Source organism: Desulfovibrio sp. JC022 (genome assembly GCF_010470665.1).
GTDB lineage: Bacteria > Desulfobacterota > Desulfovibrionia > Desulfovibrionales > Desulfovibrionaceae > Maridesulfovibrio.
In genome coordinates this window covers 115,344-229,834 of record NZ_VOPZ01000007.1, presented here as the reverse complement: position 1 = coordinate 229,834, position 114,491 = coordinate 115,344, and the positions used below count along the sequence as shown (strand labels likewise).

General features: G+C 47.8%; 111 protein-coding genes. 49 read left to right on the top strand and 62 right to left on the bottom strand.

The annotated features are described in order from the left end of the window. Positions 1–5: 5 nt before the first annotated feature. The 4 genes from FMS18_RS12985 to coaE form a co-directional block, all read right to left on the bottom strand. The gene (locus tag FMS18_RS12985; RefSeq protein ID WP_163295100.1) at positions 6–1,010 is read right to left on the bottom strand and encodes a DnaJ C-terminal domain-containing protein; all 1,005 of its coding nucleotides are present in this window, start codon (positions 1,008–1,010) and stop codon (positions 6–8) included. Positions 1,011–1,161: 151 nt separating this feature from the next. Beyond that, positions 1,162–2,421: a hypothetical protein gene (locus FMS18_RS12980; protein WP_163295099.1), complete on the bottom strand. Its 1,260-nt coding sequence runs from the start codon at positions 2,419–2,421 to the stop codon at positions 1,162–1,164. A 73-nt stretch (positions 2,422–2,494) separates the two neighbouring features. Continuing rightward, complete coding sequence (locus FMS18_RS12975; protein WP_163295098.1) at positions 2,495–3,226, bottom strand: rhomboid family intramembrane serine protease; 732 nt, start codon at positions 3,224–3,226, stop codon at positions 2,495–2,497. A 371-nt stretch (positions 3,227–3,597) separates the two neighbouring features. Next, positions 3,598–5,247: a dephospho-CoA kinase gene (gene coaE, locus FMS18_RS12970; protein WP_163295097.1), complete on the bottom strand. Its 1,650-nt coding sequence runs from the start codon at positions 5,245–5,247 to the stop codon at positions 3,598–3,600. A 196-nt stretch (positions 5,248–5,443) separates the two neighbouring features. On the opposite strand from coaE, the gene upp reads away from it, so the two are divergent. From upp to FMS18_RS12915, 11 genes are all read left to right on the top strand, one after another. After that, on the top strand, positions 5,444–6,070 hold the full coding sequence (gene upp / locus FMS18_RS12965; protein WP_163295096.1) for a uracil phosphoribosyltransferase: 627 nt from the start codon (positions 5,444–5,446) through the stop codon (positions 6,068–6,070). Positions 6,071–6,131: 61 nt separating this feature from the next. Then, positions 6,132–7,385, top strand: a complete 1,254-nt coding sequence (locus tag FMS18_RS12960) for a uracil-xanthine permease family protein (RefSeq protein WP_163295095.1) — start codon at positions 6,132–6,134, stop codon at positions 7,383–7,385. Positions 7,386–7,661: 276 nt separating this feature from the next. Continuing rightward, entirely contained in the window at positions 7,662–8,744 is a 1,083-nt protein-coding gene (gene mnmA, locus FMS18_RS12955) for a tRNA 2-thiouridine(34) synthase MnmA (protein ID WP_163295094.1), read from the top strand. A 436-nt stretch (positions 8,745–9,180) separates the two neighbouring features. Then, a complete protein-coding gene (gene pssA, locus FMS18_RS12950; protein ID WP_163295093.1) occupies positions 9,181–9,948 on the top strand; it encodes a CDP-diacylglycerol--serine O-phosphatidyltransferase in 768 nt (255 codons plus the stop codon). A 170-nt stretch (positions 9,949–10,118) separates the two neighbouring features. Beyond that, positions 10,119–11,666, top strand: coding sequence for a 2-isopropylmalate synthase (locus FMS18_RS12945; protein WP_163295092.1), 1,548 nt, complete (start codon positions 10,119–10,121; stop codon positions 11,664–11,666). Beyond that, positions 11,659–12,918 carry a 3-isopropylmalate dehydratase large subunit gene (gene leuC / locus FMS18_RS12940; RefSeq protein WP_163295091.1) on the top strand — a complete coding sequence of 420 codons (1,260 nt, stop codon included), beginning with the start codon at positions 11,659–11,661 and terminating at the stop codon, positions 12,916–12,918. The genes FMS18_RS12945 and leuC overlap by 8 nt, the downstream gene beginning before the upstream one ends. A gap of 183 nt (positions 12,919–13,101) precedes the next feature. Then, positions 13,102–13,596: a 3-isopropylmalate dehydratase small subunit gene (locus FMS18_RS12935; RefSeq protein WP_163295090.1), complete on the top strand. Its 495-nt coding sequence runs from the start codon at positions 13,102–13,104 to the stop codon at positions 13,594–13,596. 151 nt (positions 13,597–13,747) lie between these two features. Beyond that, positions 13,748–14,815 carry a 3-isopropylmalate dehydrogenase gene (gene leuB / locus FMS18_RS12930; RefSeq protein WP_163295089.1) on the top strand — a complete coding sequence of 356 codons (1,068 nt, stop codon included), beginning with the start codon at positions 13,748–13,750 and terminating at the stop codon, positions 14,813–14,815. Between the two features lie 241 nt (positions 14,816–15,056). After that, a complete protein-coding gene (locus FMS18_RS12925; protein WP_163295088.1) occupies positions 15,057–15,614 on the top strand; it encodes a GNAT family N-acetyltransferase in 558 nt (185 codons plus the stop codon). 208 nt (positions 15,615–15,822) lie between these two features. Further along, positions 15,823–16,329 (top strand): NifB/NifX family molybdenum-iron cluster-binding protein, encoded by a 507-nt coding sequence (locus tag FMS18_RS12920; protein WP_163295087.1) that lies wholly within the window; start codon positions 15,823–15,825, stop codon positions 16,327–16,329. Positions 16,330–16,343: 14 nt separating this feature from the next. Then, positions 16,344–16,721, top strand: a complete 378-nt coding sequence (locus tag FMS18_RS12915) for a CGGC domain-containing protein (protein WP_163295086.1) — start codon at positions 16,344–16,346, stop codon at positions 16,719–16,721. 181 nt (positions 16,722–16,902) lie between these two features. Here the strand turns inward: FMS18_RS12915 and dapA are convergent, their stop codons facing one another. The 17 genes from dapA to FMS18_RS12835 all read right to left on the bottom strand — a co-directional run bounded on the left by dapA (position 16,903) and on the right by FMS18_RS12835 (position 32,765). Continuing rightward, positions 16,903–17,781, bottom strand: a complete 879-nt coding sequence (dapA, locus tag FMS18_RS12910) for a 4-hydroxy-tetrahydrodipicolinate synthase (protein ID WP_163295085.1) — start codon at positions 17,779–17,781, stop codon at positions 16,903–16,905. Between the two features lie 22 nt (positions 17,782–17,803). Further along, a complete protein-coding gene (locus FMS18_RS12905) occupies positions 17,804–18,349 on the bottom strand; it encodes a hypothetical protein (protein WP_239061035.1) in 546 nt (181 codons plus the stop codon). Between the two features lie 207 nt (positions 18,350–18,556). Beyond that, positions 18,557–18,691, bottom strand: coding sequence for a hypothetical protein (locus tag FMS18_RS20920; RefSeq protein WP_275405830.1), 135 nt, complete (start codon positions 18,689–18,691; stop codon positions 18,557–18,559). Beyond that, positions 18,691–19,014, bottom strand: coding sequence for an HU family DNA-binding protein (locus tag FMS18_RS12900; protein WP_163295084.1), 324 nt, complete (start codon positions 19,012–19,014; stop codon positions 18,691–18,693). The genes FMS18_RS20920 and FMS18_RS12900 overlap by 1 nt, the downstream gene beginning before the upstream one ends. Before the next feature lie 46 nt (positions 19,015–19,060). Then, positions 19,061–19,885: a MinD/ParA family protein gene (locus FMS18_RS12895; protein ID WP_163295083.1), complete on the bottom strand. Its 825-nt coding sequence runs from the start codon at positions 19,883–19,885 to the stop codon at positions 19,061–19,063. An 83-nt stretch (positions 19,886–19,968) separates the two neighbouring features. Beyond that, complete coding sequence (locus FMS18_RS12890; RefSeq protein WP_163295082.1) at positions 19,969–20,820, bottom strand: GGDEF domain-containing protein; 852 nt, start codon at positions 20,818–20,820, stop codon at positions 19,969–19,971. Beyond that, a protein-coding gene (prfB, locus tag FMS18_RS12885) for a peptide chain release factor 2 (RefSeq protein ID WP_203544631.1) occupies positions 20,810–21,929 on the bottom strand; the annotation gives its coding sequence in 2 pieces (ribosomal slippage) (positions 20,810–21,853 and positions 21,855–21,929; 1,119 coding nt in all). Before prfB ends, FMS18_RS12890 begins: the two co-directional genes overlap by 11 nt. A gap of 17 nt (positions 21,930–21,946) precedes the next feature. Further along, positions 21,947–23,473: an apolipoprotein N-acyltransferase gene (gene lnt, locus FMS18_RS12880; protein ID WP_163295080.1), complete on the bottom strand. Its 1,527-nt coding sequence runs from the start codon at positions 23,471–23,473 to the stop codon at positions 21,947–21,949. A gap of 1 nt (position 23,474) precedes the next feature. Beyond that, positions 23,475–24,293 (bottom strand): hemolysin family protein, encoded by an 819-nt coding sequence (locus FMS18_RS12875; RefSeq protein WP_163295079.1) that lies wholly within the window; start codon positions 24,291–24,293, stop codon positions 23,475–23,477. Between the two features lie 100 nt (positions 24,294–24,393). Continuing rightward, entirely contained in the window at positions 24,394–25,428 is a 1,035-nt protein-coding gene (locus FMS18_RS12870) for a hypothetical protein (RefSeq protein WP_163295078.1), read from the bottom strand. 97 nt (positions 25,429–25,525) lie between these two features. Continuing rightward, the gene (mnmG, locus tag FMS18_RS12865) at positions 25,526–27,409 is read right to left on the bottom strand and encodes a tRNA uridine-5-carboxymethylaminomethyl(34) synthesis enzyme MnmG (protein WP_163295077.1); all 1,884 of its coding nucleotides are present in this window, start codon (positions 27,407–27,409) and stop codon (positions 25,526–25,528) included. A gap of 18 nt (positions 27,410–27,427) precedes the next feature. Continuing rightward, positions 27,428–28,648, bottom strand: a complete 1,221-nt coding sequence (locus tag FMS18_RS12860) for a M20 family metallo-hydrolase (RefSeq protein WP_163295076.1) — start codon at positions 28,646–28,648, stop codon at positions 27,428–27,430. A gap of 257 nt (positions 28,649–28,905) precedes the next feature. Next, the gene (locus FMS18_RS12855; protein ID WP_163295075.1) at positions 28,906–29,196 is read right to left on the bottom strand and encodes a PxxKW family cysteine-rich protein; all 291 of its coding nucleotides are present in this window, start codon (positions 29,194–29,196) and stop codon (positions 28,906–28,908) included. Positions 29,197–29,342: 146 nt separating this feature from the next. Beyond that, a complete protein-coding gene (locus FMS18_RS12850) occupies positions 29,343–30,671 on the bottom strand; it encodes an amidohydrolase family protein (protein ID WP_163295074.1) in 1,329 nt (442 codons plus the stop codon). A gap of 119 nt (positions 30,672–30,790) precedes the next feature. Further along, positions 30,791–31,537 carry an S-methyl-5'-thioadenosine phosphorylase gene (gene mtnP, locus FMS18_RS12845; protein ID WP_163295073.1) on the bottom strand — a complete coding sequence of 249 codons (747 nt, stop codon included), beginning with the start codon at positions 31,535–31,537 and terminating at the stop codon, positions 30,791–30,793. Between the two features lie 102 nt (positions 31,538–31,639). Next, positions 31,640–32,152 carry an adenine phosphoribosyltransferase gene (locus tag FMS18_RS12840; protein ID WP_163295072.1) on the bottom strand — a complete coding sequence of 171 codons (513 nt, stop codon included), beginning with the start codon at positions 32,150–32,152 and terminating at the stop codon, positions 31,640–31,642. A gap of 160 nt (positions 32,153–32,312) precedes the next feature. Further along, positions 32,313–32,765, bottom strand: coding sequence for a hypothetical protein (locus tag FMS18_RS12835; protein WP_163295071.1), 453 nt, complete (start codon positions 32,763–32,765; stop codon positions 32,313–32,315). Positions 32,766–32,944: 179 nt separating this feature from the next. Here FMS18_RS12835 and rsmA point away from each other — a divergent pair, with 179 nt between their 5' ends. The 10 genes from rsmA to FMS18_RS12790 all read left to right on the top strand — a co-directional run bounded on the left by rsmA (position 32,945) and on the right by FMS18_RS12790 (position 44,696). Continuing rightward, positions 32,945–33,733, top strand: a complete 789-nt coding sequence (rsmA, locus tag FMS18_RS12830) for a 16S rRNA (adenine(1518)-N(6)/adenine(1519)-N(6))-dimethyltransferase RsmA (RefSeq protein ID WP_163295070.1) — start codon at positions 32,945–32,947, stop codon at positions 33,731–33,733. A gap of 222 nt (positions 33,734–33,955) precedes the next feature. After that, positions 33,956–34,255, top strand: coding sequence for an HU family DNA-binding protein (locus FMS18_RS12825; protein WP_324292750.1), 300 nt, complete (start codon positions 33,956–33,958; stop codon positions 34,253–34,255). 17 nt (positions 34,256–34,272) lie between these two features. Next, positions 34,273–34,449, top strand: a complete 177-nt coding sequence (locus FMS18_RS20480) for a hypothetical protein (RefSeq protein WP_203544630.1) — start codon at positions 34,273–34,275, stop codon at positions 34,447–34,449. A 156-nt stretch (positions 34,450–34,605) separates the two neighbouring features. Next, a complete protein-coding gene (rpsU, locus tag FMS18_RS12820) occupies positions 34,606–34,806 on the top strand; it encodes a 30S ribosomal protein S21 (protein WP_015336888.1) in 201 nt (66 codons plus the stop codon). Between the two features lie 3 nt (positions 34,807–34,809). Further along, positions 34,810–35,256, top strand: a complete 447-nt coding sequence (locus FMS18_RS12815; protein WP_163295069.1) for a GatB/YqeY domain-containing protein — start codon at positions 34,810–34,812, stop codon at positions 35,254–35,256. Between the two features lie 127 nt (positions 35,257–35,383). Further along, a complete protein-coding gene (locus FMS18_RS12810; protein WP_163295068.1) occupies positions 35,384–37,705 on the top strand; it encodes an endonuclease MutS2 in 2,322 nt (773 codons plus the stop codon). A gap of 99 nt (positions 37,706–37,804) precedes the next feature. Continuing rightward, positions 37,805–39,544: a DNA primase gene (dnaG, locus tag FMS18_RS12805; protein WP_163295067.1), complete on the top strand. Its 1,740-nt coding sequence runs from the start codon at positions 37,805–37,807 to the stop codon at positions 39,542–39,544. Next, positions 39,531–41,288: an RNA polymerase sigma factor RpoD gene (gene rpoD, locus FMS18_RS12800; RefSeq protein WP_163295066.1), complete on the top strand. Its 1,758-nt coding sequence runs from the start codon at positions 39,531–39,533 to the stop codon at positions 41,286–41,288. The genes dnaG and rpoD overlap by 14 nt, the downstream gene beginning before the upstream one ends. Before the next feature lie 289 nt (positions 41,289–41,577). Then, positions 41,578–42,537 carry an adenosylcobinamide-phosphate synthase CbiB gene (gene cbiB, locus FMS18_RS12795; RefSeq protein WP_163295065.1) on the top strand — a complete coding sequence of 320 codons (960 nt, stop codon included), beginning with the start codon at positions 41,578–41,580 and terminating at the stop codon, positions 42,535–42,537. A gap of 191 nt (positions 42,538–42,728) precedes the next feature. Further along, on the top strand, positions 42,729–44,696 hold the full coding sequence (locus FMS18_RS12790) for a glycosyltransferase family 39 protein (protein WP_163295064.1): 1,968 nt from the start codon (positions 42,729–42,731) through the stop codon (positions 44,694–44,696). Between the two features lie 179 nt (positions 44,697–44,875). Here FMS18_RS12790 and proC read toward each other — a convergent pair whose 3' ends face one another. The 13 genes from proC to dut form a co-directional block, all read right to left on the bottom strand. Continuing rightward, complete coding sequence (gene proC, locus FMS18_RS12785; protein ID WP_163295063.1) at positions 44,876–45,679, bottom strand: pyrroline-5-carboxylate reductase; 804 nt, start codon at positions 45,677–45,679, stop codon at positions 44,876–44,878. Position 45,680: 1 nt separating this feature from the next. After that, positions 45,681–46,100: a nucleoside-diphosphate kinase gene (ndk, locus tag FMS18_RS12780; protein ID WP_136672411.1), complete on the bottom strand. Its 420-nt coding sequence runs from the start codon at positions 46,098–46,100 to the stop codon at positions 45,681–45,683. An 86-nt stretch (positions 46,101–46,186) separates the two neighbouring features. Next, positions 46,187–46,981, bottom strand: a complete 795-nt coding sequence (locus tag FMS18_RS12775) for an ABC transporter ATP-binding protein (RefSeq protein WP_163295331.1) — start codon at positions 46,979–46,981, stop codon at positions 46,187–46,189. A 17-nt stretch (positions 46,982–46,998) separates the two neighbouring features. Beyond that, positions 46,999–47,901 carry an ABC transporter permease gene (locus FMS18_RS12770; protein ID WP_203544629.1) on the bottom strand — a complete coding sequence of 301 codons (903 nt, stop codon included), beginning with the start codon at positions 47,899–47,901 and terminating at the stop codon, positions 46,999–47,001. Between the two features lie 83 nt (positions 47,902–47,984). Further along, positions 47,985–48,935, bottom strand: a complete 951-nt coding sequence (locus FMS18_RS12765) for an ABC transporter substrate-binding protein (protein ID WP_163295062.1) — start codon at positions 48,933–48,935, stop codon at positions 47,985–47,987. Between the two features lie 165 nt (positions 48,936–49,100). Beyond that, positions 49,101–50,369 (bottom strand): divergent polysaccharide deacetylase family protein, encoded by a 1,269-nt coding sequence (locus FMS18_RS21075; RefSeq protein WP_163295061.1) that lies wholly within the window; start codon positions 50,367–50,369, stop codon positions 49,101–49,103. A gap of 18 nt (positions 50,370–50,387) precedes the next feature. Beyond that, entirely contained in the window at positions 50,388–51,665 is a 1,278-nt protein-coding gene (locus FMS18_RS12755) for a S41 family peptidase (RefSeq protein WP_163295060.1), read from the bottom strand. A 49-nt stretch (positions 51,666–51,714) separates the two neighbouring features. Then, positions 51,715–52,839: a peptidoglycan DD-metalloendopeptidase family protein gene (locus FMS18_RS12750; RefSeq protein ID WP_163295059.1), complete on the bottom strand. Its 1,125-nt coding sequence runs from the start codon at positions 52,837–52,839 to the stop codon at positions 51,715–51,717. 9 nt (positions 52,840–52,848) lie between these two features. Then, a complete protein-coding gene (locus tag FMS18_RS12745) occupies positions 52,849–53,502 on the bottom strand; it encodes an endonuclease III domain-containing protein (protein ID WP_163295058.1) in 654 nt (217 codons plus the stop codon). A 120-nt stretch (positions 53,503–53,622) separates the two neighbouring features. Next, a complete protein-coding gene (locus FMS18_RS12740) occupies positions 53,623–54,483 on the bottom strand; it encodes a 50S ribosomal protein L11 methyltransferase (RefSeq protein ID WP_163295057.1) in 861 nt (286 codons plus the stop codon). A gap of 246 nt (positions 54,484–54,729) precedes the next feature. Next, entirely contained in the window at positions 54,730–54,939 is a 210-nt protein-coding gene (locus FMS18_RS12735) for a hypothetical protein (RefSeq protein WP_163295056.1), read from the bottom strand. A 36-nt stretch (positions 54,940–54,975) separates the two neighbouring features. Next, positions 54,976–56,178 carry an aspartate aminotransferase family protein gene (locus FMS18_RS12730; RefSeq protein ID WP_163295055.1) on the bottom strand — a complete coding sequence of 401 codons (1,203 nt, stop codon included), beginning with the start codon at positions 56,176–56,178 and terminating at the stop codon, positions 54,976–54,978. Between the two features lie 22 nt (positions 56,179–56,200). Further along, a complete protein-coding gene (gene dut / locus FMS18_RS12725; RefSeq protein ID WP_163295054.1) occupies positions 56,201–56,674 on the bottom strand; it encodes a dUTP diphosphatase in 474 nt (157 codons plus the stop codon). A 207-nt stretch (positions 56,675–56,881) separates the two neighbouring features. Here dut and glgP point away from each other — a divergent pair, with 207 nt between their 5' ends. The 12 genes from glgP (at position 56,882) to FMS18_RS12665 (ending at position 71,137) form a co-directional block, all read left to right on the top strand. Next, positions 56,882–59,449 carry an alpha-glucan family phosphorylase gene (gene glgP, locus FMS18_RS12720; protein WP_163295053.1) on the top strand — a complete coding sequence of 856 codons (2,568 nt, stop codon included), beginning with the start codon at positions 56,882–56,884 and terminating at the stop codon, positions 59,447–59,449. Between the two features lie 10 nt (positions 59,450–59,459). After that, the gene (locus FMS18_RS12715; RefSeq protein WP_163295052.1) at positions 59,460–60,146 is read left to right on the top strand and encodes a thermonuclease family protein; all 687 of its coding nucleotides are present in this window, start codon (positions 59,460–59,462) and stop codon (positions 60,144–60,146) included. A 115-nt stretch (positions 60,147–60,261) separates the two neighbouring features. After that, positions 60,262–61,788: a glutamate synthase-related protein gene (locus FMS18_RS12710; protein WP_163295051.1), complete on the top strand. Its 1,527-nt coding sequence runs from the start codon at positions 60,262–60,264 to the stop codon at positions 61,786–61,788. 6 nt (positions 61,789–61,794) lie between these two features. After that, positions 61,795–62,238 (top strand): 4Fe-4S dicluster domain-containing protein, encoded by a 444-nt coding sequence (locus tag FMS18_RS12705; RefSeq protein ID WP_163295050.1) that lies wholly within the window; start codon positions 61,795–61,797, stop codon positions 62,236–62,238. A gap of 2 nt (positions 62,239–62,240) precedes the next feature. After that, complete coding sequence (locus FMS18_RS12700; protein ID WP_163295049.1) at positions 62,241–63,518, top strand: NAD(P)/FAD-dependent oxidoreductase; 1,278 nt, start codon at positions 62,241–62,243, stop codon at positions 63,516–63,518. A gap of 19 nt (positions 63,519–63,537) precedes the next feature. After that, on the top strand, positions 63,538–64,638 hold the full coding sequence (locus tag FMS18_RS12695; RefSeq protein ID WP_163295048.1) for a glutamine amidotransferase family protein: 1,101 nt from the start codon (positions 63,538–63,540) through the stop codon (positions 64,636–64,638). A 4-nt stretch (positions 64,639–64,642) separates the two neighbouring features. Beyond that, entirely contained in the window at positions 64,643–65,395 is a 753-nt protein-coding gene (locus FMS18_RS12690; RefSeq protein WP_163295047.1) for a hypothetical protein, read from the top strand. Positions 65,396–65,440: 45 nt separating this feature from the next. Further along, positions 65,441–65,791: a preprotein translocase subunit YajC gene (gene yajC, locus FMS18_RS12685; protein WP_163295046.1), complete on the top strand. Its 351-nt coding sequence runs from the start codon at positions 65,441–65,443 to the stop codon at positions 65,789–65,791. 116 nt (positions 65,792–65,907) lie between these two features. Beyond that, complete coding sequence (secD, locus tag FMS18_RS12680) at positions 65,908–67,509, top strand: protein translocase subunit SecD (protein ID WP_163295045.1); 1,602 nt, start codon at positions 65,908–65,910, stop codon at positions 67,507–67,509. Between the two features lie 13 nt (positions 67,510–67,522). Continuing rightward, positions 67,523–68,596, top strand: coding sequence for a protein translocase subunit SecF (secF, locus tag FMS18_RS12675; protein ID WP_163295044.1), 1,074 nt, complete (start codon positions 67,523–67,525; stop codon positions 68,594–68,596). A gap of 197 nt (positions 68,597–68,793) precedes the next feature. Continuing rightward, a complete protein-coding gene (locus FMS18_RS12670) occupies positions 68,794–69,609 on the top strand; it encodes a sulfotransferase family 2 domain-containing protein (protein ID WP_163295043.1) in 816 nt (271 codons plus the stop codon). A 376-nt stretch (positions 69,610–69,985) separates the two neighbouring features. Next, a complete protein-coding gene (locus tag FMS18_RS12665) occupies positions 69,986–71,137 on the top strand; it encodes an amino acid permease (RefSeq protein ID WP_163295042.1) in 1,152 nt (383 codons plus the stop codon). A 35-nt stretch (positions 71,138–71,172) separates the two neighbouring features. Here the strand turns inward: FMS18_RS12665 and FMS18_RS12660 are convergent, their stop codons facing one another. After that, positions 71,173–72,411, bottom strand: a complete 1,239-nt coding sequence (locus FMS18_RS12660) for a hypothetical protein (protein ID WP_163295041.1) — start codon at positions 72,409–72,411, stop codon at positions 71,173–71,175. A gap of 403 nt (positions 72,412–72,814) precedes the next feature. Here FMS18_RS12660 and FMS18_RS12655 point away from each other — a divergent pair, with 403 nt between their 5' ends. Beyond that, positions 72,815–74,542: an aldehyde ferredoxin oxidoreductase family protein gene (locus FMS18_RS12655; RefSeq protein WP_163295040.1), complete on the top strand. Its 1,728-nt coding sequence runs from the start codon at positions 72,815–72,817 to the stop codon at positions 74,540–74,542. Between the two features lie 52 nt (positions 74,543–74,594). On the opposite strand, the gene FMS18_RS12650 is transcribed toward FMS18_RS12655, so the two are convergent. From FMS18_RS12650 to FMS18_RS12605, 10 genes are all read right to left on the bottom strand, one after another. Further along, complete coding sequence (locus tag FMS18_RS12650; protein WP_163295039.1) at positions 74,595–75,707, bottom strand: FUSC family protein; 1,113 nt, start codon at positions 75,705–75,707, stop codon at positions 74,595–74,597. Positions 75,708–75,717: 10 nt separating this feature from the next. Then, a complete protein-coding gene (locus FMS18_RS12645; protein WP_163295038.1) occupies positions 75,718–76,683 on the bottom strand; it encodes an HlyD family secretion protein in 966 nt (321 codons plus the stop codon). Between the two features lie 149 nt (positions 76,684–76,832). Next, positions 76,833–77,807: a 4Fe-4S binding protein gene (locus FMS18_RS12640; RefSeq protein ID WP_163295037.1), complete on the bottom strand. Its 975-nt coding sequence runs from the start codon at positions 77,805–77,807 to the stop codon at positions 76,833–76,835. A gap of 19 nt (positions 77,808–77,826) precedes the next feature. Further along, the gene (gene rfbD, locus FMS18_RS12635; protein WP_163295036.1) at positions 77,827–78,711 is read right to left on the bottom strand and encodes a dTDP-4-dehydrorhamnose reductase; all 885 of its coding nucleotides are present in this window, start codon (positions 78,709–78,711) and stop codon (positions 77,827–77,829) included. Next, positions 78,708–79,730: a dTDP-glucose 4,6-dehydratase gene (rfbB, locus tag FMS18_RS12630; RefSeq protein ID WP_163295035.1), complete on the bottom strand. Its 1,023-nt coding sequence runs from the start codon at positions 79,728–79,730 to the stop codon at positions 78,708–78,710. The genes rfbD and rfbB overlap by 4 nt, the downstream gene beginning before the upstream one ends. 114 nt (positions 79,731–79,844) lie before the next feature. Beyond that, positions 79,845–80,330 carry a tRNA (cytidine(34)-2'-O)-methyltransferase gene (locus FMS18_RS12625; protein WP_163295034.1) on the bottom strand — a complete coding sequence of 162 codons (486 nt, stop codon included), beginning with the start codon at positions 80,328–80,330 and terminating at the stop codon, positions 79,845–79,847. A 509-nt stretch (positions 80,331–80,839) separates the two neighbouring features. Then, complete coding sequence (locus FMS18_RS12620; RefSeq protein WP_163295033.1) at positions 80,840–81,220, bottom strand: RidA family protein; 381 nt, start codon at positions 81,218–81,220, stop codon at positions 80,840–80,842. Positions 81,221–81,237: 17 nt separating this feature from the next. Then, positions 81,238–82,221 (bottom strand): hypothetical protein, encoded by a 984-nt coding sequence (locus FMS18_RS12615; protein ID WP_163295032.1) that lies wholly within the window; start codon positions 82,219–82,221, stop codon positions 81,238–81,240. A 76-nt stretch (positions 82,222–82,297) separates the two neighbouring features. After that, positions 82,298–82,651 carry an STAS domain-containing protein gene (locus FMS18_RS12610; protein WP_163295031.1) on the bottom strand — a complete coding sequence of 118 codons (354 nt, stop codon included), beginning with the start codon at positions 82,649–82,651 and terminating at the stop codon, positions 82,298–82,300. Between the two features lie 82 nt (positions 82,652–82,733). Beyond that, a complete protein-coding gene (locus FMS18_RS12605; protein ID WP_163295030.1) occupies positions 82,734–83,852 on the bottom strand; it encodes a response regulator in 1,119 nt (372 codons plus the stop codon). Between the two features lie 209 nt (positions 83,853–84,061). On the opposite strand from FMS18_RS12605, the gene FMS18_RS12600 reads away from it, so the two are divergent. Both FMS18_RS12600 and FMS18_RS12595 read left to right on the top strand, forming a co-directional pair. Then, positions 84,062–84,748: a PilZ domain-containing protein gene (locus FMS18_RS12600; RefSeq protein WP_163295029.1), complete on the top strand. Its 687-nt coding sequence runs from the start codon at positions 84,062–84,064 to the stop codon at positions 84,746–84,748. A gap of 1 nt (position 84,749) precedes the next feature. Next, positions 84,750–84,953 carry a hypothetical protein gene (locus tag FMS18_RS12595; protein WP_163295028.1) on the top strand — a complete coding sequence of 68 codons (204 nt, stop codon included), beginning with the start codon at positions 84,750–84,752 and terminating at the stop codon, positions 84,951–84,953. Between the two features lie 75 nt (positions 84,954–85,028). Here FMS18_RS12595 and FMS18_RS12590 read toward each other — a convergent pair whose 3' ends face one another. From FMS18_RS12590 to FMS18_RS20475, 4 genes are all read right to left on the bottom strand, one after another. Next, entirely contained in the window at positions 85,029–85,760 is a 732-nt protein-coding gene (locus tag FMS18_RS12590; RefSeq protein WP_163295027.1) for an amino acid ABC transporter ATP-binding protein, read from the bottom strand. Then, positions 85,760–86,773, bottom strand: a complete 1,014-nt coding sequence (locus tag FMS18_RS12585; protein WP_163295026.1) for an amino acid ABC transporter permease — start codon at positions 86,771–86,773, stop codon at positions 85,760–85,762. Before FMS18_RS12585 ends, FMS18_RS12590 begins: the two co-directional genes overlap by 1 nt. Positions 86,774–86,928: 155 nt before the next feature. Beyond that, a complete protein-coding gene (locus tag FMS18_RS12580; RefSeq protein ID WP_163295025.1) occupies positions 86,929–87,747 on the bottom strand; it encodes a transporter substrate-binding domain-containing protein in 819 nt (272 codons plus the stop codon). A gap of 61 nt (positions 87,748–87,808) precedes the next feature. Next, the gene (locus FMS18_RS20475) at positions 87,809–87,976 is read right to left on the bottom strand and encodes a hypothetical protein (RefSeq protein ID WP_169052010.1); all 168 of its coding nucleotides are present in this window, start codon (positions 87,974–87,976) and stop codon (positions 87,809–87,811) included. 197 nt (positions 87,977–88,173) lie between these two features. Between FMS18_RS20475 and FMS18_RS12575 the strand changes: the two genes are divergently transcribed. From FMS18_RS12575 to FMS18_RS12555, 5 genes are all read left to right on the top strand, one after another. After that, on the top strand, positions 88,174–88,917 hold the full coding sequence (locus FMS18_RS12575; protein ID WP_163295024.1) for a basic amino acid ABC transporter substrate-binding protein: 744 nt from the start codon (positions 88,174–88,176) through the stop codon (positions 88,915–88,917). A gap of 98 nt (positions 88,918–89,015) precedes the next feature. Further along, positions 89,016–89,798 carry an amino acid ABC transporter permease gene (locus FMS18_RS12570; RefSeq protein WP_163295023.1) on the top strand — a complete coding sequence of 261 codons (783 nt, stop codon included), beginning with the start codon at positions 89,016–89,018 and terminating at the stop codon, positions 89,796–89,798. Beyond that, complete coding sequence (locus FMS18_RS12565) at positions 89,788–90,525, top strand: amino acid ABC transporter ATP-binding protein (protein ID WP_163295022.1); 738 nt, start codon at positions 89,788–89,790, stop codon at positions 90,523–90,525. The genes FMS18_RS12570 and FMS18_RS12565 overlap by 11 nt, the downstream gene beginning before the upstream one ends. Before the next feature lie 155 nt (positions 90,526–90,680). Beyond that, the gene (locus FMS18_RS12560; protein ID WP_163295021.1) at positions 90,681–92,636 is read left to right on the top strand and encodes a hybrid sensor histidine kinase/response regulator; all 1,956 of its coding nucleotides are present in this window, start codon (positions 90,681–90,683) and stop codon (positions 92,634–92,636) included. Between the two features lie 77 nt (positions 92,637–92,713). After that, entirely contained in the window at positions 92,714–93,808 is a 1,095-nt protein-coding gene (locus FMS18_RS12555) for an AI-2E family transporter (RefSeq protein ID WP_163295020.1), read from the top strand. Positions 93,809–93,889: 81 nt separating this feature from the next. Here FMS18_RS12555 and FMS18_RS12550 read toward each other — a convergent pair whose 3' ends face one another. After that, positions 93,890–95,512 (bottom strand): bifunctional UDP-sugar hydrolase/5'-nucleotidase, encoded by a 1,623-nt coding sequence (locus FMS18_RS12550; protein ID WP_163295019.1) that lies wholly within the window; start codon positions 95,510–95,512, stop codon positions 93,890–93,892. A 194-nt stretch (positions 95,513–95,706) separates the two neighbouring features. Here FMS18_RS12550 and FMS18_RS12545 point away from each other — a divergent pair, with 194 nt between their 5' ends. Both FMS18_RS12545 and FMS18_RS12540 read left to right on the top strand, forming a co-directional pair. Next, entirely contained in the window at positions 95,707–96,891 is a 1,185-nt protein-coding gene (locus FMS18_RS12545; RefSeq protein ID WP_368854173.1) for a murein transglycosylase A, read from the top strand. A gap of 4 nt (positions 96,892–96,895) precedes the next feature. Next, positions 96,896–97,624, top strand: a complete 729-nt coding sequence (locus tag FMS18_RS12540; protein ID WP_163295017.1) for an MBL fold metallo-hydrolase — start codon at positions 96,896–96,898, stop codon at positions 97,622–97,624. Positions 97,625–97,704: 80 nt separating this feature from the next. Here FMS18_RS12540 and FMS18_RS12535 read toward each other — a convergent pair whose 3' ends face one another. Beyond that, complete coding sequence (locus FMS18_RS12535) at positions 97,705–97,914, bottom strand: zinc ribbon domain-containing protein (RefSeq protein WP_163295016.1); 210 nt, start codon at positions 97,912–97,914, stop codon at positions 97,705–97,707. Positions 97,915–98,020: 106 nt separating this feature from the next. Continuing rightward, complete coding sequence (locus tag FMS18_RS12530) at positions 98,021–99,013, bottom strand: hypothetical protein (protein ID WP_163295015.1); 993 nt, start codon at positions 99,011–99,013, stop codon at positions 98,021–98,023. 333 nt (positions 99,014–99,346) lie between these two features. Between FMS18_RS12530 and FMS18_RS12525 the strand changes: the two genes are divergently transcribed. Further along, a complete protein-coding gene (locus tag FMS18_RS12525; RefSeq protein ID WP_163295014.1) occupies positions 99,347–99,802 on the top strand; it encodes a hypothetical protein in 456 nt (151 codons plus the stop codon). A 94-nt stretch (positions 99,803–99,896) separates the two neighbouring features. On the opposite strand, the gene FMS18_RS12520 is transcribed toward FMS18_RS12525, so the two are convergent. The 7 genes from FMS18_RS12520 to FMS18_RS12490 are packed head-to-tail and all read right to left on the bottom strand — an operon-like array spanning position 99,897 to position 106,750. Then, positions 99,897–102,008: an FAD-dependent oxidoreductase gene (locus FMS18_RS12520; RefSeq protein ID WP_163295013.1), complete on the bottom strand. Its 2,112-nt coding sequence runs from the start codon at positions 102,006–102,008 to the stop codon at positions 99,897–99,899. Between the two features lie 2 nt (positions 102,009–102,010). After that, a complete protein-coding gene (locus FMS18_RS12515) occupies positions 102,011–102,586 on the bottom strand; it encodes an electron transport complex protein RnfA (RefSeq protein WP_136672298.1) in 576 nt (191 codons plus the stop codon). A gap of 12 nt (positions 102,587–102,598) precedes the next feature. After that, on the bottom strand, positions 102,599–103,264 hold the full coding sequence (rsxE, locus tag FMS18_RS12510; protein WP_136672295.1) for an electron transport complex subunit RsxE: 666 nt from the start codon (positions 103,262–103,264) through the stop codon (positions 102,599–102,601). Between the two features lies 1 nt (position 103,265). Next, positions 103,266–103,853, bottom strand: a complete 588-nt coding sequence (gene rnfG / locus FMS18_RS12505) for an RnfABCDGE type electron transport complex subunit G (protein WP_163295012.1) — start codon at positions 103,851–103,853, stop codon at positions 103,266–103,268. After that, positions 103,850–104,830 (bottom strand): RnfABCDGE type electron transport complex subunit D, encoded by a 981-nt coding sequence (locus FMS18_RS12500; RefSeq protein WP_163295011.1) that lies wholly within the window; start codon positions 104,828–104,830, stop codon positions 103,850–103,852. Before FMS18_RS12500 ends, rnfG begins: the two co-directional genes overlap by 4 nt. Beyond that, positions 104,827–105,987 carry a 4Fe-4S dicluster domain-containing protein gene (locus FMS18_RS12495; protein WP_163295010.1) on the bottom strand — a complete coding sequence of 387 codons (1,161 nt, stop codon included), beginning with the start codon at positions 105,985–105,987 and terminating at the stop codon, positions 104,827–104,829. The genes FMS18_RS12500 and FMS18_RS12495 overlap by 4 nt, the downstream gene beginning before the upstream one ends. Positions 105,988–106,003: 16 nt before the next feature. Continuing rightward, positions 106,004–106,750 (bottom strand): cytochrome c3 family protein, encoded by a 747-nt coding sequence (locus FMS18_RS12490; protein WP_163295009.1) that lies wholly within the window; start codon positions 106,748–106,750, stop codon positions 106,004–106,006. A 336-nt stretch (positions 106,751–107,086) separates the two neighbouring features. Here FMS18_RS12490 and FMS18_RS12485 point away from each other — a divergent pair, with 336 nt between their 5' ends. From FMS18_RS12485 to FMS18_RS12475, 3 genes are all read left to right on the top strand, one after another. Further along, positions 107,087–108,601, top strand: coding sequence for an alkaline phosphatase (locus FMS18_RS12485; protein WP_163295008.1), 1,515 nt, complete (start codon positions 107,087–107,089; stop codon positions 108,599–108,601). Between the two features lie 89 nt (positions 108,602–108,690). Then, entirely contained in the window at positions 108,691–109,818 is a 1,128-nt protein-coding gene (locus tag FMS18_RS12480; protein ID WP_163295007.1) for a YibE/F family protein, read from the top strand. An 82-nt stretch (positions 109,819–109,900) separates the two neighbouring features. Then, positions 109,901–110,578: an HAD family acid phosphatase gene (locus FMS18_RS12475; RefSeq protein ID WP_163295006.1), complete on the top strand. Its 678-nt coding sequence runs from the start codon at positions 109,901–109,903 to the stop codon at positions 110,576–110,578. Positions 110,579–110,704: 126 nt separating this feature from the next. On the opposite strand, the gene FMS18_RS12470 is transcribed toward FMS18_RS12475, so the two are convergent. The 3 genes from FMS18_RS12470 to FMS18_RS12460 all read right to left on the bottom strand — a co-directional run bounded on the left by FMS18_RS12470 (position 110,705) and on the right by FMS18_RS12460 (position 112,819). Next, complete coding sequence (locus tag FMS18_RS12470; protein ID WP_163295005.1) at positions 110,705–111,616, bottom strand: NAD(P)/FAD-dependent oxidoreductase; 912 nt, start codon at positions 111,614–111,616, stop codon at positions 110,705–110,707. A 110-nt stretch (positions 111,617–111,726) separates the two neighbouring features. Further along, a complete protein-coding gene (locus FMS18_RS12465; RefSeq protein ID WP_163295004.1) occupies positions 111,727–112,488 on the bottom strand; it encodes an HD domain-containing protein in 762 nt (253 codons plus the stop codon). Positions 112,489–112,492: 4 nt separating this feature from the next. After that, entirely contained in the window at positions 112,493–112,819 is a 327-nt protein-coding gene (locus tag FMS18_RS12460) for an SHOCT domain-containing protein (RefSeq protein WP_163295003.1), read from the bottom strand. Positions 112,820–112,975: 156 nt separating this feature from the next. Between FMS18_RS12460 and FMS18_RS12455 the strand changes: the two genes are divergently transcribed. Further along, entirely contained in the window at positions 112,976–113,386 is a 411-nt protein-coding gene (locus tag FMS18_RS12455; protein WP_163295002.1) for a response regulator, read from the top strand. Positions 113,387–113,483: 97 nt separating this feature from the next. After that, a complete protein-coding gene (locus FMS18_RS12450; protein ID WP_163295001.1) occupies positions 113,484–114,422 on the top strand; it encodes a Tim44 domain-containing protein in 939 nt (312 codons plus the stop codon). The last annotated feature ends 69 nt before the right edge of the window (positions 114,423–114,491 follow it).

The window sequence follows — 114,491 nt, the reverse complement described above, 5'->3', positions numbered from 1 at the left end:
CTCCTTTAGAATGAGCGGGGTGAGAAGTCGGACTTTTCAGCCAGTTCTTCCCAGAGTTTCTTCATTTCGTCGGTTTCGGCTTTGGGCACCTGAATCATGATGCGCACAAACTGGTCGCCTTTCTTGGCTCCAGTGCCGAGTCCGCGGCCCTTGATGCGCAGCTTCTTGCCGCTGCCAAGTCCTGCGGGGATGTTCATTTCAACCATGCCGTCAAGGGTGGGCAGTTTGAATTTTCCGCCAAGTGCCGCTTCCCAAGGGGCAAGCTTCAGGTCGAGGATAACATTGCTTTCTTCGACCTTGAAATCCTTATGCGCCGCAAGTTTAATCTTCAGGTACAGGTCGCCGCGCGGTCCGTCATGCGGGCCGGGTGATCCCTGACCGGAAAGGCGAATCTTCTGGCCTTCTTTGATACCTGCGGGAATTTTAACATCCAGAGTCTTGGACTGCACCATAGGATGCCCGCCGGGGCCGGTTGCCTTTTCCTGCACGGTAACGGATTTAGGTCCGCCCTTGTATGCTTCTTCAAGGGTCAGCAGCAGAATGGTTTCAGAGTTTTCGCCTTTGCGGGGTCGCTGCTGATGGAATCCACCACCGCCGCCAAATCCCTGCGCGCCGCCGAAACCGCCACCGCCGAAGCCTTGTGCTCCACCGCCACCGAAAATGGTTTCAAAAAAGTCGCTGAAATCACCGCCGCCTGCGCCGCCGAAGCCACCGAATCCGCCGCCACCGCCGCTGAAGTTCATGTTCTCGTAGCCCGGAGGCGGACGGAAATTCTGTCCATGCTCCCAGTCCGCGCCGAACTGGTCGTACATTTTACGCTTTTCCGGGTCCTTCAGAACTTCGTATGCTTCGTTGATTTCTTTAAACTTCTTTTCCGCTTCCGGGTTATCCGGGTTCAAGTCCGGGTGATACTGCCGAGCCAGCTTTTTAAAGCCTTTAGCAATATCTTCTTTACTTGCGGAGCGGGTGACTCCCAGAAGTTTGTAGTAGTCCTTATATTTCACGCTCATCTTGTAATTACTCCTTGAGTGATTGGACGATCAATTTCTTGAACGTCACTATATCAAAGTAATTCGAAGTTCGCGCAAGTCAAGCGTAATAATTGAAATTTAGGTGAGGACAGGAAGATAGTGAGGAGGGACTGAGAGGTAGTTCAACTAGCTACCCAACATCATAAATTATTTTTTTGTCTTTGAAAATTGTGATTGGACCGTCTTCAGAAACTTTTACTGTTGTTCCAAATAAAGAACCTGCAATTGCGGCGCTTTCCCTTCCTCCTCCACCTGTATCGCTATCACATAGTGCGGTATTAACAATGGCACTATAGTCTATAAGACTGTCAAAATGTTTGTCGAAGATAGACATACCGTCGGTAGTAAGGATTCGCATGAGTTCACCTGTTTCACACAATCTTCCTAAGTCAGCATCTTTAATGCATGCATCAATATTTTTTCTAACTCCACTATCATCTGAGACATGCCTTTTTACTAGTTTCTCAAGAGAATTTTGGGTTTTGTCTGTGATAAGTGCGACCGTCCCTTTCTTGATTTTAGACATAGCATAAAAAATTCTCCATGGTTCTGTCTCACGATGTTTAGACGCAATAATACCGTTAACTAGATTGCAGTCGATAAAATACCATCTTCCTTTTCTGTGTAAAATTCTTATATTGTCGTGGGTGATAATTTCAAATTCAGCAGAATTGCTGACACCTGCATAGAATTGTGCACCGGTATCACTCCGAAGAATATTCTCTATGCACTTACCAGAGAGTTTTTCGAATGAATCGTATTCGCTAGATAAAATATTACAATATGCTGATATGTCGAGTTTTGGATCACAGAGATAAAATGAATTGATGCCGTCTATAATTCTTAGGAACGTAGTGTCCTTTATCGTCTTTCTATCTAATTTAATATTGCCGTCAGTCGGGACAATTTCATAATCTACAGAGTCAATATCGAATTCTTTTTGTTTTTGGTGTTTTGTCTCAGTTATAAGGAATCCAGTTCTAATTTGACTTCCTTCATATTGTTTAAGGCTTAATCTTTTTAAGTGTTGAATTAATTTATGTATGTATAAAAAACTGTCAGGGGAGCTAGAGATATATCTGGCAATTGATATATCTAGAACAGAAGAGGTTATTGCTGTTTGCATGTATTGGTGTGCTACACCTCGTGTTGATAATTGCTTAGATAGGCTATTGTAGCTTGCCAGAATTTTTTTTATGAACTCGGTCTCTTTTGTACTAAATGGAGTCTTACGGTTAAAATGAAGTACTCCATTCCAGCGTTCTAATTCATATATCCCGTTACTTCGCTGTAAACTGCCAGTCTTTTCCTTTTTAAATTTTGCCTCATCGCAACCTAAAGCTTCTGATATCTCATCGAGTGTATATTGTGCTGAAAATGGTATTTGCATAATGTTCACCTCGTAAATGTTGGTAAAAGTTTTTATATTTAAAACGTGTTTGTGTATATAGTCAATAGCGTTTCTAAAAATCCTCCGGCAACTCATAATCCTTCTTCTCCGCAACATAACAATAAACACAACGATCCTTCTTCACGAAAAATCGAATCAATATCATCCCGGCAATGAATCCCCCTATGTGTGCGGCCCATGCGACCTTTTGCGTTCCTTCGGCAAAATGCTCGGATACACCGGAAAATACCTGAATCAGAAACCATAGTCCTAAGAATAATGATGCCGGAATCTTAAAGAAAAACGGGATGATGATTATCGGGAATAAGGTCAATACCTGCCCGTGCGGATAGAGCAGCATGTATGCGCCCATGATTCCGGCAACTGCGCCGGATGCGCCGATTACCGGGGCACTGGCTGACGGATTGATAGCCATCTGTATGCCGATGGCAATGAGTCCGCAGACCAGATAAAAGATGATAAACCGCCCATGCCCCATGGCATCCTCGATGTTGTCGGCGAAAATCCAGAGCATCCACAGGTTGAGGATGATGTGCAGCCAGCCGCTATGCAGGAACATGTAGGTGAAAAGCGGCAGTATTCCGGCATCGGGATATCCGGCGGAAACCGCCCATTCGGGATGGAAAAACCTTGCCGGGACCACGCCCAGCAGATGAAAAAGTGCAAGTCGTCCCTGCGGGGTCAACATCTGTTCAAAGGCAAATACCGCGATGTTGAGGATCATGATTCCGCGCAACACGTAAGGTGTGATCAGGCAGGGGACGTTGTCGCGGATGGGGATCATGTGTTTTGCCTTTGTGGTTGAGCTTGAGATTTATGAATTTAAATTCAAGTCTAACAGAAAAATATTATGATCTCCATGGGGATAAGCCCACAAAAAACGACCCCCGCCACATAAATGCGGCGGGGGCGTGACGAGATTGAGTTGGTAGGTAAACTAGGGGTACTCACTCCCTAAACACTAAACCTAAAACCTAATGCTAATGCTGAAAGCGGGGTTGGACCTTGCGTAGAATTCTTTTATGTAAAATGGACTTGCATCCTAATCATTATAATATGTTCATTCTTCCGACTACGGTCCTGACCACTCGCCTCAGGTCTCACTTATAAAGTAACACACGGGGCGGGTAAGTCAATACTTACAAGCACTGAAACCTAGCTTTCATCAGGTCTGAACAGCTTTTCGAGGTAATTCTCGAATGATGTTTCTTTGTCCTTGCGCAGGCTTGTCAGAACTTCGATAATCCGGCTTGTTTCCGAATCAAGTTTAGTCAAGTCGCCGTCATTTTCAATGATGGCGGTGCAGCAATCCATTTTGGATTTTTCATCCCACTGCCATGAATCGAATACAGCGAGGATTTCAGGTTCGAGACCACGTTTTTCGCGTAATTCCCCGGTTCGTTTTTCATCCGGGCAGCGTACCCCGATTACTGCCTCAACCAGCTTTTTGGTGTGCCAGCCGCCTTCCAACAGCAGGGGAACTTCAGCCACAGCCAGCGGTTCATTAGTGTTTGCCTTGAAAAATTCTTCTACATCATGCTGCACAATGGGATGGACGATGTTCATTACTTCCCGGCGCAGGTCATCATTTTCGCGCATGGCAGTAAAAAGGGCGGCCTTGTCAACGTCTCCTGTTTCGGGATCAATAAATTTGTTACCGAATCTCTGGCGTAGCAGCTCCCACCCGGCGCCGTCTTTTTCGTAGGAGCGGGCAACGGACTCGTCCGCGCTGAAGGTGGGGATTTTATTGTCCGCAAGGATATTTAATACCGCAGATTTCCCGCCACAGGGCATGCCTATCAAGCCGACACGCTGAACGGATTTGTTCAGGGCTTTGAGCATGTCGATAAAATCTTTTGGCGGTGTTTGAGTTAAACTCAGTTCTTCGCCTGATTCTGGATGCATAAAGGAAAGGGAGTAGGCGTGCAGCATCTGACGCTGGGCAAGTTTGGCAAGCTCTGGCTGTTCCTGTTCCCAGCGGGCGTGGGGCATTGAACCGTATACCTGATCTCCAACAAGCGGATGTCCGATATGGGCCATGTGAACCCTGATCTGGTGGGTGCGCCCGGTGTAGATTTTTACTTTTACGAGGCTGGTCCGTCCGGCAGGATCAGACCAGATGGTTTTGTACTCGGAGCGGGCATCGCGTCCGCCTTTGAGGACTACCGCCATCTTGGTTTTGTGCACCGGATGGCGACCCATGGGGGCTTCAATTTCACCGAAATCACGGTCAGGTACGCCGTGTACAATTGCCAGATAAGTCTTGTTGACCTCGCGCTCGGCAAAGGCTGTGGACATGGCTAATCGGTCATGCTCGTTCAGGGCAATGCTGATGAGGCCGGAAGTAAATTTGTCCAGACGGTGCACAATTCCGGGCCGCCATTCATCCATGTCGCGGATTTCCGGAAAGTGGTGGATCATGCGGTGGACAAGGGTCCCGGTGGGGCAGCTGGGGGCCGGGTGGGTGGTCAGTCCTGCTGGTTTGTTGATGACTGCGATTTTTCCATCATTATAAATAATGTCCAGCGGCAGCTCTTCGGGAACCAGCGAAGTCAGTTCCGCTTCGCCCTTAAGGGTCAGTTCTTCGTTCCCCATTAGTTTCTGGTTCGGTTTCTTGCAGATCTTGCCGTTGATTTCTGCAAATCCGGCTTTGATCCAGTCTTTTACTTTTCCCCGTGAAATTCCTTCCTCTTCAAGGGCGGTTCCCCAGAATTTGTCCAACCGGGTGTTTCGGTCGGAAAATTTAGCGGTCTCAGTCCATAGAAGCTGGTTTTCATTTTCTTGAAAATCTTCGTTATTGCACATGTAATTTATTCCGTATTGGGTTATATTCGTGATCAGTAATTGAATGCTTATTTGCAATTTCCAGTAATTCCAAGTGAGTATGGTTTAGCTGGAAAATAGTTATTTTTTTGCTTGACTGTCAAAGCTGTGTCTTATAGAAACACGAAGTTTTGACTTTTCGGATTTTAAACAAATAACATGGGATCAAGGAGGCACCGTGGCGGTACATGTGGTAGACCATCCTTTGGTAAGACACAAGCTCGGCATTCTCCGTGAAGACGGCATCAGCACTAGTCGTTTTCGCGCACTGGCTCAGGAAATTTCCAGATTGCTTACTTATGAAGCAACCAAAGACCTCGCAACCGAAGCTAAAACCATTAATGGTTGGGCCGGTGAAGTTGAGGTAGAGGAAATCAAGGGTAAAAAAATCACCGTAGTTCCTATTCTCAGGGCCGGCCTCGGTATGATGGACGGCGTTCTGGACATGGTTCCGGGTGCCCGCGTCAGTGTTGTCGGTTTTTACCGTGACGAAGAGAGTTTGCAGCCTGTCGAATATTACGTCAAGCTTGCAAGCAACATTGATGAGCGCATCGCTCTTATTCTTGACCCCATGCTCGCTACCGGCGGAACCCTGCTGGCTACAATTGAACTTCTCAAGAAGTCCGGTTGTACCAATATTAAAGGTCTGTTCCTCGTAGCTGCTCCTGAAGGGATTGAGAAAATTGTTAAAGCTCACCCGGACGTAGATATTTATGTCGCGTCGATTGATGAAAAACTTAACGATGTAGGATACATTCTCCCCGGTCTCGGAGACGCGGGTGATAAGATATTCGGCACTAAGTAAATGTTTTTAAAGGCACCAAATACGGTGCCTTTTTTTTGGAAAAATTTTACGGAGATTACTAATGAGCACATCCAGTACTGAGTATAATTTCAGGGCAAAAGACATTGTCCTTGGCGCGCAGATGCTTTTCGTCGCATTCGGCGCACTTGTCCTTGTCCCTCTTCTTACCGGCCTTGATCCCAACGTGGCCCTTTTTACCGCCGGTGCGGGAACATTGGTTTTTCAGGTTGTTACCAAGGGTAAAATCCCCGTATTTCTTGCCTCCTCTTTTGCCTTTATCGCTCCCATCATTTACGGCGTGCAGACTTGGGGTATTCCTTCCACGCTCTGCGGTCTTGCCGCCGCAGGTGTTTTTTATGTGCTGCTCAGTTTTCTCATCCGCTGGCGCGGAACCGATATCCTGAAACGGGTTTTGCCTCCGGTTGTTACAGGTCCGGTCATTATGGTTATCGGCCTGATCCTTGCTCCTGTGGCAGTGTTCATGGCTGTTGGTAAAACCGGTGACGGATCTGTGGTGCTGGTTCCTGAAAAGACCGCACTCATCATATCCATGGTCTCTCTTGCTGTTACCGTTGCGGTTTCCCTGCTCGGAAAAGGCTGGCTCAAACTTATCCCCATCCTTTGCGGTATCGCAGCAGGTTATGCTGTTTCCCTGTTCATGGGCTTGGTAAATTTTGACGCTGTCGCCGCTGCACCGTGGATTGCGATGCCTAATTTTACCGCTCCTGAATGGAACCTCGAAGCCATACTGTTCATCGTTCCAGTTGCAATTGCCCCGGCAATTGAGCACTTCGGCGATGTTCTCGCCATCAGCTCTGTTGCTGATAAAGATTACGTAAAAGAGCCCGGTATCCAGAACACCATGCTTGGAGACGGTCTGGCCACTTCTCTCGCGGCTTTCCTCGGCGGTCCTCCGAACACCACTTACTCTGAGGTTACCGGTGCTGTTGCCCTGATTAAAGTTTTCAACCCCGCTATTATGACTTGGGCCGCAATCGTTGCCATGTCCCTCGCTTTCTGCGGTAAGGTCGGCGCATTCCTGTCCACTATTCCGGTTCCGGTAATGGGCGGCATCATGGTCCTGCTTTTCGGTGCGATCATGGTTGTCGGTATGAACACCCTCGTTCGTGCCGGTGAAGATCTCATGGAAGCACGCAACCTCGCAATTGTGGCTCTGATCGTAATCTTCGGCGTGGGCGGCATGTCTCTGCCTACTCCTTTCAGCGATGAGTTCAGACTCGGCGGAATCGGCCTTGCCGGTATCCTCGGTGTTTTCCTGAATCTTGTGCTGCCGCAACCTAAGAAAGAAGAATAGTAATTCGCCGGACTGTTTCGGCTTATTATATAGATAGACTTGTGCTAGAATTATAAAATAAATCCATATTTATTTTATAAAAATCAAATTCAAATTTAAATATGAATTTGAATGATGTGAGACTTGTGAGAGACTTGTCCGGAGACCCATCGGGGGTGTCCGGGCATTTCTCATTTTTTGCTTGAACAGCTATGGTGTGCTCTGTAGTTTGTAACCGGAACGAAGTTTAACGGTTAATATGCCGTTACAAATAAATAGTAATTTGCGGAGAATATAATGGAACCAGGGTTTGAATATCCTGAACTGAATGAACTGGCAGCCGGGCGCAAAGTGGCTATGGCGGTCAGTGGCGGTGCGGACAGTCTGCTTTCGCTTGTTCTGCTCAAAGAGAGCGGGGCGGATATTGTGGCGGTCCATGGCTGTTTTCTTGGAAAGGAAAAAGCGCAAACCGCTGTTGCCGGGCTGGAAAAAAGATGTGCGGAGCTGGATGTGCCTCTGCATGTTTTTGATTTGACTGCCGAGTTTGACCGCTTGGTGGTTGAGCCGTTTGTTCAGGAATATCTGAAGGGAAATACCCCCAATCCGTGCGCTCTTTGCAATCCCGAAATCAAATTCGGCGTGCTTTATAAGGCTGCTCAGGAACTTGGCTGCGACCTGCTCGGAACCGGGCATTACGTGCGTATTGCCAAAGACGACCGTTACGGAAAGGTGCTTGCCCGTGGTGCTGATATGGGCAAGGACCAGAGCTATTTTCTTTCTCTTGTTCCTCGTGATTCCGTTCTGAATGCTATTTTTCCTCTTGGAGGACATAGTAAAGATCAGACCTATGCCGAGCTTGAAAAGCGTGGTGTGGAAATTCCTCTGCCCTCAGAGAGTCAGGAAATCTGTTTTGTTCCTGACGATGATTACCGCCAGTTTCTGATCGACCGCAAGGTAAAGCTTCCCGGTCCGGGGATTGCCGTTCTTTCCGACGGAAGCAAAGTCGGAAAACATCAAGGACTCTGGCGTTATACCCAAGGCCAGCGACGAGGTCTGGGCATAGCTTGGAAGGCTCCGCTCTATGTTCTGGACAAGGATATGGAGCGCAATCTGCTCATCGTGGGAACCCGTGATGAGCTTGAGGCCAAGGGGTGTGTGGCGGACGATTTCAACTTTCTTATCGATTTTGATAGCTGGCCGAAAACTGTATTTATCCAAACCCGCTACCGTCAGCGATCTAAGCCCGCAAGGGCCGTGCAGGTTGGCAGCAGGATAGAATTTGATTTTATTGAGCCGCATTCCCGGCCTACACCGGGCCAGATTGTGGCTGTATATACAGAAGATGGAGCTGTGCTCGGAGGTGGTATCATCCGGGAATAGGCCTCTGATAGCGGCCCACACGCTTGGCTTTCATGTTGGTTTCGAATTTGATGATCTCGGCTATTGCAAGCGCAGGTTGCGGCTGATGGATTCACTTTTGAAAGATAAAGACAGTTATGAATGTCTCCTTTCTTCTGGCAGGAGGTTGGTTTTAAATGTTTAGAGCTAGCTTAATTGGTGCTGGGTGAGTATTCAATTTTTATACTGGCAGGTTATGCCTTGCAGGGCTTGGGCTGCGCTATAATCCCGATACTGATATATAAATAATTTATATTTCACGGGTTGACCTTTGCTTAACAGGGGAGTAGTAACTGTTCTGGAAGAGGCAGCAAAGTTGTTGCCAATCGAACATTTTGACCAGCAACGGTTAAAATGAATTTAAAAATCTAATACAATTCTACTGGAATTTATTTCCAAATAAGTATAAGTATTTTTCATGGCAAAGGAAAAAAGAATACCAAAGCACAAGGGCGTATACATTCTGCCCAACCTTCTCACCGTGACGAGCCTTTTTTGTGGGTTCCTCGCGATGAACTGGGTTGTGGAAGGTGCATACGAAATGAGTGCTGTCGCCATTCTGGTGAGCTGTCTGTTCGACGGTCTCGACGGAAAGGTGGCCCGGTTGACCGGAACCAGCAGTGAATTCGGCGTTCAGCTCGATTCTCTGGCGGATGCGGTTGCCTTTGGTGTTACTCCTGCGTTCATGGTCTACCACTGGCAACTTCACCAGTTCGGAAGACTGGGTATGCTGGCGGCTTTCTTGTTGATGGCTTGCGGTGTGCTTAGACTTGCCCGTTTTAATGTTCAGTCTGGAACAACCTCCAAGGCCCATTTCATCGGTCTGCCCATTCCTGCGGCTGGTTGTACCTTGTCTACTTTGATTCTTTTCGCTCCTTACATTCCTGAAAATCTCGCACAGAGTGTACTGCCTATGTTCACTCTGGTGCTCGTATATTGCCTCGCTTTTCTGATGGTGAGTACTGTTCGTTACAATTCTTTCAAAGAATTCGGCGTGTTCAAAGCTCATCCCTTCAGTTCCATGGTTACCGTTATTGCGCTCTTTACCATGGTTGCCTCCCAGCCCAAGTTTTTGGGTTTCGTGATTTTTGCCGGATACATTATTTCCGGTCCCATTTATACTATTTTCATTCTATCCCGCAGAAGCAATAAGCTACTAGGAAAGTCCTCCAAAGAATTGTCATAAGTTTTTCAGGTAGTTCTGAAACTACATCCAGAATAAGCTTATAAGGTACCAAAATTCTTTAGGGGACGGTAAATTACTCAGTAGTTTAACCTGTTTCACTGTTTTATTCCCAAATTTTGTTATAAACTGCAAAAGGTCTTTTTTTGCATCCTCTGCTAGGAGATAGATAAATGTCTGATAAAGTATACATTTTTGATACTACATTGCGTGATGGCGAGCAGTCCCCCGGTGCAACCATGAACATGGCTGAGAAAATCACCATGGCCCGACAGCTGGAAAAACTCGGTGTGGACATCATCGAAGCCGGATTCCCCGCAGCAAGTCAGGGCGATTTCGAAGCTGTAACCGAGATTGCCAAATCTGTGGGTGACATTCAGGTTGCCGGACTCTGCCGCGCACTGAAAGCTGATATTGACCGCGCGTTCGAGGCAGTCAAGCATGCCAAGAACCCCAGAATCCATACATTTGTGGCTACTTCTGATATCCACATGAAGCACAAATTCAATAAGGAACCGGAAGAGATTTTGGAAATGGCCCGCAAGGCTGTGCGTCACGCAGTCTCCCTGACTCCCAATGTTGAATTTTCTGCTGAAGATGCATCCCGCTCCCGCTGGGATTTCCTCGCACAGGTTGTGGAGATCGCCATTGCTGAAGGTGCTACGACCATCAACATTCCTGATACAGTAGGTTACGCCCAGCCGGATGAATTTGGTAAGTTGATCGAATACCTGCTCAAAGAAGTGCCCAACAGCGATAAGGCTATCTTCAGCGTGCATTGCCACAATGATCTCGGCTTGGCTTGCGCCAACACTCTGGCTGCAATCAAGGCCGGGGCGCGTCAGGCTGAGGTAACTCTCTCCGGTATCGGCGAACGTGCCGGTAACGCTGCCTTGGAAGAAGTGATTATGGCCTTGCATACCCGTAAGGACTATTACGATGTAGAAACTTCCATCCTCACCGAAGAGCTGTTCCCGTCCTGCCGCAGGTTGGCAACGACTATCGGTCAGCCCATCTCACCTTACAAGGCAATTGTCGGAGCCAACGCTTTTGCCCATGAGTCCGGCATTCATCAGGATGGCATGCTCAAGAACCGCCAGACCTATGAGATTATGACCCCGGAATCTATCGGCAAGAAGGGTACATCAATTGTCATTGGTAAGCATTCCGGTAGAAATGCGCTGGGTTCCAAGCTCAATGAAATGGGTTACCAGCTGGACGATGAGCAGATCGGAAGGGTTTTCTCTGCTGTTAAAGCTCTGGCGGACAAGAAAGAAGAAATTTTTGATGAGGACGTTGAAGCTCTCGTTCTGGAAGAGGCTTACCGTATTCACGACCTGTACCGGGTAAAGGAACTCTCTGTATTTTCCGGTACTGCCGGGGTTTCCCCGCACGCCGCAATTGTGCTGGAAGATTTCAGCAAGGATAAGGAACATCCTGAAACCATGCAGGAAGTGGGGTTTGGCGACGGTCCCATCAACGCGGTGTTCTCCACCATCAACAAGATGGTCGGCAGGGCACCTAAGCTGGAACTTTATTCCGTAAACGCAGTTACCGGCGGTACTGATGCGCAGGGTGCGGTTACGGTCCATATTACTGACAACGGTTTTAAATCAATCGGGCGCGGTTCTGACGAAGACATCATCGTCGCCAGTGCCAAAGCTTATGTCAACGCCATCAACAGGGTTGAACGCATGAAACAGGAGAAAAATAATGGGTAAAACTTTAGCTGAGAAAATTTTACAGGCTCATACCGACGAAACAGTGAAAGAGCCGGGCCAGATTGTCCGCTGCAATGTTTCCATGGTACTGGCCAATGACATTACCGCTCCCCTTGCTATTAAATCATTCAGGGCCATGGGCGCGGATCAGGTCTTCGACAAGGACAAAGTTGCTCTTGTCTGTGACCATTTCACTCCTAACAAGGACATTGATTCCGCAGAACAGGTCAAGGTTGTCCGCGAGTTCGCCCATGAAAAGAACATCACCCATTATTATGAGGGTGGCGAAGTCGGGGTTGAGCATGCATTGCTGCCCGAGCTGGGGCTTGTCGGTCCTTCCGATATCGTAATCGGTGCTGACTCCCACACCTGCACCTACGGCGGTCTCGGAGCATTCGCTACCGGAATGGGCTCTACTGACATCGCCGGCGGTATGGCACTGGGTGAAACATGGTTCAAAGTACCTCCTACCATCAAAGTCGAGATCGAAGGAACTCCCGGCAAGTACATTGGTGCCAAGGATTACATCCTGAATCTCATCGGCACTATCGGTGTTTCCGGTGCACTGTACAAGGCGCTCGAATTCAGCGGTTCTGTTGTTGATAATCTTTCCATTGAAGGCCGCATGACCATTGCCAACATGGCAATCGAAGCTGGCGGTAAGGTCGGCCTGTTCCCGGTTGACGCAAAGACTCTTGAATATTGCAAGGCCGCGGGTCGCACCGGCGATGTTGAAATGCGTGCTGACGAAGGTGCAAGCTACGAGCGCGTAGTCAAAATCGACGTAACGGGTATGAAGCCCCAGATCGCCTGTCCGCATCTGCCGGATAATGTTAAGCCCGTTGACGAAGTTAAGGATATGACCATTCATCAGGCTGTCATCGGTTCCTGCACCAACGGTCGTATTGAAGACCTGCGCGAAGCCGCAGCAGTGCTGAAGGGGCGCAAATCTAATAAGAATGTTCGTCTGATCGTGTTGCCCGCTACCCCGAACATCTGGAAGCAGGCTCTGCGCGAAGGTTTGATCGAAACTTTTATGGAATCCGGCGCAATCGTAGGTCCTGCAACATGCGGTCCCTGTCTCGGTGGGCATATGGGTATTCTTGCAGGCGGTGAAAGAGCAATCGCCACCACCAACCGTAACTTCAAGGGCCGCATGGGCAGCCTCGAGAGTGAAGTTTTCCTCTCCAGCCCCGCTGTAGCAGCAGCTTCCGCTATCACAGGTATTATTACTGATCCTGAATCTTTGTAAGCTGATGCGCTATGCGCTTTGAAGAATTAATTGATTTTGCCTCCGGCGGCTTAAACCCTTTTGCAAAAGGGTTTAAGAATCCCAAAACCTTTTAGTTGAGGTTTTTAGAAGTGGGGCATCGAATATATTTTATGAGTTTAAGTTTCTAGCGGGGAGCAGTTATCCCCAAGGAGAATTTTATATATGTCTATTAAAGGTACTGCACATAGAGTCGGGGCGCATATTGATACTGATGCCATCATCCCGGCCCGTTTTTTGGTTACCACCGATCCTGATGAACTCGGTGCGAATTGTATGGAAGGTCTTGAAGAAGGCTGGATTAAGCGTGTTAAAAAGAACGATATCATGGTTGCCGATGAGAACTTCGGCTGTGGTTCTTCTCGTGAACACGCTCCTATTTCACTTCTCGGTGCCGGAATTCCGGTTGTTGTAGCTAAGAGTTTTGCCCGTATTTTTTACCGTAATGGTTTCAACATGGGCCTCATTCTCCTCGAAGTGGGTGATGATTTTGAAAAGCTCGGTGACGGCGATCAGCTTGAAGTTGACGCAGATAAGGGTGAAATCAAGAACGTAACAACAGGCGAAACCATCACCTGCGCCCCGGTTCCCCCGTTCATGAAAGGCATCCTCGATTGCGGCGGACTGGTAGAATACGTAAAAGAACGTCTTTCTAAATAGAACTAATCAAGATGCAGGGCAGCTCGTTTTTATCTAAGACGATCTGTCCATCTAAGACGGCGAAGCCATAATAAAAGTTTCTCTGGTCCCCGAAGGGTCGCCGAAGGCATCTTTTAAAATAGCGCGATAGCGCATCATATAGGGATTTAAAATGAAAATATGCGTAATGCCCGGTGACGGAATCGGGCCGGAAATCATGGCTCAGGGCGTCAAAGTCCTGGACGTAATCGGTGAAAAATTCGGTCACAAAATTGAGACAACTGAAGCACTCATCGGCGGCGCAGCTATCGATGCTACCGGAGTTCCGCTCCCGGACGAAACCGTCAAGGCTTGCAAAGAGTCTGATGCTGTACTGCTCGGCGCGGTGGGCGGCCCTAAGTGGGACACCATTGATCCCGCAATTCGTCCCGAAAAAGGTCTGCTCGGTATTCGTAAAGAGCTTTCTCTCTTCGCCAACCTGCGTCCTGCTGCTCTGTTTCCTCAGCTCAAAGATGCCTGTTTTCTGCGTCCTGACATTGTTGAAAAGGGCATCGACATCATGGTTGTCCGTGAATTGACTGGCGGTATCTACTTTGGTGAACCTCGCGGTACCAAGGAAGAAAACGGCGAACGCATGGGCTACAACACCATGGTTTACTACGAGCATGAAGTAAAACGCATCGCTAAAGTTGCTTTTGAAGCTGCACAGAAACGCAACAAGAAGCTTTGTTCCGTGGATAAAGCCAACGTGCTGGATGTTTCCCGTGTATGGCGTGAGATCGTCATAGAAGTCTCCGAGGATTATCCCGATATTGAGCTGACCCACATGTATGTGGATAACGCCGCCATGCAGCTTGTGCGCGATCCTTCCCAGTTCGACGTCATCGTGACCGGAAACCTGTTCGGTGACATTCTTTCCGATGAAGCTTCCGTTATCACCGGGTCCATCGGCATGCTGCCTTCCGCATCGCTTGGCGCATCCAACCCCGGCCTGTACGAACCCATCCACGGTTCCGCACCGGATATCGCAGGCGAGAATAAAGCCAACCCGCTGGCAACTATTTTGTCCATCGCCATGATGCTGCGCTATTCTTTCAGCATGACTGAAGAAGCTGATTGCATTGAGGCCGCAGTAGAAAAGACCCTGTCCGAAGGGCTGCGTACCGGAGATATCATGGATGAGGGCGGCAAGCTCGTAGGCTGCACCGAAATGGGTGAAGCCGTTATTAAGAATTTGTAAGAATTGCCTCCGGCGGCTGGGGAAGGAAAACTTTTGCAAAAGTTTTTCTTCCCCAGACCCCATCCTTTCAAAACCTTTTGGTTTGCTTCGCATATAGATTTTTTAGACTGTCTCCGTTTGAAGGTCGTTGTATATTTTGAGCAGTTTGGTCTTTTGAGGCCGGACTGCTTTTTTTATTTGGGCAACAATTTATTGCAGTTGAAATTTACAGAGGACTCAATTTTAGTATATTAATTAAAGTATGACCCGACATAAAACAAAGAGACTAATTTTGCGGGGGTGGAAACCTTCCGATTATGCTCCGCTTGCCCGGATTAATGCGGACCCGGATGTTATGCGCTATTTTTATGCTCCTCTTTCAAAAGCAGAAAGTGACGCCAATGCAGATGCAATAAATGCATTGATTGAGGAACGGGGCTGGGGTTTTTGGGCCGTGGAGATTCCAGGTGTTGCGCCATTTATAGGATTTGTCGGTTTGCATGTTCCGATTGTTAAATTGCCTTTTTCTCCGTGCGTTGAAGTTGGCTGGCGACTCGATAAACAATTTTGGGGACATGGATATGCCACTGAGGCCGCAAGATTTGCTTTAAATTATGGTTTTACGGAGCTTGATCTTGATGAAATTGTGGCTTTTACCGCGATCGAGAATAGTCCGTCACAAGCCGTGATGAAGAGGCTTGGCATGGCTTACAATAGTGAAACTTTCGAGCATCCGTCAGTCCCTCGGAACAGTTCATTGCGAAAACATGTTCTTTACAGGATGACTCGGGAAGATTGGCGGGCAAAGCAGTATGGATGATACTAATCGGATTCAGTTAATTTTCGAAATTTGTTTTTACGCTATAATTTAAGGCGCATAATTGTCCTATATTAGAGAGTTGGGCTAATTATGCGCCGAGTTGTTTTAAGGCTAAATATGTAACTGGTTGTATCTTAAGGCGAAGTTCTGGTTGGATTCATTTATGCTTTAGTTGAAATGAGTAATTAATATCAGAACAGGAGGCATTATGCTTATCGCTGTAAGTGCAAATAATTCTAATGTGGACAGTCCGTTTGAACCTCGTTTCGGCAGGGCTGCTGGTTTTGTCATTTTTAATAGCGAAACCGGTGAAAACCGTTTTGTTGATAATTCTGCAAATGCGCAGGTTGCTGGCGGTGCAGGCTTGCAGACTGCGCAGTTGCTGGCTGATCAGGGTGTTAATGTGGCTATTTCCGGTACATTCGGCCCAAAGGCTGAACAGGCTTTGCAGGCTGGACGTATTGAAATGGTTACCGCTGATTCAGGTACTGTGCGTGAATTGTCAGATAATTATGTGGCTGAATTTGGAGGTTCAGGCCGGCCCGTTGCTGATCTTAAGAGATCTCCAAATAACTTAAGTCGTTTTGGTGGTGGTTGCCGCCGTATGGGCGGAACAGGACGCGGAATGGGTATGGCTGGTGGAGGCCGTGGTATGGGCAGCGGCGGTCGCGGTATGGGCGGCGGTGGCCGTGGTATGGGCGGCGGACAGTATTAGGCGGGAGGATCAGGATGAGTAAGATAGGAATGATCCGCTGTGAAAAGAATGAACATAAATGTCCGCTGACCAATTGCATTAAAAGTCACGACCAGACTCTTCAGGCGTTCAGTGGTTATTCTGAATGTTCACTGGCAGGAGTTTTTACCTGCCGTTGCCCCGGTGATAACTTTACGGATATGGTCAAGATTTTAAAAGCCAAAGGTGCTGAATCCGTTCATGTCGTGACCTGTTCTTTCTCCAATAAAGCACAGGATGGCTGGAAATTAGGAAACGGATTCTGCGATAATATTGATGAGTTGGCGGGCAACGCTGCTTCAGAGGTAGGCATTCCGGTAATCAAAGGAACAGCCCATCTCCCGGAAGGATATACGCCTGAGGTCTTTAAGTAAAATTATAAAACAACGCTGCGAAGCATAATAAAAAGTTTAGGAGAGTCCAGAGAACCCTTTTTAAAGGGGTCTTTGGCCGCCGGAGGCTAAATCTTTTAATAAAAGCGCGTAGCGCATCCAAACAAAGAAATCCCCGCACGGTGAACCGTGCGGGGATTTTAAATTGTATTGCTAAAGCGATCTAGATCAGGCCGCTTGCTTTGAGCTGAGCTTCAAGCTTGGCACTGCTTTCTTCCATGAGCGGAACCAGTGGCAGCCTGAAGGAAGTCTCGAACCTACCCATCATACCCAGTGCAGTTTTGACCGGAATAGGGTTGGTTTCAACAAACATGACCCTGTTAACAGGCTGCATTTTGAAGTGCAGTTCCTGTGCTTTTTTCATGTCTCCGGCCTTGAATGCCGCGCACATGTCGGACATTGTTTTAGGCATAATGTTGGAAACAACGGAAATTACGCCGTGCCCGCCAAGGGAGAGCAGGGGCAGTACAGTGAAGTCATCGCCGGAAAGTACGGTGAAACCTTCGGGGCACTGCTCGATTACATCGGAAACCTGTCCGAGATTGGCAGTTGCTTCCTTTACGCCAACCACGTCAGGAACTTGATTTGCGATCATGGCGATGGTTTCAGGAAGGGCGTTGAGTCCTGTCCTACCGGGCACATTGTAAAGAATGAAGGGCATGGATGCCTCTTCGGAAAGGGCTTTGAAATGCGCCAGCAAGCCCGCAGGAGTCGGTTTATTATAGTAAGGTGTAATCTGGAGGGTGGCGTCTGCGCCTGCCTGTTTAGCAAGCTTAGTCAGGTTTACGGCTTCCTTAGTATTGTTTGAACCCGCGCCGGCGATGACCGGGACACGTCCCTTGGCCTGCTCGACACAGATTCTAATAACCTCACCTTGTTCGTCATGGGTCATTGTTGCCGCTTCGCCGGTAGTACCGCAAGGTACAAGACCGTCGATCCCCTGTTCAATCTGCCACTCGATCAGTTCGCGGTATGCGTCCTGATCAATCTCCCCGTTTTTGAACGGAGTGACCAGAGCAGTGAATGCTCCTTGGAATGTCATTGTCTAAGCCTCCAAATTAATTTTACTTATCGTCCGAAATACCACTGAGCAGCTTTACGGCTTCAGGTGCCTCACGGAGTTTTTCCGTCAGAGTCTGCAAGAACCATTTTACATTTTGCCCGGAAGACCATTTGAAATCATCAGCTCTTGAGGGCCAGTCGTAAATGTCGATCCTATTAACCGCTTTTCCGGTAGGGTAGCTGCGAACCCACAAAGTCTTGCCTTTTGCGGTAAGACTACCGGACATTCCCGGTCCGTCACCGCTTCCCAGGAGAATGTCCGGGGGAGCCTCGCCAATGACCGGATTGGCGAGAAATTTTTTCTCCCTGAAGTAACCCCATGAGCTCATGGTAATTACTAGATCCGCTTTATTCCTGTGTTCTTTGATCAGTGTGGCGCATTCATCAATAAGATCATCAGGAAGGTCGTCGGACCCTTTTTCAAGGTAGGGAAGTACGATTATGACCGCCTTTCTGCCATGGGCAAGGGGCTTGTTGATAATCTGTGCTTCTGTGTTGCCGATCCAGTTTTGCGGAATTCCCGTGGGGGATTTTTGCAGAAAACTCAATTCAGCAGGACTAAGAATTCCTAAATCATAATTAATGATTTGGAAAGCTTCAGTCAGCGCATTTCGTTTTTTATCGGAAAATTTTTCGCCGGAGGTCGGCAGAAATTCATACGCACCGCCCAGTATCAGGACGTCATGCTTTTGTGCTACCCGTAAATCCTGAAGATATCCGGCCCGCCGGGCCAGTCCGCCAAGGGTCTTGTTTCCTCAGGTGGGGCAGGGATTGACAGTCCCGAAAGTATTAGCGGTGTCGGCAATAGACAACAGTACATCCTTGCCAGCGTGGGCCATTGAGGTTCCCATGCTGGCAAGGATAAGAAAAACAACTATAAGAAGCCGCATTAACCGTTCAGATATTCTTTCAGCTCTTTACCGGGGCGGAAAAAAGGCAGTTTTTTAGGGGTAACGTCAACAACGTCACCTGTCTTGGGATTACGTCCGGTGTAGCCTTTGTATTCTTTCATCTTAAAGCTGCCGAATCCTCTGATTTCAACTCTGTCGCCGCGAACAAGCGCCTCTTTGATTGCATCAACAAATGCATCAACAATTTCGGCAGATTCATCCACGTGGAGACCTCTTTCTTCCGCAAGACTCTTGATCAGTTCGCTTTTGTTCATGTCCTCTCCCACATCGTGTTGAGTGTGACGAGCTAGTGTTTTTACCATTTCTAGTACAACTATGCCGAAAAGTTACCCTTTTCGTCAAGCATAATTACTCGTCTAGTGTTGGAAATTTTTTCATGACAGGTCTTTCACTGAGTCTGCCCATATTTTCCATCCTGATCTTCTGAATTTTAACCGCAATATTGAGGATATCCCGGCTGGCTTCAGATTTGGGAGCATACTTAATAAAAGGAATCTGCCGTCTTACAGCTTCTGTTACCGCAGGATCATAACGCACATGACCCATATTTTTCAACTTAATATTAAGAAATTTTTCGCAGGCCATGTTCAGGCGTTCAAATGTTTCTCTTGCTTCTTTTTCATTGGAAGCCTGATTGACTATGATATTGAAATCACTGACATTGTGTTGAGAATGCAATACCTTAATCAGGGCGTAGCTGTCGGTCAGGGATGTCGGTTCCGGGGTGATTACCACAATTCTCATCTGGGTCATGGCGGCAAAAGAAAGAACTGTGCCGTTGATTCCCGCGCCAAGGTCGAGCACCAGATACTGGTAACCGCCCACAAGGTTGGTTATTTTGCTGAACAGAAGGTCCTGCATATCCTCGTCCATTTCAACCAGTTCCGGTACACCGGAAGCAGCGGGAAGGATGTCAAATTTCTTTCCTTCCTCAATGGGGATTACAATATCGGAAGGTTTGGCTCCGCTGGTGAGCAGGTCCTGCATATTTGATTCCGGGGAAATGCCCAGCAGAACGTCGAGGTTGGCCAGTCCGAGGTCGCAGTCCATGAGCAGCAGGCTGTTGCCCCCGGTGTTCAGGGCATAGGAAAGATTAAGGGAAAGGTTGGTTTTACCGACTCCGCCCTTACCGCTCATGATAGCAAGGCTTAGTGTTTTGTTGGCGTTGATCATGTCTTATATGTTCCTTTATTAGGGTAACAATAAAATTTAATAGAGATTCAAAATAAATAGAAATTTATTTCGAGAGTGCGGCTTTAGTTTCCCGTGAATAAAAATTTTTTTTCATTGGCGTGTACAAGGGTTTCCTTGGTCACTGTTTCAAAATCAAGAATGTCGGCGGAGCAGACCTGATCCTTACCGGACTTTTTGGCTTCATATAGAGCTTTGTCCGCTTTGCTGATCAGTTCGTGCATTTCAATATCCACCATGCCTTTGAAGCAGGATATTCCCGCAGAGCAGGTAATTGAAAAGCTTTCATTGCTGCCCGGCTTGGCAAAGGTAAGATCGCGTACTTTATCCAACAATCTTTCCATAAGCTGTTTGGCTTTGACCAGCCCCACCCCGGAAAGGATGATTGCAAATTCTTCCCCGCCGATGCGGGCTACCAGATCGTAGCGCCGTGAATTCTGGGAGAGGAGGTCTGCAAAGTCGATCAAGACTTCATCACCTTTCAGGTGCCCCCACGTATCGTTAACCTTTTTGAAATTATCAAGATCAAGTATGGCAAGGGTCAGCGGGGTCTTGGCCCTTCTGGTCCTTTCAATTTCCTGATCAAGGGTTCTTTCAAAGACCCTGCGGTTTGAGAGACCGGTCAGCGGGTCGTGCTCTGTTTTGTAGGAAAGTTCTTGCAGCACGGATTGAATATGATTCAGGTGCGGAGCCATGTTCTGGTCAAGGGGCATGGTCATCCAGTCGTTAAGACCGTGTCTTTCCGCCAGTATCTCCCATGCCTCAAGAGTCATCCCCGGACAGAGCCTCATTACGGTCAGTCCTTCCGGGCATTTCTGAGAGTGGCAGACACCTTTTTCATTGCAGAATCTGTCCCGTACGGAAAGCAGTTCCTCCAGAAGGCTGGCTTCATTTTCAGCGATGTACTCAGCGCTCATTTTCTCCGCCGTATGCTTCAAGCATGTATTTTCTGATCAGGCCGTCGAGTTCGCCGTCCAGAACCGCTTCGACATTACCGTCTTCGGCTCCGCAGCGATGGTCCTTGACCAGTCGGTAGGGTTGCAGAGTATATGTCCTGATCTGACTGCCGAATCCGATGGAATCCTTGGTGGCGTAGTCAGCTCTCTTGCTTTCTTCCTGTCTCTTGAGTTCCTGCTCGTAAAGCCGGGACTTGAGGACCTTCATGGCGGTTTCTTTGTTCTTCAACTGCGATTTTTCATTCTGGCACTGAACAACAATATTCGTGGGCAGATGGGTGATGCGTACCGCAGAGTTTGTCTTGTTAACGTGCTGCCCGCCGGGACCGCTGGCCCGGAAAACATCAAGACGTATATCTTCATCCTTGACTTCGATTTCTATATCCTGAGTGATCTCAGGATAAACATCCACTGACGCGAAAGACGTATGTCTTCTGCCTGATGCATCAAAAGGGGAAATTCGAATTAAGCGGTGGATACCTGCATCACCTTTAAGGAAGCCGTACGCGTAAAGCCCTTCAATGCGCAGGGTTACGCTTTTGATTCCGGCCTCATCATCCGGCTGGTAGTCGAGATAGCTGGTTTTCCAGTTTCTCTTATCTGCCCAGCGCAAATACATGCGCAGCAGCATTTCCGCCCAGTCCTGTGATTCGATTCCGCCTGCTCCGGGATGAATTTCCAGAATGGCAGTGCTTTTATCTTCCGGCCCGGAAAGCAGGGCTGCCAGCTCGGTCTGTTCCACCAGCTTGGCAAGTTTTTCAACGTTTTCGGAAAGGGCTTCAAGAACTTCCTGCTCCTGATCTTCCGAGGCCATCATCAGCCATTCTTCGACATCATCTTTTGTGGAGGTCAGGTTTTCATATGAAGTGACCTTTTCTTCGAGCATGGATTTCTCGCGCAGAACCGGGGTCAGCGCGTCAGGTTTGTCCCATGCGCCGGGTTTACTGAGGTCGTGTTCTATTTCTTCAAGTCGTTCTTTGCTCTGTGCGTGGTCAAAGACGCCCCCAGAGGGATTCATATTTTTCTATACAGGTCAAAGCCTTGGATCTGAGGTCTGAAAATTGAAGCATGTTCTGGTGTAATTCCTTTATATTTTAATTCCCGCCGGATTTTTGCGGCGGTTTATAATTATCCATATTGCGGCAAACAGGGTCATTATCAACGGGGTCGTTGTAACTGTTTTGTAGTTTGCGTGGTAAAACGTATTGCCGCCCATGAGTTCGGCATCAGCCGCTACTGCCGCGTCGACAAAAAGGCCGGTGGCGTGGCTGATCCGGCCCAGCGGATCAATGCAGGCGGAGATTCCGGTGTTGGTGCCTCTTAGCATATAGCGACCCTGTTCCACAGCTCTCATTGTTACCAGATTGAGATGCTGCCGCGGAGCGGATGTGTCGCCGTACCATGCGTCATTACTGATGTTTATAAATATGTTGGCACCTTTTTTCACCCGTTCCTGTGCCAGTTCCGGGAAGATACCTTCATAACAAATGAGCATACCCATAGCAAGGTTGCCGCTTTGCAGCGGAGATGCGTCGGAACCGGGCAGAAAATCCCCTGCGCCCTGCACCAGCTTGCCAAGGGGCAGGAATTCCTTAAAAGGCATATATTCACCGAAAGGCACGAGGTGTGCTTTATCGTACCAGTCCATGTATTTTTTATCCGGTGAGATAAGATAGGCCCGGTTGTAGAGCGAGAAGTTGCCCTTGCTGTGAAGTACGTATCCGGGGGCACCGGTCAGGACGGGGGTTTTGGTTTCAGTGGCGAAATTAATTAATTCCGCGCGCATGATTCCGCCGTCCTGTAGATAGAAAGGCATGGCTGTTTCCGGCCAGATAACAAGATCAGTCTTGTCTATAACCTCTCTGCTCAGGCGCAGATATTTTTCGAAAGTTGTTTTTTTGTATTTGGCATCCCACTTCTTGGCCTGATCAATATTGCCTTGAATCAGTCCGATGGATGTGTCACCGGTTTTCACCAGATTGGAAAATTGTTCCGGGCTGGTACGCATTCCACCGAGGATGATGATAAGCATGACCACTGAGATAGCCCAGATCTTTGCCGGATGGGATACTTTGCAGCACAGGATAGCGGTAGCCACGGAAACCAGCAGTCCTGAAAGACCGTAGGCTCCGATAAAAGCAGCTCCCTGAATCCACTCCGGCCTGAAAGCCAGTGCTGAAGATAAAGTCATCCATGGAAATCCGGAGAACAGATATCCTTGCGCGGTTTCCATGCTGGTCCAGAGCAGGCCGCTGAATATGAATAGTGCAAAGGGCGGTAAGGCACGGGCCGCATGGCTTAGAATATAGGTGTAGCCAGCATAATATGCACCGATCAGCATGGCGACCAGAATAGGGCAGGGGATAGCCAAAGCCCACGACAGTCCGCCGTAAACACCTACCGGATAAGCTATCCAGTACATGCAGGCCAGCGCGGCTAATGACCCGGCTATCCAGCCTTGTTTAAGGGCCTTGCGCGGTGACGCAGCTGAAAATGCAATCATGCCGAGAGCCAGCGGGAAGGCTAGGATTGCAGCAGGGAGATGGAGCAGGGGGGTGGCATAACCGAGTCCTGCGGACAGCATTGCAATAAGAATCGGAACAGCTGGATGCATTCTAGTTACCGGTCGGTGGGTCTATGAGGATTGAAATGATTTGTTTGGCATCACCTTCGTGTACAGTGAATTTGTAGCCCGAAATATTGATGAATTCTCCAACATGGGGAATTCGCCCGGTCAGCTCTGAAATATAGCCGCCGATTGATTCCACATGTTCGGAATCGAGGCTAAGGTCGAGTTTTTCAGAGACTTCAGTCAGGGGAACCCTGCCGGATATAAGGAATTTACCGTTTTCCAGTTCTTCAAAGTCTGAAGGACGGTCGGCATCATGTTCATCGGAAATATCACCGACGATTTCTTCCAGTACGTCTTCCATGGTGATCAGGCCGGATGTTCCACCGTACTCGTCTTGAAGGATAGCCATATGAATGCGGCCGGTCTGAAACTCTTTAAGCAGGGTTTTGACTTTGACATTCTCAGAAACAAAGAAAGGTTTCCGCATAATTTCTTCAAGCGGAGTTTCGGTGCTTCCGCTGAGAAGCGGGGCAATAATATCTTTGGCGTGAATAATTCCTACGATTCGGTCTTTGGTTTCCTGATAGACAGGGATGCGGGAGTGTCCATGCTCAATGATCTCCTGCGCAACATCTGCCAGACCGCCGTTTATTTCAACGCCGATCATATCAGTGCGGGGAATCATTATTTCGCTGGCTTCGGTATCCTTGAGTTCAAGGACATTGAGCAGCATGGAAACGACTTCATCTTTGATTTCGCCGTCTTCGCTTGCTTCGAGGATGTGCTCTTCAAGGGGGGAGTCTGATTTTTTAAAAATATTGACCATTTTGGCCCACAATCGGCCTTCAGAACCGTCGTCCAATTCAATTCTCCTTTTTGCGGTTATTCCTGATTCTCATAAATAGAAATTAAGTCTGATCTAATATCTACTTATTATGTACTGCTTGTGTCAACAACCTTAATTATTCATTACCTTCTCTGTATAGCTCAAGGTAAAGGTTATAGGTCCAGTCGTCCATTTCCGGGCAACCGTTGTTGCCAACTTTTTCCCATTTGGGCTTTTTGGTGTCTTCATCAAATCCCATAAATTGCGACTCAAATGAAAGCCCAAGCTGTGCCCTTCCCTGAGTGGGGTCGATGAATACTCGTCTGATTTTGGTGACAAAAAGATGGCGTACAATGCCTCTATCACCGAAATCAACAAGGCTAAGCAATACCAGAAAATTCTGACCTTTGTTGATCTTGAATCTCGAAGCCCGTTTACCAGTCATGTGGGTCAGCTCAAGGGAGAGCCCGCCACCGGAGATATCCGAAAGGAATACATTGGCGTCTTTTCCGCCCATGTGTCCGGGAGCATATTCGCCGTTGGTGGCGATAAATTTAAGTCCGGCAGCCACACCCTGCTTAGTGTCGGGGATTATGTTTGTGTAATCATAGTGGCGTGAAGGGGGCGAGACCCGCAAAAATTCCCGTTTCTGAGTCTGTTCCAGATGGTCAGGTAGTGCAACTATCAGATTGAAGTATTGTGATCCTTTGGTTTTAACGTCGGTAATTGTTGAAGTAAAGTTGTAGAAAATAACCATCCCGGCCTGCTTGGCGGGGACATGGAAAAAACCGGCCACCTCACGTCCTAACCAAGATTTGCCGATGTTTCCGTTAGCCGGTATTTCGAGAACGAGGTGCTCATTTATATCGTCAATGGAGCAGGCTATGGTACGTCTTTTTTCAGATTTTGAATGAAAACTGAGATCAATTTTTGAACGGTATACCAGAGCTGTTTCAAATATTTTATCAAGCTGGTCTTTATCCGTAATCCAGCTTGTAGGGACAACATTCAGCTTCTTTTTCAATTCTCTGTTATTATACCAAAGCACGGCGGCAACAAGGGCAATAATGCAAAAGCCGACAACAATCAGCATATTGACTGTCTGCTGGGGGAGTCCCGTATCTCCGAAACCGCGCAGGGTCTTGTATAGGAATTCCTGATCTACTGCCATCTGGTACAGCCTTGATTAAATGTTAAAGCCCTTTGTTTACTTATACTTATTTTTTATGATTTTGAAAAGTAAATGCTTTAACCAACAGGCGTTATAATTAAATGGCACCGATTTTTTTCAGATGAATCTCAATTGAAGAGACCGCAGCCGGAGTAATTCCGGAAATTCTGCTGGCCTGTCCAAGTGTCAGGGGACGGACTTCCGTGAGCTTTTCAACTGCTTCACGGGTCAGCCCTGAAACTTCAGAGTAGTTGATTTCTTCCGGCAGGCTGACAGATTCCATTTTGCGGAATTTATCTACCAGTTCCTGCTGGCGGACGAGGTACCCTTCGTATTTGATTTGGGTTTCCGCTTCAGTGAGAATATCGTCAGCATAGCTTTCAATTTCAGGTCTGAAATGTTTCATGTCTTCGATGGAAAGTTCGGGCTGGCGCAGCACAGCTGAAAGGGTGACTGATTTATTTGGAACAGTGCCGCCGATCTCGTTAATGATCTCGCGGGTGGGTTGGTCCGGTTTTATGCGGGTGGAGTTCATCAGTTCCACTACTTCATCAAGCCCTTTCTTTTTGGCAGAATAAAGTGCCCAGTGTTCGTCTTTAACCAATCCCAGTTCGCGGCCTATTTCGGTAAGGCGTAGATCGGCATTGCCTTCGCGTAGCAGCAGTCTGTATTCTGCACGGGAAGTGAACATGCGGTACGGCTCCTGAGTCCCTTTGGTGACAAGGTCGTCTACCAGCACGGCAATGTAAGCCTGATCGCGGGAAAGCAGGAACGGGTCGCGCCCGGTCAGTTTACAGAAAGCGTTGCAGGCGGCCCAAAGGCCCTGTGCCGCAGCTTCTTCGTAACCGGAAGTACCGTTGATCTGCCCGGCCAGATAGAGGCCGGGGAGTACCTTGGTTTCAAGGGTCGGCAAGAGCTGGGTGGGCGGAACGAAATCATACTCAATGGCGTAACCCGGACGGACGATCTGGGCTTGTTCCAGACCTACGATGGAATGGATCATGCGTTTCTGCACATCCAGCGGAAGGCTGGTGGGGATACCGCTGGGGTATACTTCAGGACTTTCGTAACCTTCCGGCTCAAGAAAAATCTGGTGGCGGTCTTTTTCCGGGAATCTCGCAACTTTATCTTCAATGGAAGGACAGTAGCGTGCTCCGGTTCCCTTGATAACTCCGGTGAACATGGGCGAACGTTCGAAGCCGCTGCGTATGGCCTCGTGCGCCTTTTCGTTGGTGTATGTTATGTGACAGGAAACCTGCGGCAGGCTGATTTCCTTGGTCCGAAAACTGAACGGTTGCGGTGGATTATCTCCGTGCTGTTCTTCCAGTTTATCGTAGTCAATGGAGTCTTTAAGGAGGCGGGGAGTTGTTCCGGTTTTGAGCCTGCCGAGGGTCAGTCCGGCTTCTTCAAGGCTTTTGGACATGCCCACGGATGCAGGGTCGCCCATGCGTCCTCCGCTGAAATTTTCCAGCCCGATGTGCATCAGTCCCTGTAAAAAAGTCCCGGTGGTCAGCATCACTGAACGGGAATGAAATTTTTCACCGATCTGCGTCACAACCCCGGCAGCCTTGCCGTCTTCAATGATCAGGGATTCAGCCATAGCCTGCCGGACCCAGAGATTGTCCTGCGCAAAAATATCTTTCTGGACGACACGCATATATTCATTGCGGTCCATCTGGGCGCGGCTGGCACGTACTGCCGGACCTTTGCGCGTATTCAGGATGCGGAACTGGATTCCGGCCTTATCGGACCACATACCCATGTAGCCGCCCAGCGCATCAATCTCTTTGACCATGTGCCCTTTAGCAAGCCCGCCGATGGCAGGGTTGCAGGACAAATGCCCGATGCGATCCACATTGATGGTCAAAAGCAGGGTCTTGAGGCCAAGGTTTGCAGCAGCCATGGCGGCTTCGCAGCCTGCATGGCCCGCTCCGCAAACAATAAGATCGAATTTAGCTGGGGGCGGTGATTTTTTGATCATGATATTAACTAAATTTTCTTAAAACGGCAGAAGCGCCATCACTTTTGCGTCGTTCAAGGTATTGCTGATGGACCCTTTTTCATTGGGCTGGTGGGCCTGATGCAGCAGGGTGGACCATACAACAGTCTGGTGTCCGCGTTCGCGCAGATGTGCGGCAACGGTTCCGCCGCCGATTCCGCCGGGTTTTGCGTTCACGCCGTAAACTTCCTTGACCGCGAAAACAACTTTCTCCACGATTTCGGAATCCACCGGGGTGGGCGGGGCAGCCTGACTTTTGCTTTCAATATCCACAGTGATTTTTACGCCGTATTCTTCGGCAACGTAAAGAGCCATGCCCTTAACCTGATCAATTACTTCCTGAAGGTCATAACTGGGCAGTATACGGCAGTCGATGTAGAAGACATCCTTGCCCGGAATGGTGTTGATATTTTCAACGTTGGCTTCTTTCTTGGTCGGTTCGAAAGTGGAGTGTGGCGGAGAAAAAAGTTCATCTTCTTCGTCAAAATGGAATTTCAGTTCCGGTACTTCCATGATCATGGCTGCGGCAGCCACAAGTGAGTTCACGCCCTGTTCGGGAGTAGATGCGTGGCACTGTTTTCCTTCTACGGTGACTTTGAACCAGACTGAGGACTTTTCCGCAATTTCAACCAGTGCGGAATCAGGCTCTCCGGAATCGGGTACGAGGAACAGGTCGTTCTTTTTGAACAGGTCTCCGTGTTCTTTGACCAGATATTCGAGGCCGTAATGGGAACCGGTTTCTTCGTCAGCTACAAAAATGAGGCCGACATTGATGCCCGGAGTCATGCCGGAATCCATCAAGGCTTTGGCTGCAAGCACTGAGCTGACCAGACCTTGGTGATTGTCTTCCACTCCGCGTCCGTAAAGGGCATCCCCGTCCTGTACCATTTCAAAAGGATCAGTTTTCCAGAGGCTGAGATCTCCCACCGGAACAACGTCCATATGGGAGATGATCCATAATGTTCTGGAGCTGTCCTGACCGGGAATTCTGGTAACCAGATTCGGCCTGTAACCGCACTCAACCCTGTCATCCGGCGCATTGTATGATTTGACTTCACCAAAACCGTTCACTTTGAGGTATTCGGTCAGGAAGTCCGCTTTTGCTTTTTCCCCGGTTCCATTGTTGGTGGGACCGATAGCGGGAATGGCAACCAGCTTGGCGTGGAGGTCGAGAGCTGCGTCTTTCATGTCGTCAATTTTTGAAAGAAGCTGAGTGGGCATGGGTATATCTCCGGTTATGCATCAGATACAGGGTTAAGAAAATTGAAATACGTTCTAACGTACCAAAGAGAAGAGCCGGAACAAGTCCGGCTCCCATGATACACGAAATGAATCAGTTGAAAAACATTCGTAAAGAATGTTTTTCCGGTAATATTAGTTAACGACTTGCCTGAAAAGACAGTGTTCGCTTGAAACTAACACCGTGTTCATAAAATGAACTATGAATACAATTAATGATTAATTGTGCTGGTGCTATACTAGCGACCGCGTGCAGCACGCTTGGATGCTTTAAGCGGGTTAACTTTAACTTTACCTTCTTTGTCAACACCGGCACGCACGTGGGTGGCGAAGTTACATACGCTGTGAGACCACTTTTTAGCGGGCTGAGCGTAGCTGGGACAATATTTGGAACCTTCGAATTCAACTGCGCGTTCACAACCGTCACATTTTTCAACAACGGTTTCGAGAATTACGCCTTTGTAAGAAAGACCTTCAGCAGTCATTTCTGCACCTTCGAGTGCGTGTACTCTTGCATTCTTTTTAGCCATGTAGCGCCTCCTGTTTGGCAAGTCGCTTGCGAACAAGCGTTGTTTTATCTTTAAATATCTTTGCTTGGAAAAGCACAAATCCATATGCAGTCTTCCCCTATGTTGTCAAGGAAAAATCTGTTTTTGGATCTTAAAAAAATATCCGATCAGCGGCTTTCAAGCCGCTTTAAGGCCCATTCTACGGCCTTTTCCGCTTCACGGGAAATAATTTCAACATCAACGCTGAAAAATTCTCCGTCACGGTAAAGGACCTCTCCATCGCATACCGTCAGGCAGACATCCTGTCCTCCGGCGGAGTAAATTACGTGCGAGAGGGGGTTGTATACAGGTTTAAGGTGCATCTTGTCCATATTTATAGCGACGATGTCCGCTTTCATGCCCGATTTAATTGCTCCGGTGTCCTTAAATCCCAGAAAATCAGCTCCGCACAGGGTCGCCATATCGAGAACTGTTTGTGCGGGCATTGCTTCCGGATCTCGCAGGAATCCCTTTTGGAGCATGGCTGCGGTGCGCATCTCATCAAACATATCAAGATTGTTGTTGCTGGCTGCTCCATCAGTACCTAAGCCTGCATTGACCCCGGCAGCGATGAATTTAGTCAGCGGACAGATGCCCGAGCCCAGTTTCAGGTTGGATTGCGGATTATGGGCGATCATAGTCCCGGAGCCCTTTATCCATCCTATCTCCTCGTCAGTTACATCCACACAGTGATGCAGACGGGTGCGTTCGCGCAGTAATCCATAATCTTTAAGAATCTCAATGGGCCGTTTTCCGAAAGTTTCCAGAGTGAGCTTTGTTTCAGGTACGGATTCCGCCGCATGAATCTGCCAGAGAAGATCCAGCCGCTCGGCAAGTTCCATGCTTTCGGCTAACTGATCCGGGTCGGTTGTAAAAACCGCATGAGGTGTAACCGAAGTTTTGATCCGCTCATGTTCTGCAAATTGGTCATGCAACGCTTCAATTGTATCCCATGCATCCTGCGCAGTTTTGAAAAACGGTGAAGGAAATTTAAAAAATCCTTCCCCCAGAACAGCCTTCATACCAGTCTCATCAACTGCCTTGCCGACCACATCTTCATACATGTAACCGTCAAATATTGCAGTTGTTCCGCTGGCAACCATCTCAGCACAACCCAGTCGCGCTCCCAATTCAACCAAATCCTTGGTCAGACCTGATTCAATGGGAAACATATAATTATGCAGCCATTCCAGCAGGGGCAGATCGTCTGCTACCCCGCGCATAAGCGTCATAGGCACGTGAGTGTGTGAGTTAATCAATCCGGGCATAAGGACTGATTTACCGCAATCCACGGTTTTATCAGCAATCCAGTTTTGTTCAATATCAGACAGCTTGCCAACAGCAGAAATAATTTTCCCGCTGACAGCAATAGCACCGTCTTTAATTAACTCACGCTCCTCATTCTGGGTAAGAATGTAAGAGCCTTTGATGATTAGATCGCATTTATTCGGCTGCATAAATTTATTCCGCACAGCTTAACGTCAACAGTGGCGAAGCCATAATAAAAGTTTTAGGAGAGTCCAGAGAACCCTTTTTCAAAAGGGTTATTTGGTCCCTGAAGGGCCGCCGGAGGCAACTAAATCTTTTCAATAGTCTTGATCAGCATGGAAGTTACATTCTCGGCATTGGCTTTGAAAATAGCGAGAATATCATCCCATGTGACAGGTGCTTCGTCGGTCTTCCAGCAATCGTAGTCAGTGGACATGGCTACGGCGGCGTAGGGGATTCCGGCTTCGTTGGCGAGAATCGCTTCAGGCGCGGTGGACATGTTGATGATGTCTGCTCCCCATGCGCGAAACATATGCGATTCAGCGCGAGTGGAGAAACGGGGACCTTCGATGGTGACTACTGTCCCTTTGTCGTGAACCGTAACGCCGAGTTCTTTGCAGGCTTCGTTCAATTTTGTGCGCAGTCCGGCATCAAAAGGCTCTGCCATGGGAGTGTGGGCCGGGGCGTGCGGCTCAAAACTTTCGAAAAATGTAAGCTCACGCCTGCGGGTGAAATCAATGAACTGGTCGATGATGACCAGATGTCCACGGTCGATTTCTTCGCGCAATGATCCTACTGCGGTGGTGGCCAGAATGCAGTCGCAGCCGAGATCCTTGAGAGCCTGAATATTGGCCCGGTTGTTCACGTAGGTCGGGGGGATAGTGTGCTCGCGTCCGTGACGGCCGATGATGTGCACTTCTTTTCCGGCGATTGTTCCGGATTTGATGGGGGAGCTGGGGCTACCCCATTTATTGGAGACTTCCGAATCCTTTGCGTCTTTCAGGATATCGGGATTGTCCAGACCGCTGCCGCCTATGATGCCGATTACTGCCATGATTGTATCTTTCCTTATTTGCAAAGGTGAAAAAAGAAAACTCCTGCCGGGATCATTGATTTGTAATCCGTGATCCGGGGCAGGAGTTTTGAAATATCCTGATTAAAGCTGGATGAGGCTGGTGGTTTCGATTCCGGCCAGCTTGCTTTTTCCGTTAAGAAAACCAAGTTCGGCGATGAAACCCATTGCGGATACGTTTCCGCCTGCTTTTTCAACCAGTTTGACCATTCCTTCTGCTGTTCCGCCAGTGGCGAGAACGTCGTCGATGAGCAGAACATTTTCGTCCTTGGCAACTGCATCAATGTGCATGCTGAGGTTGTCAGTGCCGTACTCAAGGTCGTAGCTTACGGAGATGGTCTCGTAAGGCAGCTTGCCGGGCTTGCGGATAGGCACAAAGCCGATATCAAGCTTGGTGGCCAGCGGTGCTCCGAAGATAAAGCCGCGTGCTTCGGCAGCAGCGATTTTGTCTATTTTGTAATCAGCGAAGCGTTCAGCCAACTGATCAATAGTATATTGAAATGCTTTGGGCTCAGCCAGAAGCGGGGTGATATCAAAGTATACGATACCTTCTTTAGGGAAATCGGGTATGTCGCGGATGTAATCCCTCAGATTCATGAAATTCCTCCATACGGATTGATTTTATGAAACTGGCTTAAAATCTTTCGGGGCCGTTGTCAAAGTCCGTTGGAAAATTATGCTGAAAAACCAAAAAAGCTGTAACTTGCGATAAATTTTGCGCAAGTTACAGCTTTATTTGTTTTGTGTGCTTTTCGAATTAGGTCAAGGAATTGCCCATGCCGTTGGCACGGGTTCCACCGCCGGAGCTGGCTCCTTCGGCTTTGTTTTTTTGTGTTTGTAATTCAGTTAGCTGCCCCTGATATTGCATCAATTCATTTTGCTTTGCCGCAATCTGGTCCTTGTTCTTTTCAGGGTCTTTTTGCAGCTTTTCGATCTCTTCTTTGATCTTTTTTATCTGCTCTTGGAGTTTTTCAATCTGCTGGTCGATGCTTGAAGTTTCTTCAGAGCTTTTTTCAGTACCGGAAGCACCGGATTGCATGGCTGCAAGCTTGTCCTGTCCTGCCTGAGAGATAGAAACGGTGTCACCGTCTTCACCTTTACCCATGGTCAGTCTGGTGGTTTTGTTTTCCACTCCTTCGGCTGCTGCGGTTTGAACTGTTGAAGTCGCGTATGCCTGCTGGTCTCCACCGACACGAAAATCAAAACTCATATAGCTATCCTCTTATTTAGAGTTATTTGCGAAATACGAACTTTGTATCGGCGTAAGTTAAGATTACTTTAGGGTTGTTTGTTTATTTTTATATTAATGCTGCTCAGCTTAAACTTGCATAACTGGCCTTACTGAAGCTAAAGTCACTTTTTTAAATTAATATATTTAGTGGAGTTTTTGTGCAGACCAGACACAGAGCAAAAAAGAGTCTCGGGCAGAATTTTCTGCAAGACGCCAATATAGCACGTAAAATAGTAGATAGTCTTAAGATATCTGAAGCAGATTCAATTATTGAGATCGGTCCCGGTCAGGGAGCTTTGACAAGGTTTATCCTTGAAGCCGGTCCTGAAAGTCTTACTTTAGTAGAAAAGGACCGTGACCTTGCTCCGGCCCTTGAGCAGGAATATCCGGCAGCAGATGTGGTTCTTGAGGATGCCATGAAGTTTGACTGGGCCGGGCTCGATCCTGATAAAAATTGGAAAATTGTGGGCAACCTGCCGTACAACGTGGCTTCGAAAATTATGTGGGATATAGCCGCGCAGTGTAATGCCACTTGCGTTTTTATGGTCCAGCACGAGGTGGGCTTAAGGATAACTTCCGGGCCGGGATCAAAGAAGTACGGAGCGATCAGTGTCTGGATACAGAGTTTTTGCCGGACGGATTATCTTTTCAAGGTTCCGCCGACTGTTTTTAAGCCGAAACCCAAAGTTGACTCTGCGGTGATAAAATTTTTTCCACGTCCCGTTGAAGAAAAGCCCAGTGATATTGCGGGGCTTGCCAAGCTGGTTAAATACTGTTTTCAGTATAGGCGCAAACAATTAGGTAAGATATTGAAATCATTCATTTCTGACGAAGTGTTGCAGTGGGCTGAAGAGGAGGGGGTTTCACTCAAAGATCGCCCGGAAGCCTTGTCACCACTGCAATTTCAGAGTCTTTATAAATGCGTTAAAAACGATTTTCCCTCTTGACTTGTTGGCGAAAATTTTGTTTTAGATTTTCATCAAGGTCGTTTGAACAGGCAATCCTGCTTTGTTTTCTACGGAGAATGCGGGATAGGGGGCTTGTTTTAAACGGTTTTGAGTGTTAGCAAGACAACTTGCTGGCTGGGGATGCCCGGCAGTTTCTTAATGAACCCAACTCTCGCCCGCAGGCGAGTTTAATGGCAGGCGCGATAACGTGCCGCAATAATCATTTTCCGTTTCAAGGAGGAAGGACTGATGACTAAGGCTGAACTCGTTGTTAAGATTGCTGAAAAAGCAGGAATGACCAAAGCTGATGCAGAACGTTGCCTGAATTACTTTCTGGATACAGTAGAAGAAACCCTCGTTAACGAAGGAAAACTGACCCTTACAGGTTTCGGTACTTTTCAGGTTGACGAAAGAAAAGAGCGTGTAGGTCGTAACCCCCGCACTGGCGAAGAAATCAAGATTCCCGCTTGCAAGGTTGTGAAATTCCGCCCCGGTAAGCTTCTGAAAGACGCTGTAAAGTAGTTTAAGGAGATTTAATTATGTTGCATGGTGAAACCGTTCAGAGTCCCCTTCCTATGGATCTTCCCTGGTGGATGCCTGATCACTTTATTTTCTTCGGCGTCCTTTACATTGTGCTCGGTCTTCTCGGTGCCGGAATGGCCTACTGTGCTGTAAAAGCATGGATGGATTCCAAAAAGGACACCGCCGCTCACTAGTTCCACTTCCAAGGTGAATATTTTGTTCAGCATTTGCGCATGCGGATGCTGAACATTTTTTTTGAGGATAGCTCTTGACTCCATGCAATATTTGAGTTTATTAAATATCTCTTCCGCACATTATTTGTGCGAGATTAATTCAGGGGGGTGATTTGATTGCCCGGTGTATATCTCGAAGATTCTGATAATTTTGAAATAGCACTTCGCCGCTTTAAGAAGCAGGTTGAAAAAGCTGGAGTTCTTTCCGAACTCAAAAAACGTCAGCACTATGAAAAGCCCAGCGTACAGCGTAAGAAGAAAAAAGCTGCTGCCCGCAAAAGGCTCATCAAAAAAATGCGCAAAATGTCAATGGGTTAATATATGAGTCTCATTGAGCAGATTGATAAAGACTACATTGCGGCCTACAAGGCCAAGGATGATGTGAAGAAGACAGTTTTGAGGCATCTCAAAACTGCCATCAAGAATCGCATTGTTGATTTGAAAGGGGAGACTCTTTCCGATGACGACGTACTTGATCTTGTTGCAAAACAGATCAAGCAGCGCAAGGATTCCATTGAGCAGTATACCTCTGCCGGACGTCCTGAGCTGGCCGAAATTGAGGCCGTTGAAATTGAAGCTCTTTCCGGTTATATGCCGGAGCAGCTTTCCGAAGAGGAAACAGCTGCTGCTATCGACAAAGCGATCGCCGATCTCGGCGCATCGTCCATGAAGGATATGGGCAAGGTGATGAAAGCCATCACTGAAGCTTATAAAGGACAGGTTGACGGCAAGGTTGTAAGCACTCTTGTTCGTGCCCGTCTCTCCTGACATCAGCTTAAGCTGAATTTTAACGGCAGGCCCCGGAGTTTCTCCGGGGCTGTTTGCCGTTTTTTCTGTATTGGTATCCCGGTTCAGGCGGGATGCGTTCTCTAACACTTTTCTATATTGGAATCCCATGGAGTCAAGATCTCTCCAGCTACTCGAATTTCCGAAAGTTCTTAACGTCCTTTCAGGCCACTCAGTCTCCACGTCCGGTGCAGAGGCTTGTCTTGCCCTGTCTCCAATGGATGATGCCGATTCCATTAATTCCAAAGCTCAATTTTTCAGACAGGGTCAGAATTTCGTTAAAGAAACGGGATTCCGTCTCGGCACATTCCCTCCGTTGGAAGGACTGTTTCAGTATCTGGTCAAGCCCAATAACGTACTTGACGCAGATGCCCTCTATGCTTTGGTGCAGACTATCGGACAGGCCCGGACTCTCAAGGAAGCACTTGAAATAGCGGAGAAGAGAGAATGGGATACCATCCTAGAATTTATCGAAGGTGTAAGCTGGCCTGAGAAAACCTTTTCCGGTCTTAAGCGTTGCCTTGATCAGGACGGTAACATCAAGGACGAAAGTTCTCCGGAACTTTACGATATCCGCCAGTCCATCCGTTCCCTGCATCAGCGTTGCTCTAAGAAAGTTCGTGATTTCATCCACGGTGAAGATATTTCCCGCTTTTTGCAGGATGATTTCATGACCATCACCAACGATCGCTACGTTCTGCCGATGAAGACAAATTTCAAGGGCCGTTTGCAGGGGATTGTTCACGACTATTCCAATACCGGTGAGACCTGTTATTTCGAGCCCATGTTTCTCGTGGAGCTTAACAATACCATGCAGGAACTCAAACAGCAGGAAAGGACAGAAGAACTGAAGATTCTGACCTACCTGACCGGACTTGTGCGTTCTGAATATGACCAGTGCGTGGCTGCTTACGGTTTTTTGGTTGACTATGATGTGTTGCAGGCCAAGATAAATTTTGCTGAATCCGTAAAGGGTGTGGCTGTTGATGTGCAGTCCGGTTGCGGTTTTGATCTGCGGGGTGCCCGGCATCCGCTGCTGGCTGCTGCCGAGGGCGGGGTTAATCCGCTCAATATTGAGCTGCCTACTGAAAATAAAGTTCTCATCGTTTCCGGTGGTAATGCCGGTGGTAAGACTGTCTGCCTGAAAACTGTGGGACTGCTTTCAGCCATGGCTTTCAGCGGGATTCCCGTTCCGGTGGAAAAAGGGTCCGTACTGCCGCTTTTCAAAGAAATTTTTGTCATCATGGGAGATGAACAGTCCCTTGAGGATAACGTAAGTACTTTTTCGGCCCAGATTCAGTCCATCAGCCGTATCTGGGAGGCCATGGATTCCTCGACCCTGTTCATTCTCGATGAATTCGGTTCCGGTACTGATCCGGCACAGGGTGCTGCTCTCGCGCAGGCTGTCGTAGACGGTTTGCTTGAGAACGGGGTGACCTGCTTTGCGGCGACTCATTTTCCGGCACTCAAGACTTACGCCCTTGTGACTGAAGGTGTGCGCGCTGCCAGTGTGCTTTTTGATCCTTCAACCAAAAGGCCCCTTTTTTCCATTGCTTACGATCAGGTGGGGGCTTCCATTGCCCTTGATGTTGCTCGTGAACACGGTTTTCCTGAATCTCTTCTGTACAAGGCTGAGCAGTATCTGCTCATGGAAGGCTCTGATTCCGGTTCAGTTATGAACAGGCTCAATGAACTTGCGGTCAGCCGTGAGAAAGAGCTTGAAGAAATGGACCGCATCAAAGCAAAGCTGGAAGCCAAACGCGCCAAGCTGGAAGAAAAATTTGAGCGTGAACGTCTCGCTGTTCTTGCTGATGTTAAGAAGCAGGCTCAGAATGTGCTTAAGGAATGGCAGGACGGCAAGCTCGGACGCAAACAGGCCCTGAAAAAGCTTTCTGAAGCTCGTGGAGCAATTGGTGGTGATGAAAAGCCAAAGGCTGATGTGAAGCCTTTTTCTTTTGATGACATCAAGGTTGGTAAGCAGATTCTGAATATCAGCTGGAACCGCAAGGGTGTGGTCCTTGAAAAGGACGAACGCAAAAAGCGGGTCAAGGTTGATATGGACGGCGTTGCCATGTGGATTCCCGCTGATCAGCTCGGTCCTGTTGGTAAAAAAGCCGTGCAGGAGAAGGTTCGCCAGTCTGTTGAAAAGACTGCTGGGAAAGCCGATAAGAAAGCACCCAAGGGTGAAATGACCCTCAAGGTTGATCTGCGCGGAAAGCGGGCTGATGTTGCAATCAGTGAGCTGGCGCGTTTCTTTGATCAGGCACTGCTGCGCGGAGCTACTGAGCTTGAAATTGTCCATGGTCGCGGTACCGGGGCTTTGCGTCGTGAGGTTCATATTTTTCTTGATGGCAATCCGGCTGTTGCCGGATACAGCCTTGCTCCGGAAGACCGGGGCGGCGACGGTATGACCGAGGTTGAATTAGTATAGTGCAAATTATTGCATGCCGTGCTATGGATGTGCAGTCTGCCATGATTGTGCATTATTTCAACTGTTTCGAATTGTTTCGATGATGTTACGGAGGATTCTTTGGATAGAGCTGCCATAGAGGCCATCAAAGAACGTCTTGACATAGTCGATATCGTGCGCAGGTATGTGGAACTGAAACCTGTTTCCGGACGCTGGATGGGACTCTGTCCTTTTCATAATGAAAAGACGGCTTCTTTCAGTGTCAATGGCGATGAGGGGTTCTTTTATTGCTTCGGTTGTCAGGCTTCCGGGGATATTTTTGATTTTTACTCCCACATTAACGGGGTGGAATTCAAAGATGCCCTTGAGCAGCTTGCAGCAGAGGCCGGGGTGGAGCTTACTCCGGGCAAGGTTGACCCGCAGGCAGCCAAAAGAAGTTCCGAGCGTAAAATTTTCATGGATATGCATGAACTGGCGGCTAAGTATTTCAGCCGTCAGCTTAAGCTTCCTGAAGGGCGTGAAGCCCGGAAATATCTCGAAGGCAGGGGAATGGATTCCTCTGTGGTCGAATCTTTCGGTCTGGGGTGCAGCACCGAGGACTGGCAGGGATTGGAAAAGTTTTTGGTTTCCAAAGGTTATACAGCCGAACAGGGAGTCAAAGCCGGACTGCTTTCCCAGAATGCCAAGGGCCGCACTTATGATCGTTTTCGTGCAAGACTGATCTTTCCCATAACAAATTTATCGGGGAGGGTTATTGCTTTTGGCGGAAGAATAATTACAGATGGAGAACCGAAGTATTTAAACAGCAGTGATACCCCCATCTATAAGAAAGGGGAACACCTGTACGGCCTTTCAACGGCCCGGAACTCCATAGCCCGGACCAAGCGGGCCCTGCTGACCGAAGGGTACATGGATGTTATTTCCCTGCACCAGTTCGGATATACAAATTCATGCGGGGTGCTGGGTACGGCACTTACCCCGGATCAGGTCAAACGGCTTTCCGGGTTCTGTTCTAAAATTGACCTCGTTTTTGACGGGGATGCTGCAGGGCTGAAAGCGGCCCTGCGCAGTACGGAAATGATTCTTACGCAGGGGGTTTCCTGCGGTGTAGTTGTCCTTCCCGACGGGGAGGATGTGGATAGCCTCCTTCAGGCCCGTGGTGCTGAAGGTTTTCAAACGTTTCTGGATCAGGCCCGTGACGGTCTGGCATTCAGTCTGGAAACATTGCAGAAGGGGTATTCTCCCCGTGAAGTAATGGATTGGGCGCAGGGATTCCTGAAAAGGATGACCAGCACGTCTTTGCGTGCGTTTTATCTGCCCAAGGTCGCATCAGGCCTTGGAGTGGCTGAAGCTGAATTAAGGTCTGTTTTTTCCGGTGCTCTCAATGCTCCGGTTGCGCAGCAGCAGAACAATGTTCAGAGGGAACAACCTCGCGCTGCTGCACCGGTGGGGGCACAGGTCAAAGATGATAAATATTTCTTGAGGTATGCGGTAAAGCATCCGGATTATGTCACCGAATTATCGGAAAGGGGAGTAGCTCAGGTCCTGACCTCGCACTGGGGCAAAACACTGTGGTCTAAAATAACGGCTCACAGCGGGCAGGACATTATCCCGTTACTCGATGATTCTGAAAAAAGATTCTATGCCGGTTGTCGGATGGAGGAAGCTCTATCCGGTGATGAACTGGAAGATGAATGGCGACATGTCTGTAAGGTAATTGCCCGGCGGCGGTACGATATGGGCCGAAAAAAGCTCACCGATGCCTTGCGCCGTGCTCAGGCTCAAGGCGATACCGAACGCGTAAGCGCGTACCTCAAAGTTCTGAACGACTCTGTATGGAGGGATGATGAGCAACATTAAGGATATTCAGGCGATTAAGACTCTGATTTCAGAGGGTAAGAAACAGGGGTTTCTGACCTTTGAACAGTTGGGCAAGGCTCTGCCTGCCGAGTTCAACAAGGTTGACCAGCTTGATGACGTTATCAAGATTTTCGACCAGTTGAACATTGCAATCGTCAACACACCCGAAGACGGCAAAAAGATTATGGATGCCGGGGTGGATAGTGATAATGAAATCAATCTCACTGAAAGTGAAGAGGATACCGTAGATTACGTTTCCCGCTCCACCGATCCTGTACGCATGTATTTGCGTGAAATGGGTGCGGTAGGGCTTCTGGATCGTGAGGGCGAAGTTGTTATCGCCAAGAAGATTGAAAACGGCGAGATGGACGTTCTTTATGCACTGGTTGAAATCCCGGTGGCTATTGAAGAACTCATCAGTGTCGGTGAAGATCTTGACGAATCTCGTATCAAACTGAAGGACGTCGTTAAAACCATTGAGGAAGACGACCCCAGTGAAGATGAGATGAACCAGCGTCAGCGCGTTATTTTTCTGCTGGACGAAGTCAAGAAGCTTTATGAGAAAAAGAGGAAACTCTACGACAATCTCGATTACTGTGCCCGCCTTGATAAAAAGGTCGCTAAGGAACAGAACGAGATGGTTAACTATAAGCAGGAAATCGTCGAAAGACTCCGCGATATCAAGATCGAGAAAACTCTTGTTGATCAGATCATTGAAACCGTGGGTGACTACGTAAGGCAGATGCATAACTGCCAGCGTGACCTTTCCGCATACATCCTCTCCACCGGGAAAACCCAGCAGGAGATCAAGGATCTTTTCAAGCAGATTGATGATCGCGAGATCAACCCTGTTGCGGCTTCAGATGAACTGGGGCTGACTGTGGATGAGCTCTTTTCCTTTAAGGAAATGATTTCCGGTAAGATGGAAATTCTTGTCCGCTTGCAGGCAAAATGCTGCCACAACGTGCACGATCTTGAGGAAGTTCTCTGGCGTATCAAGCATGGTAACCGCAGCGCGATGCGGGCCAAGCAGGAACTTATCCGTGCCAACCTTCGTCTCGTTGTTTCTATTGCCAAGAAATATACCAACCGCGGACTCCAGTTCCTTGACCTGATTCAGGAAGGTAACATCGGTCTGATGAAAGCGGTTGATAAGTTCGAATACCAGCGTGGGTATAAATTCTCCACCTACGCAACATGGTGGATCAGACAGGCCATTACCCGCGCTATTGCGGATCAGGCCCGTACCATCCGTATCCCGGTTCATATGATCGAGACTATTAACAAGTTGATCAGAACCTCCCGCTACCTTGTACAGGAGCTGGGACGCGATCCTTCCCCGGAAGAAATTGCGGAGCGTATGGATTACCCGCTGGAAAAAGTTAAGAAAGTTCTTAAGATTGCCAAGGAACCCATTTCCCTTGAAACACCTATCGGTGATGAAGAGGATTCGAGTCTCGGCGATTTTATTGAAGATAAGAAGGCCGCAGCACCGGCTGAAGAGGTGGTCAGCACCAAACTCGGCGAACAGATTGCGACCGTTCTTTCCGATCTTACCCCCCGTGAGGAGCAGGTCCTGCGTAAGCGGTTCGGTATCGGTGAAAAATCCGACCATACCCTTGAGGAAGTCGGTAAGCTGTTTAACGTTACCCGTGAGCGTATCAGGCAGATTGAGGCTAAGGCCTTAAGAAAGCTGCGCCATCCGGTGCGTAGCGCGCTACTGCGTTCCTACTACGAAAATTAGAATTAAGAGAGCGGTACGGATTGTTGTCCGTGCCGCTTTTTTATATGATGGAGAGACAGCAAGCACCCGGTTCTGTGGGAAGGACTGGATGCGGGGCTTTTATTACCCATTTGAAGTGGGTGGAATAGTGAGGTTCCTGTCCCCGGCTGTCCCTGTGTGTCGGTTCCGGTGTTACGTTTGTTGAATTCATGGATTTGAATTTAATGTTTAAAATAAATACGGATTTATTTTAAGTGCGTCGCGCTGGTCAGTCCGGCCAAACGCTTTAAGATTTGAGGTTGAATATCTGATGGACAATTCTACTGTTTTGTTTCTTGTACCTATCATCGCACTTGTTCTTGATTTCGTTTTGGGAGATCCCAAGTGGTTCCCCCATCCTGTACGTTACATCGGAATGGCTTTGGATAAGTACAAAAACTGGGTTTATTCCACCGGCATGTCCCGTAAAGTAATGGGCGGTGTTGGTGTATTGGCTTTCGCAATAGTGGTTTGGGGTGTTCTCAAGGTTTTTCTTGCAATCCCCTTCCTCGGTGTGCTGATTGGTCTGTACCTTGCTTATGCTGGTCTTGCTCTTGGCTCCCTGCTTAGCGAGCACAAGAATGCAGCTTCTCTGCTCGATAGCGGCAGAATTGAAGATGCCCGTTCCGCAATTGCAGAACTGGTCAGCCGCGATGTTTCCGAACTGGATGAAAACGGCCTGCGCAAGGCTCTGGCTGAATCCACCAGCGAAAATCTGAATGACGGTTTCGTAGCTCCTTTCTTCTACCTTGTGGTTACCGGACCTGCCGGAATGTGGGTTTACAAAACCATCTCCACCATGGATTCCATGTGGGGTTACAAGAATGAAGAATACAAAGAGTTCGGATACTATGCAGCCAAAGCTGACGATGTTCTGGCTTTTATTCCTGCCCGTATCACCGGATTTATGATGCTGGCAGCTGGTCGTATCATGAAGCTTGATTGGGAATCCGCTTACGACAATCTCATCACTGATGCCAACAAGACCGAAAGCCCCAATGCGGGTTGGTCCATGGCTCCTGCTGCATGGCTGCTCGGTGCACCCATGGGCGGTAAGGCCGTGTACTTTGGTGAAGAAAAAGAGAAACCTGTTCTCGGTCCCGAAGCAGGCGAATGGACTTCCCTGAAGCTGAAAAGACTCGGCGCGCTGGTTATGACCACCGCTATCTTCTCCGCTGTACTGCTCGACATTTACTTTGTATTGGTCTGGGCGTCTGGCGCAGTTCACTAGTCGATTTACAACTATACGTTGATTTAAACCGGAATCTCTTAGGAGGTTCCGGTTTTTTTGGGTGCCTCCGGCGGTCCTTTCGGGAAACTCTGAAACTGTTCATTAAAGCTTCGCCGTGTAGCTTGTTAGATTTTTACCCTATTCAAAGAGCTTCAATCCGTATAAAAGAATAAAAATTTACGGAGTCTTTCATGTTGCAGGATACAAATAGAAACCGTGTGGTGCAGGTTGTTCTTATTCTGGCTATTTGTGTTTTTGTCGGAGCCAGTTTTTTTGCCTTTAATTCCTCCGTATCCGAGTCGGAGAATTCTTATCTAACTGCGCATCCCGAAGCCCGCTGGATCAAGCTGGATTTACCTTTTCGTTTGAATGCCCGCAGTAACGGTTCTGAGATGATTCTTTTCCGGCGTGTTTTCGAGTTGGCTGAGCAGCAGGATGTGGTTATTCATCTGAAGGCTTTCCGGGGTGCCGGGATATGGCTTGATGGAATGCCTGTACGCAAGTTTGACGGTGATACGGATAAGTGGCGTGAGGTTGTAACGTTTAATTTGTCAAAGCTTCCTGCCGGGAAACATGAATTGAAAATTGCGGTGGTCAATGAAAACGCGCATCCGGCATTGCTGTTCTGGGCGGATGGGCTGGATATTGCCACCCCCCATGGCTGGGAGGCCAGCCGTGATGATTTTGTCTGGAATCCGGCTGTGGATGCCTCTAAAACAGGGCGTTTGCGTATTACTGATGAGTTTGAACGTTCAGACCGGGCATTGCTGAATTCGTTACCATTGATGTTCCCCTTGTTTTTGCTGGGAGCAGGTTTTGTCTGGCTGCGCGAGAACAGGAATGAACTTGCTTTTATACGTAATTTTGAAATAGCTCCCGCTCATTTCAGATTTATACTTTTGGGGTTGTGGGGTGTCATGGCATTCAATAATTTTCATGAACTTCCACTTAAACTGGGAATGGATTCAGTCGGTCATTTCAAATATATCGAATATGTAGCTGATAATTTAACTCTTCCCAGCCCGCTGGAAGGGTGGCAGATGTTTCAGCCTCCGCTTTACTACATTATTTCCGCTGCATTTTATAAATTCCTGCTTCTGTTCATGGATATTGAAAACAGTCTTTATTGGTTGCGGCTAATTCCGCTTGCTTGCGGTGCGGTCATGATCGAGATCTGTTACAGATGTTCGGTCCTTGCTTTCAAAGAGGATCGTTTTGCTCAGATCGGGGCAACAGTCCTCGGCGGATTTATTCCGATGAATTTCGTAATGGCCCAATTCTGGGGTAATGAACCGCTGGCGGCGGTTTTTTCGGGGCTGACCATCCTCATGGTCCTAAGCATCGTTCAAACTCCTGAGCAGCGAAATTTGAAGGAATTTGCACTGCTGGGATTATTCCTCGGGCTGGCGATTCTGAGCAAGGCTACCTGCACGCTCTTGATACCGTTGATCATCTTTTTTGTGCTGCTTCCGCTGCTGTTTGAGAAAAGTGAATCTTCCGTACATAAAGTCAGTAGTCTCAGGGGGATTGTTCTGAGCTTGATAACCACAGCAATTGTCGGCGGCTGGTACTATCTGCGCAATTGGGCCAGTTACGGCAAACCCTTTATCGGCGGTTGGGATAAGATTCGCGAGATTGCTTGGTGGCAGGATCACGGCTATCGTATCTGGGAGCATTTCAGCAGTTTCGGAAGTTCCATCCTTAAGCCCGTGTATTCTACAACCAATGGAATCTGGGACGGGCTTTATTCCACATTGTGGCTTGATGCTAATCTCAGCGGAATGAGCAAATTTATGAGCAGGCCGCCATGGGACGAGCAGTTGATGATGGCGACAGCACTTTTGGCCCTGATTCCTTCAATTATGATTCTAGCTGGGATCGGGCGTACATTCTATAAGCCCGTAAAGTCTGTTTTTAACGGGCAGATGTTCCTCACAGCTTGCATAGTGGTATATTTTGCTGCCGAGATGTATCTCTACCTCAATCTGCCAATCTACAGCACAGCCAAGGCCAGCTATACCCTGGGCCTGCTGCCATGTTACGGTATCCTAGCCATGGCAGGCATCCAGCCGTTGCTCAAAAATATTTATATCAAATCCGCATTTTGCGGCTTCCTGACGCTCTGGGGAACTACGATCTACTTGACTTACTTTGTCTAAATAAAGAAAGGGAGACTTGAAAATTCAAGTCTCCCTTTTTTTCTTAACTAGTTATGCCTTACCGAGCTAACTCAAATCAAAACTATTAAAAGTTTTTGAAGAGTCCAGAGAAACTTTTTACAAAAAGTTTCTTTGGTCCCCGAAGGGCCCTCGGAGAGCCGCCGGAGGCATTCTTTTTCTTATTTTTTCCCGAGTTCTATGCTGCGCTCATAGCTTTTGCGAACCGCGTCAATAATATTGCCGCGGGTAGCAGTGCGGTCCAGATGCACGAGTGCTTTAACGGTAGTTCCCGCAGGGGAGGTTACCATTTCACGCAGATGTGCAACATGCAGCTTGCTGTCCTGAGCCAGTGTCGTTGAACCTTCAAAGAGTTTCTCCACCATGCCGCGAGCAAGGTCGCGGGGCAGGCCGAGTTCGACAGCTGATTCAATCATGGCATCCATGAAGTAGAAGACGTAAGCGGGACCGGAACCGATCACAGCTGTGAAACTGTCGAACATACTCTCTGCAAGTACGTGGACATCACCGAGAGGGGTGAACATTTCACTTGTAAAAGAGCGTTGCTCATCGCTCAGGTGAGAGTCGTCAAGGCAGACGGCGAATACTCCGGCATTAACCAGAGCAGGTGTGTTAGGCATAACCCGGACAACAGCACACCTGTTTTCGCATAATTCCCTGAGCTGGTTCACAGTGAGTCCGGCGGCAATGGAAATCACACATTTGGACTCGCCCAGTTCAGGAGCAATTTCTTCCAGAACTGCGGGGGCGTGCTGGGGTTTGACCGCCAGCACGATAAAGTCGGATTCCTTGGCAAGATCGCGGGCATTTTCACACTGGGTGAGTCCGGTCTCTTCAGCAAGGGCTTTCAGTGACGCTTTGTTCAGGTCAGAGCCAAGCAGGTTGATGTTGTCATCGCCGGCCATTCCTCTGATTATGGCGGCGCCCATGTTGCCAGTGCCGATAAATCCAACTTTTTTTGTCATATTAGTTTACCATTTCGAGGCTGCTGAAGAAGTAGGGTACTTCGATGGCTGCGGTTTCGGGAGCATCGGAGCCGTGGCATGCGTTTGCTTCGATTCCGGCACCGAAAGCCTTGCGGATAGTACCTTCTGCTGCTTCATTGGGGTTGGTGGCACCCATGAGGTCACGGTAACGTTTGATGGCGTCTTCGCCTTCAAGAACGGAAACCACACAGGGACCGGAAATCATGAATTCAACTAGCTCGCCGAAGAAAGGACGCTCTTTGTGAACAGCGTAGAAACCTTCAGCCTGAGTCTGGGTCATGTGAATCATTTTAGTTGCTTTGATCTTCAGACCTGCATCGGTAATCATTTTAAGGATGTCACCGGTTTTACCGTCTTTTACTGCGTCAGGTTTGATGATGGAAAAAGTAAGTTCGCCCATTGTTTAAGTCCTCCAAGTGTATTCATTATTGCGGATTTTCGCATTTCTCAGGTGTAACCCTGAACGGGAAGTTCATGCAGCAGCGATCAGGAAAAAAGCATCCTGTCAGTAGCTACATCCTCGCCGCGAAGGGAGTAGAATCGATCCAGCAGATCTTCAACTTTCAATCCCTTCTTCTCCTTCCCGGAAATATCCAGAATTATCATGCCCTGATGGAACATGATTAATCTATCGCCCATGTTGATGGCCTGATTCATATTATGGGTCACCATAAGTGTGGTCAGGTTATCACGATGCACAACGGCGTCGGTTATATCAAGAATTTTGCGTCCTGTCTTGGGGTCCAGCGCGGCTGTATGCTCGTCCAGTAATAAAATGTCCGGCCTTGTCATTGTTGCCATGAGCATGGTTAACGCCTGTCTTTGTCCACCGGACAGTAATCCAACCTGATCTGCCAGTCTGTCTTCCAGTCCCAGCCCGAGGGTTGCAAGCTGCTCCCGGAACAGCTCCCGGTCGCGAGCTTTTACGCCCAAGCCCAGCCCTCTGCGTTTGCCTCGTTTGAGAGCTAAGGCCATATTCTGTTCAATGGAAAGAGAACCGCAGGTGCCCAGTAGAGGGTCTTGAAATACACGTCCAAGATTGGCTGCACGCTTATGCTCAGGCCATCTGGTAACATCATTGCCTGCAATGGAGATTTTTCCGCTGCTGAGCATGAAAGTCCCGGCAATGGAATTTAGAAAAGTGGATTTTCCGGCCCCGTTGGAGCCGATTACAGTGATGAATTCCCCACCGTTAACATTAAGGTCTACGCCACGCAGGGCCTGTACTTCGTTAACGCTGTCCGGGTTAAAGGTCTTGGCTGCTTTTTCAACTGTAAGCATTTTATTGAGATGGCTCATTAGGCGGCCCTCCTTTTGAGCAGACCGGATTTAATCTGCGGAGAGACCAGCGCCACAACAACCAGTGCGGCAGTGACGAGGTTCAGGTCACTGGGGGTGAATGCAAAATTGCCGAGACGTACACCCAGAGCCAGCGCAATGGCAATACGATAGACAACGGAACCGAGTAGCGCGGCGAGCATGGCCCGAGTTACATTGGGTTTGCCGAAAAGGGTTTCCCCGATGATGACCGAAGCCAGCCCGGCAATGATGGTTCCGATACCCATGTTCACATCAGCTGCCCCTTGGTTCTGGGCTACCAATGCGCCGGAAAGGGCTACCATACCGTTTGAAAGACCCACGCCGAAGATGATCATCATATCGCGGTTAACACCGAGGCTGGTGATCATTTTGGGGTTGTCGCCGGTGGCGAGCATTGCCAGTCCGAAAGATGTTTTCAGAAACCAGATCAGGGTCAGCAGGGTCAGCCCGGAAATTATGGCGAAAAGTATAGGAGTGGAGAAGTGGGGCGCAAGACCGCTCAACTCAATGAATTGGTCAATGAGCGTGTCCTCACCGAGCAGGGTCATGTTCGGCCTGCCCATGATACGGATATTGATGGAGTAGAGGGAGATCATAGTCAGGATGGAGGCCAGCAGGTGTAGGATCTTGAACTTGGTGTTCAGTATTCCTGTAACAGCTCCGGCAATGAATCCGGCCCCTACAGCCATAGCCATGCCCGCTACCGGGTGATAGCCGTTACTGATGGTCACTGCCGAGACCGCAGCACCGAGAGGCAAACTGCCGTCGACAGTAAGGTCGGGAAAGTCCAGAACTCTGAATGTCAGGTAGACACCTAAAACCATGAGCCCGAAAGCAGTGCCTTGCTCAATGGCTCCCATAAATGCGTATAAACTTATCATGATTATTGTAACTTTTATTTTAAAAGAAAAAAGGCGCAGAATGTACTGCGCCTTTAACTCTTATACGGAATATTTGCAAATATTTACTTAATCACTTCGTCGGCCCGTTCCATGACCTGTCTGGGAATTTTCACTCCCATTCTGGCTGCGGCTTTTTCATTTACGAAAAGGCGCAGATTCTGGAGCGTTTCAACTGGCATGTCAGCTGGCTTGGCTTTTCCGCCAAGAACGCGAGCAGCCATATCGGCGGTTTGCAGTCCCATGCGGTAATAGTCGACAGCCAGCGCGGCTACGGTTCCGCGTTTTACGGAATCAGTATCTGCGGAGAAGATAGGCAGTTTGTTCTGGCGGCAGACTTTGATGGCAGCTTCAAGACCGGAGACAACAGTGTTGTCAAGCGGGATGTAGATGGCATCGCATTTACCTACGAGGCTTTTGGCGGCCTGATAAACTCCGCTGGAGTTGGCAACAGATGCTTCTTCTACCTTGATCCCGAAATCTTTGCAGATTTCTTTGAGCAGGTTGGTCAGCACTATGGAGTTGGCTTCTCCGGCATTGTAGATGGTACCGATTGTTTTAACTTCAGGCAGGAACTCTTTGATCAGTTCAACCTGACGCAGAACCGGGCTCATGTCGGTCATGCCGGAAATGTTCTTGCCGGGCAGCATGAGGCTCTTTACCAGTCCCGCAGCAACAGGGTCGGTAACACCGGTGAAGAGTACGGGAATGTCCTTGATCTTCTGAGCGACAGCCTGCGAAGAAGGAGTGGTGATAGTCAGCACCAGGTCTGGGTTTTCACCTTTGATCTGGTTTGCAATCTGAATGTTGGTGGCCTGATTACCCTGAGCAATATGCTCATTGTAAATCACATCAAATCCGGCCTCTTTAAGGCGATCTTTAAAACCGTCCCTCATGGCATCGAGGGAAGGATGTTCTACAATTTGGGAAATAGAAACAGTGTGAGTTTGAGCGGAGTGGATTACGGGAACCGTAACCATGAACAGTAGTACGAGAAATAGGAGGATTTTTTTCATCCTGATACAACCCTTTATTAAATAATTATTTATAGAAACGAATTTGCCCTTAAAATGGCACTTAAGTCAAGACAGGATCAAAATTATTTTTTATACTTATAGATTTAGCCGCAGATTAAAACCTCGGCTTCATTTCAGTTCCGCAACAGGCAGATGGTGCGGGGCTTAACTGTCGGGACGCAGTGAACTTACCGGAACGATCCTGATTTTGCCTTTGTTTTCAGCTACCCACTGGCGGATGGCCTTAAGGGTTTCATGGTTCGGATGTCCGATGGCAATGGCCTGTCCCCTCTTGCGGGCAATTTTGGCAGCCTTTGAAAGCTGGTATTTGATTGCTCCGATATCTTTGACATTATCGAGAAAAATATTGCGCTCGTAGAAGGTTACGCCCGCCTTTCCGGCGGCTCTTCGGCCTGCGCTTTTCGGGGTGGTTCGGCTGTCGAGGAAAAACAAATGTTTCTTGCGAAGCTGCTTCAACACAACGACCATGCCGTTATAGTTTTCTGTGAAGCTGGATCCCATGTGGTTATTAAGTCCGGTGGCTCCGGGTACTTTTGATATGGCCGCATGGGTGATCTTGTTTATTTTGTCTGCATTCATGCCGACCAGCAGGGCGTCCGCTCCGGGATTGATCTTGGGGTACCCTTTAGGCTGCATGGGCAGGTGAACCATGATTTCATTGCCGCTCTTTTTAGCGATTGCAATGGTCTTTTTCACGTGTGAACTGCTGGGCCAGATGGAAAAGGTTATTTTCGCATCAAGGGCTGCCAGACCTTTGGCCAGACCAACATCCTCGCCCATGTCATCAATGACAATCGCCATTTTAGGAGCATTGGGATCGAGCTTCACCGGGGCGGGTTTTGTTTTTTTCACCACCGGGGTGAAAATGGAAAACTTGTGGGTAGGCACACCGTTGATGCTGATCATCCAGCTGTCAGCTGCAATTTCATGAAGGCTGGCGTTGAGTGCTGTGGACTCCAGCCCATGCTGTACATTGGCTAGGAACTGTTTTTTATCACCGGGTACAGGGAAGCTGAGCTGCTGGAAATGGTAATCCCGTCCCTGATGTTTTTTCAGGGATACATCTTCCAGGCGCAGGTCGCCCATGGATATTTTAGCTGCCTTGAGGGTGTTGATGAGACTCAAATCAATCTGCTTGACCAGATCATCAAGATCCCCTTCCATGGGTTCTTCATAGAGCGGCGGTGAGGACGGAGTGTTCTGGTCTGCTATCTGCTCGGTAGGTTCCTGATTAACAGAGGCGTTGCTCTCCGGTGAAGGAGCAACGACTAAGGCAATTATCAGACATAGGGCTGCCGCAAAGACAACGGTCAGGACGCCAATGGTGATAGGTCTGGAAAGACGAGCCCGAAATCCCGGTTTTGTTTCCGGGATTTCGGGCTGTTCGTTTTGTTCGGGGTTGTTTTGATCCACTTCTTGTAACCCTTGATGTTACTTAATTTCTTTAAGACGGGGAAGTTGCTTGACCATTTGCAGGGCCAGTCTGAGCTGGTTGTCCCTTTCAAGCATCTTTTTGGCCTTATCATCCTGTACTTTTGCGTTTTGTTTGTCCTTGCCGTTGTTTTCAAGATGGCGGCTGAGGTCTTTTTCACGCAGGATGAAGCGGTCGTCCTTGTCCTTGTCTACTGCGGGAGCAACAAAGGGGTAGACGATGTCCGGATCAATCCCTTCGGCCTGAATGGAGCGGCCGCTGGGAGTATAATAGAGCGCGGTGGTCAGTTTGATACCGGAACCGTCGGCCATGGGAATGATGGTCTGTACGGAACCTTTACCAAAAGTGCGTTCACCGAGCAGCAATGAGCGGTCGTGGTCTTTAAGCGCGCCGGCTACGATCTCGGATGCGGATGCGGAACCCGCATTGATCAGGGTTACGATGGGTACGTGTACGTCGGTGGCCTGTTCATCTGCCATGAAATCCTTGCGACTGGCTTTGCTGCGGCCTTCAATGTAAACGATTAAACCGTCATTGATAAAAGTATCAGCAACAGAAACCGCCTGTGTGAGCAGTCCGCCGGGGTTGTTGCGCAGGTCTAGTACTACCCCTTTGAGGGTGTGTTTTTTCTTGTAATCGCGCAGGGCTTTATGCATTTCACGGGTGGTGTTTTCATTAAATCTGGTCAGTCGCAGGTAGAGGACGCCGTCTTCCAGTTCCTGGCTTTTAGCACTGATGATGGGGATGGTGTCGCGGGTGATGGTCACCTTTTCAGGCTTGTTGGCATCCTTATGCAGGATGGTCAGGATTACGTCACTGCCGCGTTTGCCTCTTATTTTACCCACTGCTTCCATAAGGGATATGGACTGGGTGGATTCACCGTTGATCTCCAGGATCAGGTCTCCGGCCTTGAGTCCGGCTTTGTAGGCGGGGGTGTCCTCAATGGGGGAGATGACGGTCAAACGTCCTTTTTCCATGCTGATTTCAATACCGATGCCGCTGAACTCACCGCTGGTGGATTCCTGCATTTCCTTGAAATCATCAGTGGAAAGAAAAGTGGAGTGGGGGTCGAGCTGTTCAAGCATGCCCTTTACAGCGTCATCGACAAGTTCTTTGCGGGAGATGTCGTTAACGTAATTATGTTCCACCAGATCAAGCACCTGCGAGAATCTGCGCAGGGGTTCAAAACGGTTTTCATCAACGGCTTGTGTTGGTTCCGGTGCAACGGAGATTACGAAAAGACAGATGATAGCTATCATCCACAAAGATTTTCTCATGTGTTCCTCCAGCGTGGTGGCTGCTGTATCTTGCTCAAGTTATTATTCATTAATTTCGGGCAAGCCATTTTTGCGGGTTAACGGGTTTCTGATGAAAACGCAATTCAAAATAGAGTCCCGTTTCTTTTAAGTTAGGGTAATACCCTGTTTTACCGATAATTTCATCTTTTTCTACCTCCTGTCCGGTTTTAACAAAGCTTTCGGCAAGGTAGGCGTAAAGGGAGTAGTAGTTGTAGCCGTGATAAATAATCACAACCCGCCCGAATCCCCTGAGAGTGTCATTATGGACAACTTTGCCCCAGAAGATTGATTTTACATCAACATTTCCGGTGGTCTGGATTCCGATACCGCGTATCGGCGGTTTGGCGGAAGGCTTGAACCTGGCTTTGACGTCTCCAGCGCAAGGACGGGGTAAGGAGCCTTTAAAAGTAGCAATTTTTTTGCTTGTGAGACTCTTAAGTCTGTAATTCAGTTTATTAATTGTTTCAAGGAGACCTTTCAGCTCCTGCTCTCTGTTGATCTTAAGGGCGCGGATGGATTTAATTCCGCTAAGCAGGCTGAGTTTGTCCTTGAGCAATCCGTCTTTGGTTTTGTTAATTCCTGAAAGTTTGGTCTGCGCTTTCTTGCGCAGCTCTTTCTGGACTTCAAGGTTGACCGAGATTTCGTCAGCTTTTTCTTGCGCTTTATTCAGTTCGGTTTTGGTTTCTTTGTACAGGGATGCCAGCCAAACGAAGTTGCGGTCAGCTTTTTCCCAGTCGTCAAGTGAACCGAATTTGTTTTCAAGCTTGCGGGAGTGGACAGGCCATAGCTTGGTAAGCATAGATTTAAGCTTATCAACTATTTCTGAAAGCTCATCTTCAAGAATTCGTTGATCAGCTTTAGCTGCCTGCTCGTCTTCCATAATCCCTGCCAGATCGTCTTCCTGCCGGAAAAGTTCCCGCTCCACATTGGTAATGCGGTCTTCAATTGCGGCTAGCTCTCCGAACATATTGCGTTCTTCACGGGTCAGCTTGAGCAGTTCCTGCTTCTGCTGTTTTACGGTCTGTTTTGTGTCCTGAATTTCTCCCTTCAGTCTGTCTACCGTAGAATCAGCAGAAGCCAAAGAAACCCCGCACAGCATAAGCAATGCGAAGGTCACGGTGACTAAGTAGGTTTTTACAGAAAATCGGGACATAGTTTGAAATCAGTTTTCCAGAAATTTACCCAGCGGGCAGTTTTCACAATCAGGATTGGATTTTTTACACCATTCCTTGGCTGTCCTCACAATCAACGCATGATATTCATTGTACATTTCCACATCTGGATCAAGTACGTCCATGAAGTAATCCTGTAATTCATGATAGTCTATGTCTTCATGAATCAGCATGTGGCGATTGAAAATCCTGCGCGTGTAGGCATCGACTACAAACATGGGTTTGTTCAAAGCGTAAAGCAAAATAGAATCTGCGGTTTCCGGGCCGATTCCGTTGACTGCCAACAGCTTCTCACGGAGTTCAAAGGTCTCTGCTTCTTCCAGGTCCGTGATACACCTTGCAGAATTGGCGTCAAGGAAATCGAGGAAATTATTGAGCCTTACCGCCTTCATACGAAAGAAACCGGAAGGTCTGATCAGTTCCTGCAATTTTTCCATGGAAAATTTACGCAAGCCCTGCGGGGTCAGACCATCGTTTGCTTTAAGATTATTGATGGCCTTTTCAACATTAGTCCAGTTTGTATTCTGGACTAGAATAGCACCCACGGCAATTTCAAACGGGCTTTCACCCGGCCACCAATGACTGGGGCCGAGGTGCTTTGAAAGAGTCTCGTAGTATTCTAATAAAGTCTGTTCACGACTCATATAAACAAAAGATGCGAAGCATTAATAAAAGTTTTTGGGATTCTTAAACCCTTTTTTCAAAAAGGGTTTAAGCCGCCGGAGGCAAAATCTGTTAATCAAAAAGCGCGAAGCGCATTCAAATTAATCCGCACTTACATCGCGCCAGAGAAGTCCGGCCCATTCGCCCATGGTGAATATTTCGGGGGCGGGCAGTCCTGCCTGTATGTATGCTGCTGCGACCTTTTCGGCCTGTTCCACAAGAATACCGGACAGAATCAGGATTGAGTTTTCTTTGAGACGTGCAGTTACGTCCGGGCAAAGTTCAATGAGCGGCCCTGAAAGAATATTTGCTACGACCAGTTCGTATTTGAGCTTGGGGTCAATGGAATCGGCAGAGCCTACTGAAAGAATGACGCCGTCCACATCGTTGTTGTCCATGTTTTCCTGTGCGCAAACGATGGACTGCGGGTCGATGTCCACACCCACTCCTTTGAGACCCAGCTTGGCAAGTGCAATCGCTAGGATCGCCGACCCGGTTCCGAGATCGAAAAATTCCATGTCCGCATTCAGTCTGCCTTCTTCGGCAAGCTTGCTGATCAGTTCAAGGCAGAGGGCGGTGGTGGGGTGGCTGCCTGTGCCGAAAGCCATTTTCGGCTCGATGATGATATGCTCTTTGCCTGCGGTCTTTTTTTCCAGCAGCCACGGGGGCAGTATTTCGAATTGTCCGCAGGTGACGGGTTCGAAATAATCTTTCCATGCAAGGCCCCAGTTTTCGTCTTCGATTTCTTCACCAACACAACCTGCATTAGGCCAGCGGGATTTTATTTCTTCCACAATCTCAACGCCCAGCGGATGGTCTTCCAGATGGATGGTGTAAAAGATGGAATCGTCATCAAGGGGCTTTTCTTCCCAGCCGTGAGCCACACGTGCGCCAAGATAAACCTGACATTCATCACTTTCCAGTTCGGAAAGGGTAAACTGGATTCTGAGCAGTTTTGGCATTGGTGTTCCTTATATTTAGATCAGTTTGAATGATTCGTTGGATTTTGAAATAGCAGTACATGAAAATGCCCAGATACTCTACCGAGTACCTGAGCCCAGACTGATGATAAAGCACCATCTGCGTCGTCACCGCAAAAAAGACTGAAACTCACGTATGTCTATATACGCGTCGTTCCAGTCTTTTTTTGGTTCCTAGCATCTGGCACTTTCTTATCAGTCTGCCAGCTTTATTTGTGTAATTTTTGCTTAGACAATACGGTCAATGAGATTACCCTTGCCGGTCAGACTGTGGATGGCATTGTCCACGGCCTTCTGCTGCTCGTGTTCGTGCAGGTTCAGAGTAGGCCCGTCAATGCCGTCCGGGACGGTATCGGGTCGCTCGGTTGGCAACCAAGGTTGCAGGCTGGTGTCCTGAACACCACCTTCTACAGGTGTGGCAAGTGCAATGTCATTCATAATGTTAAGATAAGCCCGTATAACCTATTGGTCAAGCTATGCCTGTTCTGCCAGAAGCCCTTCCAGAGCTTTGAGAAACATAACAAGGTCTTCTTTCTCAATAGTCAGGGCCGGGAGCAATCTTAATATTGTTCCTTTGGTCAGATTGAGGATGAAGCCCTGTTCGCGCAGGGCGGTGAAGATTTCGCTGCCGTCAAAGCTTAGTTCCACACCGAGCATGAGGCCGAGTCCGCGTACGGATTTGATTTTTCCGGGGAACTTATCCTGCAGTTTTCCGGCTTCGGACTTGAAGAAATCGCCCAGTTCGGCTGCGCGTTGGTCAAGTTTATCTTCGGTCATGATGTCGATGACTTTGGATGCTACTTTGGAAACCAGTGCGCCACCGCCGAAAGTAGTGGCGTGGCTGCCGGGGGTGAACCCTTTGGCTACTTCCTCAGTTGCAAACATGGCCCCCATGGGCAGACCATTGGCAAGAGCCTTGGCAGAGGTGAAAATATGCGGGGTGACTCCATAATGCTGGTGTGCCCACCATTTTCCGGTTCTGCACAACCCGGACTGAACTTCGTCCACGATGAGCAGGATGTCTTTTTCGGCAACCAGTTCGGTCACAGCTTTGACGTAATCCTCGGGTAACGGCTTGATGCCGCCTTCACCCTGAACCATCTCGATCATGACCGCAGCGGTCTTGTCGGTAATGGCGGATTTGAGGGCTTCTACATCTCCTGCGGGAACGTATTTGAATCCTTCAGGCAGGGGCGCGAATCCGTCTTTAATGGGACCGGTCTGGCCTGTTGCAGTCAGGGTGGCTAGAGTCCGTCCGTGGAATGAGCCGTCAAGGGTGATGATTTCATAGGCATCCCTTTCCTTGACAGTGCGCATATACCGTCTGGCCAGTTTGATGGCGGCCTCGTTGGCTTCCGCACCGGAGTTGGAGAAAAAGACCTTGTCCGCATCGCAGGTGGCGAGCAGTTTTTCAGCACACTCCACCTGTTCTTCCTGATAAAAAAGGTTGCTGACCTGTACCAGCTTGCGGGCCTGCTCAGCCATTACGTCTGCGAGATCATCGCGGCAATGGCCGATGTTGACCACGGAAATGCCGGAAAGCAGGTCGATGTATTCTTTGCCGTCAAGGTCCCAGAGTCTGGAGCCTTTGGCTTTGCTTACGTTTACGGGATATCTGCCATAGGTATTGCAGATGGATTTTTGTTCAGCGGCTACGAGCGTATCGTGTTTATTCATGGTATTTTTATTTCAGTGGAGATTATTTTTTACCTGTATGTCCGAATCCTCCGGCACCTCTGGATGTGTCGGAAAGTTCTTCGCTGGGAGTCAGCCGGGCATGGCAGTAGGGCATGAAAACGAGCTGTGCAATGCGTTGTCCACGCTCAATTCGTCGTTTTTCGCCCGATGTGTTGAGCAGGGAAACTTTAATTTCTCCACGGTAGTCAGGGTCAACTACGCCGACTCCCTGACTGACGGTCAGTCCGTCTTTGGTGCCCAGTCCGCTACGGGAATAAATAAATCCGGCGATACCCGGAGATGTTATTTCAATAGCGATCCCGGCGGGGAAAGCGTACCTTCCGCCTGCTTCGATTTCCACGAAATCATCTTCAATGCAGGCGCGCAGGTCCACTCCGGCGGAGTTGGGCGTGGCATAGTCGAGACTTCCTTCGCGGGCGGTCTCATTGAGGAATTTAACTTTTACTTCAACTGGATTGGATTGGGTAGGATTCATCTTTACTATCCTTGAACAAGTGATATTTTGAAGAGGCAGAATGCTCTTGTAAGCCGAATGTGTCAACTTTCTATCCAGAATATTGCTAAACTGTCTTGAAATGTTAACCTGAATAAGGCAAATAATAAAAATGAGTGTAAAAGGTTCGGGGTTTCTGATATATTCGATTAATCATCCCGTTTCGAATCATTATTTAAGGAGATAACTATGCAGCCGCTTCGCGTATACAGCGTCGTTCCACGTCTGCCCAGTCAGCTCAATGAGCTTTGGGACTTGGCATATAACTTTCTTTTTGTCTGGAACAGCGACATTGCCAGTATATTTTCTTCAATTGATCAGGTTCTCTGGCGTGATTGCCAGCAGAACCCGGTAAAGTTTCTGAACAGTCTTCCTCAGCAGCAGCTTGAGGAGCTGGCTAACGATGATTTTTTTGTGCAACGCCTTAAGGAAGCTGCCAAGGTGCAGAGAAATTACCTTGCCCGCGAAGGTTGCTCCTACCAGTTTGAAGGTGCCAAGAAAGGTGAGCCTGTTGTAGCCTATTTCAGTTTTGAATACGGTATCGGTCTCAGTCTGCCAATTTATTCCGGCGGTCTCGGGATTCTTGCAGGTGACCATCTGAAATCCGCAAGTGATTTGAACATCCCTCTGGTGGGGATCGGACTTTGTTATCAGCATGGTTATTTCCGTCAGTATATGACGCAGGACGGCTGGCAGCAGGAGCGTTACCCCAGTCACGATTTCGAGGAAATGTCCATCAAAGCCGCCAAGGATAAAGACGGTAATGAGGTTAAGTTCTCTCTGGATATGAAAGGTGAGCCTCTTCATGTCAAAGTCTGGTATGTTGAGGTGGGGCGCGTAACTCTTTATCTGCTGGACACCAATATTTCTGAAAATCCGGCTAATTTCCGCAATATAACCGCCCGCCTTTACGGCGGTGACCTTGAAATGCGTCTCTGGCAGGAAATTCTGCTCGGAATCGGCGGGGTCAAGGCTCTTGCTGCTCTCGGTCTTGAGCCCAGCGTCATTCATATGAACGAAGGGCACTCTGCATTTGCCGGGTTGGAACGCATCCGGGTATTCATGACCGAGCACGGTCTTTCTTTTGAAGCAGCCATGGAAATGGTGGCTTCATCCAGTATTTTTACAACCCATACCCCGGTTCCGGCGGGTAACGACCGTTTTCCTGCGGATCTGATGCGTCCGTACTTTGAACCGTATGCCCAGACCATGGGCCTTGCTTATAAGGTTTTTCTTTCCCTCGGCAGGGAAGACCCCCGTGATGATGCGGAACAATTTTGTATGACCGTGCTGGCGCTTAAACTTTCCCGTTTTAACAACGGTGTTTCCAAGTTGCATGGGCATGTTTCGCGTAACATGTGGCAGAAAGTGTGGCAGCAGTATCCGGTGGAAGATGTACCCATTGGGGCCATTACCAATGGCGTACATATGCCCACATGGGTTGCCACTGATTTTTCACTCCTTTTTGACCGTTACCTCGGCCCGAACTGGCGTGAGGACCCGGATTGCACAAGAGTCTGGAGACAGACTGACAATATTCCGGATGCTGAACTCTGGCGCACTCATGAGCGGCTCAGGGAAAGGCTGGTTGATTTCGTGCGTAAGCGTCTGCGTCGCCAGTTGATGAATATCGGTGCACGTCGCAAGGAAATCGAACTTGCGGACGAAGTGCTTGATCCCCGTGCATTGACCATTGGTTTTGCGCGCAGATTTGCCACTTACAAGCGTGCCGGGCTTTTATTTAAGGATAAGGAAAGGCTGCTCAAGATTGTTTCTGATGCAAAGCAGCCTGTGCAGTTCATTTTTGCCGGGAAGGCTCATCCGCAGGACAACGAAGGTAAGAAACTCATTCAGGATTTGATTCAGTTCTGCCGCCGCGAAGAGTGCCGCATGAGTCTTGTTTTCCTTGAAGATTATGACATGAAGATCGCCAATTACATGGTTCAGGGTTGTGATATCTGGCTGAACACTCCGAGGCGTCCTCTTGAAGCTTGCGGAACCAGCGGTATGAAGGCCATGGCTAACGGCGTGCTTCAGTTCAGCACCCCGGATGGCTGGTGGGATGAAGCCTATGAGTCTGATAACAGTCTCGGCTGGGCTATCGGTCGCGGAGAAGATTACAATGACCATGAATATCAGGATTTTGTGGAGAGTCAGACTCTTTACAAAGTGTTGGAAAATGACATAATTCCCGAATTCTATGACCGTGGACACGGCAGCCTTCCCCGCAGCTGGATTACCAAGGTCAAGAAGGCGCTTCGGATTCTGGGGCCGGAATTCAACGCTAACCGTATGGTGGAAGATTATACTGAAAAGGCTTACCAGCCTGCTTTCAGCAATTACGCCACCATGCATAAGAATGACTTCCAGGGTGCCAAGGATCTGGCTGCATGGAGAATGGAAGTGATGACCAAATGGTCGAGTCTCAAGGTCCGCAACATTACTTCGGAAACTCATACCGATGTTTATGTGGAAGAGCCGATTATCGTCACCGCAGAAGTTTTTCTGAATGGTTTGACCACGGATAATGTTCAGGTTGAAATTTACTCCGGCCCTGTTGGGCAGGATGGCAAGTTCGCCCGACGCAATACTGTGGTCATGACCCCGGAAGAGGATCTGGGAGGCGGATGGCATGTCTATCAAGGCGAAGTAATGCCTCATGAGGCCGGAAGGTTCGGCTATACCGTGCGTATTCTGCCCAAGCATGAACTCCTGCTCGATCCCCATTCATTAGGTCTGATTCACTGGGCGCAATAAAAGGAATTAAATGCCGAAAGGAAAAGTTAGAATAATCAAGTCACGAAGCGGGGTCCTGAAGGGCCCCGTTTTATTTTTTGTGCTTTGTTGCCTGCTGTTCAGTGCGGTAACAGCATCGGCTTTTGAAGGTAAGGTCCGTTATGTGATAGACGGCGACACCTTTATACTTGCAAATAATAAACGTGTACGCATTGCCGGAATTGATACACCTGAAATAGGGCGGGACGGCAAAGCTGATCAGTACTACGCTCAAAATTCTAAGGCCCTGCTTAATAAACTGATTCTCGGCAAGCGGGTTCGTATTGAATATGCCGGGAAAGGTAAGGACCGCTATAAGCGCATAATCGGCTGGATTTATCTGGATGATGTCTTTGTAAACGAAGAGATGATCCGCAAAGGGGCTGCTTTTTTTTATTTCCACAAAGGAAATGACAAAGGCAAACAGAAACGTCTTTTACAAGCCCAGCGAAAAGCTTACAATGAAAAGAAAGGTTTCTGGCCTGTGGTCAGCAAATTAAAGAAATTCAACAAGCCATGGGTGGGCAATAAAAACAGCCGTCGCTGTTTTCTGCCTAACGATAAATACGCCAAAAAGATCAATTGGAAAAACAAAGTCAACTTTTCCAATCTAGGAGAAGCGTTTTACGATGGCTACTCACCAGCAAGGCATCTGAATTTTTGGCCCGTTGTTAAGTGATTTTGGATGACGCAAAACTGAATAAATTCAGTAGCGAAGCTTATTAAAAGTTTTTGGGATTCTTAAACCCTTTTGCAAAAGGGTTTAAGCCCTCGGAGAGCCGCCGGAGGCATCATTGCTTTTCAGAAAATTTGCCAGCACATTCCATGAATTCCGCATAGTGCGCGACCCGGACCTGTGCATCGACTGCAAAGTCTGCATCAGACAATGCTCTTATGATGCGCATTTCTGGGACGATGCCCGCGAAAAAGTTGCCCATGACAATCGTAAATGTGTGGGCTGCCACCGTTGCGCGGCCATGTGTCCCACTGCGGCACTGACAATCAAGTTGAATGAGTCGGATTTCCGGCCCAATGCCACATGGCGTCCTGAGTTCGCACGTAACATCTATAATCAGGCCGAAAGCGGAGGTGTGCTTCTGGCAGGCATGGGCAGTCCGGTTGATATCCCGGTTTATTGGGATCGACTACTGCTGGATGCCAGTCAGGTAACCAACCCTTCCATTGATCCGCTGCGTGAACCTATGGAACTTAAAACTTTCCTTGGTTTCAAACCGGACCGGGTGGAGGTTGAACTCAATGCAGACGGTATTCCTGAATTAAAAACTGAACAGACTCCCCAGATAGAACTTGCCACCCCGATTACTTTTGCAGGCATGTCTTTTGGAGCTATTAATTATAACCTGCACGTGGCAATGGCTATGGCAGCCAAGGAGCTTGGCACGGTCTACAACACCGGAGAAGGCGGGCTGCATAAGTCACTTTACGAATACGGACCGTGGACCATTGTACAGGTTGCTTCCGGTCGTTTCGGGGTTCATAGCGATTATTTGAATGCCGGGGTAGGTATTGAGATTAAGGTCGGACAAGGTGCAAAACCGGGAATTGGTGGCCATCTTCCGGGTGAGAAAATTAACGGCATGATTTCCGAAACCCGTATGATCCCACCGGGGTCAGATGCTATTTCGCCAGCTCCGCATCATGATATTTATTCCATCGAAGATCTGCTGCAACTTATTTTCGCGCTTAAGGAAGCAACGGAATACCGTGTTCCGGTGGCGGTTAAGATTGCGGCGGTGCACAATGTTGCGGCTATTGCTTCCGGCGTGGTCCGTGCCGGGGCGGATATCCTTACCATTGACGGTATGAAGGGCGGCACCGGGGCGGCTCCGGCTATGACTCGCGACAATGTAGGTATTCCTATTGAACTGGCTCTTGCCAGCGTGGATCAAAGGTTGCGGGACGAAGGTATTCGTTCCAAGGCTTCAATTATTGCCGGAGGCGGATTTCGTTGCAGCGGCGATGTGATCAAGGCCATTGCTCTGGGGGCGGATGCGGTCAATATCGGGACAGCGGCTCTGATCGCCGTGGGTTGTACCTTGTGCGGGCGTTGTTATACCGGGAAATGTCCGTGGGGAATTGCCACCAACGATAAGAAGCTTGCCAAGCGTCAGAACCCGGAAGTTGCGGCAGAGCGGTTGGTTAATCTTGTGCGCAGCTGGTCCCATGAGATCGAAGAAATGCTCGGCGGTATGGGGCTGAATTCTATTGAGAGTCTGCGCGGGAATAGGGATAAATTAAGAGCTGTAGGACTGACTGAAGCTGAAATGCAGATTCTGGGTGTCAAGCATGCGGGACGGTAAACAAATATGAAACGTATTTATCCGGATAGGGAATTGTGCATCGGGTGCGGCCTGTGTGTTTTAGGTTGCCTTGCTGCTCACTCAAAATCTCATGATCTTGTTCTTGCTTACAAGGAAGAGCGGGCCAAGGGTCTGGTTTCCCGTAAGCGGCTGATTGAAGATGATGAAGTCTGTATTGCCATCAGTTGCAGGCATTGCGAAGAACCGGAATGCGTTCCGGTTTGTATTTCAGGTGCATTGACTAAGGATGAAGTCACCGGAATTACGGTTTACGATGCTGATAAATGCGTGGGTTGCTGGACCTGTATCATGGCCTGTCCTTATGGGGCCATCCAGCGTGACAAGTATAATAATAAGATTATCAAATGTGATCTTTGCGCCGGCAGGGAAAACGGCCCGGCTTGCGTGGAAGCCTGCCCCAATCGAGCCTTGAGATACGAGGAGAGGTAGTTATGGCATATGTAATTATCGGTAACGGTATTGCTTCTCTGGGAGCCATTGACGGCATCAGGAAATATGACCGCAACACCCCGATTACTGTGATTGGGGCCGAGAATACTGCTGCTTACGGCAAGCCGCTGACCTCCTATCTGCTGGCTGGAAGAATCAGTCCGGAAAGATTGTCCATGCGCCCTGATGATTATTACAAGGGGAAAAATGTAAATCTAAAGCTGGCTACATATATTAATAAGATTGATCTTGAAGCGCGGGAGTTGCGGACCTCTGAAGGTGAGCAGATCCAGTTTGAAAAACTTCTTCTTGCCACAGGCGGCAAGCCCTATGTGCCGCAGGTAAATGGTCTTGAAGGGGAAGGTGTTTATAATTTTACTGCCGCTAAGGATGCATACCGTTTGATTGAGTCGGTTAAAGATTTGAAAAGGGCGGTAGTGATCGGTGGCGGGCTGATCGGTTTGAAGGCTGCGGAATCCCTGTATAATCGCGGAGTTGAGGTGGCTGTTGTTGAGAGTGATCAGCGAATTTTACCCCTTGCTTATGATGGAGAAGCTGCCGCATTGATCGCCAAACGGGTTGAGGAAGCTGGAATGCTGGTTCGCTGCGGGGTAAGCGGTAAAAATATTGTGCGCGACAAAAGCGGCAAGCTGCGCGGAATTCTGCTGGAAGATAAAAGTTTCCTTGAAGCGGACGCCATTGTTATTGCCATCGGGGTGGTTTCCAATACCGAACTTGCAGAGCAGGCCGGGATCAGGGTGGATAAGGGCATTGTTGTTGATGACAATATGTTCACCGGAAAAGATGGAATATATGCTGCCGGGGATGTGGCACAGGCCCGTGACGTAATCTTTGATAAAGATAAAGTCGTTCCGGTCTGGTCCAACGCATATACCCAAGGTTATTATGCCGGAAGGAATATGGCAGGGAATGAATCGAAATATCCCGGAACCATGTCCATGAGTTCGATAAGTTTTTTCGGGCTGCCCACAATTTCAGTGGGGGAGGTCAATCCTGATCCAGATAATTCTGAATACGAAATCTATACTTTTTTTGATGAACGCAAGCAGAGTTACCGCAAGCTGGTTTTCAAGAAAGACCAGCTTGTCGGTTACGTGTTGGTCGGTGATATTGATTTCGCGGGAATGTATACCTCGTTTATTAAATTCAAATTTAAAGTAGACGCGATTACCCGTAAGAGACTCAGCCAAGGCGAACCGGATGTACTCATGTGGCCCGATGAATTTTTCAACAAAGCATGGAATCCAGATTCAAAGTAAGCCGCCGGAGGCACCAAACATGAAAGCACCAGAAAATTATCATGATTTTGAGAAGGACATATCCGGTTGCGGGGTGTTCGGTGTAATCAGTAAAAGCCGTGCATGCATTCCCGGCGATATTCCCATCCGGGCCATGAGTTGTATGCATGACCGTGGTAATGGGCTGGGCGGCGGGTTTGCGGCCTATGGAATTTATCCTGACAAGGCCGATAAATATTGTCTGCAATTGCTTTGCGATGATCAGCAGGCCCTTGATAAGGCTGAAGTAATTATCAAAAGATATTTTGATATTAATGAGTCTGAACCTATCAGGACCCGAAAAGTATTGACCATCCCTGATCCGCCGGTGGTCTGGCGGTTCTTTGTTTATCCTAAAGAGTTGCGGCCCCAATCCCGGTTCAGCGCAGGGAGCGAATCCGATTACATTGTCGGCGTGGTCATGAAGATCAATAAAGAGGTTCCGGGCGCGTTTGTTCTTTCCAGCGGCAAAAACATGGGTGCATTCAAAGGTGTGGGCTACCCGGAAGACATTGCGGAATTTTATCGTCTGGATGAATACGCGGCTTATATCTGGACGGGGCATAACAGGTTTCCCACCAATACTCCGGGCTGGTGGGGCGGCGCGCACCCGTTTACCATTCTGGACTGGTCCATTGTGCATAACGGGGAAATTTCATCATATGGAATTAATCGGCGGTATTTGTGTACTCACGGATATGAATGCACCATGGATACGGATACGGAAGTTGTTGCTTATTTAATTGATTTATTGGTACGTAAGCACGGTTTGAGCCGAAAACTGGCTTCGTCTGTTTTTGCACCTCCTTTCTGGGAGGAAATTGAAAAAATGGATGGCCCGGAGAAAAAGCTTTACAGCGCACTGAGAACCACATACGCAAGTGCAATGTTGAACGGTCCGTTTGCCATACTGGTGGCGGATTCAGACAGTTTGTGGGGACTGAATGACCGCATCAAGCTGCGGCCGCTTGTAGTGGCTGAGAAGGATGACCGGGTCTACATGTCCAGTGAGGAAAGTGCCATACGGCTGGTCTGTCCCGACCTTGATGAGGTCTGGATGCCCAAGGCCGGGGAACCGGTCATAGTTCAGGCGGACGGGTGACGGTATGGCTGGATCATTAAATATAGATGCCACAGGCATGGATTACCGCAGGCTCAATGAAATAGTGCGTGAAAATGTTCGAAACGGAGTAGGTGAATTCGTTCTCGACAATGTTGTAGGACAAAGGTACATAGCTACAGCCCTTAAAGGGAATTTGACTTTCACAGTCAACGGCACGCCCGGTCAGGACATGGCTTCTTTTATGAAGGGGCCGAAAATAGTTGTGAACGGCAATGTGCAGGACGGCACCGGAAATACCATGGATGACGGACAGATCGTCATTAAGGGGTTTGCCGGGGATGTTCTGGGTTACGCAATGCGTGGTGGAACTATTTACGTTCAGTCCGATGTCGGGTATCGGGTAGGAATCCATATGAAATCTTATATGGATCAGCAGCCTGTGATTGTCATCGGCGGCAAGGCCGGTGATTTTCTGGGTGAATATATGGCCGGAGGAGTGATTTTACTTCTTGGCATGTTTTCTGGTAAACCAGATGCTCCCATCGCGGGAATGTCGCTTGGGACCGGGATGCACGGAGGTGTAATCTACGTGCGTGGAAAGGTTTCCGAGGATATGGTCGGCCATGAAATAATGGTTGAACCCGTGGATAAGGGCGATCTTGAGGCAATAGCCGAGATTGTCCGGGATTATTCAGAGGAAATCGGTGTGGATGCGGCAAGAATAATGGCTTCAGATTTTATGAAGCTTCTACCACGGTCACACCGCCCTTACGGGGATATGTATGTCCCCGTGTAATAGGCGGATTGTTTTATTCGTACACAGTCTTTTCAGGAGGACGTAATGTTTTTTGCAGATGTCGCACACGCGATGGGTGCAGCCGGACAGCAGGCCCAGGGCGGGCCTATGGGTGCACTTGGTTCTTTTCTCCCTCTCATCCTCATGTTTGCAATTTTCTATTTTCTGCTCATCAGACCGCAGCAGAAAAAAGCTAAAGAGCACAAAGCCATGCTGGAAGCAATCCAGAGAGGCGACCGCGTTCTTACCGCAGGCGGCATTTACGGCAGGGTAACTGCTGTAGATGGCGATGAACTGACCGTTGAGCTTGCAGAAGGCTTTCAGGTCAAGGTTGAAAGATCTTTTGTCTCCAACCTCGCTAATCCTGCGAAAAAAGAAGAAAAGAAAGACAAGTAAGTCTTTTGGTGTAGTGAAGCCTATCAAGGCAAGACACTTTTCGGATGAGTCCGTAAGTGCTTGCCTTTTTAGTGTTTTTGTAACCTATCCTAGTTGAATTTATAAAGGGAGAGGAGATGAACGGGAGTCTTCGTTGGAAAATAGTCCTGACCCTGCTTGTTGTCGTGTTTGGAGTTGCTTACCTCCTTCCTTCACTGCCTGCGGTTCAGAATTCGGGAATGGCTCATTTCCTGCCTGATGACAAAATCAGTTTGGGACTTGACCTTAAGGGCGGTATCCATCTCACACTTGGTGTGGATATGGATAAAGCCATGGATAACAACCTTTCTCGTATGGGAGACGACCTCAAGGCCGTTGCTCGTGAGGAAGGCATCATTGTACTGAAGCCCAAAGTTCTCAAGGGCGAGAGAGTTGAAGCAATTCTCCTTAAGCAGGACCAGCAGGAAAAGCTGGAAAAGCTCGTTAAGGAAAATTTCGGAAACCTTACTATTCTCAGTACAGCAGTGAAGCCTGACGGCAAAGTCACTTACGTTTTTGCTCCTACACCGGAATACAAGAAGTACCTGACCAAGCTGACTATGGATCAGGCTATCAAGACCATCCGCAACCGTATTGACCAGTTCGGTGTGGCTGAGCCGGATATCCGCAAACAGCAGGGCAATCGCATTCAGGTGCAGCTGCCCGGTATGCAGGATCCCGAAAGGGCCATCAAAATCATCGGTAAGACCGCACATCTTGAATTCAAGCTGGTGGACGAAGCTGCTGATCTTGAAAAAGCACAGAAGGGCATTGTTGCCCCCGGACGTGAAGTTACTGTCATCATGCACAGACTTCCCGACGGTTCGTACATTGAAAAACCAATTGTTCTTAAGAAAGACGCCATGCTGACCGGTGAATACATCACCGATGCTCAGACCCGTTTTGACCAGTTCAACCAGCCTTATGTCACCCTGAACTTTAACAGCAGGGGCGCAAGAATTTTTGAACGGGTCACCGGTGAAAACATCAAGAAACGCATGGCTATCGTTCTTGACGGAAAAGTTTATTCCGCGCCGACCATTCAGGATAAGATTGCTGGGGGCCGCGCTTCTATTACCGGTAGCTATACCACTGAAGAAGCACACGACCTTGCTATTGTCCTGCGCGCAGGTTCACTGCCCGCTCCGGTTAAAATCCTCGAGCAGAGAACTGTCGGTCCTTCCCTTGGACAGGAATCCATTGATAAGGGTGTTGCCGCTGCCGTTGTAGGTAGTGCTCTCGTGCTGGTTTTCATGCTTGTTTATTACGGCTTTGCCGGATTTGTTGCTGACATTGTGCTGGTGCTCAACGTTGTACTTATCCTTGCAGGTCTTGCAGCATTCGGCGCGACCCTGACTCTTCCCGGTATTGCGGGTATCATCCTGACCATCGGTATGGCTGTTGATGCAAACGTCATCATTTTCGAACGTATACGAGAAGAACTCAGAAGAGGGCTTACTGCTAAGGCTGCTATTATTGAAGGCTACAGCAGAGCGACCCTGACTATTCTGGACGCAAACATCACCACTGTGATTGCTGCGGTTATTCTTTACCAGTTCGGTACCGGGCCGGTGCGCGGTTTCGCGGTAACACTTACTCTGGGTATTCTTACCTCCATGTTTACCGCTATTTTCGTGACCCGCATCTTGTTTGATCTTTACACCTCCAAGCGTGCCGCTGATGCGCCGCTGAACATTTAAGGAGAGTGAATAAATGGGATTGCAGATAATTAAACCCGATACCAAAATCGATTTTATCGGATTCAAGGCCAAGGCGTTCGTCATTTCCGCTGTGCTGATCCTTCTCGGACTCGGCTCTCTGGTAATGAACGGCGGCCCCAAGTACGGCATCGACTTTGCCGGCGGTATTGTGGTTCAGGTTAAGTTTGATAAAGAAGTAGGCGTAAAGACCGTTAAAGGTGCTCTCAAGGAAGCTAAGCTTCCCGGACTGGTTGTTCAGAGTTTCGGTCATGCCGATGACAATGAAATCCTGCTCAGGACTTCTTCCTCCGAGATCAGTTCTTCAGAGGTAAGGGATAAAATATCCTCCGGGCTTGAGTCCGGTCTGAAGGGTACCGGCTTTGAAATTCAGCGTCTGGAAATGGTTGGACCCAAAGTTGGTGCCGACCTGCGTACCAAGGCTATCGAAGCATTGTATTTCGCGGTGCTCCTGATTGCTATTTACATTTCCGGTCGTTTTGAGAAACGCTGGTTTGCTGCGGCAATAATGGCCGGTGGTCTTTTCGGCGGAATCACCCTGTTGCAGATGATCGGTATGTCCACCACCGTACTTATCTTCGGTGCACTGTTCATTACTATTGGATTGTGTTGGTACCTGAAGCTTAATTACGCGCTTGGTGCAATTGTGGCACTTATCCATGATATTATGATTACTGTGGGTATTTTCTCCCTGCTCGGCAAGGAGTTTGACCTGACCATCATCGCAGCCCTGCTGACCATCATCGGTTACTCCCTGAACGATACCATTATCGTTTTTGACCGTATCCGTGAGAATCTGCTCGGCAAGATCAGTGATTCCCTCGCTGAAACCATCAATATCAGTATCAACCAGACCCTTAGCAGAACCATCCTTACTTCCGGCACAACCCTGCTGGTTGTAGCGGCTCTGTTCGCATTGGGCGGCGGCGTAATCCACGATTTCGCCCTTGCACTGCTCATCGGTGTCGGCGTCGGTACTTACTCTTCAATCTTTGTTGCAAGCCCCATCCTTCTCGGATTCGGACCCAGCAAGATCGAAGACGATATGGAAGAAGCTGAAGCTGCATAGTTTCAGAAACTTTCAGATTGCTTATTCAAGCGGGAACGGCTCAGGCTGTTCCCGCTTTTTTTGTGCGTTTCTTGTTGATTGATCTTGTGGTGTGGTTTGGATAATATTAAAAGCTGTTACGGATAGTTCTGAAAACAAAACATGTTGTCTGTATGGTTTAGCCAAATTAATCTGAGTCTTCCGCTTAAGGAGTTCCTTTGCATAGCCCATTCTTTTTTTTGCATATTCCAAAAACTGCAGGGACAACATTAAATCATATTTTTGCAGCTAAATTCCCTGAAGAAACAATTTGCTCTGTATACACCAAAGAAGAGTTCAGTTTATTCAAAAAGATTACCACTGAAGAATTGGAAAGGATCAAGCTTGTTCAAGGGCATGTCTTTGTGCACGATTTTGATGAATTCTTTTCCGGTTTTATGGGTAAAAATGCCTTTACCTTTTTAAGAGAGCCGATTTCGAGAGTTGTTTCTGAATATAATTTTTTACGTACATGGCCGGGGAATCACCTTTATAAATATTTGAATGAAGAGAACGTCACTCTGGCAGAGTATGTGAGCAGTGAGCGTCCTGAGCTCATATATCGCGGGAAAAATCTGATGACGCGATCTCTTTGCGGTGCTGTAGATGATGGTAGGACCATGCTTGAACGGGCAATGGAAAATTTACAGAGATTGCATCTCGTCGGTATTACAGAGCGATTTGATGAAAGTCTGCTGATGCTGAAGAAGATGATGAATCTTGAAAATATCTTGTATGAGAAGCGTAATGTCAGAAAGAAAAAAGATGAAATAGCAGAGGAAGAGTTAGCTGTTGTGCGCGAGTACAATGAGCAGGATATTGAGCTCTATAATTTTGCATGCCGGATTTTTGAACAACGTGTTAAGGATTTAGGTCCTGATTTTAAGAAAGAATTTAATATGTTTCAAATGATGAATGAACGCTATCAGCGAATATCAGCACTGCTCATGAAGCAAAATGAAGAAAACGGGGAAGATTTTATTTACGGCAAGTAAATTCGATCATACACGTAGGTAATCTTTTTTTGCTGCTTGGTTGATTTATACAGATTTAAATGAACGGGAATGCTCTGGGCGTTCCCGTTTTTTTATGGTCTAGCGTTTTAGTGTGGAAACTTTAAATTTGACGCATAAATTTGTTATCCTTAAAATTATTGCAAATAATTTCGATAAGAGTATGTTTTTTAAAAGGGAATACGAAATAAGTAATTTCTGCTTCAAAGCTCAGAATGAACTTCATTTGGTCTTTGTTCCGTGTGCTTCAATATCCCGTCTATATAATTTTTGTTTCCAACTTCTGTCAGACTCAACCCTTGTATTCTTTCTTGGAATGCAGGTGTTTTTTTGATGATTATCTTTTAAGGAGATTGTTTTGAATACTAAAACGCTAGGCGCAATCAGCGTTGTGGCTGGAACTTCTATTGGTGCAGGTATGCTGGGCCTGCCAATGACTCTAGGAAATCTCGGATTCACCACTGGAGCGTGTGCTCTTGTTTTTATGTGGGTCGTGGCTGCTTACTCTGCTTTGATGCTATTGGAAATTAATTTGGAATTCGGGAAAGGCGTTAATTTTAATTTCATGACCCGCAAAATCCTTGGACATACCGGACAGCTGATAGGAACCGGAAGTGTTTTCTTTTTGTTGTACTGTCTGATTGTGGCATACCTTAGTGGAATTGGAGGTCTTGTTTCCAATGCAATCGGAGTTGAGCCCCGGCTGGGGGCCGCTTTTTTTACTGCCATCAGCATTGTGGTTCTTGTTGCCGGGACTCATATTGTTGTGCAGGCGAATAAATATCTTTTCATTTTGATGATTGCAGCGATGTTTGTCTGTTTCGGAACTCTTGGTGGGCAGATGAATTTAAATTTTCTCTCGCAGGGCAATCCTACTCCTCAAGCCCTTTTTGTAACCTTTCCTGTTTTGATTACTTCTTTCGGCTATCATGTCTGTATTCCAAGTATTGTGAATTATATTGGGGAAGACAAAAAGAGTCTCATGCGAATTTTACTTCTCGGCGGGGCCTTGCCGAGTTTTTGCTATCTTCTGTGGCTGTTTCTCTCCCTTGGAAGCACAACCCCGGAGCAGCTTGCTTCAATCACAAACGTTGATGCTTTGGTCGATTTGATCAGCGGTGGAACCGTGTGGGTCCAGACTGTCGTCTCTGTCTTTGCGTCACTGGCCTTGATTACTTCGTTCTTGGGTGTTTCGTTGAGTTTGTTCGATCTTGTTGCTGAAACTTTTAAGCGCAAAGATAACTGCATGGGACGCATCGGGACCAGTCTTATTGTATTTCTTCCACCGCTTGGCGCATCAATGCTGGCACCGGACGGTTTTATCGCAGCCCTTGCTCATGCCGGTGCAGCCTTTACTGTAATTGCGGTTTTGTTGCCATGTATCATGATTTGGAAAATGCGCGCAGCCGGGTTGAATCAGAAGTTCAGAGTCTTTGGAGGGCGTCCGGCAATTGTAGCCAGCTTTGTTTGTGGGCTGGCAATTATTCTCGCAAATTACGTTCATGCATAATTAAGGGGCCGTTGGCCCCTTTTTTTATCGTCTGTTTAATATCTAAAAATCCAAGGTAATACGAGGACCGAGAAGCCGGTCCAGATTGCATAAAGGGGAAGGTAGCGGGCAAGTCCGATCTCGATATCTTCCAGTGTTCCTTTGCTGGAATGATAGCGCAGGTAGCCCATGCCCATGACTGCCAGATTTCCGAAAGTAACAAGGTTAGAGCCGAGAACACTCATCCGGTTAGCAGTCAGGCCGTATTCGAATATACGCCATCCGATGGCGCAGATTCCTACAAGGTCAAGAATAACGGTTGCTACAACCATTAAACTGATTACTGCGGTACTGAGACGGCCTGCTCCTTTTTCTCCCCGTCCTGTCAGCGTGAATACGGCAGTCGCCAGCACACTTAGCAGCAGTATATTGTAGGTAAGCAGGGTGGAGCGGTCCTGAAAAAGTTCTTCAGTGTTCCATGCCATTGCCCCCATGTAGCTGAGAATAAGTACAAGCAGTAGCGGCGAGAAAATACGGGCTAATAAGGGGACCAGTTTTCGAGCAGCAGAGTATGTGTCCGTAGCCCATGCTGCCACCAGCGGGATTGAAGCCATTCCGTAAATCGCCAGATCTTCAATTATCCAACTACTGTCGATGTGCAGCATGTCAAATAATCCGAAGGTCAGCAGAAGTAGTACGCCTCCCCCTAAAAAAAGAAGCCCTGCGTGAATGATCAACTCTCCGCTGAAGCGCAGGTATTCGATTCGCTGGTCTGTTGATTGCCAGTTATTTGCAACCCGGCATAGTCCGTATAGGGACCAGAGAAAGAAAGGCAAATTAAGGCAGACCAGCGTATACACGTCATCCCATTTTTCAGGGATGAAAGTCATGAATAATCCCAGAAAAAGACTGATCCCGATTCCAAATTTAGTCGTCTTTCTGGGCCAGCCGTGCATGTGCATTGTGTAAAGGAACATGGCTGAAAGTGGGATCAGCGAGACCATCCAGCCGAACAGTTCAAAATTATCAAGGTCTGTCCATTCCGGAATTTTCAGCAGGGTCCCGGCAGCAAAGCAGAGCAGGAGCATGATCATAAGGTCAATTGATGAAAGGGCTTGAGTCTTTGCAGGCGAGAAATTAAGCCTAGCCTGCCATGCTCGGAATAAAAGTGAGTCCTGCTGATTTACAAACGCATCCTTATATGATTTGCGAAACCCTTTTGGGTCATCCCGGTAGATTTCTTCAAGATTTTCAGGGTCGGTAATGGTTGTCCGAATTTTTGATTCAATCGTCATTTCTTCTCCCCATTGCATAGTGTCGGAGCTGGTTTATTGTATTTGAAGTTAAAATATTCTGAAAATTGAAAGCTAGTCAATAATCATGAAAAAAATGTAACATTAAAATATTGCAAACTCTCGTAATGTAGTGTTGCGATTGTGGTGATTATTTAATGTAGAATAGATCGAGTTGTGTTTGTGTTTATATGTATTGTGCAAAGTTGTTGGTGCTGTTTTGCAACAAAAAGTATAAATATGTCAAAAAAGATATAATAAAAACTTATGTGCTTGCCCGGATATAATTTAAAATCTTTGACAAGCGTGTGTACAAGTATATAATTACCTCACTTATTAACGGAAATGATTTATTTAAGAACGAAGGTTGGTTTTACTAATTTTTCAAAATCTATAGGTGGTTATTATGCCCAGAATCCTTAGAATCAACACCCGTACCAAAGAGTTCAAATTTGAAGAACTCGGTGATTACGCAGGTCTCGGCGGACGCGCTCTGACTTCAAAACTCGTAAACAGCGAAGTTCCCGGTGATTGTCATGCTCTTTCCGCAGAAAACAAGCTCGTATGGGCTGCCGGTATCCTTGCCGGTTCCGGTGCAGCAAACTCCGGTAGACTTTCCTGTGGTGCTAAGTCTCCCCTGACTGGCGGTATCAAAGAAAGTAACTCCGGCGGCCAGTTCGCACAGGTTCTGCCCCGTCTCGATATTCTGGCTATTGTTTTTGAAGATAAGCCTGAAATGGACGCTCCTTTTTCCATTGTTGAAATTTACGCAGACCGCGTAGAGTTCAAAGATGCTACTCCCATCGTAGGCATGGATAACTATCCTGCACACGAAAAACTCAAAGAAACCTACGGCGACAAGGCTGTTACCGCTCTGGCAGGTCCTGCCGGTGAACAGTGTCTTGCTGCTTCTACCATCCAGTTTTCCGATCCCCACCTGAATCCTGCACGTTCCGCAGGTCGTGGCGGTATGGGTGCTGTTATGGGTTCCAAAAAGGTTAAGGCTGTTGTTCTTGATCCTGAAGCAAAGGGCCGCATCAAGCCTGTTAATGAAGAAGCTTTCAAGGTTGCGCGTAAGCGTTGGCTCGAAATTCTCATGGGTCATCCCGTAACCAGCGAAGGCCTGCCCGCATTCGGTACCGCTATCCTCGTTAACATTATTAATGAAGCCGGTGCACTGCCCACCAAAAACTTCCGTTACGGTCGTTTTGACGATGTAGCAGAAATCTCCGGTGAAAAAATTGCTGAAGTTATTGAATCCCGCGGCGGTAAAACCAAAGAAGGTTGTCACACCGGCTGTGTTATTCAGTGCTCCCAGCGTTACAACGATAAAAACGGTAACTACCTGACCTCCGGTTTTGAGTACGAAACCGTTTGGGGATTCGGCGCAAACTGCCTGATCAAAGACATCGACGATATCGCTACCATGGACCGTATTTGTGACGAAAAAGGTATCGATACCATTGAAATGGGTTGTACCATGGCTGTTGCAATGGACGGCGGTGTACTTGAATGGGGCGATAGTAAAGCCGGAATCGAGCTGCTTAAGAAGATCGGTTCTGCCGATGCCATGGGCCGCATCATCGGTAACGGTGCAGACTTCGCAGGTCAGGCTTTCGGCGTTGACCGCATCCCCACTGTTAAGGGACAGGGGCTGCCCGCATACGATCCCCGCTCCGTAAAGGGTGTCGGCGTTACCTACGCAACTACCCCCATGGGCGGCGACCACACTGCCGGTTACGCAGTAGCTACCAACATCCTCAAGGTCGGTGGTGATGTTGATCCTCTTTCTAAAGAAGGTCAGATCGAACTTTCCAAGAACCTCCAGATTGCTACCGCAACCATTGATGGTCTCGGCCTCTGTCTGTTCGTAGCCTTCGCAGTTCTGGATACCGAAGATGCAGTTCAGTGCATCTGTGACCTCGTTGCCGCAACACACGGTATCGAATTCACCGTTGAAGACTTCATCGCTCTCGGTGTGAACACCCTTAAGGATGAACTTGATTTCAACCGCAAGGCCGGTTTCACCAAGAGTGACGATCAGCTGCCCCGTTTCTTCAGCGAAGAAAAACTTGAGCCCCATGACACTGTATGGGAATACACTGTTGAAGAACTTCAGGCTGCTAAAGTCTAAAGCTGCTTAAAATAAAATGAGTTAAGCCCGGTTGAGAATCTCTCAGCCGGGCTTAATTTTTGGCTTCATCTATGGGGTCGGGATTGTTCCTTTCAAAGAGTGCATGAATTATATTCCAGAGAATCAGTCCGGCTAGGATACCGCATAGTCTTGTAATTGGAGGCCCCAGCTCTGTGCCCGGACCAAGACCCTGCACAAGGGTTAAAGTAAGGGCTATGCCTGCTTGCAGACCCATGTAGGAGCAGCGCGGGTCGCCATGGTCAATGTAGGAAAAAATAAAGATAAGCAGTCCATAGGCAGCACCCCAAGTAATAAGGTAGTGCCCCGCTGTGCTTCCGAGCAGGAACAGGCCTATGCTTCCTCCTGTCACACATCCCAGCAGTCGCAGAATTCCCTTGCGCCATGTTTCTACCGGGGTTGGTTGAAGCAAGATCAATGAGGTTACCCCGATTTGCAGGACTCCCGGCAGGTCCAGCCATTTCCAGATCAGGGGAACTGAAACCATGGCAAGAGCCAGACTGATAGCCTGCTTGACCAACTCTGATTCCTGTTTCGCTGTCATTTTGTTGGTATCGGGATGGTTGTCGGTGTTTGCAGAGGGAGTAGTTGATGGTTGTGAGGTCTTGTCTGTTTCCGGTGGGGAAGGATTGAAAATCGCGCTCATGATGATTGCCATGATTGTTCCAAGACTGATTTCAAAAGTGCGGTAAAAAGCGAAATTGAATATTGAGTGCGGTACGACCAGCCCGGCAATGGAGAGTAGAACAATCATGAAGCCAGCCATGGACCATGCATAGCTGTCCCTGCCTCGTAGGGACGAGACCATTACAGTGGCTACAGAAGCAAAAAAGATAAGACATAAAATGGCAAAGACGTTGTCAATAAACGTCCCCAGTAGAATCAGGGCCAGCAGACATCCGGCTATGGTTCCGATAATGCGCAGTGTACCCTTGATCAGCGATGCATCATAGCTTGAGCGGGAAACCACCAGCGCGGAAATTCCTGCCCAGTACGGTTTTTCCAGATTCAGCCAGTTGGCGATGAGCACCGCGCAGAGAGCTGCCATGGCCGCTCCAAGAGCGCAACGGGCCTGATTTGCATTAAATCGGCTTAATTCTTTGGCAAGACCCTGCTTGAAATCACGGAAGACAATGGCGGCATGCATTTCAAGGTCCTCAGTACACGACTATTGTGCGGGCATCGGAACCGCTTAGCAGGCGGATTCTTTCCGGTCTTTTGATGTGGATACGTACCGGAAAGCGGCGGGAGAGCCTGATCCAGTTAGTCTTCGGTTCCACATAGGGAAGCAGTTTCTTTGAGACCGGACTGCGCGAAACCCCGCGGGCGATTCCCTGTACTTCGCCATCAAAAAGCTGCCACGGGTAATTATCCAGATGCACGGTTACATGTTGTCCCGGTTTGATATGACGTACCAGCTGTTCGCGGTAATTGGCGACTACCCGCCAGTCTTCATCTGAAACAACAGCCATGATGGGCTGGCCGATTTTAGCATAGTCACCGGGTTTGATGTTCAGGGCGGTGATAAATCCATACACCGGGGCATATAGTCTGGTGTGTTTCATTTCATATTCCGCCATATCCAGCTGGGCCTGCGCATGATGTGTATCGTGTGTCTGAGCGACGACAGCGGCCTTTGCCTCGGCTACTTCCGCCCCGGTTTCCTTGTGTCTGTCCAATGCCTTGCGGTAAGCCTCCAGTTTTTCATCATAAGCCTGCCTTGATACGGTCTTAGCTTTTATAAGTTTGCGGAATCTTTGTTCAGTTGTTGCGGCAAGTGTTAGAGCTGCTTGACTTTCTTTGAACAGGGCTTCTGCTGCTTCAAGGTTTTTGTTCTGCATTTCAAGTCTTGAACGGGCTTGATTCAGTCTTGCGTTTGAGCTTTTAAGATTGATTTGAAAAGGAGTGGGATCGATGACTGCCAGAAGTTCGCCTTTTGCAACCATCTGGTTGTCTTTTACTTCAACCGAAAGCACATGCCCTTTCACTCGCGGAGCCATGCGGATGATGTCCGTTTCCAGATAGGCATCATCAGTGTAGGCGACGAAATATGTTGAGACCCAATATATAAACAGCAGAAACAGGGCTGCAAAAAGCAATTTGAAAACGGTTTTGCGGTTCATGGTTGCTTCCTTTAATTGGGGTGCTAGTGCGGATTAGGGTATAATGATAAACTGATTTATGTAAATTTACCACTGTTACAAAAAAACGGCACCCCTCGACTTAGATAGTCGTGAGGTGCCGTTTTTGATTTTAAAGTTCAGTTGTTCTTTTACATCATCATATAATATTTACGCAGCATTTCCAGCGGGTACGGTGAATCCCAGTGGTTGGTGAATTTTGCAGCTGCATAGTAGACCAGCAGGATCAGCAGCGACCCGGCAGCGATTACATACCACGGCAGTTTTACCCGGCTTAAACGGTCGGTGACATTCAGGCAGCCGTCCACCGGGCAAGCGTTGATGCATTGGGTGCAGCCGACGCATTCAGCGGAGTTGACGGTCTGTTTCAAGTCCACCTCAATTCCGCCGGGACAGGCCGTATTGCATTTTCCGCAGCTGATGCATTTGTCCTCATCACGCTTGATGGCAACCGGGGATACTTTGGAAAGTATGCCCAGCAGTGCTCCGTAGGGACAGAGGAAGCGGCACCAGAAATAGGGGATGAAAATTCCCAGCAGCAGGATCACACTGACCACAATGGCAGCAGTCAGACTCATATCGGTAAAGAAGAGCATCATTTTGGCTTCGGCTGTGAAGTTGTAAGGAGAATGGATAAAGGTATCCACCTCACGTCCGCTCATCTTGAAGAAAACCATGTTCACAAAAAAGGCCAAGGCAATATATTTGGGAATAAGCATCCCGAGTTCGATTTTCCCTTTGATGGTAATGATCTTGCCTGTTTTACGTCCGATTCTGTTTAGTAGATTGTGAATAAATCCAACCGGACAGAGGTAGCCGCAGAACCCTTTGCGCACGATCAGGCTCATGACCATGACTGCGATAAAAATGGTCAGCCCTGCTGGATGCACTTCATCAAAGATTCCTTTACTGAAAAGCTGTTTCAGGGAAAGCAGGGAGCTGATTGGCAGGAATCCTTCCACGGCTCCGGGTTTGCTTACGGCAATGTCGGATTTGCCGATCATCCATTGGTAGAAAAGATAAAAGCGGTATCCCACCCAGATGCAGAACAAGGTCATGGCGCACTGAATGGAATCCCGCAGCAGTTCAGGGGATATTTTTTTCATTTTTCCTTTGGCGGGAAGATTAATCTTCCTGATGGTCTTTCAGGTCGTTGTAAACATAGTCCCTGAGAGCCTGAACCCACGGGCGCGGAGTTGTTCCGGTCACCTCGGTAAATTTTGAGGTGTCCAGCACTGAGTAGGGCGGTCTGGTGGCCTTGGTGGGATAGGCGGAAGTTGGGACCGGGTCGACCCGGCAGTTGATGGCGCAGCAGTTGATGGCCTCGGTGGCCAGTTCACACCAGCTTGCCTTACCGGAGTTGACTACATTGAAAATTCCCTTGGCTTCATTCTTGAGCAGCTCAATTGTGTACTCTGCAAGATCAGGTGTGTAGGTGGGCGATCCGGCCTGATCATGAACGACGGTCAGGTTTTCCCTTTCTTTGGCAAAGTTCAGGATTTTATGTACGAAGTTGGTTTTGTGCGGGCCAAACAGCCATGCTGTGCGGATGATCAGGATATCTTCGTAATCAAGTTCGCTTAGTCGTTCTTCTCCGGCCAGCTTGGTTTCTCCGTAAACAGACTGAGGGTTTGTACGGTCCTCTTCCGTGTAGGGAGAGTCCTTTTTACCGTCAAAGACGAAGTCCGTGCTGTAGTGAATCAGCTTGATATTGAATTGTTTGCAGAGCCTGCCCAATGTGGCAGGCAGTGTGGTGTTTAGCAGGTGGGCGTTGTTTTCTTCATCTTCAGCAAGGTCTACCATGGTGTAGGCCACTGTGTTGATTACGAAATCCGGCTCTTCCCTTTCCAGCAGTGCTATCAGGGATTCCTCGTTCATGGGGTCAAAGTCGGAGCGGGACAGAGGAATGGTTACAATCTCCTGCGCCTGCATTTTTTCTGCAAGGCTTTGCCCGAGAAGTCCGGTTCGTCCACCGAGAATTACTGCCTTTTTACCTGCTAAATCAATCATTTTCGCTCTCCGTACCATTGGTCCATGAATTCGCGGTAAGCTCCGCTGCGAACATCTTCAAGCCATTGTCCGTTGTTCTGGTACCATTCTATGGTCTTGCGGATTCCTTCATCAAAAGTCACTGCCGGGGTGAAGCCAAGTTCCTTTTCAGCCAGTGAATAGTCCATGGCGTATCGCATATCATGTCCGGGCCTGTCTTTGACATAAGTTATGAGCGACTCATTTTTTCCAAGAATTTCCAGAAGCTCTTTAACCAGCTCAAGATTGGTTTTTTCAGCAGCACCGCCAAAGTTGTAAGCCTTTCCGGGCTGTCCTTTGAGCAGAGTGAGTTCCACCCCGGTGCAATGATCATCAACGTAGATCCAGTCTCTGACGTTGGAGCCGTCACCGTAGATGGGAAGGCTTTCGCCCGCAGTGGCTTTGATAAACATGAGCGGGATGAGTTTTTCCGGGAACTGGTAGGGACCGTAGTTGTTGGAACAGCGGGTTATGGATACGGGAAATTTGTAGGTCTCGAAGTATGCCCTTGCCATGAGATCCGCACCGGCCTTGGAGGCAGAGTAGGGACTGTTGGGCTCAAGGGGATTTTTTTCGCTGAAGGCCGGGTCATTCGGTCCGAGGGTTCCGTAGACTTCGTCAGTGGAGACGTGGACGAATTTTTCGATTCCGGCACTGCGGGCGCATTCCATCATGTTTTGCGCGCCGAGGGTGTTGGTGGTCAGAAAGGGAGCTGGGTCATTGATGGAGCGGTCCACATGAGATTCAGCCGCAAAGTTGACCACTGCATCGATCTTGTAATCGTGCAGCACAGAGGTGACGAATTCCTTGTCGCAGATATCGCCTTGGATGAATGTGTAGCCGGACTTGTCATCCTGCTCCAGATCAAACAGGTTCTTGCGGTTTCCGGCGTAGGTCAGTTTATCGAGATTGAATAGTTTCCAGTCAGGATGTCTTTCTTTCATCAGGTAGATGAAGTTGGTTCCGATAAACCCGCATCCGCCGGTAATAAGAAGTCGCATAGATTCTCCGCTGAAGATTGAAATTCGAGGGCGAATATACCTCTTGCCGCAATGATATGCAAGAAAGTGCAGTGTGCAAATTGCAGTGCGGCAATCAGTGTCTATTGAGGAAAGTTATTTAAAAGAAACTTCTGCGTCCAGACAGGACAGTGCTTGATAGAGAATGATCCCAGCCGAGGTGGAAAGGTTCAGACTGCGCACGTTATCCGTGGTGGGGATGTTCACCGCATGTTCGAATTCATCAAACATCCAACCCGGCAGGCCTCGTGTTTCCGGGCCAAGCACAAGATGGTCTCCGGGTAGAAATTTAAAATCGAAAAGATGGGTTCCCCGTTTGGCACTGGTGGTGACAAGTCGCCGGGGTTTTGCGTTTTCTTTGTAGTCCTGCCAGTTCTCCCACACGGAAAGCTTTACCTTGGGCCAGTAATCAAGCCCGGCTCGCTTAAGATGCTTGTCGGAAATGGAAAAGCCCAGCGGCTTAATGAGATGCAGCTCGGTGTCTGTTCCTGCGCAAAGCCGGGCAATATTTCCGGTATTGGGCGGAATTTCCGGTTCAAAGAGAACAATACTGAAAGGATTTGTGAATTTTTCCTGCTTCATGGCTGGAATCGATAGCAGGTGAAAGTAGATAGGGCAATCCCTGATTCAGGATTAAAATTCGGGCATAAAAAAATGTCCGGATCAATCGCGGGAGGGAGGGCAGAATCGCTTTTGTGTATAATTTTTTTCTAAGCTGTTCGTTTCTACCGTTTCCTGCACTCGCCTATCAGTCCAGAACATTTTTTAAAGATGGATGAAGAACGACTCTTATTTTTAAATTTATTGTTGTGTTTGTTTAGTCTGTTCTTTTTGTCCGTCTTATTTGTTTATAAGCAGAATACGTGCCAGTAATTATTGGTAGTGAGTAACTACTTTGATTTGCGTGCTTTTTCCTTTGGCAGATAAGTACGCAAATCGTAGGCGGTAAGGCAGTGTCGGAAAACGGACGGATTTTTGGCAGCAAAAAAGGGACCGCGAGGCCCCTTTTAAAATTTCAAGTAAGATATGCTAAGCGAAGTGCCGGAGGCAAAATCCTTTCATTCTTAATAGCGCGATAGCGCATCAATTAACTAAATAGCAGCAATGCACTTGATTTCAACGAGTCCGCCTTTAGGCAGCGCGCTTACTTCAACAGCGGCCCGTGCGGGTTTGTGATTGGCGAAGAATTCGGAATAGACTTCGTTAACCTTGGCAAAATCGTTCATGTCGGTCAGAAAAACGTCAACACTGATGACCTTGGTCATGGCACTTCCGCAGGCATCAAGAATGGCCTTCAGGTTCTCAAGGGCTTGTCTTGTCTGTTCCTGCACATCAGTGGAAACGAATTCGCCTGTCTCCGGGACAAGTCCAAGCTGTCCGCTTACAAAGGCTTGCGAGTTGTAGATGGTAGCCTGAGAGTACGGTCCGATTGCGGCAGGCGCGTTTTCGGTGTTTACGGTAGTAACTATCATATCCATTCCTTGTTTTTTTAAGATTGTTTGGGGAGTCCCCATAAATATTTGTCGGAAAAGCTTTCCGGTATAAATTTGGTTATTTGAACTAATGCCGCCACAATCAGGCAGGACATGATCAGCCGTCCCCAAAAGAGTCCGGAAACGTGTCCGCCAATCATCATGAGCAGCAGGGTGTCTTCGATCAGGCTGTGGCAGATGCTCATCAGGGTCAGAGAATAAAAAACGTCTTTTTTATCAATGCGCCCGGATTTTGTTTCATGGATGATCATGCCGCCGCCGTAGGAAAGGCCCATGGTTAACCCTACTACGGTTAAGGCAGAAGCCTTGGTTCCGATTCCCATCATGGTCAAGAAGGGACGGAGCAGGAAATCCATGGCCGCAATGACCCGGATTTTGGTCAGGATGCGCATGACCGCCAACAGACACAAAATTATACCGAAGATGGAAATAAGATTGCGGATTTCGCCCAAGGCCCACTCAAAAATTGTTTTTTCAATGGCGGAATTGTCCGGGGTGAGCAGGATATTGGCCGGCCCCTGAAGCATGTCAAAGTTCTGGTAGACTAGGTTCAGGATGAGCCCCATCAGGAAAGCCGCTGCCATCCTGATCAGTAATTGAAATCCGAGCTTGGGGCCTGAGCTTTGGACCACCCGCAATTCTACGGGCATGGAGTGGGCCACAAGAATCATTGTGCCTAGAACAGTTGCCTGCGCAGCTGTCAGGGGCTGGTCTTGCGCAAGGCTCAGGAAGACTATCAGGCCGCTGTATATGTTGTTGATGAGTGCGGTGGCCCAGACAAGACCCATCTCACCGGGAAGCCCTACCAGCTTCATGACCGGGGCAAGGGGAGCGGCCAGGTAGCCTACCAGATTGAATTCCTGAAGAATTTTAACGGCAATGACCACCGGGATCATTATTTTGAACAGATCCAGACTTATGCGTGCAGCATCTTTTACAGTAGCCAGAATAGGATGGAACAGATTTTCTTTGGGAGACATGATTGTGATGGGTGGAGGATGAAAAAAGAAAACCGGACAGACTTTCCAGCCTGCCCGGTGTTTATATCGAGTTCAGTTAGGCCAGCATTTTTTCTTTGAGGCCGTTTACTGCGTCTTCTTCAGTTTCGTAAAGTTCGAAAACTTTGTGCAGGGCGGCGATGTCGATGATTTTTTTGACCCGGTCACTGATGTTGAACATGGCAATGTTGCCTTTTTCTTTCATCAGCTTGTTGCGCAGGGTGATCAGAGTGCCGATACCCATGCTGTCCATAAAGTCAACGCTGTCCATATCAAGTGCTATGTTAAACTGCTTTTCTTCGAAGATCGGGTTGATCTGACGCTGAAAATCATGGCTGACGACATGGTTCAGTTCCGAGGATTCAATTTTTACAACGGTGATTTCATCTATCTGTTTAAAGCTGAGTTCCATTTTTTTTCCTTCTTATGTGGTTCTATTGCAAGGATCACGGCTAGCAAGCTACACCGCCTTTTAATTTCAATCAAGTCTGAGTTTAGCCGGGAAAGCTGATTTGGAATGTAGCCCCGTTGTCATTGAAAAAGTTGACTTCCCCGTTAAGCTGCTGTGCAAGTGTTTCCACAAGGGTCATACCAAGGGTTCTTGAACCGCTTATGGAGAAATCTTCAGGTAGTCCTACGCCATTGTCGGATACTTTCAACTCGATACGGTCATTTTCCCTGTGCATGGAAACTTCAAGTTCACCTCCGGTATTCATTTCGTAAGCATGGGTCAGAGCGTTGGAAACAAGCTCATTAATGATGAGGCCGCAGGGAATGGCGGAATCAATGCCCATATGAATGTCTTTAATTTTATATGAGGGGCTGACTTTTCCATCCACGGAATAGGAGCGGAGCAGGAAGCTGATCAGGGTCAGTGCGTATTCGTTCATATCGATGCGTGATAGATCTTCGGAGCGGTAAAGTTTTTCGTGCAGCATGGACATGGAACGAACCCTGTGCTGGCATTCACGCAGCAGGTTGTGTGCTTCGGCATCATCGGTGTAGCCGCTTTGCAGGCTGAGCAGACTTGAAATAACTTGCAGGTTGTTTTTCACCCGATGGTGAATTTCTTTAAGCATGACCTCTTTCTCTGCAAGTGAGGCCCTGACAAGTGCTTCGGTTTTTTTACGGGCGGAAATTTCTTCTGAAAGGACTTTGTTGATTAGTTGCAGTTCTTCAGTTCGTTCGCGGATTTTTCGTTCCAGTTCCTCTTTGTATCTTTCATTTTCAACTAGAAGGCGTGCTCTTTCTCTGGTGCGGAGAATTGCATTTTCTAAATCGGTAAGATCAGTGATGGGTTTCGGAATGTAATCCCATGACCCGAGCCTGACCGTGGCAATTACATCTTCGAATGAACCTGTGCCTGAAACAACAATTACCGGAGTCTGCGGGGCTTCCTGTCCAAGCTGTTTAAGCACGGATAAACCGTCCATTTCAGGCATTCTGAGGTCGAGCAGGACCACATCAGGCTCTTGTTCCCGGAAAATTTTTAATCCTTCGTGGCCGTTGGCTGCCTGTAATACTTTGTATCCGCTGTCTTCAAGGTAATGTGCAATGGAAAGGCGTACGCTTTCGTCATCATCAATAGTCAAGATTTTGGGGGCTTCATCCATGGGCAGTATCCAATTTCAGCTTAGGTTTGTTTTTTTGATAAGCAGCAAATTTGCCTGATAATAACTTTGCGTATTGGTTGTTAGTACTTTCGGCTTAAGTTATGTTAATGTTTGAAAACCTTTATAACTGTGTATTTTTTGATTTTGTGAGTATATATTGATAACGACAGTTAGCCAAGTGGATATTTTTTTATGGAGGGTCATTAAGGGTGGACAGATTGAGAATTTTACTCGTTGCAGCCCCCGGGGATAACAGGGGGATATATCTTCAGGCTTTGAGGAGTTTTGATATTGACTGTGATGTTGCCGAGTCTCTTCATGAAATTTCCCTCAAGCACAATAAGATTAAGTATAACGGATTCTTGATTGATATTCCGACTCTCCTTCGCTCAACAGCCGCGGATAAGGCCGATGCTAACCTTTTGAGCGACAATTTCCCTGTGATGCGGCTTAGTTATAAAGCTACTGAGGGAATACGCTGTATTCCTACCGGTAAGTTCTCAGGGCATGGTAACACTCTTGAGGAATTCTTCAGGGAGAGCTGCCAGAACTTTACAGCAAGATCGTTACGTGGCACCAAAAGGGCGAACAGGGTTTTGAACGTCTTGCTGAACAGGGATATTAATTCTCCCAACAGCCATATGGAAAAGAGCGTTGCCCTTAATTTTTCCGCAGAAGGTTGCTTTTTGTATTCTGTTTCGCGGTGGAAAAAAGGTGAAACTCTTTGGGTGGCGTTTATGGAATTGAGCGATAAAACCCCCATTAAATCGGAAGTGTTGTGGAATGTTCCGTGGGGTGTGAAATCGCAGATGCCCGGCATAGGGCTTAGGTTTTTGTCTCTTTCCGAGGAACAGGCGGATCAGATTGATGATTTAATTCAGGTTAAGAAGGTGTAATGTGGGTGAGTTAAAAGAAGATAAGAATTTTGAGCGGTTGCTCGAATGCATGGCTCGTGGGATTCTTGTGGGCGGATCGGTAGGAGCTATTGCGGGGTGGTTTTTTATGGATATCCAGCGGGCTTTGCTGCTTGGCATGCTGGTCGGTTGCGTTGCCGGACTGACCATGAAGAATGTCCGCGATAAAAAGGATGTCGAAGATTAGTTTTTTACATGTTTTTCAAATAAAAGCGGCCGCTTCCATATGGAAGCGGCCGCTTTTATTTTGAGCTGTAAAAAATTACAGAATCTGGCTGAGGAAAGCCCTGGTCCTGTCTGATTCAGGGCTGGTAAAGAAATGTTCGGGGTCTCCTTTTTCAATGAGCATGCCTTGATCCATGAAAATCACCTCGTCAGCAACTTCACGGGCAAAGCCCATTTCATGGGTTACCACGACCATGGTCATTCCTTCCTTGGCAACTGTCTTCATTACGTCTAGAACTTCACCGACCATTTCAGGATCAAGAGCGGAAGTGGGCTCATCAAAGAGCAGTACTTTGGGTTCCATAGCCAGTGAGCGGGCGATAGCCACACGCTGTTGCTGACCGCCGGACAGCTGGGTGGGGTATACCCCCGCCTTGTCATGGATGCCTACTTTTTTCAGCAGTTCCATGGCTATTTCTCCCGCTTCCTTTTTTGACCTTTTACGGACTACTGTCTGTGCGATGGTCAGGTTTTCCAGCACAGTCTTGTGCGGGAAAAGGTTGAAAGACTGGAAAACCATACCTACTTCTTCACGAATTTTGTTGATGTCTGTCTTGGGAGAGAGAATATCAACTCCATCAATGAAGATGTGGCCGGAATCAGCGTATTCAAGTCTGTTCAAGCAGCGCAGGAAAGTTGATTTACCGGAACCCGAAGGGCCGATAACAACGACAACCTGTCCTTTATTCACCGTATGGGAGACATTGGAAAGGGCTTGAACTTCATGGGGAACGTAAAATGTTTTGTATATATTTTGTACTTCAATCATTATCTCTGCACCATTTTCTTCTCAAGGTACTGAACAAACATGGAGAAAGCAAAAGTCAGCAAGAGGTAAAGCAGCGCACACAGGAACCAGAACTCAAAGGGCTGGAGGCTTGTGGAAACCGCTTCTCTTGTGCCTTTGGTTAATTCTCTGATGGCGATGACTCCAAGCAGTGAGGAGTCTTTGATCATGCTGATGAACTGTCCGGCCAGCGGAGGCAGAATTCTTCTGAAAGCCTGTGGCAGGATGATATTTTTCATGGCGTGATATTTTGACATTCCCAGTGAACGAGCTGCTTCCATCTGGCCGCGGTGGACCGACTGAATACCTGCACGTACAATTTCTGCCACATAGGCTCCGGCAAAAATAGCCAGAGAGGCTATACCGAACCACAGCGGCGGTATCTGCGAAATATCGTATCTTGCGAGCACGTTGTTAATCAAAGTGCCCAGCACGAAATACCAGATGAATATCTGAACCAGCAGCGGAGTTCCGCGGATAAGTTCAATGTAGGTGATTGCTGAAAGCCGTAGGGCCGGGTTCTGTGCAATTCGGGCCAGACCGGTAAAAAGGCCGAGCAGGATACCGAAGACGATGGCGATAGCACTTACTTTGAGGGTTACGAGTAAACCTTCAAGAATGACCCCCATCTTCCATTCTTTTTCAACACCGATGGTGTCGCCTACAAAAATAGAATCATCTTCGTAAACTTGCAGGTCGGAAGCAGGCACTTCGAATCGTTCGGATTCGTTATCTTCGCCCCTTACAATGACGATAGCATCATTACCTTGCTGTTTTATAGAGGTGACGCTGCCTTCAATGTTTGAAGTGATATGTACTTCATCTTCGTAATAGAAATAACTGGGAATACGCTCCCATCGCCAGACATAATCAACCTGCTGCGTAGCCCAGTAAAGGCCGAAGATTGTAGCAAACAAGCCGACATAGAAAACTGTCTTCCAGAAAAGTTCGTAGTTCCGGCCTTTGCCGGGAGCTCTCATTGATGTTCCACTCATAATAAATCAAGCCGATTTTTAAAAATTATATTCTTTCAAAATTAAAAAATCAGATTGTTGAGAAAGGGCCGGTCAAATGGCGCATGTGACCGATCATGTTTCAACAATCTGAATCAGGAGCGGCTGTATGAGCCGCTCCTGTTGATCTTAATGTACTATTGGACGTTTTTACGCCATGCGGTGCTTTCAAACCACTTGTGGTAAAGTTTGTCGTAGCGACCGTCGTTTTTGATCTGGTGCAGGAAGTTGGTGAGGAAGTTCAGGAAATCGGGATCGCCTTTGCGAACACCCCAGCCCAGAGGTTCAAAAGTAAAGGGCTTTTCAAGGAAGATGAGCTTGTCTTTACCCTGCTCCGCCATGAAAATAGCGTTAAAGGGCAGGTCGTAGATCATTGCGTCAGCTTTGCCGTTGAGAACTTCAAGAGCAGCGTCGGTTTCAAGGTCGAAAGATTTGTACTTTGCCTTGGGCAACATGCGTTTTGCAGCCTGTTCACCTGTGGTTCCGAGCTTGGAAACGATGGTGTACTCAGCTTTGTTCAGATCTTTATAAGATTTGATTTTGCCTTCAAGTTTTTTGTTTACCAGAGCAGTCTGACCGACAACCATGAAAGGTTCTGAAAAGTTGATCTGGAGGTTACGTTCCTGGTTGACAGTCATACCGGCGGTGATGATGTCAATTTTGTCGGTAAGGAGCGCGGGAATGATGCCGTCGAATTCCATGTTGACCGGAACGAACTTAACACCCATGGCTTTAGCCATTTCACGGGCGAGGTCGATTTCAAAACCGACGATGCGGCCTTTGTTGTCAGTCATCTGAAACGGAATGTAACCGGAAGCGATACCGCAACGGAGTTCACCTTTTTTCAGAATGGAGTTGAGAGTTGATTTCTTGGCCAGATCAATGTCGGCTGCATTGGCGGTGGCTGCAAAGCACAGAGCCAGCACCATGATCAGCATCATGCAAATTCTTTTCATAGCTTTCTCCTTTAAAGTCCTTGTCTGCAATTAAGTCAAAATACCTGTAGCAAAGGGCCGATCAACCGTATTTACCTTCAGTCAGTACTTCCTTAACAATCATTTCAACCTTGCAGATAGGGCAGGTCGGCATTGATTCTTTGGGGAAGTAGACAATACGTGTGTCACGGCATTTGGGGCAGATAACTTCTACAGCTTCCTGCCTTTCTTGTTTGACTTTGTTTTTCATTTGTAATGCCCCTTTGAAAAAAGAATCTGGAAAATTAACTTTTTTTTGAATAAAGTTCAAGAAAACATTTTTTTACACGCTTTATAATTCAAAGAAAACAATATTGTCCATGGAAACCGTTATTGACATGGTTACTTTTTTGTATAATTTTCATGTTTGTGATTTTAAGGGTATTTTAACTTATTGGAGGAATATTTATGAAGAAGATTATAGTTGCCCTGTTGCTTACTATTTTTGCTGTTACACCTGCTCTTGCCGGAAAAAAGGTGATTAACATTGCATCCGACTGCACATGGCCCCCCATGGAGTTTGTTAATAAAGATAAGCAGATTGTAGGTTTTTCCGTTGATCTTATGAAAGCCTGTGCTAAAGCAGCCGGTTACGAAGTGAAGATCAAAAACGTTGCCTGGGACGGCATTTTTGCAGGTCTTGCAGCCGGAAAATATGATGCTATTTGCTCTTCTGTTACAATTAACGAAAAGCGTAAAAAAGCAATGAATTTCTCCGCTCCCTATTTTGAAGTTCAGCAGTCTGTTGTTACCGCCAAGGATTCTGCTGCAAAGACCCTTGCTGATTTTAAAGGCAAAAAAGTCGGAGCACAGATCGGTACCACCGGGTATTTTGCTATTAAATCCGTAGAAGGCGTAACTCCCAAGTCTTATGACGAGATCGGACTTGCCATGGAAGACCTTTATAATGGACGTCTTGCCGCTGTTGTCTGTGATGATCCCATTGCAGCGGACTTCGCTTTGCAGCAGGAAGAGTACTCCAAGAAGCTTAAAATTGCCTTTGTTGTAAAAAGCGACAAAGCTGAATATCTCGGTGTTGCTGTGAAGAAAGGCAACTCCGAAGTGCTCGATATGATAAACAAGGGGCTCTCCGCTGTAAGGGCTGACGGTACCTACGATATAATCAAAGCCAAGTGGTTCGGCAGCAACTAGTTGCTAATGCCAGCAGGCTTGAGTTGAAAACAAATGGCCGGGATCGGACGTAATTAAGCCGGTCCCGGCATTTTCATGCAGCCCGGGTAAAATATATTATGAAAGAAAAACAAGTTAAGATTGAGGTTACGGACGGGGCCAGCATTCCCGATAGCAGTGATAAAGGAATACTGAACGCGTGGTGGGTTTCTTTTATCGGTGCCGTGGGGATCATCGCTTATCTGGTTATTACCAAGCCCGACCCGTACAGGGATATTCTTCTTTTTATTCCTGACGGAATTGTCGTAACCTTTGAAGTCACCATCTGTTCAATTTTCGGTGCTTTGTTCATCGGCCTTTTTACCGGGCTGGGTAGAATTTCCAGCAACAAAGTTATTAACCTGATAGCTTCTACCTACGTTGAAGTTGTCAGGGGTATCCCGCTTCTCGTACAGCTTTTCTACATTTATTATGCAATGGGCCGGGTCCTTCAGGTACCGGATATGCTTTCCGCCATCATTGCTATGAGCGTCTGTTACGGTGCGTATATGGGTGAAGTTTTCCGTGCCGGTATTGAATCCATTGATGACGGGCAGGTTGAAGCCGCAAGATCGCTTGGTTTTAATAAAAATGAAACAATGTTTCTGGTTATTCTGCCGCAGGCATGGCGGACTATACTGCCTCCGGTCGGTAACGAATTTATTGCTCTGCTCAAAGATTCTTCGCTAGTGTCTATCATTGCTGTTGCAGATATTCTCAGGCGCGGACGTGAATTTGCAGCGGAAAGTTTCCAGTATTTTGAAACATATACTATGATCGCGCTTGTTTATCTGGTTATTACCTTGATTCTTTCAAGAGCGGTAAGCCATATGGAAGAGAGGTTGAGCCACTATGACCGCTAGTCCCATCATTGAAATTAAAAATGTTTACAAGTTTTTCGGTGATCTGGCCGCACTCAGTGACGTTTCCCTTGATATCAAGCCGGGAGAAAAGGTCGTAATTATCGGACCTTCCGGGTCTGGAAAAAGTACCTTGCTGCGTTCCATCAACCGTCTTGAGGAAATCAACAAAGGTTCCATCGTTGTTGACGGGTTGGATGTGCATGACAAGGAAAACGATATCAATACCATCCGTCAGGAACTGGGTATGGTTTTCCAGTCATTTAACCTTTTTCCGCACAAGACGGTTCTGGAAAATCTGACTATGGCTCCGATCCGGCTGAAGGGGATGGAGAAAGAAGAAGCAAGGGCTGTGGGTGTTGACCTGCTTAAAAAGGTCGGTATCCGTGAAAAGGCCAATGTCTATCCTTCCAAGCTTTCCGGTGGACAGCAGCAGAGGGTGGCTATTGCGCGTGCTCTGGCCATGAATCCCAAGATCATGCTTTTTGATGAACCTACTTCCGCTCTTGACCCGGAAATGATCGGGGAAGTTCTGGATGTAATGAAAAATCTGGCCCGTGAAGGCATGACAATGGTTGTTGTAACTCATGAGATGGGCTTTGCCCGTGAAGTTGCTGACAGGATTGTTTTTATGGAAGATGGAAGAATTATAGCCTGCGCTCCGCCGGAGGAGTTTTTCAGCAGTGCTGACCATCCTCGCCTTAAGCAGTTTCTGGATCAGATTTTGTAAAATCAAAGTTTGTACTACATTTAATAAAGCCGGTTCTGGATATTTCAGAATCGGTTTTTTATTATTAAATAAACAGAATGTGTTTCCAATTCGGTAAATATTTATTATACGGATAATGAAGTTTTTCTTTAATAAATTCTAATGGGGTATAGTTGATGGCAGGCAAGCGGATTCTTGTTGTTGATGATGAGAAAATAGTTAATCTCGATATTCAGGCGACTCTGAAACGTTTGGGATATATAATTGCAGGCGATGCCGGAACCGGAAAGGAGGCAATTGAGAAGGTTACAGCGACTCTGCCTGATCTTGTTCTCATGGATATCAAGCTTCAGGGTGAAATGGACGGAATTGAAGCAGCCAGTGTTATTATCAAAACACACGATATTCCCATTGTCTTTCTTACTGCTTTTTCTGATGAAAAGACTCTTTGCAGGGCGAAACTTTCCGGGCCGTTCGGTTATCTGCTGAAACCTTTTGAGGAGCGTGAACTGCGCTCATCCATTGAGATTGCCTTATACAAGCATGGCATGGAGCAGGAGTATCGACAGGCTGTAGCAGATGCCGAAGCCGCAAATGAAGCTAAAAGCTCTTTTCTTGCCACCATAAGCCACGAATTGCGTACTCCCATGAACGGTATCCTCGGCTTGAGTGAAATTTTGCTCGGAAGCGGGCTCGCCTCTGAGCAGCAGGAGTATGTTGAGCTTATCAAGGGATCAGCCTCTTCGTTGTTGCGGGTTCTGAACGATATGCTGGATTACTCAAAGATCGAGCGGCGTATTCTGGAATTGCGGGAAGGTGCATTTGATATCCGTCAAATTCTTTCACTGGTCGTAAACTCCCATAGCCCTAATGCCGAGAATAAAGGATTGACTATGGAGTGTTTTCTCCATCCTGACATTTCCGGTGAACTACAGGGTGATTCAGGTCGTTTGACTCAGATTTTGAATAATATTGTCAGTAACGCGATTAAGTATACAGATAAAGGTGGGATTACAATTGAAGTCATGCCGGATGACTGTGATGTTGATCCGTATCCCGCAGGTTGCATCAGGCTTCTTTTTGTAGTTTCCGATACCGGAGTGGGGATCTCACGAAGCAAAGCTGATTCAATTTTTGAAAGTTTCACCCAGCTTGAAGATTATATGACTAGAAAGCATGGTGGTATCGGGCTTGGTCTGGCTATCACCCACAATCTTGTCAACATGCTGCAAGGAGTCATCTGGGTGGATACAAAGCCTGCGCAGGGCAGCAGTTTTTATTTTACCGCAGTTTTTAGGCCCGTTGATGAAGAATTGGCGGAGAAGCCCGAGGATTCTGTTTATGAATGTATAAATTTCAGCCAGTTCAAGCGGGTCATGCTTGCTGATGATAATATTATTACCCGCAGGGTGGTATCTGCTTTTCTAGAAGATGCAAATTGTGAATTGGAAATGGTTGAGAATGGTCGGGATGCAATCAGTCTTTTAGCCAGAAAGTCATTTGATCTGGTAATCATGGATGTTCAGATGCCGGTTATGGATGGTCTGGAAGCAACGCGGCTTATCCGTACCGGGTATATTGAAGGTGTTAATCCGCAGATTCCTATTCTTGCGCTTACTGCTCACGCCATGAAAGGGGACCGGGAGCGGTGTCTTGATGTTGGAATGAACGGTTATCTGTCCAAACCCTTTAATTCCAGTGAGCTGATGCAGGCAATGCTTTCGATTGTGCAGGGTGGCGAAAACTCTGTTCCGGTAATGATTGAGCAGGATACAAATGTTGAAAAATCCCTTAATCTTGATTTGAAGGGAACTATCAAGAGACTCGACGGAAATGACAAGCTTGTTCGTGAAATTTATCGTCATTTTTTGCAGCTTGTTCCCTTGCATCTTGCGAAAGTTGATAAAGCTGTTCTAGAGAGTGATCTGGAATGCCTTAAGTGTGAAATCGCGCTTTTGCGCGGATTATCCCTTGATGTCGGTGCCCATAAGCTTTCATCACTGGCGCTGGAGATTGAGAAATTTATCCAGCATGGAAGCATGAATACCGTTGAAGGGTTGGTCTCACGTATGAAGAGGGAGGCGGACAATACTTTTGCGGTAATGTCCGATTATATTTTTAAATCGACCTGATTTTAATTGTGCTTGTTTTTTTTATCTGTGAGTATGGGCGTCCCTCAGCATAATTAATCAGATTTAAGGACTTGCGCATGACTCCCCCTGACGAAAAGATAATCAAATCTCCTGCTATATATACTTTTTTTCTTATTCTTTTGCTTATCTCCGCCATTGCGCTGGGGTATTCTGTAATTAAGCCTTTCATAAATACCATCGTTATTTCTGTTGTTTTGAGCGGTATTTTTTATCCCTTGAGCAGAAAAATATGTCGCCGCCTCGGAGGAAAGCCTGCTGCCGGGGCATTTCTGACCGTACTCATTATTGTTTTTGCCATTATTATTCCGGCAGTGGTTTTCTTTCTCGGGTTGATCGGGCAGGGGGTGGATTCTGTCTCTGCAATAAACGAATGGTTGAGAACTACTGACTTTTCGAAATTTTTTGATTCACAGCATTATAATACATACCTGCAATGGATTGAGCAGAAGTTCCCTTTTCTTGAAATTAGCTCCAGTGACATTCAGTACAAGATTCTCGAAATTTCAAGGGGATTCGGGCAAACAATGCTAACGACAGGAACATGGCTTGCGGGCAACATGGCAAGCCTTGTCGCTCATTTCCTGATCATGAATTTTCTTGTCTTTTCCTTTCTCAAGGATGGGGACCGTTTTATCGACCGGGTAAGGTATCTTTCTCCTTTAAGGTCTGAGCAGGAAGATTTTATTATCGAAAGTCTCAGGAAGGTTTCCAAGTCGGTTCTTTTCGGTAGTCTTTTTATTGCTGTCTTGCAGGGTGTTGTCGGTGGGATAGGGCTGGCAATAGCCGGTATCCCGGCTCTTTTTTGGGGAACCATGATGAGTTTTGCTTCCCTTATTCCAGTCTTGGGCACCGGGCTGATCTGGCTGCCTGCTACTGTTTATCTGCTGATTGTGGGTAAAATGAAATTAGCCATTTTTCTGCTGCTGTGGTGCGGGGTGCTGGTTACCGGAATTGATACAGTACTTCGGCCTATGATTGTACGTGAGGCTTCGCGGGTCTCAACCATCTACGTTTTTCTTGCCATTCTTGGAGGTATCAATGCCTTCGGTCCACTTGGAATTTTGTATGGACCGCTGATTTTGTCTTTTCTGATGGTTATGCTTCACATTTACGGAGTTGAATTTCAGGATGTCTTAAATCACAAAGAATAATACGTTTTTGTGATTTTATCCGGCCACGTGTCTGCTTTGTAGAGGCTGACTCCAGAGTATCTTTGGTTACAAAGAGTAGGGTTACTTTTTGTATAAAGATCCGTCCGGTTCATATATGACCGGGGGGAATTTTGTGTTGAGCTTTTTCTGCTTCAGCATCCCGGATTTGATAACTTCGTTGACCTTAACAAATGTTTCAACTTTTCCCGGCACATTTTTGAGCATTATGTAGCCGTCGCCTCCTCTGGCAAGATAGGAATTGGTGGCAATGGAATATTTACGGGTGTTGTTCAGGGATTTGTAGCTACCTGATTTATCCATAATTTTAATGTTGGAGATTCGTGAACCTGCAGTTTTTATTTTTGAAGGTTTGCCCTGACTGTTGATTTCCAGTTCTTGCGCTTGTCCGTTCAGGTCGAGAGTGAATTTCAGGCCTGAAATCTGGAGGAAAGCACCTGACGGAGTAGGCAGTTTATGCACTGAACGTTCAAGGATCTGTTTCAGGGTTTGTCCGGTTACCTTCATGACCGTGATTTTGTTACCGAAAGGGAACATTGTGTCGATGTCTTTATCTGTTACCGGGCCTGCGGGAATTATTTTGTCTCCCCTGATGCCACCACCGTTCTGAAATGCGATATCAGTATTGAATTTAGCGCGCATGATGGAACTGATCAGGCTGCCGGCAACAGTTTCCATTGTTCGAATTGATGCTGTGCGGGTATCAAGTGCAACCGGGCTGACGGTAACAGGAATATTCTTGGTGTCTTTGATTTTTGTTGAAAGAAAGTTCTTTATGTTACTGTCTTCTTGAGTGTTGTCCGTTACAGGGATAATGGTCCATTCGTGCTTGTGGATAGATTTGTCATCCATGTTTATTTTGAGAACACCTACATAGCGGCCTTGATTTCCGCATTGAACCATCAGGCCCGGAGTAGGGGCGTCACGGGCGATGATCTCCTGTCCGGGCAGGATGTCTTTGTAGCTTTGCCCGCCGCAGAGGATGTCAATTTCAGGAACTTCTTGCAGGATCTTTTTCTGAGCTTCGAGGGGCAGGTGGCTCAGTAGTATAATCAGGTCTGTTTTTTTCTGCTTCAGTTCCTGTGCTGCTTTCCGGGCCGATTTGCTGATATCAGCAGGCACGGAAATACCTGAACCGGGATTGGAGATAAGCTTAAGTTCAGGCAGAATCATGCCCATGAATCCGACCTTGACGAAATTGCGTTCAAGCACTTCCGTGCTGCGGATATATTTTCGAAGGGGATTTCTTTTGGTGATTTTAAGATTGCTGATAACTGTGGGGAATTTTTTTGATTTCAGGGAGTTGACCAGAAATTTTGAACCCCGGTTAAATTCGTGGTTGCCAAGGGTGGAAATATCGAATCCCATCATGTTCATGGCTTCGAAAACAGTTTTGCCTTTTTCATTTGTCAGTGACTCGCCCATGAGATCATCGCCGGTTGCCACTGTGATTGTCGCTCCGGGATACTTGGCTCTATATGATTCAAATACTGACTGAATTCTTGCAAATCCTCCGAAAGTACGTACCATGCCAGTACTGTGTTGGTCGTTCTTTTCTTCAGCCGGAAGCAGTTGCCCGTTGAGTCCTGAAGTTGTGAGTATCACAAGATCCCAGCGGTCGGCGAAGCCGGGGGAAGAGGTCGCCAAAATGACAATGAAAGCTGTTATGATGGGAAATAAACGCATACTTGTTCCTGTGGGAAAGGCGTTTGTTTTGGAATTGTGAGTAACAACATATATTACGTATATACTTTAAATTCTGTATGCTAATTTCAATTTTTTTTCCAGTCTAATGATTAATAATATATTGTTAAATAAGGCAGGTTTCGGTGCTTCTTTTGAGTTTTAGGAAATTTTTTCCGATATTTTTTTTGGTAATAGTGGTTCTTGTTTTTTTCAGTGGTTGCTCAACCCGCAATATTACTGCTGAAACTCCGGCAAAGGGATACAACAAGATAGATGGTGCGCAGGTTTCCGGTCTTATAAACCGTCTTGAATATCAGGGCGGTGCTGAATTTTCATGGCTTGATCTGAAAAATGGAATTGAGCGCAATCTCAGATATTTGTCTCGCAAACCTCAGAAAAGTGTGGCCGCAAAATATGGGCGCATGCAGATTACCTGGGAAATGCTCAAGCGGACCAATGAAGAAATGCTTGGAATTTTGCCTTTGCTGGAGGAGTCCCCCGAGCTTTTGGATGAAAGATTTGTCTGGTATTCCATGGCCCCGCGAACTCTCCTGACCGGATACTATGAGCCTTATCTGGAAGCATCGCTGACCCCGCACCCGGATTACCCATATCCGCTTTATAGTGTCCCTGCCGATTTGAAGAATTTGGATCTCGGTAAATTCCATCATCGCTGGAGAGGGCAGCATCTGATTTATCGTCATGAGAACGGAGAAGTCCTTCCCTACTATGATCGTGAAGATATTGATTTCAAGGGAGCCTTACAGGGCAGGGGAATTGAGGTCGCGTGGGTAAAGGATCTGGTTGATGTTTTTATACTTCAGATTCAGGGGTCAGGGCGGCTTGTATTGCCTGATGGTAGCGTGAAGCATGTTCTTTATGCCGGGAAAAACGGTTTGAAATATGTATCGCTCGGTAAGGTGCTGATCCAGCGCGGCCTTCTTCCCAAAGAGGGTATGAGCATGCAGAAAATCAAGGCTTTTCTTGCTGCCAATCCCGAACTGGTTAAGGATTTGCTGACCACCAATCCCAGTTATGTTTTTTTCAGGATTGATGACGAAGGCCCGTTTGGTTCCATGGGCGCGCCGCTTACTCCCATGGCTAGTGTTGCCGTGGATAACAAGGTTTTACCTCTCGGATCACTGGCTTTGCTTACTACCCGTCTTCCGCAACAGGGAGAGAAAAGCAAGGCTCCGTTTGCTAAAATCGTAATGGCGCAGGATCGCGGTGGAGCCATCAAAGGAACACGGGTCGACTTGTTTTGCGGTTCCGGACCTGAAGCTGAATATCTGGCCGGACATCTGACCTCCTGGTCTCATGTTTACCTGCCTGTGAGCCGTGCCCTTATGGAAGAACTGGAAGCCGTCAAAGCTGAATAATTCTATGGAGATACGTCTTGTTCATATCTTTCATAACTGCTTCGTGCTTGAAGTGGGAGAAGACAGCTATGTATTTGATATTCCCGCTGGGCGGTTCAGGAGTAATAAGGTGCTTTCCGCTTTGCGTGAAGTGCTGGCAGAACGAAGGGTAACGGCCTTTTTTTCTCACAGTCATCTGGATCATTTTGCTCCGGATTACCGCGATGTTTGTGCAGGGGCTGCGTCTTTAAAAGCCGTTATTTCAGATGATATTGAAGAAATGTACCCTGATCTTGATTTCGGAGATGCGCTTATCGTTGAACCGGATGAAAAATATGAATTTGATGGGCTGGAAATCGAGACCCTTATGTCTAATGATCTGGGGGTGGCTTTCCTTTTTAACACCCCTGAAGGATTAAAGGTGTACAACGGCGGTGATCTGGCTTGTTGGGATTGGGAAACGGCTTCGCAGAACGAACTTGATTTTACCCGTTCATTCTTCCGCTCAGCAGTGGAGAGGGTGGCTGATTATGGACCCCATGTGGTTTTTTCCAATGTGGATCGAAGGTTGGAAAGCCTTGCTGGAGGTGGGCAACTGGCGCAGGAGATCAGGCCGCAAGTCTTTGTGCCGACTCACGCTTTGGGGCGTACCCAGTGGCTGCAAGGAATTCATGAACGGCTGGGAATTGATGAAATTAATTGTTTCAGCTACCGCCGAGCAGGTGACGCTAAAATTTATGATATTCGAACTTAAGCCGCAGATCTAAAAGAACCCCGAAAGCACAGGCTTCCGGGGTTTTGTATTACATAGTATCTGAAGTTGTCAGGATTTTTTTAGCCGCAGCCGTTACATCCCTTGCATGGTTCTTTGTAGCCCCCCATCCCTTTGGGGATGCCGTTGGGGCGTACATTGCCTATGGAGAGCAGCTTTTCACATTCTTTATGTCCGCACTCGGGGCAGTCCGCTTTAGCGTCCTTTCCGGGCATTACCAGTTCGTCAAATTCTTTAGCACACTTGGGGCATTTAAATTCATAAATCGGCATTTGCTGACTCCTGTCATCCTGAAATTATATATAAGGGAGCGTTGCTCCATCTCTGTCCATGCAGGTTTCAGGGGTAAGAGAAAATGGAGTATTTTTCAAGTGAAATTTATATGCTTCTTGAGAGCAGGGTTCCACCGCCAGTCATGCCCAGCTGGGAGAAAAAGCCGTTAAGCTGTCCGTGAACCTGACCTGCCTGCTTGTCCTGCTGCTCTTGAATTTTTTCGGCTTTATCCAGCAGGGTGTTGATGTGTTCGGTTATCTTGGCAAGCTTATCCTGTTCTTCATCAGATAAAGTCGATTCCTTGGCTTTAGCTTTAAGAGCGTCAGACTGCTCATCCAGTTTGTAGTACAAATTTTTCTCGGCATTGCTGAGGCCATGAGTAACCAGACTTCCGGCAATCTTTTCCATTTCAAGGAGAATTGCGTCAGCCCGTTTTTTTTCTTCTTCGTTGAGTTCTTTTTTAGTGGTGCCCCTGATTTCGTCGATCTGTTTGTTAAGATCGTCAGCTGTGGCCTGTTCTTCTTTGCTTAGATTTTTTGGGCCGGTTATACCGAAAATTTCTTTTAATTCTTTTTGGATAGACCCTTCTTTTCTCTTCTCAGCAGCAGTCAGAATTTTACCTTCTGGGTAATACAATTTTTTGAGTTCCCATTTCAGGCTTTCTGCCCTTGTGCGATCTGCTCCCTCCGGATCTTTTGTGGGGACGATTTCATACAGCTCGTCAAGTTTTGTCTGGAGGTCATCGACTTTCTTTTGCTCTTCAGCGGTGAGCTTTTTGGGTTCCTTGTTGAGACCGTAGAGTTCATCCAGTTCTTTTTTCAGTTCTTTAAATTTTTTTTCCTGCTCTTCGCGGATAGACGAATCATTGACACCGTAAATATTGTTCAGTTGTGAGAAATAGCCGTTCACCTGTTGTTGTTCACCGGCATTGAGTCCAAAACTCATGGTGGCGAATTGCATCTGTAGCTGCCTGCGAATCTGGGTAGGGGAGAGATTGTTTGAAATATTTGGAGTTTTCGCACTCTGAGAATTGTTGGCGATGTTGGAAAAATAGCTTCCGGCAGTGCTTGATCCGCTTAAAACTGAGCTGGTGAACATGTCATGCTCCTGAGAATATTAATCTGAATATTATTAGGAAATCTTTTCCACAAATTTATTTTTCTTAAGAAAAAGCAAGTATTGTGCCGAAAATGATTTTCAAAAGTTCAGTGAATTAAGCGGAGACAATAATTATTTTTACTTTATTCAGGTTTTAAGTTCACGGTTTTGATTTCTCATGGTTGCGCAACTTAATTTTTTGTGAGATTCACGGAGAGCTTACAGGGAGGATGGATCAAAAAATTTAAAAAAATGTTTAAATTCTTGATTTGAAGTCGTCCTTGCAGTATATTCGCTTTTCGTTATAAACACGATCATTTAGGAGGAAAAAAAATGAGCGCAGCAACTGAAAAAGTGCACCAGATGGAAGATTACCAGCAGAACGAAGAAGTGCTGGCTGAAGACGTCGCATCCGGCGTCAGCGAAACTGCTCAGAAGGATATGGGTAAGGTAGCAATTATCATTTCCTTTATGGCAGTAGTTCTTCTTGTTGTATTTTTCTACGGCCTGAATCAGAATCTGACCAGCCTGACCGCTGAAGTCAAAGATTTGCAGACCGTACGCGGTGATGTGGAAGCCCTGAACACCCAGATGACTGTTGTAGACGGCAGACTGGTTGAACTTGAAAAGCTCCCCACTAAAACCAGACATATTATCATGGACGGCATTATTGAAGAAATGAACCAGAAAGCTTCTTACGTTGGCGCACAGCTCAGCGAAGAAGAGCAGGCAAAACTTGCCAAGGTTCAGGAGCTCCTCAGGGACGTACAGTCCGGCCTCCAGAAATAATAGCTTTGAGCAATCAAAGTTTAGGCGCACTGGGATTACCCGGTGCGCCTTTTTTTGCGCCTTGCAGCTGACACTTTCTAAGTAGGCTGAATCATTATTCTACTTTTTCGCCGACCCGGTTGGTGAAGATATTTTCCAGCGGCACATCCCGATCATAGCAGGTCAGGCCGCAGCGCAGGCAGCGTGAAGTTTCATGGTGCAATTCTTCTTCGCAGAGACAGCCTTCGATTTCTTTGAATGTTCTGGTCCGATCCTCACCGGAACAGAGGTGCGGCATTTCTGAGCGTTCTTTGTGCTTGCAGCCGTCCACGTCTTTGAAAAGAGTGTACGGAATCGGCTTACGCAGGATGTTTTCAGCCATTGGAATTTCATTCGTGGTCAGCAGATAGTGGATAGAGCGGGCGGCGTGTCTGCCTGCACCTACTGCGGAGATAACGAGATCCGGGCCTGTAACCGCGTCCCCACCGGCAAAGACTTTGGGAACAGATGTTTGCAGGGTTTCAGGATGGGCATCAATTGTCCGCCAGCGCGTGAAACCAATGCTGCATTGTTCCTCTCCATCCGTATAGAAACATGAAAGTTGCGGCTTCTGCCCAATGGCTGAGATGATGGTATCAACAGGATAGCGTTCCTCGGTGCCTTCTACAGGTACAGGACGACGGCGTCCTGAATCATCAGGTTCGCCAAGCTCCATTTTAATACATTCCAGATGGGTGGCCTTACCCTTGTCATCGATGATAACTTTGGTGGGGGCGGCCAGGAATACAAACTTAATTCCTTCATCTGCCGCACCTTCAATTTCTTCATTGTTGGCGGGCATTTCATCGCGGGTGCGTCGATAGAGCAGGGTTACATCACATCCGAGGCGAATACTTGTCCGGGCTGCGTCAATGGCAGTGTTACCACCCCCCACAACAATTACCTTCGGACCTATTGCCGGGGTTTGTCCAAGTCCTACCGCAGTAAGAAATTCCGTTCCTGAAAGCACACCTTGTGCATCTTCCCCGTCAATGCGTAGAGTCCCGCTGGACCATGCTCCTATACCCATGAAAAATGCTTCGAAACCTTCTTTATCTTCAAGGTCGTTTATGGTGAAATCCATACCCAGTTTTTGTTCTGTGCGCACTTCCACGCCAAGATCAAGGATGCCTTGAATTTCCCAGGCAAGATCTTTTTTAGGCAGTCTGTATTCAGGGATGCCGTAGCGAAGCTGTCCGCCAAGCTCAGGCATGGCTTCAATTATAGTCGGGCTGTGGCCGAGTCGGCGCAGGAAATAGGCGCAGGAAAGACCGGAAGGCCCGCCGCCGATGATTGCTACTTTGCGTCCGGTCTCCTTGGCACAGGGTATGGGTAGACGCAGGTTGTTTTTCATTTCCCAGTCAGCAACAAAGCGTTTGATCATATTGATGCCAACCGCTTCATCCACGTGGGTGCGGCGGCAGACCAGTTCACAGGGGCGGGGACAGACCCGTCCGCAGACCAGCAGTAGCGGGTTGCGCTCGCGGATAATATTGACCGCTCCGGCGTAATCGCCATTATTTGCAGCTTCGATGTAGCGGGGAATATTGATATTCGCCGGGCATTCTTGCTGGCAGGGAGCAAGGCAGTCGTTCACCTCTTCCACATGCAGCAGTTTCGCACTCATGGAGACGATGGAAAGAACCCCGCGCGGGCATGCTTCAACACATTTGCGGCAGGCGCGGCAGGCCAGCGGGTCCACTACGGGTAATCCTTCCGGTCCCATGTGGATGGCGTCAAAGGGACATACGGCAACGCAGGTCCCAAGTCCGAGACAGCCTTCAGGGCAGGTCTTGGCTCCATCGTAGAGCAGGGCTTGTGCACGGCAGTTCCCTGCTCCCTCGTAATTGAAAAGTTCTTCGGCCCGTCCGCCTCCGGTACAGTCCCGGAAAGCTAGTTCCGGTTCCATGTCGAGTACTTCAAGGCCCATGACTCCGCCAACAGCCTTGGCGGTTTCAATGCCGCCGATAACGCAGACATTGGCCCCTGACTTACCATCCACCACTGCATTGGCTGCTCCGGCGCATCCGGCATAACCGCAGCCTCCGCAGTTTACTCCCGGCAACACATCTTCAACCTGCGCAATACGCGGGTCTTCCTTAACATACAGGATCTTGGAGGCCACAGCTAGAATGGTAGCGGCAGTGAAGCCTAGTCCCATTAGTACGAGTAGTGATGAAAGAACCATATTTAAATCATCCCTTTAAATGCAAAAAATGCCAGTGACATCAGCCCTGCCATGACCAGCGCAATGGGCGTGCCTTTCATGGACTTGGGTGTCCTTGAGACCTCAATCCGTTCACGTATTGCCGAGAGCACTATAAGTGCGAGCATAAAGCCCATGCCGGAAGCAAAGGAGAAGGCCACGGTCTTGATAAATGTGAACTCCTCCCGCTGGCAGATGATAGCGATACCCATCACCGCGCAGTTGGTAGTGATCAGTGGTAGGAATATGCCTAGTGATTTGTAGAGCGGAGGCACGGCCTTCTTCAGGAACATCTCCACAAATTGGACCAGCGAGGCAATGACAAGGATGAATGTCAGGGTTTGGAGATACTGTAATCCCAACGGGTCGAGCAGGTATTCCTGTACAGCCCATGTAATTGATGCAGCCATGGTGGCTACAAATACCACCGCGCTGCCCATGCCTATCGCCACAGAAATTTTCTTGGAAGTACCGATGAACGGGCAGTTGCCCAGATATTGGGCCAGTACAATATTATTTACGAATATGGCTGAGATGAAGAGCAGGAAATATTCTTTCATGGCTTACTCCCTTTAACGACTGCAAATGCCGCAGGATCTGCATTCGTGGCTGGGGTTATCAAGAACAGCCTGTCCTTTGCGCCGTGCTTGCCAGCTGGTGAATATGTTCATGGCTGAGAGCAGTAAACCGAGGCAGACAAACGCGCCGGGGGCCTCGACCATGAAGCTGAAAGGCTTGTAGCTTGCGGGCATGATCTGGCTGCCGAACAGGGTTCCGTAACCGAACAGTTCACGCAGTCCGCCGAGCAGGGTCAGGGATATGGTAAAACCGATTCCCATGCCTAGGCCGTCCGCAGCCGCAAGCAGAACGGGATTCTTGGAGGCAAAAGCTTCAGCCCGACCGAGGATGATGCAGTTTACCACAATAAGCGGTACGAAGATGCCCAGTTGCTGGTATAGCGGGTAAGCAAAGGCCTGCATGAGCAGTTCCACTGAAACGACCAGTGAGGCTGCAATAACAATGAAGCAGGCAATGCGCACTTTGGGCGGGATGATTTTGCGAAAGATGGACACAAGTACGTTGGACATGGTCAGCACGAAGATAACCGCCAGCCCCATACCGAGGCCGTTGTCCGCAGTTTTGGTTACTGCCAGTACCGGGCAAAGGCCGAGCACCACCTTGAACGGCGGCAGATCTTTCCAGAGTCCTTTTGAAAATTCTTTCCATAATCTGCTCATTTTATGACCCCTTTGACCATGCTTGCGTAATCTGCGGTCTTATCTTTTCAAAAATAGTTACAGCCTGCTTCACCGCTTCAACCGAGGCTGTTGATGAAATTGTGGCCCCGGCTATTCCTTCAATATCCCCGCCCTTGGATGTCAGTTCTACGGCTGCGGGATGTTCCTTAAATTGGCTGGTAAAGCCGTGTCCTGCAACTTTTGAACCTACGCCGGGGGTTTCTTTCATGGTGGTGATGCCGATTCCTGAGAGCTGTTCTCCATTTAAATCGAATCCTACCATAACTCCCACGTCTCCGCCGTAACCTTTGGCAAAAGTTTCAAGGGCCACGCCGAGTAGTTTTCCGTCTTTCAGGGCCGGGAAGACCGTAATTTGTGTTTCTGTGTCGTGGATGATAAATTTCTTCCGGTCCTTAACCGGGGAATTGTCATATCCGTGGAGAACTTCATTGATGGCAGGGCCTTGCACATAGGTCAGTACCTGTTCTTCAATGCGTTCTTGGGTGGCTTCTTTCAGAGAGGCGAGGGTGACGCTGAACATTGCGCAGATCAGGGTCAGCACTGCGATCATTTTCAATCCTTCTTTCATGACCGCCTCCGCAGGTGAATGTTGGTTATGCCCCCGAAAGGTGCGGGCTTTATTTTATCGACCAGCGGGGTCATCAGATTGGCAAGCAGTATGGCGAATGGAACACCGTCCGGGTAAATTCCGTAGACCCGGATGATGACAACCAGTGCCCCAGCGATAAATCCGTAGGTGAGCATGGGAATGTGACCCGCAGGTGAAGAAGGACCGTCCGTTGCCAGAAAGAATGCTCCGAATATAGTTGACCCACAGAGTAGGTGATATTCAGGGGAGCCGTATTCCAGAGGATCAACTAAATAGTAAATTGCAGCGGTCGCAGCCACTCCGGCAATGAAGGCCAGCGGAATATCGGGCCTGATGATTCTGCGGGCCAGCAGGTAGATTCCGCCCAGTATGACTGCTCCGGCCTGAGCTGCCCCGGTTCCGCCCAGCTGAAAACCCAGCAACAGGGATTTCAGTGAATATTCGTCAAGCATTTCCGGGCCGAAATTTTTCAATTGACTCAAGGGATAAGTCAGTTCTGAAGCGAGCATGGTCATGTCGAAGTCCATAAGGTCCGGCCATGACACAGCCAGTACTGCCCAGCCGACAAGCGGTACGCAAAGCGGGTTGCTGCCAAGGCCACCGAAAATCATGCGGCCCATGAAAATTGAAATGGAACTGCCCGCTGCCACCAGCCACCATGGAGCTGCCGGGGGAAGAAGAAAACCGAACAGCAGTCCATAAAGCAGGGCGGTATAGTTGTCGGCTTCAATCTCGCGTTTCATGAAATATAAGCAGATAGTTTCAGTTACTACCGCTGTAAAACAGGACAGAGCCAGTACCCTTACCGCCAGCATATTATAATGCCATACGGCAAAGAAGACTGCCGGAAGCAGAGCGATTATAGTCTCCAGCGCGTCCTGCTTGAAAGTCCTTCCGCAATGGGCATGGGGAGGGATGGAGACGGTAAGTATGGGGGACCCGTTTAATGGCTTCATTGCTGCTCCCTTAAATCTTCAAGTATCGGCTTGGCGGCCAGTTCCTTTTTAGCCAGACGGATGTATTGCAGAAGCGGTCTTTGCGCCCTGCACCAATACCCGCAGAGTCCGCACTCAATACAGGAGGCGATGTTGTATGCCTGAGTATTCTCATATAGCCCGAATTCCGCATGCCGGGAGATCATGTTCGGCTCCAGCCGGGCCGGGCAGTGCATTACGCATTCACCGCATCCCACACAAGGATTGTCCTTTACTGTGGGGTCCTTGTCAGCTTTGAGTACAGTAATGGCCTGCGTGTCCGGGCGTACTCCGTGTTTCAGGCTGTAGACCGCTTCTCCGGTTAAAGGTCCGCCCAGAATTACCCGGTCATGTTTGTTGAGACGGAACCCCGCTAATTTTACCAGCACGCCCACCGGGGTGCCTACCGGAGTCAGAAAGGGGGTATTGCCTACCTTTACAATTACAAGGGTGGCTGGCTGGCGTCCGTGGATGGTCCTGCCGATGCGGTATAGCGTTGCCACGTCCATGACACATACTTCCGGGGGAAATTCTTTTCCGGTGATCGCTTTAGTGACCAGTTCCGGTAGACTGTTGGGAAAAACCGGAATTATTTCGTGCCCCGTACAGCCGGGAATTGTCCAGTCCATTCCGGTCGGACAGGCCAGTGTACATGCTTTAGGGGAGAGGGCTTTTTTCAGATAATGAAGTCCGGTCGTCATGACATCATTAAATTCCTCAATCAGGAAACGATGTCCATCCATTCCCGCTTCATGGGGCATGCCGTTGATTATCAGGGTACAACCTTGTTTGAGCCCACGGATATTTATTCCGTTTTCGCGCAATGCATTGAGCATGGTCCGGGGATTTGTGCTTGAAAAATCTGAAGGCAGGGCCACGCGGGTCCCTTCTTCTCTGATGGTGATGAAATCTTTTTTAATATCGGTAACAGTTCCGGAGATGGAACTGTGGACGGTAGGCATTCTGCCGGCCGGATCGTTTGCAACAGGCTGGGCTTTTGCTACTTGTTCATTTTGTTGCACAAGGGGAGTCAGCCCGGTTATTTCAAGGGAGATCACCAGTGGGCCGCCAAGTTCCTGCTCCCAGGTATTGACTATGGGGCCGCGTTCAGAAGGAGTCAGTGAAAAAAGAGGATTCATAATCAGTTTTCCCGCTTTATTTTAAATGGCATTTCGCGCAGTCACTGTCTTTGTATGGGCCGCGTTTCATTTTTTTGTGGCAGTCCATGCACTGATCGTGGAAAGCATTGGTCCGGTTGAGCACAAGATCCTTATCATTTTCCTGATGGCACTGGCTGCAACTGGTGACGTCGCCTGAATAATCTTTCATATTCTGCATCTTATGGCACGGGGTGCAGCCTTTGAGGCCTGCCTCGAACATGTCGTCATGGCAATCAATGCAGCGGTCATGCGCGGCATCCCTTACACTGGGGATTTCCGCCGTTCCGGCATTGGTGTGGCAGTTTCCGCATTTCTGCGGTTCTTTTTCAATATCGTTGTCGTGGTGGCAGGACTGGCAATCTTCATCAGCATACTCTTCGTGCGCGGCATGGTCGAAATTGAGTTTGCCCAGTTCAGCATGATGGCATTTTGCACAATAGCTTGTGTCAGGAAATGAGCGGATATGTTCGCGTACATAGTCCTTATCGAATGCTTCCGGGTGGCAGGAACCGCAGGGTAATGGTTCCTGATCACTGGTTTCCCGCTCATGATGGCAGCTGTCACAAGGGATTTCATAATCCCGGTGATGACGTATGTGGGTGAAAATTACTTTACCGCCGCTGTTTTTGAATAAAATGCGGACTGGAATTTTTTCTTTTTTTTCAGGGGTAATATATCCGGCAACAGCCAGTCCGAAGAGAACTGCAAGTACTAATGAGACGGGGAGAAATTTTTTATGCACCGATTCAGTCCTTATTTTGTTAAACAATATTAACTGTCTATTGTATACTCAACAAGGGTGGAATTGTCCAGCCTAAATGTATGTATGTGCAAAATGTATCATAGTTCAATTTGTTAGTGTGAGAGTATGTGTATCAATGAAAAACAGCTTTCAGTCATCCATGATAATAAAAAAAATATTTTAGTGAAATATTTAATTGAAGATTACTTATTGCCGTGGTTTTCATAAAATCCTTTCTCCTGTGACGTGATGGACACATTGTCCTGATAAGAATCCCCAGTGAAATGGGAATTAGGTTCCTGTTTTTTGAAAATAATAATTTATCAGGAGAAAGTGATGAGATTTTCCAACAAACTCAGAGTATTGATGACCCTTATGGTCTGTGCCATGTTTATGGTCGCAGCACCTGCTTACGCTAAGGCTAAAAAGGTCCGCGTATACAAGGGCAAGCCTGCCAAGTATGTTTTCCTATTCATCGGTGACGGTATGGGACTGCCTCAGAAAGGTGCTACCGAGGCATTTACCGGTGAACAGTTACTCATGAACACCTTCCCCGCACAGGGAATGACCACTACTTACGCTGCCGATAGGTTCATTACCGGTTCCGCAGCTTCCGCAACTTCTCTTGCCAGCGGCCAGAAAACCAATATTGGTATGCTCGGCATGACTCCCGGCCAGAAGCACGTTAAGTCCATTGCTGAAATGGCTAAAGTAGACGGCAAGAAAGTAGGTATTGTTTCCAGCGTATCCATCGATCACGCAACTCCCGCTGCTTTCTACGCACACGTTCCCACTCGCGGCCAGTATTATGATATCGACGTTGCCCTCTCTGAAAGTAACTTTGATTTCTTCGGCGGTGGCGGCCTGAAAGACATTACCAACAAAAAGAAGAATTCCAAAAACTTCAAAGGTAACGCTCTCGATCTGATCAAGAAAGCAGGCTACAAAGTTGTTACTGACAAAGAAGAATTCATGGACCTTAAGCCCGCTGACGGTAAGGTCATTTCATGGAATTCATGGTTGCAGGATTCCAAAGCCCTGCCTTACGCCATGGATATGCGTCCCCAGGATATCACTCTGCCTGAGTTTACTTCCAAGGCAATCGAAATGCTCGATAACTCCAAAGGCTTTTTTCTGATGGTTGAAGGTGGTAAAATTGACTGGGCCTGTCATGCTAACGATGCAACCGCTTTCATTAAGAACACCATTGCTTTTGATAACTCCATCAAAGAAGCTGTTGAGTTCGCCAAAAAGCATCCCAAGGAAACTCTCATCGTTGTAACCGGTGACCATGAGTGCGGTGGCTTGACCCTCGGTTTCGCAGGCACCAAGTACGGCTCCTACTACGATGCGCTTAATTCCCAGACTATCTCTTTCCAGCAGTTCTCAGATGAAGTTGTTAAGCTTTGGAGGGACGAACATAAAGGTAAAGCAAGTTTTGAAGATTTTCAGCCCACCATCACTCACTTCTTCGGCCTTGAGTTCGAAGGTGATGCCAAAAAGAATCCCCTTGTTGTAAAAGATTACCAGCTTGCCATGCTCAAGGACGCTTACGCGCGTACCATGAAGGGTGAGAAAAAGTTTAAGAGTCCCGAACTTTACAATCTTTACGGCGGCTATGATCCGCTGACTGTAACCATCACCCACGTGCTGAACAACAATGCCGGTCTGGGTTGGACTTCTTACAAGCACACCGGGGTTCCCGTTGCAACATCTGCCATGGGCGTTGGGTCTTCTTCCTTCAATGGTTACTACGATAACGTTGATATCGCTTTCAAAATTATGGCTATCATGGGCATGACTCCCAAGATTCACGCAGACATTCATAACGCTGAGTTTGCTGCCAAATAGTATATTCATAGTACTTTAACTGTTTAGGGCGGGGTGTCGAACGGCACTCCGCCTTTAGTCTATCTGATAAACTTCAACCCCTTGAGAATATGCCCGCATTATTAAAAAACAGAGAATTCATATTAGTTGCAGTTTTCGCTGTGCTGACTGCCATTCTTTATTTCATCCCTACTGAATTCGATCAGCGTGTTGCAGAAAATGCTGAACGCTGCAAGGCGGTGGTTCTTTCGGTCGATAATTCGGATATCGACCAGTTCGGAATAGTAAAAACAGGCCCGCAGGCCGTAACCATGAGGGTGCTGGATGGTAAGTTCAAAGGCCGGATTTTTAAAGGTACCAACGAACTTCTAGGTCAGATGGATAAAGACAAGCTCTTCAGCGCAGGAGATGAGGCCCTTGCGGTGATTACTTATGATGCGCAAGGCAAGCCGATGTTTGCTGTGCCGCAGGATCATTACCGCATTGATCTTGAATTAACCATGCTGTTGCTGTTTTCTTTTCTGCTTTTGGTCTTCGGGGGCTGGACCGGGGCCAAGGCTCTATTTTCTTTTATGTTTACCGCGTTGGTTTTATGGAAATTGCTTGTCCCGGCCCTTCTTGAGGGTAAGGACCCGGTCTGGATTACTTTGGGGGTTGTGGCAGGGCTTTGTGCGGTTATCATTTTTATGGTTGCCGGATTGAACCGCAAGGGAGTGGTTGCCTTTCTTGGATCATTTCTTGGTGTTTTTACCAGTTGTATGCTGGCGGTATATTTTACCGGGGAACTGCATCTGCATGGGGCGGTAATGCCGTTTGCGGAAACCCTTCTTTATTCTGGATTCGGGCATCTTGATCTGACTCGTATTTATATCGCAGCCGTATTTCTGGCCTGTTCCGGGGCGGTCATGGATCTTGCCATGGATGTTGCCGCCAGTATGGATGAGGTTGTGCGTGCAAATCCTGAAATTACTCACATGCAGGCCCTTGCTTCCGGGGTCCGGGTCGGCAGGGCGGTTGTGGGGACCATGACCACTACTTTGCTGCTGGCTTATTCCGGAGGATTTATAACTTTGCTCATGGCTTTTATGGCGCAGGGTGTCCCACTTATGAATACTTTTAATTTCGTCTATGTTTCAGCTGAAATTTTAAAGACGCTGGTGGGTAGTTTCGGGTTGGTAACTGTTGCCCCTTTTACCGCACTGGCCGGGGCATTTGTTTTTATCAGCAAAAACAAATAGTTCAGCAGGGTGCACTTGTCGGATACAAGTTTGTTGTGCTAATTTCCATATACTTTGATATTTTTGGTGGAGGGAAATTAGTTTGAAGTTAAGGTTGATTTGTATTTTACTGGCTTTATTTTGCGTCAGCGGTTGTGTTGCTTCCAAAGCACGTAAGGCGAAAGTACCTGCTGAAATGGTTTCCCTGCCCGAAGTCCGGGAACGGGTCATTGCCTATCATGAAAGCGGTAAGTACGATAAAGACGTTGTCCGCAAAATTGCGCAGGTAAAGGATGCTGTAATAAAAAGTTTGCAGGATCGAGTGAAGTATCCGGCTGTGGTGGTTGTGGTGGAAGATGTTCTGCTCTCAACCTACAAGGCGCGTAAGAAACAGGGGTTTTCGGATAATTCTGCTGCGAGAGGCGATCTGGAATCCCATGTGATTTTGAGTGCTCTTCCTCCGGTTGTTCCTTCCCATGCTCTTTTTAATTTTTTTCACGAGCGCAATGTTCCGGTCTTTTTTGTTTCCTATAGACCGGAAGGATTCAGGGTGCCAGTTATGGAAAATCTATCAAAATCCGGATTTTTCGGGTGGCAGAAGATTTTCATGATGCCGCCTAATTATCCGGAAGGTTCGAATTATTGTGAGGAAGTCCGTAAAGGGTTGCAGATTTCCGGCTATAACATAGTCGTAACCATCGGGGTGTTACCGGAAGATGTTTCGGGAAAATTTAGCGGGACCGCCGTACTCTTTCCAAATTATATTTATTCTGAGCGTTAAAAAAAACGAGCCATCCTTAAGGGTGGCTCGTTTTTTTTATTGTTAGGGATTCCAAAGGGGCTTAGCTCCTTTGGCCGCCGGAGGCGAAATCCATTTATTAAACGCGCGTAGCGCATCAAATTTGAATTAAGCTTTGCGGACATATTTAGCTGCGCTTAAGCCGGCCACACATCCTTCACCGACGGCTTTCGCCATTTGGAGCGGCGGCCCGCATATATCTCCGGCTGCGAATATGCCGGGAACATTGGTACGTTGCTGCTTGTCTGTTTCAATAAATTTCATTGATTCATCCAATTGGATGCCCAGTTCAGCTGCAAGGGACATAACTCCCTTGGCTCCCAGTTCAATGAAAACACCTGTTACGTCCAGCTTGTTTCCATCCTTGAACACAAGACCGTCAACACCGCTTCCCCCGGTTATCTCGTCGACTTCAACTCCTTCGTGGATGATGATGTCTGCGGCTTTGAGCTTTTCCATCAGTTCCGGGGCGAAGTTGAATTCATTTGAAACAAGATGAACCTTGGATGCTAGATGAGAAAGATGGAGAGCTCCGCCCGCAGCGGCACTTTCGCCACCTACGATAGCCACTTCCTCGCCTCTGAAGAAGTTTCCGTCGCATTCCACGCAATAGCTTACACCTTTACCGAAAAGATCTTTTTCGCCGGGTACGCCCAGTTTGTTGCGGGTTGTTCCGGTGCAGATGATGATTGCCTTGGTTTTGAATTCCTTTGTCTCGGAAGTTACGGTAAAACCGCCCCCGCTGAGGTCCATGAGGTCAGGGGTTTTGATCTTTAGAACATCTTCGTTGAAGAAAACCGCCCCGAAGCTTTCAGCCTGTTGCTGTCCGGTTCTCAGGATCTGCTCACCGGAAATTTCTAGTGTGCAGCAGAAGTTTTCAATGTGTGCCCACCAGAGGCTGCTCTTGTCGTTTTTACCAAGGATGAGAACTTTAAGTCCTTTTCTTGCGGAATGAATAGCGGCCTGCAAACCCGCAGGACCTGCTCCCAGAATGATAATATCGTAGTTGGTTTCGGTCATATTCTATCTGTCCGTGGTAAGTAGTTGTGTTTTTGAAATATCTTTTAAAAAGGTAAGTTTAAAATTAAAAATGACAAGAGAGCTTGGAATCCATTATTCCATAAAATCGATCAAGAGTTAAGCTGTTCCATTATCGGACTACGCAACTGATGTATTTGATCTGTGTCAGGAAGCTGGGTCATGAGGGTTTCTACGTATCCGCGTTTGATCATTTCTTTGCGCGACCATTCAAAATTAAGGTCATAGGCCCAGCTGAGCAGAAGCAGGCGGAAATCATTAAGGCAGCGCATTTTGTGATAAGCTCCCTGCTTGCCTTCCTTAACAGCCTGAAGAACCGCATCAGTCACTTCACCGGGTTTCTCAGTCAGTCCCATAAGCGGAACTTCGTTGCCGGATTGGACGCCGGTCATATGGGGGATCAGCACCTTGATGATATCTATCTTGTCCGAGTCCCGGACAATTTCAGTACAAATCCTAAGTTCTTCGGATATGAAACCGGGCAGTTTGTTACGGTTGTGCAGGGCTATTGCGCCGAGGATCGTATTGCGTTGTTTCCGGGGCAGTTTGTCCAGAAGCTTGTGCTTTAAAATAGTTCTGGCTCCCAGCACTCCGTGATTACAGGATTCTGAGTCTTTGAATGTTCCGTATTCACGATACTGTGGAAATCTGCCGGTATCGTGAAAAAGGGCAGCTATTTGGGCTGTCCCTGCCAATCTTTCAGGCAGCGAAAGTGTGCGGCAGATGTTTTGGCTGTTTTTGAAAACATCAAATGAGTGATCAATTTTCAACTGAATGTCCGGTCGTTCCCTGTCATTGGCATTTTGCAGATAAGGACTGGTAAATTCACTGAAAATTGTTTTCAGGTGTTTCATGGGACTAATACAGGATTCTTTTTTTCTTAAATTTGTAGTCTAATTCGGAAATTTTACCGGATTTCAGGTCTTCTTCCAATTGGGCAAGTGCTTTTTCACGCATTTCCGCGGCCTCACGGTCGAGGTCATGGTCCCTGAATTTACCATTGGGGCCAAAGAGAACTCGCAGGAAAATAACGATTATACCAAGAATTGCCGCCACAAAAAGCATCTTGGTTGCTGAGGCCCAGAAGTCCCCGTATCCGGGGCCGAAGGGCCAATGGTCCCAATGCGGGTTGCTTTCGTATTTGCCTGATATAAATGAAAATACAGATGACATAGCTTCGATCATGGATACTTCCTATTATGTTTTCGTGAATATCTACCCCTCATTTCAACTCTCCGCAAGATAAACCGTAAGTGTTAATTTTGTGTATATAATTGCATATATAATCCCAGTGTGTTTTAATAAAACGATACAGAAATATTGTAGGGATGAGGAGAGTGTATGAGGATTTTGATTGTTGAAGATGAGCTTGCGAGCAGAAAATTTCTTACGCACGTGATGACCAGCTATGGCGAATGTGATGCTGTGGAGGATGGTGCGGAAGCTGTGCTGGCTTTTATTGAAGCTCTTGAATCCGGAAATCGTTATGATTTAATATGTCTGGACATTATGATGCCGGAAATGGATGGTCAGGAGGCTTTAAAAGAGATTCGTGAAGTTGAGAAAGAACACGATATACCTCTCAAGCTTGAAACCAAGGTCATGATGACAACAGCACTTGCTGATCCTTCCAATGTTATGGAAGCTTATTATAAAGGAGGGGCTTCCATTTATCTCACCAAACCTCTTGATGTTGAAAAAATACGCGAAGCCATGGTTGAACTCGGCTTTTTGAAAAAAAGTATCGAATAGTTCCGATATCTCTGGACAGGCCGCGTTAGCGTAATTATCTAAAGGACTGCGGCTTCGGTCGCAGTCTTTTTTATAACCTAAGTAAATGAGGTATTAGATGAAACTACTCGGGTATTTGGTTCTTCCCCTTACTGTTGTCTGCCTGCTGGCTGTTATGGCCGGTGATGCGGATGCGAAAAGAATGGGCGGGGGAAAATCCTTCGGCAGCAAGCCATCTTTTTCAAAGAATTATAATAAACCAACTTCAACAGCTACTTCCCAGAAGCAGGCAGGTGGAACCAACAAGCAGCAGGGCGGTATTGCCCGTCCCGGTATGGGGCTCCTCGGTGGGCTGCTGGCCGGTACTTTTCTCGGCTCAATGCTTGGCGGCTTCGGTGGAATGGGTGGCGGATTTTTCAATATTCTGATCATCGGTTTACTTGCATATCTCGGATTTAAATTTTTCAAGTCCCGCAAACGTGGGGCGGATGATATGTATCGTCAGGGCAATTATCAGCGCGGCCCGGACAACTCTCAGGCGCAGCGCAACAATACCAATAACGATCCTTACGCCCGCAGGGAACAGACCGCTCAGAATGCTTGGGACCATCTTTCTTCCAAGCCTTCTTCGCAGCAGGCAGCAGACTCTTCCGCTCAGCAGGGCGGCCCGTCTGTAAACATTCCCGCCGGATTTGATGAAGAGGATTTCCTTGAAGGTGCCAAGGCTGTTTACACCAGACTTCAGAAGTCATGGGATAAGCGCGATATGGCAGACATAGAACAGTTTGCCAGTGCTGGTGTGCTTAATGAAATCAAACAGCAGGCTCAGGAAGATCCCGGTCCGTCTCAGACTGATGTGCTCATGGTGAACGCAAGGCTGCTGGAAGTTAAGGAAGAGGGCGGCGTTACCCACGTAACGGTTTATTATGACGTTCTTCTGCGCGAAGACCCCGCTCAGTCACAGCCTTCTCAGGCCCGCGAAGTCTGGCATTTTGTGAAGCCTGTAGGCTCAGATGGAATGTGGAAGCTGGATGGCATTCAGCAGCTTGAAGAATAAGAGTTAAAAAATAAGTCGTTTTGGGTAATTCTTTTTGCCTACGGCTGTTCAAATTGATAAAGGATAAGG

What these genes read in the sequence shown, in the direction of transcription:
- FMS18_RS12975 (WP_163295098.1), bottom strand. Translation starts at nt 3,226, where the DNA reads ATGATCCCCATCCGCGACAACGTCCCCTGCCTGATCACACCTTACGTG.
- FMS18_RS12480 (WP_163295007.1), top strand. Translation starts at nt 108,691, where the DNA reads ATGCCCGCATTATTAAAAAACAGAGAATTCATATTAGTTGCAGTTTTC.
- FMS18_RS12560 (WP_163295021.1), top strand. Translation starts at nt 90,681, where the DNA reads ATGGCAGGCAAGCGGATTCTTGTTGTTGATGATGAGAAAATAGTTAAT.
- FMS18_RS12730 (WP_163295055.1), bottom strand. Translation starts at nt 56,178, where the DNA reads ATGAATAAACACGATACGCTCGTAGCCGCTGAACAAAAATCCATCTGC.
- FMS18_RS12640 (WP_163295037.1), bottom strand. Translation starts at nt 77,807, where the DNA reads ATGAAAAAAATATCCCCTGAACTGCTGCGGGATTCCATTCAGTGCGCC.
- FMS18_RS12605 (WP_163295030.1), bottom strand. Translation starts at nt 83,852, where the DNA reads ATGGATGAAGCCCCCAAAATCTTGACTATTGATGATGACGAAAGCGTA.
- FMS18_RS12770 (WP_203544629.1), bottom strand. Translation starts at nt 47,901, where the DNA reads ATGATAAGTTTATACGCATTTATGGGAGCCATTGAGCAAGGCACTGCT.
- proC (WP_163295063.1), bottom strand. Translation starts at nt 45,679, where the DNA reads ATGACAAAAAAAGTTGGATTTATCGGCACTGGCAACATGGGCGCCGCC.
- FMS18_RS12555 (WP_163295020.1), top strand. Translation starts at nt 92,714, where the DNA reads ATGACTCCCCCTGACGAAAAGATAATCAAATCTCCTGCTATATATACT.
- FMS18_RS12935 (WP_163295090.1), top strand. Translation starts at nt 13,102, where the DNA reads ATGTCTATTAAAGGTACTGCACATAGAGTCGGGGCGCATATTGATACT.
- FMS18_RS12870 (WP_163295078.1), bottom strand. Translation starts at nt 25,428, where the DNA reads ATGGCAGTAGATCAGGAATTCCTATACAAGACCCTGCGCGGTTTCGGA.
- FMS18_RS12960 (WP_163295095.1), top strand. Translation starts at nt 6,132, where the DNA reads ATGAGCACATCCAGTACTGAGTATAATTTCAGGGCAAAAGACATTGTC.
- FMS18_RS12615 (WP_163295032.1), bottom strand. Translation starts at nt 82,221, where the DNA reads ATGTCTCCCAAAGAAAATCTGTTCCATCCTATTCTGGCTACTGTAAAA.
- FMS18_RS12840 (WP_163295072.1), bottom strand. Translation starts at nt 32,152, where the DNA reads ATGAATCTGAGGGATTACATCCGCGACATACCCGATTTCCCTAAAGAA.
- FMS18_RS12790 (WP_163295064.1), top strand. Translation starts at nt 42,729, where the DNA reads ATGTTGCAGGATACAAATAGAAACCGTGTGGTGCAGGTTGTTCTTATT.
- FMS18_RS12695 (WP_163295048.1), top strand. Translation starts at nt 63,538, where the DNA reads ATGAAAGCACCAGAAAATTATCATGATTTTGAGAAGGACATATCCGGT.
- rnfG (WP_163295012.1), bottom strand. Translation starts at nt 103,853, where the DNA reads ATGAAAGAAGGATTGAAAATGATCGCAGTGCTGACCCTGATCTGCGCA.
- FMS18_RS12650 (WP_163295039.1), bottom strand. Translation starts at nt 75,707, where the DNA reads ATGCATGCCGCCATTGTCTTCCGTGATTTCAAGCAGGGTCTTGCCAAA.
- FMS18_RS12980 (WP_163295099.1), bottom strand. Translation starts at nt 2,421, where the DNA reads ATGCAAATACCATTTTCAGCACAATATACACTCGATGAGATATCAGAA.
- pssA (WP_163295093.1), top strand. Translation starts at nt 9,181, where the DNA reads ATGGCAAAGGAAAAAAGAATACCAAAGCACAAGGGCGTATACATTCTG.
- FMS18_RS12700 (WP_163295049.1), top strand. Translation starts at nt 62,241, where the DNA reads ATGGCATATGTAATTATCGGTAACGGTATTGCTTCTCTGGGAGCCATT.
- FMS18_RS12750 (WP_163295059.1), bottom strand. Translation starts at nt 52,839, where the DNA reads ATGTCCCGATTTTCTGTAAAAACCTACTTAGTCACCGTGACCTTCGCA.
- FMS18_RS12530 (WP_163295015.1), bottom strand. Translation starts at nt 99,013, where the DNA reads ATGTTCACCAGCTCAGTTTTAAGCGGATCAAGCACTGCCGGAAGCTAT.
- FMS18_RS12625 (WP_163295034.1), bottom strand. Translation starts at nt 80,330, where the DNA reads ATGAAGCAGGAAAAATTCACAAATCCTTTCAGTATTGTTCTCTTTGAA.
- FMS18_RS12580 (WP_163295025.1), bottom strand. Translation starts at nt 87,747, where the DNA reads ATGAAAAGAATTTGCATGATGCTGATCATGGTGCTGGCTCTGTGCTTT.
- FMS18_RS12920 (WP_163295087.1), top strand. Translation starts at nt 15,823, where the DNA reads ATGCTTATCGCTGTAAGTGCAAATAATTCTAATGTGGACAGTCCGTTT.
- FMS18_RS12835 (WP_163295071.1), bottom strand. Translation starts at nt 32,765, where the DNA reads ATGAGTTTTGATTTTCGTGTCGGTGGAGACCAGCAGGCATACGCGACT.
- FMS18_RS12810 (WP_163295068.1), top strand. Translation starts at nt 35,384, where the DNA reads ATGGAGTCAAGATCTCTCCAGCTACTCGAATTTCCGAAAGTTCTTAAC.
- FMS18_RS12705 (WP_163295050.1), top strand. Translation starts at nt 61,795, where the DNA reads ATGAAACGTATTTATCCGGATAGGGAATTGTGCATCGGGTGCGGCCTG.
- FMS18_RS12915 (WP_163295086.1), top strand. Translation starts at nt 16,344, where the DNA reads ATGAGTAAGATAGGAATGATCCGCTGTGAAAAGAATGAACATAAATGT.
- FMS18_RS12890 (WP_163295082.1), bottom strand. Translation starts at nt 20,820, where the DNA reads ATGAGCGCTGAGTACATCGCTGAAAATGAAGCCAGCCTTCTGGAGGAA.
- FMS18_RS12575 (WP_163295024.1), top strand. Translation starts at nt 88,174, where the DNA reads ATGAAGAAGATTATAGTTGCCCTGTTGCTTACTATTTTTGCTGTTACA.
- FMS18_RS12765 (WP_163295062.1), bottom strand. Translation starts at nt 48,935, where the DNA reads ATGAAAAAAATCCTCCTATTTCTCGTACTACTGTTCATGGTTACGGTT.
- rsxE (WP_136672295.1), bottom strand. Translation starts at nt 103,264, where the DNA reads ATGAGCAGATTATGGAAAGAATTTTCAAAAGGACTCTGGAAAGATCTG.
- FMS18_RS12495 (WP_163295010.1), bottom strand. Translation starts at nt 105,987, where the DNA reads ATGAATCCTCTTTTTTCACTGACTCCTTCTGAACGCGGCCCCATAGTC.
- rfbD (WP_163295036.1), bottom strand. Translation starts at nt 78,711, where the DNA reads ATGATTGATTTAGCAGGTAAAAAGGCAGTAATTCTCGGTGGACGAACC.
- rpoD (WP_163295066.1), top strand. Translation starts at nt 39,531, where the DNA reads ATGAGCAACATTAAGGATATTCAGGCGATTAAGACTCTGATTTCAGAG.
- FMS18_RS12660 (WP_163295041.1), bottom strand. Translation starts at nt 72,411, where the DNA reads ATGACGATTGAATCAAAAATTCGGACAACCATTACCGACCCTGAAAAT.
- FMS18_RS12500 (WP_163295011.1), bottom strand. Translation starts at nt 104,830, where the DNA reads ATGAAGCCATTAAACGGGTCCCCCATACTTACCGTCTCCATCCCTCCC.
- glgP (WP_163295053.1), top strand. Translation starts at nt 56,882, where the DNA reads ATGCAGCCGCTTCGCGTATACAGCGTCGTTCCACGTCTGCCCAGTCAG.
- leuC (WP_163295091.1), top strand. Translation starts at nt 11,659, where the DNA reads ATGGGTAAAACTTTAGCTGAGAAAATTTTACAGGCTCATACCGACGAA.
- FMS18_RS12755 (WP_163295060.1), bottom strand. Translation starts at nt 51,665, where the DNA reads ATGAGAAAATCTTTGTGGATGATAGCTATCATCTGTCTTTTCGTAATC.
- FMS18_RS12570 (WP_163295023.1), top strand. Translation starts at nt 89,016, where the DNA reads ATGAAAGAAAAACAAGTTAAGATTGAGGTTACGGACGGGGCCAGCATT.
- FMS18_RS12655 (WP_163295040.1), top strand. Translation starts at nt 72,815, where the DNA reads ATGCCCAGAATCCTTAGAATCAACACCCGTACCAAAGAGTTCAAATTT.
- FMS18_RS12775 (WP_163295331.1), bottom strand. Translation starts at nt 46,981, where the DNA reads ATGCTTACAGTTGAAAAAGCAGCCAAGACCTTTAACCCGGACAGCGTT.
- FMS18_RS12550 (WP_163295019.1), bottom strand. Translation starts at nt 95,512, where the DNA reads ATGCGTTTATTTCCCATCATAACAGCTTTCATTGTCATTTTGGCGACC.
- secF (WP_163295044.1), top strand. Translation starts at nt 67,523, where the DNA reads ATGGGATTGCAGATAATTAAACCCGATACCAAAATCGATTTTATCGGA.
- FMS18_RS20920 (WP_275405830.1), bottom strand. Translation starts at nt 18,691, where the DNA reads ATGCGGCTTCTTATAGTTGTTTTTCTTATCCTTGCCAGCATGGGAACC.
- FMS18_RS12465 (WP_163295004.1), bottom strand. Translation starts at nt 112,488, where the DNA reads ATGAAACACCTGAAAACAATTTTCAGTGAATTTACCAGTCCTTATCTG.
- FMS18_RS12985 (WP_163295100.1), bottom strand. Translation starts at nt 1,010, where the DNA reads ATGAGCGTGAAATATAAGGACTACTACAAACTTCTGGGAGTCACCCGC.
- FMS18_RS12485 (WP_163295008.1), top strand. Translation starts at nt 107,087, where the DNA reads ATGAGATTTTCCAACAAACTCAGAGTATTGATGACCCTTATGGTCTGT.
- rfbB (WP_163295035.1), bottom strand. Translation starts at nt 79,730, where the DNA reads ATGCGACTTCTTATTACCGGCGGATGCGGGTTTATCGGAACCAACTTC.
- coaE (WP_163295097.1), bottom strand. Translation starts at nt 5,247, where the DNA reads ATGTGCAATAACGAAGATTTTCAAGAAAATGAAAACCAGCTTCTATGG.
- FMS18_RS20480 (WP_203544630.1), top strand. Translation starts at nt 34,273, where the DNA reads ATGTTGCATGGTGAAACCGTTCAGAGTCCCCTTCCTATGGATCTTCCC.
- FMS18_RS12450 (WP_163295001.1), top strand. Translation starts at nt 113,484, where the DNA reads ATGAAACTACTCGGGTATTTGGTTCTTCCCCTTACTGTTGTCTGCCTG.
- FMS18_RS12540 (WP_163295017.1), top strand. Translation starts at nt 96,896, where the DNA reads ATGGAGATACGTCTTGTTCATATCTTTCATAACTGCTTCGTGCTTGAA.
- FMS18_RS12590 (WP_163295027.1), bottom strand. Translation starts at nt 85,760, where the DNA reads ATGATTGAAGTACAAAATATATACAAAACATTTTACGTTCCCCATGAA.
- FMS18_RS12515 (WP_136672298.1), bottom strand. Translation starts at nt 102,586, where the DNA reads ATGAAAGAATATTTCCTGCTCTTCATCTCAGCCATATTCGTAAATAAT.
- FMS18_RS20475 (WP_169052010.1), bottom strand. Translation starts at nt 87,976, where the DNA reads ATGAAAAACAAAGTCAAACAAGAAAGGCAGGAAGCTGTAGAAGTTATC.
- FMS18_RS12460 (WP_163295003.1), bottom strand. Translation starts at nt 112,819, where the DNA reads ATGATCGAAGCTATGTCATCTGTATTTTCATTTATATCAGGCAAATAC.
- ndk (WP_136672411.1), bottom strand. Translation starts at nt 46,100, where the DNA reads ATGGGCGAACTTACTTTTTCCATCATCAAACCTGACGCAGTAAAAGAC.
- FMS18_RS12525 (WP_163295014.1), top strand. Translation starts at nt 99,347, where the DNA reads ATGAGCGCAGCAACTGAAAAAGTGCACCAGATGGAAGATTACCAGCAG.
- lnt (WP_163295080.1), bottom strand. Translation starts at nt 23,473, where the DNA reads ATGCATCCAGCTGTTCCGATTCTTATTGCAATGCTGTCCGCAGGACTC.
- FMS18_RS12455 (WP_163295002.1), top strand. Translation starts at nt 112,976, where the DNA reads ATGAGGATTTTGATTGTTGAAGATGAGCTTGCGAGCAGAAAATTTCTT.
- FMS18_RS12565 (WP_163295022.1), top strand. Translation starts at nt 89,788, where the DNA reads ATGACCGCTAGTCCCATCATTGAAATTAAAAATGTTTACAAGTTTTTC.
- FMS18_RS12520 (WP_163295013.1), bottom strand. Translation starts at nt 102,008, where the DNA reads ATGGTTCTTTCATCACTACTCGTACTAATGGGACTAGGCTTCACTGCC.
- mtnP (WP_163295073.1), bottom strand. Translation starts at nt 31,537, where the DNA reads ATGGCAGTAATCGGCATCATAGGCGGCAGCGGTCTGGACAATCCCGAT.
- leuB (WP_163295089.1), top strand. Translation starts at nt 13,748, where the DNA reads ATGAAAATATGCGTAATGCCCGGTGACGGAATCGGGCCGGAAATCATG.
- dapA (WP_163295085.1), bottom strand. Translation starts at nt 17,781, where the DNA reads ATGACATTCCAAGGAGCATTCACTGCTCTGGTCACTCCGTTCAAAAAC.
- FMS18_RS12645 (WP_163295038.1), bottom strand. Translation starts at nt 76,683, where the DNA reads ATGAACCGCAAAACCGTTTTCAAATTGCTTTTTGCAGCCCTGTTTCTG.
- FMS18_RS12855 (WP_163295075.1), bottom strand. Translation starts at nt 29,196, where the DNA reads ATGGCTAAAAAGAATGCAAGAGTACACGCACTCGAAGGTGCAGAAATG.
- FMS18_RS12850 (WP_163295074.1), bottom strand. Translation starts at nt 30,671, where the DNA reads ATGCAGCCGAATAAATGCGATCTAATCATCAAAGGCTCTTACATTCTT.
- mnmA (WP_163295094.1), top strand. Translation starts at nt 7,662, where the DNA reads ATGGAACCAGGGTTTGAATATCCTGAACTGAATGAACTGGCAGCCGGG.
- yajC (WP_163295046.1), top strand. Translation starts at nt 65,441, where the DNA reads ATGTTTTTTGCAGATGTCGCACACGCGATGGGTGCAGCCGGACAGCAG.
- FMS18_RS12715 (WP_163295052.1), top strand. Translation starts at nt 59,460, where the DNA reads ATGCCGAAAGGAAAAGTTAGAATAATCAAGTCACGAAGCGGGGTCCTG.
- FMS18_RS12585 (WP_163295026.1), bottom strand. Translation starts at nt 86,773, where the DNA reads ATGAGTGGAACATCAATGAGAGCTCCCGGCAAAGGCCGGAACTACGAA.
- FMS18_RS12620 (WP_163295033.1), bottom strand. Translation starts at nt 81,220, where the DNA reads ATGATAGTTACTACCGTAAACACCGAAAACGCGCCTGCCGCAATCGGA.
- FMS18_RS12925 (WP_163295088.1), top strand. Translation starts at nt 15,057, where the DNA reads ATGACCCGACATAAAACAAAGAGACTAATTTTGCGGGGGTGGAAACCT.
- secD (WP_163295045.1), top strand. Translation starts at nt 65,908, where the DNA reads ATGAACGGGAGTCTTCGTTGGAAAATAGTCCTGACCCTGCTTGTTGTC.
- FMS18_RS12535 (WP_163295016.1), bottom strand. Translation starts at nt 97,914, where the DNA reads ATGCCGATTTATGAATTTAAATGCCCCAAGTGTGCTAAAGAATTTGAC.
- FMS18_RS12735 (WP_163295056.1), bottom strand. Translation starts at nt 54,939, where the DNA reads ATGAATGACATTGCACTTGCCACACCTGTAGAAGGTGGTGTTCAGGAC.
- FMS18_RS12745 (WP_163295058.1), bottom strand. Translation starts at nt 53,502, where the DNA reads ATGAGTCGTGAACAGACTTTATTAGAATACTACGAGACTCTTTCAAAG.
- FMS18_RS12815 (WP_163295069.1), top strand. Translation starts at nt 34,810, where the DNA reads ATGAGTCTCATTGAGCAGATTGATAAAGACTACATTGCGGCCTACAAG.
- FMS18_RS12470 (WP_163295005.1), bottom strand. Translation starts at nt 111,616, where the DNA reads ATGACCGAAACCAACTACGATATTATCATTCTGGGAGCAGGTCCTGCG.
- FMS18_RS12690 (WP_163295047.1), top strand. Translation starts at nt 64,643, where the DNA reads ATGGCTGGATCATTAAATATAGATGCCACAGGCATGGATTACCGCAGG.
- mnmG (WP_163295077.1), bottom strand. Translation starts at nt 27,409, where the DNA reads ATGATCAAAAAATCACCGCCCCCAGCTAAATTCGATCTTATTGTTTGC.
- FMS18_RS12860 (WP_163295076.1), bottom strand. Translation starts at nt 28,648, where the DNA reads ATGCCCACTCAGCTTCTTTCAAAAATTGACGACATGAAAGACGCAGCT.
- dut (WP_163295054.1), bottom strand. Translation starts at nt 56,674, where the DNA reads ATGAATCCTACCCAATCCAATCCAGTTGAAGTAAAAGTTAAATTCCTC.
- FMS18_RS12740 (WP_163295057.1), bottom strand. Translation starts at nt 54,483, where the DNA reads ATGCCAAAACTGCTCAGAATCCAGTTTACCCTTTCCGAACTGGAAAGT.
- FMS18_RS12900 (WP_163295084.1), bottom strand. Translation starts at nt 19,014, where the DNA reads ATGGTAAAAACACTAGCTCGTCACACTCAACACGATGTGGGAGAGGAC.
- FMS18_RS12610 (WP_163295031.1), bottom strand. Translation starts at nt 82,651, where the DNA reads ATGGAACTCAGCTTTAAACAGATAGATGAAATCACCGTTGTAAAAATT.
- FMS18_RS12945 (WP_163295092.1), top strand. Translation starts at nt 10,119, where the DNA reads ATGTCTGATAAAGTATACATTTTTGATACTACATTGCGTGATGGCGAG.
- FMS18_RS12895 (WP_163295083.1), bottom strand. Translation starts at nt 19,885, where the DNA reads ATGATCAACGCCAACAAAACACTAAGCCTTGCTATCATGAGCGGTAAG.
- cbiB (WP_163295065.1), top strand. Translation starts at nt 41,578, where the DNA reads ATGGACAATTCTACTGTTTTGTTTCTTGTACCTATCATCGCACTTGTT.